The organism is Streptomyces sp. NPDC045287, from assembly GCF_056432325.1.
The window spans coordinates 121,860-234,859 of record NZ_JBWKJG010000007.1; the positions used below are offsets into that span (position 1 = coordinate 121,860).

The following is a 113,000-nucleotide window of genomic DNA, read 5'->3' on the forward strand; positions in this document are numbered from 1 at the left end:
CGGGCGCGCGGGGCCGGGGTGCGGCCGCCGTCGGCGCGGGCCCGCCGGGCGCGCCCGCGGGGGCGGGGGGGGGCGGGCGGGGCGCGGGGCGCCACGCCGCCGTCGCGGCGATGACGGCGAACATCAGGACGAGGACGGCGGCCATGATGCGGTTTCGGGTCTTCGGATCCACCCTTCGAGGTTAACCGGCCGCCGGGCCCGGCCCGCCCAGGGGCCACGTGGCGATCGTCTCGTAGCGGGGCGCCTCGCCGGGGACGCCCGACGCGGGGAGGTTGCTGCGGACCAGGGCCAGCTCCGTGACCTCCCAACGACCCCCCTTGAAGCGCTCCAGCTCCGCCACGAACGGCCGCAGGTCCGTGTCGACGCGGCTGCGGGCGAGCGTGAGGTGCGCCTGGTACCGGCGGTGCTCGTCCATCGCGACGCCCGAGCGCCGGGCCGCCGCGTCGGAGCGCTCGGCGAGCAGCCGCAGGTCGTCGAGGCCGCCCGCCGCGCCCGCCCACAGGGTGCGGTGGCCGAACCGCCCGCCCCCGTGGACGCGCAGCGGGAACGGCTGCGTGCGGCGCGCGGCCCGGGCGAGCCGCTCCGACAGCTCCGGCAACAGGGGCTCGTCCACCTCACCCATGAACGCCAGCGTGTAGTGCCAGCCGGGGCGGCCCGTCCAGCGCAGCCCGTCCGCGCCCGGCAGCGTCCGCAACCCCTCGACGAGGAGCGCGAGTTCCTCGACCGCCGCACGGGGCGGCAGCACGGCAGCGAAAAGCCTCATGCGGCGAGTCTGTCACGCCGTCGCGGCGAGGCGGGCGGGCTCTTCACGCCCTTCCCGGGGCACGAAACGCACCTGCGGGTGCCGTACGCGGCGCCCCGGCCGCAGCTCCACGCGCAGCCGCACGCCGACCGCCCGGGACAGCAGCAGACCGATCACCACCGCGGCGGCCAACGACACGGCACCGCCCGTCGCGAAGCCGACGCGCGCGCCGTACGTGTCGGTGACCCAGCCCAGCAGGGGCGCGCCCAGCGGCGTACCGCCGGCGAAGACCATCATGTACAGGCTCATCACGCGGCCCCGCATCATCGGGTCCGTCGCGAGCTGCACGAAGGAGTTCGCCGTCACGTTCACGGTCAGGCCGAACATCCCGATGGGCACGAGCAGCAGCGTGAACAGCCAGAAGCTCGGGGTCACCGCCGCGGCGATCTCCAAGGCGCCGAAGACGGCGGCGGCCCCCACCAGCAGCCGCAGCCGCGAGGTGCCACGCCGGGCCGACAGCAGCGCGCCCGCGAGGGAGCCGACCGCCATGAGCGTGTTGAGGAAGCCGTACGTGCCGGGGCCGACGTGGAAAACGCCGTCCGCGAAGGCCGTCAGCCAGATCGGGAAGTTGAACCCGAACGTGCCGACGAAGCCGACCAGCGCGATCGGCCAGATCAGGTCGGGCCGCCCGGCGACGTACCGCAGGCCCTCCCGCAACTGGCCCTTGCCGCGCGGGGCGCGCGCGGACGGGTACAGCTCGGCGGGGCGCATCAGCAGCAGCGCGGCCAACGGCGCCAGGAACGACAGGCCGTTGACGAGGAAAGCCCAACCGCTGCCGACCGACGCGATCAACAGACCGGCGACGGCGGGGCCGACGAGGCGGGCGGACTGGAAGTTCGCCGAGTTCAGGCTGACCGCGTTGCGCAGTTGCGCGGGGCCGACCATCTCGGAGACGAACGACTGGCGGGCCGGGTTGTCGACGACGGTGACCATGCCGAGCAGGAACGCGACCAGGTACACGTGCCACACCTGGACGTGCCCGGACAGGGTGAGCGCGGCGAGGCTGAGTCCGCACAGGCCGAGGGCGACCTGGCTGAGGACGAGGAGGCGCCGCTTGGGGTACCGGTCGGCGATCACCCCGCCGTACAGCCCGAACAGCAGCATCGGCAGGAACTGGAGCGCCGTCGTGATGCCGACGGCGGCGGCGGAGCCGGTGAGGCTCAGGACCAGCCAGTCCTGGGTGATGCGGGCCATCCACGTCCCCGTGTTGGAGACGATGGCCCCGGTGAAGAAGAGACGGTAGTTCCGCACCTTCAGCGAGGCGAAGGTGCCGCCTGCGGCGCGGTGCGGGGCGCGGGTGGTGGGGTTCGGGGGATGGGGGTTGTGTCCGGGGGCGGAGAGTTCTCCGGTTCCCGTCCTCAAAAGAGGTCGCCTCCTCGTTCTCGGGTCGTCCTACAGGTGCGCGAGCTTCTCCAGTACGGGGGCGGCGGCGCGCAGCTTGGCCCACTCGTCCTCGTCCAGCCCCTCGGCGAGGGAGGCCAGCCAGGCGTTCCGCCTGCGGCGGGACTCCTCGAGCATGGCCTCGGCCCGCTCGGTCTGGCTGACCACCTTCTGGCGGCGGTCGTCCGGATGCGGCTCCAGCCTGACCAGTCCCTTGGCCTCCAGCAGGGCGACGATGCGCGTCATCGACGGCGGCTGCACGTGCTCCTTGCGGGCCAGCTCACCGGGGGTGGCCGAGCCGCAGCGGGCGAGGGTGCCGAGCACCGACATCTCGGTCGGGCTCAGCGACTCGTCGACGCGCTGGTGCTTCAGGCGCCGGGACAGCCGCATGACGGCGGAACGGAGCGCGTTCACAGCAGCCGCGTCGGCGTCGCCGGGGCCGCTGCGGGACAGGTCAGGCATGTTCTTTAGCATAACTCATTACTCTGCCTAAAGACCAGCCGGACGGTCCGGAACCCCGCCGGCGCGCCGGTGGTCTTCACCACAGTGGCCGCCGAGGGGCTCGCGACCCGGGGCGAGTACCAACATGGGGGTGAATCACTCGTAGGAGTGATAATCCGACGAAAAGTGGCGCGTGGGCGCCGAGGCTGCCGCGACCCTGTCCGTCATGGGATCGACAGTGCTCAGCCTGCGGATAGACGGAGAGCTGCTCGACCGGGTCCGGCAGCACGCGGCGCGGAGCGGAATGAGCGTCCAGGACTACGTGGTCCGGACGCTCGTCCGCGAGGACTTCGACGAGCGCTTCAGCGCGGCCGTCGACGAGACGGAGAAGTTCTACGGCCTGACGTAGGGCCCGCCGACGCCCCGGGCGGGGGGCTCCGCACCGGAACCGACCGTGACTCCACCGGCCGCTCCGGTGCCGGCCGTCTCGGCGCCGTCCGCTCCGGTGCCGGTCACCTCGGCTCCGGCTGCCCCGGTACTGGCCGTCCCGGCCTCGGTTCCGGCTGCCCCGGTACTGGCCGTCCCGGCTCCGGCCGCCCCGGGGCCGGTCGCTCCGGTACTCGCTGCCCCGGTGCCGGTCGCCCCGGTGCCGGTCTTCGGGAGCCGGCGCAGGGCGAGGGCGCCGAGCGCGGTGTGGAGGGCGGCGGCGACGGCGACGGCGGCGTGCAGACCGGTGACGAAGGCGGACTTCGCGTCGCCGGCCACCGCGGGCGCGAGGCCGGGGGTCCTGAGCGTCTCGTCGAGGGTGCCGGCGAGGTCCGGCCCCTGGAGCCGGAAGACCAGCGCGGCGAGCGAACCGAGGAGCGCGATGCCGAGGGCGTTGCCGATCTCGTTGCTGGTCTCGGCGATGGCCGCCGCGGACCCGGCGCGTTCCGCGGGGACCGCGGCGACGGCGGTGTCGGCCACGACGCTGAAGGAGATGCCGTAGCCGACGCCGGTGACGACGGTGGACGCCACGTACCAGCCGATCCCGCCCGATACGCCGGTCGCCAGGAGCGGGAGCAGGCCCGCGGCGACGCCGAAGTGGCAGGTGACGAGCGCCGCCCGCTTGCCGAAGCGCTCCACCAGCGCCGGTGTGACGACGCAGGTGACGGTGAGCACGACGGCGCCGGGCAGGGCGAGGAGGGCCGCGTGCGGCGCCGGCAGCCCGAGGACGGTCTGGAGGTGGACGCCCGTGAGGTAGGCGGTCGCCGACCACGCCGCCAGGGGCAGGAGCCCGGTGACGACCGCGATCGTGAACACCCGGTCGCGGAAGAGGCCGACGTCGATCAGCGGGTGCTCCAGGCGGCGCTGCCGCCGGACGAACCACCCCAGGACGGCGACGCCGGTGATCCCCGCGACGCCCGCGGCGGCCGTGGGGCCCTCCGCGGCGGTGTGCTTGACCGCGTAGACGGCCAGGAGGACGCCCCCCGCGGAGAGCAGGACGCTCAGGGCGTCGACGCGGCCGGGCCGGGTGGCCCGCACCTCGCGGAGCAGGGCCGGGGCCAGGAGCAGGAACAGCAGGGCGACGGGGATGTTGATCAGGAAGACCGCCCCCCACCAGAACCTGCCCAGTAGCTGACCGCCGACGACCGGGCCGATCGCGAACCCGGTGGCGAAGGTGGCCGCGAAGATCCCGATCGCCCTCGCCCGCCGGCGCGGGTCGGTGAACAGCTCGCCGAGCACCGCCAGGGCCGACGGCAGCAGGGTGGCCCCCGCCGCGCCCATCAGCGCCCGGAAGGCGATCAGGAGGGACGGGTCGGTCGCGAACGCGGCCCCCGCCGAGGCGGCGCCGAACACGGCCGTACCGGCCATCAGCAGCCTCAGCCGGCCGTACCGGTCGCCGAGGGCGCCGAACGCGACGAGCAGGGACGCGACCGCGAAACCGTAGACGTCCAGGATCCACAGGGCCTGGTCGGCGGTGGGCGAGAGGTCCTCGGTGATCCGGGGCATCGCCAGGAACAGGACCGACCCGTCCATCGCCACCAGCAGGACCGGGCCGAGCACCACCAGCAGGCCCAGCCAGGCGCGCGCACCGGGAGGGGGAGGAGAGGGAGAGGGACCGGAGGAGGGAGTGGAAGGGCCGTGGGAGGGAGTGGAAGGGCCGGAAGGGCCGGAGGGGCCGGAAGAATCGGAAGGGGAGCTTCGTCGTTCGTCCATGCCCCGACGGTGCGCCGCCGCCCGCCCGGCAACCAGGCCCGTGCCGTGGGTACCCCTCGCAGGGGCACCCTGGGGCCGGCCGGGGCGCCTACGCTCGGGCCATGGAGCTGGAGAGCCTCGGGACGTACCTGAAGACCCACCGCGGCCGGGTCACCCCCGCCGACGTCGGACTGCGCACCTACGGCACCGCCCGTCGCGTACCGGGCCTGCGCCGCGAGGAGCTCGCCCAGCTCGCCGGGGTGAGCGTCGGCTACTACACCCGGCTGGAGCAGGACCAGGCCGGCACCGCCTCCCAGCAGGTCCTCGACGCGCTCGCCCGCGTGCTCCGGCTCGACCCGGCCGAGACGGTCCACCTGCACAACCTCGCCCGCCGGCCCGCCGTCCCGCGCCTGGTCCGGCCCCGGCCCGAGAAGCCGCACCCGCGCGTCCTGGCGCTCCTGGCGTCCCTGGCGGAGAGCTCGCCGGCCGTCGTGCTGGGCCGCCGCGGCGACGTGCTGGCCTGGAACCGCGCCGGACACGCCCTCGTCGCGGAACACGTCGACTTCGACGCGCCCGGCGACCCCGCGCGCCGGCCGTCCGTCCCCCGGATGTTCTTCCTCGACCCCCTCGCCCGCGACCTCTACCGGAACTGGGACGAGCTGGCGCGGACGCACGTGGCCTACCTGCGGCTCACGGCGGGCCGGTACCCCACCGACGCGAGGCTGGCCGAGCTGATCGGCGAGCTGGCCATGCGCAGCGGCGACTTCGCCGCGCTGTGGTCCAGGGGCGAGGTCGCGGACTGCACCGTGGGCGCCATGCGCCTGCGGCACCCCACCGTCGGGGACGCCGACGTCGACTACCAGGTCTGGCTCCAGCCGGACAGCCCCGACCACCGGCTGGAGGTCTACACCCCCCGGAACGAGTCCTCGGCCGACGCGCTGCGCCTGCTGTCCGGGCAGATAGCCGCCGGGCAGGCCGTCGCCGGACAAAGCGCCGCAGGACAAAACGCTGCCGGGCAGGCCACCACCGGGCAAGTCGTCGTCGGACAGGCCACCGCCGGGCAAGCCGCCGCCGAGCAGAGCGTCGCCGGGTAAAACGCCGCCGGGCCGCCCGGGCCCGCGGAGCGGGAACCCGGGCGGCCCGGCGGCGGTCGCGGGGATTACGTGAGGCCCAGCGCCGGCATCGCGTAGTAGAAGACGAACACCGCCGACACCGCGTACATCGCGGCCGGCACCTCACGGCCGCGGCCGGCGGCGAGGCGCAGCACGCTGAAGGCGATGAAGCCGATGCCGATGCCGTTCGTGATCGAGTACGTGAACGGCATCATCATCATGGCGAGGAACGCCGGCACGGCGATGGTGAAGTCGCTCCAGTCGATGTCCTTGACCGACCCGGCGAGGATCAGGAACCCGACCGCGAGCAGGGCCGGTGTCGCCGCCTGCGAGGGGACCATCGTGGCGAGCGGAGTGAGGAACAGCGCCACGCCGAACAGGCCGCCCGTCACCACCGAGGCGAGGCCCGTACGGGCGCCCTCGCCGACGCCCGCCGTGGACTCCACGAAGCAGGTGGTGGCGGAGGACGAGGTCGCGCCGCCCGTGGCGACGGCGAAGCCGTCCACGAGGAGGACCTTGTTGATGCCGGGGAAGTTGCCGTCCTTGTCCATCAGCTTGGCCTCGTCGCCGACGCCCAGGATCGTGCCCATGGCGTCGAAGAAGCAGGACAGCAGGACGGTGAAGACGAAGAGGCAGCCGGTGAGCAGGCCGACCTTCTCGAAGCCGCCGAACAGGCTGACCTGTCCCAGCAGCCCGAAGTCCGGGGACGCGACGGGGTTGCCCGGCCAGGTCGGGGTGGTCAGGCCCCAGGACGGGACCTCGGCGACGGCGTTCACGATCACCGCGACGACGGTCATGACGACGATCGAGAGGAGGATCGCGCCCGGCACCTTGCGGATGATCAGAGCCAGGGTGAGGAGCGTGCCGACCGCGAAGATCAGGATCGGCCAGCCGCCGAGGTGGCCGTCCGCGCCGAGCTGGAGCGGGACGGTGGTGTGGGCGGCGTCCGGCATGCGGGAGACGAAGCCCGAGTCGACCAGGCCGATCAGCATGATGAACAGGCCGATGCCGATCGCGATGCCCTTGCGCAGGCCCACGGGGACGGCGTTCATGACGCGTTCCCGCAGGCCGGTCGCGACGAGGAGCATCACGACGATGCCGGCGAGGACCACCATGCCCATCGCGTCCGCCCACGCCATGCGGGGCGCGAGCTGGAGGGCGACGACCGTGTTGACGCCCAGGCCGGCGGCGAGGGCGATCGGGACGTTGCCGATGACGCCCATGAGCAGCGTGGAGAGCGCCGCGCTGAGCACGGTCGCCGTGACCAGCTCGCCGCTGTCGAGCTGGTGGCCGTACATGTCCTTGGCGCTGCCGAGGATGATCGGGTTCAGCACGATGATGTAGGCCATCGCGAAGAACGTCGCGAAGCCACCGCGTACCTCGCGGCCGAGGGTGGAGCCGCGCTCCGAGATCTTGAAGAACCGGTCCAGCGCGCTGGAGCCGGCCGGTTGCTGTCCGGGCGAAGCCGGGGGAGCGGTGACCGTGGAGGGCATGCGGAACCTCATGGTGCGGGGAAGGTGGGGATGGGCGTCGACCGTGTGAGGGGCGGTTCGTGCGTTCGCACTAAGAAAACCAGCCAACGGCAAACGTTTTCAGTATGAACATATAAGGCGATGATCGCCATCTCCGCGCGTAGATTCCGGGGCCGCTTACGATGTGGGCATGGCCAAGTGGACCCCCAAGTACGAGGCGCCCGAACCCCTGGAGGGGCCGGTCGTCGCCACCGTCACCGGCGGCACGATCATCTGGTTCGTCCTCTTCCTGGCGCAGGTCCCCTTCTACGGCTGGTTCGCCGACCGCGACCTCGACTGGTGGGTGTGGACCTGCCTGGCCGGCGCGGGGCTCGGCCTGCTCGGCATCTGGTACGTGCGCAAGCGCGACGCCGCCATCCGGCGCGCCGCCGAGGGCGAGCCCCGACCCGGCGCCTGATCGAGCCCCGACCCCTGGGCCCCGGCGCCCGATCGGCCACGGCGCCCGATCGGCCACGGCGCCCGGCCCTCGCCCCTGGGCTCCCGGCCTCCCGGCCCCGGCCCGGCGCCGCCCCCGTCCCGTACCGGCCCTCGCTCCTGGGCCCCCGGCCTCCCGGCCCGCTGCCTGACCAAGCCCCCGGCCCCAGGCGCCCGGCCCCCGACCCGGCCACGGCGTCCGGCCCCCGACCCGCCCCCGTGTAGTGCCACGGGAGGGTTCTTGTCCCACCGGGGCCGGACCCCGCGCCCTCTCGGAGGGTGACGGACCGGCTACGGCCGTACCGTCGGAGGCATGACGCAGCGGGCCAGGGCCGAGGACGCGATCGTGGAGGCCGGTGAGGAGGCGGACGCGCCGTACCGGCCCGGCGGGCTGACGGCCGACGAGGTGGCGCGGCGGGTCGAGCGGGGCGAGGTCAACGACGTCCCCCTGCGGTCCTCGCGGTCCGTGCTCGACATCGTCCGGGGCAACGTCCTCACCCGCTTCAACGCCGTCATCGGCGTCCTGTGGGTGGTCATGCTGGTCGTCGCGCCCTTCCAGGACAGCCTCTTCGGCTTCGTCATCGTCGCCAACACCGGCATCGGCGTCATCCAGGAGCTCCGCGCCAAGAAGACCCTCGACTCCCTCGCCGTCGTCGGGGAGGTCAGACCGACCGTCCGCCGCGACGGGGAGCCCGTCGAGGTGCCCACCTCCGGGATCGTCCTCGGCGACCTCGTCGAGCTCGGCCCCGGCGACAAGGTCGTCGTCGACGGCGTCGTCGCCGAGGCCGACAACCTGGAGGTCGACGAGTCGCTGCTGACCGGCGAGGCCGACCCCGTACGGAAGCGGCCCGGCGACCCCGTCATGTCCGGCAGCTTCGTCGTCGCCGGCGTCGGCGCCTTCACCGCCACCAAGGTCGGCCGCGGGGCCTACGCCGCCCAGCTCGCGGAGGAGGCGTCCCGCTTCACCCTCGTCCACTCCGAGCTGCGCTCCGGGATCTCCACCATCCTCAAGTACGTCACGTGGATGATGCTCCCCACCGCCGCCGCCCTCGCCGTCAGCCAGCTCGTCCTCAAGGACACCGACGTCGAGGACTCCGTCGCCCGTACGGTCGGCGGGATCGTGCCGATGATCCCCGAGGGGCTCGTCCTGCTGACCTCCGTCGCCTTCGCCGTCGGCGTCATCCGGCTCGGGCGCAAGCAGTGCCTCGTCCAGGAGCTGCCCGCCATCGAGGGGCTCGCCCGCGTCGACGTCGTCTGCCTCGACAAGACCGGCACGCTCACCGAAGGCGGCATGGACGTCACCGCACTGCGCCTCCTGGACGGCTCCGACGAGGCGTACGTGAAACGGGTCCTCGGCGCCATCGGGGACTCCGACCCCCGCCCCAACACCTCCCTGCGGGCCATCATCGACGCCTACCCCGACAACGACGACTGGCGCTGCACCGAGGCCCTCCCCTTCTCCTCCGCCCGCGGGTACAGCGGCGCCGCCTTCAGCGAGGGCGACGGCCAGAGCAGCTCCTGGCTCCTCGGCGCTCCCGACGTCCTCCTCCCCGGCGACGACCCCGCCCTCGGCGAGACCGACGCGCTCAACCGGCGGGGCCTGCGGGTCCTCCTCCTCGCCCGCGTCAACGGTGAACTCGACGACCCGCGGATCGTCCGCGGGGCCCGGCCCACCGCCCTCGTCGTCCTCGAACAGCGGCTGCGCCCCGACGCCGCCGACACCCTCGCCTACTTCGCCGACCAGGACGTCGACGCCAAGGTCATCTCCGGTGACAACGCCGTCTCCGTCGGCGCCGTCGCCGCGAAGCTCGGCCTGCCCGGCGCCGAGCACGCCGTCGACGCCCGGAGCCTCCCCGGGGAGCGCGACGCCATGGCGCGCGCCCTGGAGGACGGCGTCGTCTTCGGGCGCGTCACCCCGCGGCAGAAGCGCGACATGGTCGGCGCCCTCCAGTCCCGCGGGCGCACCGTCGCCATGACCGGCGACGGCGTCAACGACGTGCTCGCCCTCAAGGACGCCGACATCGGCGTCAGCATGGGCAGCGGCTCCGAGGCCACCCGTGCCGTCGCCCAGATCGTCCTCCTCGACAACAGCTTCGCCACCCTCCCCGCCGTCGTCGCCGAGGGCCGGCGCGTCATCGGCAACATCACGCGCGTCGCCACGCTGTTCCTGACGAAGACCGTGTACTCGATGCTGCTCGCCGTCCTCGTCGTCGCCGCCCGCGTCGAGTACCCGTTCCTGCCCCGGCACCTGACCCTGCTGTCCACGCTCACCATCGGCGTGCCCGCGTTCTTCCTGGCGCTCGCCCCCAACAAGGAGCGCGCCCAGCCGCACTTCGTCCGGCGCGTCATGCGGTACGCCCTCCCGGCCGGGCTCGTCGCGGCGGCGGCCACCTTCACCACGTACCTGCTCGCCGCCCGGTACTACAGCGGGCCGGGTGCCCTGGCCGCCGAGACCAGCGCGGCCACGCTCACCCTGTTCCTCGTGTCGCTGTGGGTGCTGGCGATCATCGCCCGGCCGTACACGTGGTGGCGGCTGGCGCTGGTCGCGGCGATGGGCGGGGTGTTCCTGCTGGTCCTCGCCGTGCCCCGGCTCCAGGACTTCTTCGCGCTGAGGCTGGTGGGCACGACGGTGCCGTGGGCGGCGACCGGCATCGCCGTGGCCGCCGCCGTACTGCTGGAGGTCGCGTGGCGGTGGGTGGAACGACGGATCCCGGCCTGAGCCCCGGGCACCGGCGGCCTCGCCTTGACCACCGATGGCCTCGCCCTGGCCACCGGCGCGCCCGGCCGCGACCGGCGCACCGCTCGCGGACCCCGTACGCCGAGGCCCCGCCGGCCTTCATGGGGAGGCGCCGGCCGGGATGGTGGTCACCGCCAGACGGGTTCCAGTGCGCGGAGTCTCACGCGTCGGGGGCGGTGTCGCGCCAGGCGAGGAGGCCGACCTCCTCGTACGTCTCCGATGAGCGCGGACGCGCAGCGGTACGGACCCGGTGGCCCGCGGCCCGCAGGGCGCCGTGCACCCGCCGGACCCCGGCGTCCCAGTGGTCGGACGCGCCTTCGGGGACCGTCCCGTCGTTCCGCCGGCGGTACGCGGGCGCCGGCGCCCAGACGACCCGCACGCACCGGTGGGCGCCCGGCGGCCACAGCACGGGACTCGCCCGCCTCACCACCACCCGCGGGCGCCGGTCCGGGTGCGGGTCCGGGCGCGTGCGCGTCCCCAGCAGCGTGGTGTCCTCCAGCCGGAGGCCCAGGAGGGTCTCCACTTCGCGGACCGGGTCCGTTTCGCCCCGGTGGTGGAAGCGGTGCTCGTAGTTCGGCCGTGCCGGAGGAACGCCGTCCCAGGCGCCGGGCGGGGGGTGCCAGACGGGCGTGCCGGGCGGGGTCCGCCAGCAGAGGATCTCCTCGCGGGGGACGAGGTGGGGCCCGCGCGGCGGTCCGGTGACGGCAGCCGCGTACCCCCGGGACCGCAGGGCCTCCACCGTGGCGGCGACGCGCTCGCGCCAGTGCTCGGCGGCGCCGGGCGGGAGACGCCCGGTGGAGTGGTCCCGGCGGTAGCGAACGTCGGGGTGCCACTCCACGACCACGCAGAGGTCCGCCCCCGGCGGCCACGCCTCCTCGGGCGCGTACCGGGCCCGGCACCAGCCCAGCCCCTCGGGCCGCGTCTCGTAGGTGATTCCGGCCCGCGTGGTGTAGGTGGGTGCCAGCCCGAGCGCGGCCAGGTCGGCCTCGACGGCGCCCACCGTGTCGTGCCACCACCGGGGCTCATGCGCCCTCACGATCCGCCCGGCTTTCCCGGAGGTGTACGCGACCGTGCACGATCCCGGCGACGACGCACGCCTCGTGGGCGGGCACGTGCGTGCCGCCACCGCTCGGGCCGGGCCGGTGGGTGACGGTGGTGGGCCCGGGCCGGCCGCACAGGGCGCACCACAGGGGGCCCTCCTTGTCCGGGCCCGAGGCTGCCAGCACTTCGAAGAGGGTGACGGGGTCGGTGAGGGTGTCGGAGCCGTCCGGTGGTGTCAGCCAGTACAGGTCCGGCGGGTCGACGGGTTCCGGGGAACGCGCGTCGGCGGGTTCCGGGGAGCGTGTGTCGGGTGCCGGGACGCACACCATGGTGCCGTCCGTCAGGTACGCCGTGCCGCGTGCGCCCCAGCCGTCCGTGGGCGGGACGAGGAACAGCACGGCGCCCCGGGCGGTGTCGCGGAACGCCGGTCCGCGTACCAGTTCCAGGGCGAGCAGGCCGGTGGTCTCGGGGACCTGGACCGCGTCCCACCGAAGGCCGGTCTCCAGGGCGGCGCGGCCGTGCCGCAGGAGCAGCCGCAGGGCGTGGTCGGGCGCGGGGTGCGCCTGCGCCAGCCACTCCCAGGCGGCGTAGGGGTCGGGGGTACCGGTCATGACGTACCGACCTTCGGTGCGGTGGTGAGCCGGGCGACGTGGTCGAGCAGGCAGACCACGGAGCGCGCGAGACGCTGCGCGTGGGCGAAGCGCCGACCCCGGTCGCCCAGGCGGGGCGGGTGCGCCAGCCGTACGCGGGCCTCGGCGAGACCGGCCTCGGCGCACACCCGGCGCAGCGACCCGGCCGGGTGCCGTACGGCCGCCGCCTCTACGACGGGGATCAGCGCGCCCAGCGCGACGGAGAGCCGGGAGACCAGCGCGGGCAACTGGTGGGGTACGGGCGGCTCGGCGTCGTCGGCCGCGACGGCCGCGACGGCCGACGCCGTGTCGCGCAGTTGCAGCGGTACGCAGCGCCGACACAGCCTCGGCCGGCACGAGCTGATGTGGTTCGCCCAGTCGTCGTGCTTGTAGTCGTGCCGGGCGAGCTCGACGGCCGTCTCGGGCGTCAACCCGGTCCCGCAGCGGGCGCACGACCGGCCGTGCAACTCGCCCCACGGAGCGGACCGGAGGGTCTCCACGTCGAGCCGTATCACCGGCGCGAGCACCTGCGCCTGATCGGACAACGCCGTCACAACGTACCCCCGCCCAAGAACCGGACCCGCTCGGCGGACGGCAGGACGTACGGACGCACGGGACTGACGTCCTCGACCAGCACCTGGGGCCACGCGGCGGCACGCGGCAGGTACGCGGCGGGCCGCCGCCCGGCGGAAACGGCGCCGTTCCAGGCGGGCGGCGCCTGCCGGACGGTGTAGAGACGGCGCCCGAACGCCCGCGCCGCGTGGGCGGGGGCGTGGCGGGCGGGTGCGCGCCGTCGTGCGAGGAAGGTGACCGCCCAGTGGGCGACGCTCTCGATCATCGACATGGGGTGCTCCAGCGTGGTGACATGCCGCGCGGACAGTTAGGCCCTTCTCGCGGCGTCCTCGCTGTGAACGTATGGCTCCGCCTTACCCCCGAACAGTCACGTTCCGTAGCCTTACGTCACTCCTGAAGTGGCGAAAGGCTACGGAACATAGTCCTTACGTCACGCCGAAGTAGGCCGCGAGCTGCCGCTGATCACGCGTCAACCGTCGTCCCGTGGACCGCAGGGCGTCCCGGAAGATCGAGGTGGCCAGTTGCTGATGCCGCAGCCACTCCGGCGCCTGGTCGTGGATCTGCGCCAAGACTTCTGTGGCCTGACGCCCATGTCCCACCTGGGCGTGAGCCTGAGCAATGTCCAGGTAGTGGCGCCACCTGGTGTTCGACGTCATCGAGATGGAGGACGCGGCGATGCGCGCAGCGAGCCCCAGCACCCTGTCCGGCCGATGACTCACCACGTGGTTCTCGACGGCCTGTAGGGCGACGGCGCCCGAGTTGAACGCTCCCCAGCCGTACGGGTGCTGTGCTGTTCCCCCACCGAGCGCGGCCCCTGCCGTGCGTGCGAGGCGCAGCATCTGCCGGGCCTCGGACGGCCGGTTGTTGCGCGCGGCAGCGGAGGATGCGCGAATCAGTAGGCGCCCCCAGATGCCCAGCTCAAACCGGGAGGCCCGGGAGATTCGAGGCTCGATGTCGTCAGCGGTGGCGATGGCCAGGGCCTCGGTCTCGTCCAGGCGGCCCTGACGAATCAACGTCCAGCCCTGGAGGTAGACGGCAGAAGCCGCACTGGTGCGATCAGCAGCAGCCACCGCATCGGACACCGACTCGCGGAGGGCGGTGTGCGCCAGATCGTAGGCACGCACTTGCGTCAAGTACCGGCCAGCCATTTGGAGGACATCCGCGCGCAGCCGCAGTGCCTCCACGTGCTGGGGACCGGTGTCGTAGTGGGCGACCGCGAGCCGCGCGGACCGGACCAGGGCGGGAAGGAGCTCGGCCAACTTCGCGTAGTCGTCGCCGTAGTACGACGTGGCAAGCGCGGACGCGGTGCTCCGTAGTCGGTGAAGGTCCGGATCGCCATCGACAGTGTCGTTCACCAGCAACTGCCCGGACAGGGTCATCGGTGGTGAGATCGCCTGTCGGAGCGGCATCAGATCGATCTTGTCGTGATCGTCTCGGGTGGTCTCGTGGGGCCCCGAGGGCTCCAGGAGCTGGGAGGTGCGTACCTGGAGCGCTCGCGCGAGGGCGTGGTACGTCTCCAGGCGCGCGTTCCCACCTCGCTCGATTTTTTTAACCACTCCGAGGCTGAGGCCGGCGCGCTCGGCCAGACCCTCCTGTGTCAGGCCGCGACTGAGCCGAATGTCTCTGAGTCGATCCCCGGCACGGGGCGGTGGGATGTCAGTGCTGTCGGGCATACCGAACTCCGTTCTGACCTAGACACTCAGAACGGTACTCCTCTGAGAGATGCCGAAAAGCGCCCTCTGCTCCCCCCCATTTCGGGGAGGGCAGAGGGCGCTTTCAACGTCATGAACCGACATGGGGGGTGAGCCGTTGATGTCCTGGTCCACGTGGTCCGCCGCGTCCCAGTGCGACGATCCGCTGTTTCGGGTGTGGCTCGTGCTCGTCACGGGCCAGCCGCGACTCGATACCGTCAAGTCGCTCCATAAGAGTGTCCGCCCGTGGAAGAGGCAGAAGTCCATACCCCTCGTCAGGCAGCGAGCAGGCCCACCCGCACCGCGAGGTCGGAAGCGCGCCGCCGCCGGGCCGTCACCCGCGACTCCACCTCTTCCAAGATGATCTTCTTGGCGTAGCCGTTGTACCGGATCGTCTCCGGCGCCGCTTCGTGCGCCTGCACAAGCGTCGCGAGTGCCACGTCCGGTTGCCCGTCCAGTTGATACCCCCGGGCCTCCTCGATCCGGTGCCGGGCCCGGCGCGGCCGGGACGGAATCGTCACCGCGTCCGCCCGCGCCGTCTGCCGTACGGTGGTCATGCCGCGTTGACCTTTGGTGCGGCGGTGAGCCGGGCGATGTGGTCGGGCAGGCAGAGCACGGAGCGGGTCGAAGGGTCTCCACGTCGAGCCGTGACCGCTTGGCGGTCAGACGCCGGCCCAGCGCGCGAATTCCGCGTAGGCGTCATTCTGGTGCCGGTCCAGTCGTACCAGGGTGGCTGCGGTCGACCGCACCGTCGGGTGGAACCGAACGTGATTCGGGGACAACGCACGCGCCTTCACCAGGTCGCGGTAGGCCCCAGTCTGGTCGCCCTCGGAAAGCCGTGCTGCCGCGATGTCGATGTGGTGGTGACTCGCCCGCTCTTTCGCCAGGCCAACGGGCAGCTCCCACTCATCCAGGCTCTGTTCCTGTCCCCATTCCCGCACCTTCGCCAGGGCCCTCTCCGTGTCGCCCTGGTCGATCAGAACGGCTGCCTCGTGGATCCTTACGTTGCTGGGCCCGAACGAGGTCTCAAGAACGAGCATGTCGCGTCCCAGCCGCTCTGCCCACTCCCTCGCCTCGGTCAACCGCGACCACGCCCGGACCTCGTCACCGTCGCGCGCCTCCAGAATCGCCAGTTTCAAGAGGAGGGCCCCCGTGACTGCCATGTGCGCATCGGTCAGAGCATGCTCGGGTGCCATCCGTTCGACCTCGCCCAGCAGTCCTTCCAGTAGCCGGCGCCCCGAGCCGTAGCTGCCCATGCGCACCAGGGCGCCGGCCTTGAGGTACGCGGCGGTCACCTGGAGGAGTCCGTCGCCGCTGCGGTCGGCCGCCCAGTGCACCCGCTCCACGGCTGACAGGCTGAGATCGTGGTAACCCAGCTTGTGCGCGAGGCTGTTGACGGCACGGTACGCGAGCGCCAGTTGGTGGAATGCCTCGCGCTGCTGCTTCGCGCCGCTGAGAGAGGTTGCGGCGCCACCGGCCAACGCCACGTGGGTCAGTTCGGACACCACGCCAGGCAGCAGCGGCCCCATGGTGACGTACGTGCCGTCCCTGCGCATCTCCGAGATGCGGGCCATCTCGGCGGTGAGGACGGACAACGGGCGGGCTTCGACAAGGAGATCGTCAGGGTCGTCGTACGTCAGCAGGATCTGCCGGAGATCCGGAACGACACCCTGCACCTGTTCGGACGCCTCAGCTCCGTCCCAATAGGGCTGGCCGGTGAGCCGGTCCGGGCCGACGCGGAGTGCGCGGGCGAGATGGGCGATGACGCCGGGCGGGGGGACGCACTCCCCGCGTTCGTACCTCTGGATCGCTCTCGGGCTCACGCTGATCTTCGCGGCGAGCTGCCGAGCCGTCATGCCCCTGATCTCGCGGACTTCGCGGATGCGCTGTCCGATGTGCTCCGATTTACTCATCGTGCCCCCATCGGTGTGCGGACTGCCAGGGTAAGGCGGGTCCGGGCGGCAGGGCAGGGCCGCGGGTGGGCATCCGGTGAGGCGAGGGGGCCCGGTCGGGAGTCGGCGCCGGTCCGGGTGGGTAGCCATGCCCGACGACCGAGAGGAGGCCCCGTGAACTGCCAGCGATGCGGCGCGCCCGCGCTCCAGCAGGGTTCCGGGTGGGTGTGCAGCCAGACGTGCGGCTGGTCGGCGACCGCGTCCGACTCGGCCCGGGTAGGCTCCGGCGATGGCGACGAGGCGGCCACCGGACCAGGAGCCTGAGATGAGCGCACCTGTGACGCCCGAGATCACGACGACAGAATGCCGCCAGTGCGGCCTGCGGATCGCCGGACTGAACGGCCGGTACGCCTGCGGGGCCTGCGGGTGGGTCAACTCCTGGCGGGAGGGCAGCAACACCCTGCCGTCCGCCGAGGACGACCCCGACTACCCGGGGCCCGAGCCCGACCGGCCCCGGGCATGAGGAACGCGCCCCTGCCCTCCCCGCCGTTCCGGGGAGGGCAGGGGCGCGTTCGTCATCAGGGGCGCGTGGTAGGGGCGGGCCGTCGACGGCCCGGTCCGCGTGGCCCACCGCGTCCCTGGGGCGGTGAGCCGCTGTTCGGCGCGGTACGAGGGTTGTCCTGTGACCGGGAACCTGGATCGATCGCCATCGAAGTCGGACCGTTGCGAAGGCGGCAGAGGATCCCAACAGTCCAGGCTTTGGTGAATTCAGCTATCCGTGTACTGTCGTGGGCGTGCTGACTCTCGCTGCCGACATCGAGGTGCTGGCGCGGTTCGGCCGTGCCCTCGCCGACCCGATCCGCTGCCGGATCCTCCTCGCCCTGCGCGAGGCCCCGGCCCACCCCGCCGACTTGGCCGACGCCCTGGAGATCTCCCGGACCCGGCTGTCGAACCACCTGGCGTGCCTGCGCGACTGCGGCCTTGTCGTCGCAGTGCCGGTGGGCCGGCGCACTCGCTACGAGCTCGCCGACGAACGTCTCGGGCACGCGCTGGACGACCTGCGCACCGCCGTGGTCGCCGTTGAAGCCGACAAGACGTGTGCGGACGCGGACGAGAAGGGCTGCTGCTGATGACCGTGGAGATATCCATCGGCACAGGCCCCTCCCCGACCCGCCGCGACGTCCTCGCCAAGCGGATACGGCTGCTGGTCGCGGCCACCATCACGTACAACGTGATCGAGGCGGTCGTCGCGATCACCGCCGGGACGATCGCCTCCTCCACCGCGCTGATCGGCTTCGGACTCGACTCGGTCATCGAGGTCTCCTCCGCCGCCGCGGTCGCCTGGCAGTTCTCCGCCTCCGACCACGCCGTCCGCGAGGCGCGCGAGCAGCGCACCCTGCGGATCATCGCGGTGTCGTTCTTCGCGCTCGCCGCGTACGTCACCGTCGACGCCGTCCGCGCTCTGGCCGGCACCGGGGAGGCGGAGCGGTCGGTCCCGGGCATCGTCATCGCCGCCCTGTCGCTGGCGGTCATGCCGTTCCTGTCCGCCGCCCAGCGCCGCGCCGGACGCGAGCTCGGATCGGCCTCGGCGGTCGCCGACTCCAAGCAGACGCTCCTGTGCACGTACCTGTCCGCCGTCCTCCTGGTCGGCCTGGTCCTCAACGCCACCCTCGGCTGGTCCTGGGCCGACCCGATCGCGGCCCTGGTCATCGCCGCCATCGCGGTCAAGGAAGGCCGCGACGCCTGGCAGGGCAAGGGCTGCTGCGCCACCCCGGCCGCCGCGGCAGCGTCCTCCACCAGCGTCGGAGGGGACTCGTGCGGTTGCCGCCCCGGCTGCGACTGCTGCAACTGACCCGAAGCCCGTCGAACGCGGAGGGCCCCGGCGATCGCACCGCCGGGGTCCTCCGCCGCCCGCTCAACCTGACGGTGTCGGCAGCGGTCCGACTTCACTGTCAATCGATCCAGGCTCCCTGTCACGGGGCAAGGGGGTACGCCGCGGTGACGGCGGCGGTGACGGCGGCGGTGGCGACGACCGCGACGACGACCGCGGCACGGCCCGTCCCGCCGGTGGGGCCCGGCCCGTCGAGGGCCGCTCCGGCGGTGGGGCCCGGCCCGGCGGGGATCGTACGGACCGGGATCGTACGGACCGGGACCGCGCGTGCCGGGGCGGGGCCCGTCAGTCGAACCAGCGGTCCCGGGCCAGCTCCTCCGTCCGCGACGGGTCCTCCAGCAGCGCCGCCACCTCGAACCGGCGCGGCCACTGCCCCGCCGCCCAGGCCAGCCCCGCCGCCACGCCCTCCAGCGTCGCCGCGTGCAGCGTCCCGTCCGGCGTGATCCGCCAGTCCAGCTCCACCCCGCCGGCCACCAGCTCCCCGTGCTCCACGTACGCCGCCGGGGCCGCCGGGCCCAGCAGCGCGCGCACCGACGCCGGCACCTCGTGCTCCTCGCCCTCCGTCGTCACCTCCGCCACCACGGCCTCGCTCAGCCGCCGCACCTGGAGCAGTTCCGCCAGGTCCGCCGCCCGCGACGGCGCCACCGGCAGCAGCGGCAGCCCGGCCGTCAGCGGCAGCAGGTCCGGCGCGTCCGCCACCACCGCGTCCGCCGCGTCCACCACCCGCACCTCGCCGTCCACCACGGCCCGCAGCTCGTCCGGGAGCGTCACCTGCTCCGGGTCCAGCTCCGCCAGCGCCGAGTACAGCCCGTGCAACTGCGCGCCCGTCACCTCCCGGTCCGGGTCCGCGAGCCGCCCCAGCAGCTCCGCCGCGCCGCCCGGCTCGTCCAGCAGGGACACGACCGACGTGCGGACGCCCAGCGCCCGCAACACCTGCGCGTCGTCAAAGCCGGTCGTGTCCACCGACTCGTACAGCCCCTCCAGCAGCGGGTCGGCGCCCGCCGCGCGCAGGCCCGCCGGGCGGCGGCCGTCCAGGACCGGGTGGTCGCGCAGCCACCACGCCGTGTACGGGCGGACCGTCTCCGTCGTCCCGTCCGGCAGCAGCACCCGCACCGGCTGCGTCAGCGCGTCCCGCAGCGGCGGTCGCGACAGCAGCGCCAGCGCCCGCGGCCACGCGTCGTCGTCGACCAGGTCCAGGTCCCGTACGGCGACGATCTCCGTGGCGACCGGCGGCACCGGAGTCTCCGGCAACCGGTCCAGCACGTCCTCGCACCACACGTCCACCGCGTCCAGCAGGCCCACGTCGTCGGGCTCGGCGTAGTCGGAGTCGCGCGGCTCCAGCTCGTCCGGGTCCAGCACCACGTCCGTCGCCCGTACGAGCGCGAAGTCGGCCAGCACCCCGCACGCCGCGAGCGGCTGCTCGCCCCAGCGGGCCGCCAGCTCCGCGTCGCACAGCGCCAGCTCGCCCTCCCGCATCACCGAGGCGAACGGGCTGCCCGGCAGGACCAGCTCGCCGGCCGGGGCCGGCTCCCCGTCCTCGTCGGGCAGCGCCAGCGCGCCCAGCCACGGCTCGTCGCCCGGCTCCAGGCCCGCGTCCCGCACCAGCGCCAGGACGGTCTCCGCCAGCTCCTCGGCGTCCATGCCGTTCTCGTCCCACACCTCGTCCGCGTCCAGCGACGCCGCGACCGCCGCCCGCACCTGCGGGGTCGTCAGCACCGCGCGGGGGGTCGCCGGGAGGGCGCCCAGCTTCTCCAGGATCGGGTGCGCCGCGTCCGGGTGGGCGACCTTCAGCCCGAGCCGGGCCAGGTCCGTCGGGGTGTCCGGCAGCGGCAGGAGGACCTGGCGGGGGCCGATCGTGGTGCGGTTGTCCGCGAGTGGCACCGGCAGGCCGGTCAGCCGGTCCGGGTCGACGCCCGCCAGCGAGTCGTACAGCCGGTGCCACCACTCGGGTGCCCGCTCCACCCCCGCCAGCCGGTCGATCGCCTCCCCGAGCGACAGCCGCGCCACGCCCAGCGCGCGCAGCTCCGCGCGGCGCTCCAGACCGGCGGGCAGCAGCGTCGGCAGCACCTCCGCGAGCACCCGTACGGTCCGGTCGCCGGCGCCTTCGACGACTTCCGCCTCGAACGGGCGCAGCGCCGTCAGCTCCTCGGACGGCGCCGCCGGGGCGAGGAACGGGACGCGGGGGAGGAGCTCCAGGATCGCCCCGCGGATCGCGCCGTCCAGGACGCCCTTGCCGAGCGGGCCCGGCACGAGGTCGATCGTGCCGGTCGACACGGGCCGCCAGGAGGCGAGCAGGTCGGCGTACGCCTCGGCCGCGCGGGCCACCACGAAGTCGGTGAGCGGGCCGGGCGCCGGGTGGCGGCGCGTGGAGTCCAGCGGGAACGACGCGATGAGCAGCGCCGGCACGGTCAGCGGCTCGTCGGTCGGCGTCGGCGCGTGGACGACGGGCGCCGTGCCCGGGTGCGCGGGCGCGCCCTCCGCGTCGGCCGGGACGGCCCAGGTGACCGACCAGTGGGGGCGCAGCCGCTCCTCGACGGGGCGGTCCTTCAGCAGCTCCGGCGGGATCGGGCCGGTACGGGTGACGGTTCGCCAGCGGGTCGTGCCGCGCGCGGAGTCGTCGACGACCGTGTACTCCTCGTCCCGGCTGCGCGTGAGCGTGCGCGTGCCGGACGGCGTCTCCACGACGATCTCCGCGAGCCCCGGCAGGGTGAGGAGCAGCGCGTCCCCGACGCCGGCGAGGAGCCGCTCCACCAGGTCCACGGCCGCGGCGTCGCGCAGCGGGAGGACGACCACCGTGTCGTACCCGGCGGGCGGTGCGCCCTCGGCGGGCATCGGCAGCCGCAGCAGCGGCACGTGGCCGTCGCGGCGGCGCAGCTCGTCGCCCAGGCCGGGGCTGGCCATCGCGGCGTCGGCGGCCATGTCGCGGGCCTCCGCGAGGGACCAGCGCACGCCGCCGTGCCGGCCGATGACCGCCGGCTCGTCGCTCACCGCGAGGACCGCGGCGAAACCGACGCCGAACCGGCCGACCGCGCCCTCGTGGCCCTCCCGTTTGGCGGACGCGCGGAGCGTGGACAGCGACTCGACGCCCGTCGCGTCCAGCGGCGCGCCCGTGTTGGCCGCGGCGAGCACGGCCGGGCCGTCCGCGTCGGCCGGGTGCAGGGTGAGCCGCAGGCGGCCCGGCACCCCGGCGCGGGCGGCGGCGTCGGCGGCGTTCTGCGCCAGCTCGACGACCAGCCGGTCGCGGTAGCCGCCGAGGCTCAGTTCCTCCTCCGCGTTGGCGTCCTCCCGGAACCGCGCGGGACCGGCACCCCACGCGTCGAGCACTCCGCGCCGCAGCCGCGCGGTCCCGAACGGGTCGGTGCCCTCGCCCGCCGCCGTCGCCCTCACGCTCACGATGTGCTCCGCTCTCCTCGACGTACGAACCGGTCTGCGGCCGAAGGTACCGCGCACTCCCCCGTCCCCCTGAACGCCCAGGTCAACGGGGGTGCACAGGGGTCACGAGAAAGTTCCCAAAAAACTTTTGAAGTCACCTGCAACCCCCGGGGGGGCCGCACGTCTATCCCAGTGAAGGCAGCGATACGGCCGACGGGACCGGGGGGACCGGGACGGGAGCCGAGCAAAGCCGACCGTCAACCAAGGCCGTGTACTCCCTGGGGGGAACTCCGTCATGCAGAAGCACCTTTCGTCCCGTATTGCCCGCCGCTCCGTCCGCTCGGTCGCCTCCGTCCGCTCGGTCGTCTCCGCCGCCGCCGTGCTGCTGACCGTCGTCACGCCGGTCGCCGTCACCGCCACCCCGGCCGCCGCCCACCCGGCCGCCACCACCGCGGCCACCACCGCGCAGGCCCTGGTCGTCACCGATGTCGACAAGGCGGACGCCCCGTTCGTCCTCGGCGAGCCGAACAACTTCCGCGGCCACGTCACCAACCGCTCCACCGAGACGGTCAAGAACGCCACCGGCCGCTTCACGGTCGCCTACGGCAAGCACGTCAACGCCGCCCTGGAGGCCGTGCCCGCCGACCCCTCCAAGGTGACCGTCCGCTACCGCACCAACGGCTCCTGGCAGCCGCTGACCCTCACCCAGGGGGCCGGCGGCGCCCTCCAGGGCACCTTCCCGATGGGCGACGTCAAGCCGGGCGACACGGTGTGGGGCCAGTTCCAGGTCACCGTCGACCGGTCCGTCCCGGAGTCCGTCACCATGGGCGAGGTCTCCGTCGCCGGGTACGCGGACGGCACCGGCGCGAAGTCGGTCGGCTTCGGCATCCCGCGCCACATCACCGCCCACGACGCGGAGGTCACCTTCGGCGGACTGAACGGCCGCCCCGTCCTGGACACCGGCGGCAAGGCCGTCCCGTTCACCGCCACGGTCACCAACCGGACCGGCCGGGACCTGAACCCGAACGACTACTTCTTCATCGACGGCGAGGGCGTCGACCTCGACCCCGAGCACGTCAAGGTGGAGCGCCGCACCTCCGCCGGCGCCTGGGTCCCCGTCCGGCTCGGCAAGCAGGACCAGGTCGTGACCGGCGACCTGGACCAGGGCCCGCTCAAGAACGGCCAGTCCCGCACGTACCAGCTCCGCCTCGCGGCGACGAAGTACTACCCGGGCAAGGCCGAGAAGGGCACCTTCACGTTCTTCGCGGGCAACGGCCTGGCCTCCTTCACGTACGGCGTCGAGCACGGCACCCCGGACACGAACGACCCGGACGTCAGCCGCGAGCTCGCCATCGCCGTGAGGGGCGCCGACGGGATCACCCGCATCGACAAGGGCGTCGCCAAGGAGTTCACCGCCACCGTCACCAACAAGGGCAACATCTCCCAGCGCATGCACGTCCTGATGGAGATCACCGACCAGGACGTCAAGCGCCGCATGACGGCCGGCGAGATCCGCGTCGAGCAGTACGCGATCACCCCGCGGACCTGGTTCCCCTCCGAGCTGACCACCTCCGACGAGGGCGGCCACCTGAAGGCCGTGATCACCCCGACCCAGCCGAAGCTCGCCCCCGGCGCGAGCGCCACCTACCGGCTGCGGATCGTGGCCACGCCCCAGATGAAGGCGAAGTCCTTCTTCGTCGACCTGGAGGCCCGCGCGGAGCTCACCTCGACCCGCAAGCGCCTGCCGTTCACGCTCAACAACTCCACCGGCACCGGCACGGGCACGGGCACCGGCACGGGCACCGGCACCGGTACGGGTACGGGCACCCCGGCCGGTGGCGGCACCGCGTCGCCGTCCGCCGCACCCGGCACGGGCACCGGTACCGGCACGGCCGCCCCGGCCGGCACGGGCGCCTCGCCCTCCGCGACCACCCCGGCCGGCGAGATGGCCAAGACGGGCAGCACCGACAGCACCCCCCTGCTGGTCGGGGCCACCGGCCTGCTGGTGGCGGGCGGCGCCGCCGCCCTGTTCATCGCCCGCCGCCGGGCCGCCTGACCCGTCCCGTCCCACCAGTGATCATGTCGAGTAGCCTGCGGGGGCTGAAGGTCACGGGGGTGGGGATCACCGGACGCTGCAGCACGAACCCTGTGTGGCTCCGGAGGACCCGACACCATGAACACGGCCCTTGTCGCCCCCGTGCCGTCCCTGTCCGGGATCTGGCGGCGACTGCTCCGCTCCCTGTCCGCGGGCCCGGAGGCGGAGGACAGCGCGGCACGGCCTGCGCGCCCCCGCTTCCGGCTGCTGGGCGGCGGGCGCGAGCGGACCGCCCGGCGGCAGGACCCGGCCGCCGGGCCGGCCGGGGCACCGGGGCAGGCCCGGCCCACGGTCACCGAGCTCTACCACTCGCACCGGCTGTCGCTGGTGCGGATGGCGGTCCTCCTGGTCGACGACCAGTCGACCGCGGAGGACGTGGTCCAGGACGCGTTCGTCGCGCTGTACAAGCGGCACGGCGAACGGCTGGACGACGTGGACAACGCGCTGGGCTACCTGCGCACGTCCGTGGTGAACACGGCCCGTTCCGTACTGCGCCGCCGCAGGACCGCCCGCGCCTACGTGCCGCCGCACGAGGCGGACGCCGCGTCGGCCGAGGACCAGGCCCTGCTCAGCGACGAACACCGCCGGGTGCTCGACGCGCTCCAGGGCCTCACCCCCCGCCAGCGCGAGGTGCTCGTCCTGCGCTACTGGTCCGACCTGAGCGAGGCCCAGATAGCCGAGACGCTCGGACTGTCGCGCGGGGCGGTGAAGTCCACCGCCAGCCGCGCCCTGGACGCGCTGGAACGGGCCATGAAGGCCCAGGACAACGGCTGACCGAGCCGAGGAGAGGAGGACCGCACGATGAACGGCCCACGTGACCACGGCCCGCAGGACCCCGACCGGCCCCCGGCCGGCCCGCAGGACCCCGATCGGCCCGCCACCGGCCCGGATGCCCCTGACCGGCGCCCGGTCGGCCCGCAGGGCCCCGATCGGTCCGCCATCGGCCCGGACGTCCCCGATCAGCCCCCGGCCGGCCCGTACGACCCTGATCGGTCCGCCACGGGCCCGTACGACCCCGATCGGTTCACCACGGGCCCGTACGACCCCGATCGGTTCACCACGGGCCCGTACGACCCCGATCGGTTCGCCACCGGCCCGTACGATCCCGACCGGCGCCCGTCTGGTCCGTACGGCGCCTTCCGCCCCGCCGACGACCCGTACGGTGCCGACGACCCGTACGGTGCCGGTGACCGCCGTGACCTCACCGCGACGGAGGACCTGCTCGTCCGCGCCCTCGCGGCCCGCGCCGGGCAGCTCACCCACCACTCGCTGCGTCCGGCCAGCCCGCCCGCCCCGAACTGGGCGGCGCGCGGCCGGGGGCCGCTCGTGCTGGCCCTCGCCGCCTCGGTGGCCTCCGTGGCCCTGGTGGGGACGGCCGCCGTGTCGCTGCTCCAGGGCCACGACCAGGCGGGCGTCGCCGGTACTCCGCCCGCCCAGGTGTCCGCCCCGCCGTCGCTCACCCCGTCGCCCAGCGCCACCCCGAGCGCCCGGCCCGGCGCCACCGCCTCCACGAGCACGAGCCCGCCCGCGAAGGTCGGCACCACGACCACGCCACCGTCCGCGCCCGTCGGCGGAGCGCCCCCACCATCGGCCGAACAGGAGTCCACGCCCCCGTCGCGTACGGTCACGATCGTCTACGGGGACATGGGGGAGACCACCGTCCTGCGCACCGGTGGCGACGGGACGACGTTCCTCGCGACCGTCTACAACACGCTCGGGCGGCCCGCCGAGAACACGACCGACATGCTCACCGTCACCGTCGACGGCGGGTCCGGCGCGCTCCGGCCGGGGGACGTCAGCGTGTCACTGCTCGACGGCGGCGACTGGCGGGCCGTGGGCTCGACCGGCTCGTCCGGCGTCGAGGCCCGGCTCACCGGCCCCGACGCCGAGGCGCTCGGCGACGGGCAGGAGCGCGTCCACGAGGTGCGCGTCTCGCTCGGGGAGTCCTTCCCGGAGGGCGTCACCCGGCTGCGGATCGACGTCTTCAGCGACGCCGGCGGCGAAACGCTCGACCTCAAGGGCTGACCGCCCGCCGCACCCGCCGAAGGGCCACGCCGTACGCCACGGTGTGGCCCTTCGGCGTACGCGGCGTACGAGACGTACGAGACGTACGCGGCCCGGTCCACCCGCGGGGGCGCGGGCCCGGGACCTGGCCCGGGAAAGGCGCCGGGGCAGGCGCCCCGCCCGCAGGGGCGCAGGCCCGGCCCGCCCGTGGGGCGCAGGTGCGGCCCGCAGGCCCGGCCCGCAGGGGGTACGGGCTCAGCCAGGCCCGGCCCGCCCCGCAGGGGGAGCAGGCCCGGCCCACAGGGGCACAGGTTCAGCCAAGGCCGGCCCGCAGGCTCAGTCAGGACCGGGCCCGACCCACCAGGGGGCGCAGGCCCGTCCACAGGCTCAGCCAGGCCAGGCCAGGCCCGCTCCGCCCGCGCAGGGGGCACGGGCCCGGCGGAGGGTGCCTACGAGTGGCCCAGGTCCTCGGAGGCCGGGTCCGGGGCCGTCGGGACGGAACCCGGGGACGGAGTGCGGTGCAGGGGGAACTCGTCGGCCGCCATCGAGTCCAGGACGGGCTCCGCGGGGCGCGGCGGCTTCGGCATGACCGCCGCCTCCGAGTGCCCGCCGCACCCGTAGTCCAGCGACACGACCCGGCCGTCCGCGGGCGAGAACTCGTTCGCGCACACCCCGAACGCCTGTCCGAGCGACCCGCCGATCGCCACCAGGAACCCGCAGGACACGCACGAGGCCGGCGCCGCCTGGGCCATCGGGGTCTTCGCCCCGAACGCCTCCTCCCAGCGGTCCGCCGCCACGTGCAGCCCGTACCGGGACAGCACCCGCGCGCGCCGCATGCCCAGCTCGTTCGCGACGGCCGCGATCGTGCCCCGCGACGGCGTGCGCGACACGAACTCGGCGTCCTCCGCGTCGGCCCGGTCCGTCATCTCCTCCGACACGGCGGAGACCGGCGGCGGCTCGTCCTCCCCGGAGTACCCCGGCTCCAGACGCAGGTCGTCCGCCTCGGTCGGCAGCAGGTCGCCCGGGCCCATGTCGCCGGGCCGCAGCCGTTCGCTCCACGGCACCCACTCGGGTGCCAGCAGCGCGTCCGGGCCCGGCAGCAGGACCGTCTCGTCGAGCGTGACGTTCTTCGCGCGCGACGCGCGGGCGACCGTCACCGCCCAGCGCCAGCCCCGGTACCCGGGCTCGGCGCACTCGAAGAAGTGGGTGACGACCCGGTCGCCCTCGGCCACCGCCTCCACGTACGCGCCGACGACGCCGGGCGCCGCCGCCTCTTCGGCGGCTTCCCGGGCGAGGTCCACCGCCTCGGCGCACAGGCGGTCCAGGGCGGGGGCACGCCGGGCACGGCTTCGCGTCGTCGCAGCACTCACAGGTTCGCTTCTCTCCTACGCCGTCTCACAGGTGCGCCGGCCGATGCGCGACTGCACGGGCGGCGGACGGAGCGGACCCGGGGACCGCATCGACGTCCGCGCCCGACGTGCTCGGGCACACCTCATGCCATCCATTCTGAGGGATGGCGAAGAGACGCGTGGCCGAGACCTTTTCCGCCGGTGGCGCGCTACGCACGCTACCCCTTCCGCAGCCCGCCGCCCACATGGCCGCCCCAAGTAACCCGTTGTAAAGGGGAGAGGTGGGGCACTATGACGTGGTGGCATCCGCGCGGTGGTCCCGGAAACCGTCGCAGCGCGCCGGAGGGTACGGGCGCGCTGGACGGCTCCGCGCGGTGCGCCGGCGCCTCGCCCGCGCCGCCCACCTGCCGTTCACGTCCACCGCCCGCGGCATCCGCCGCGCCACTCACGCGCAGGGCGCCGGGGAGTCCGGCCTCGGCAAGCTGATCGAGCTGCACGCCGTGAACGGCGCGGGCGACGTGATGATCACCGTGGCGCTCGCGTCGACGGTGTTCTTCTCCGTGCCGACCGACGAGGCGCGCGGCCGGGTCGCCCTGTACCTCGCCATCACGCTCGCCCCGTTCGTGCTCCTCGCCCCCGTCATCGGCCCGCTCCTCGACCACGTGCCGCACGGCCGGCGCGCGGCGATGGCGGGCGCCATGCTCGTCCGCGCCCTCCTCGCGCTCGCCCTGTCGGGTGCGGTCGCCACGGGCGGCCTGGAGCTGTACCCGGAGGCGCTCGGCGTGCTCGTCGCCTCCAAGGCGTACGGCGTGGTCCGTTCGGCCGTCGTCCCGCGGCTGCTGCCGCCCCGCTTCTCCCTCGTGAAGGCGAACTCGCGCGTCACCCTCGCGGGGCTCCTCGCCACCGGCGCGGCCGGGCCCGTCGCGGTCGGCCTGCACCGGATCGGGCCGGAGTGGCCGCTGTACGGGGCGTGCGCGCTGTTCGCGGCGGGCACGGTCCTGGCGTTCCGCCTGCCCCCCGCGGTGGACTCCGCGAAGGGCGAGGGCAAGGCGCACATGCTCACCCACGGTGAGCGCAGGCCCAGCCTGCGCACGGTCGGCCCGGCCGTCCTGCACGCCCTCCAGGCCAACGCGGCGCTGCGCGGACTGTCCGGGTTCCTGATCTTCTTCCTGGCGTTCCTGCTGCGGGTCCACCCGATCGGCGGGCAGAGCGCCGCCGTCTCCCTCGCCGTCGTCGGCGTGGCGGCCGGCGCGGGCAACGCCTGCGGCACGGCGGTCGGCGCCTGGCTCCGGGACCGCGCCCCCGAGGCGATCATCGCCACGATGCTGGTGCTGGTGCTGGCCGCGACGGTCGTGGCGGCGGTCTTCTTCGGCGGGCTGCTCGTCGCCCTGCTGGGCGCGGTCGCGGGACTGGCGCAGGCCCTGGCGAAGCTGTCCCTCGACGCCCTGATCCAGCGGGACGTGCCGGAGGCCGTCCGCACGTCCGCCTTCGCCCGCTCCGAGACGCTGCTGCAGATGGCGTGGGTGGTCGGCGGCGCCGTCGGCATCGTCCTGCCGCTCAACGGCACGCTCGGGATGTCCGTGGCGGCGGCCATCCTCGCCACCGGGGTCGCCGTCGCCGGACGCGGCCTCCTCGGCGCGGCGCGGCACGGGGGAGGGGCGCCCGGCCGGCCGCGCGTCACGCGGAACTCCCGGCGCGCGGAATGAGCGTGCGCGCGTCGCGCGAGCCCCCCATGCGCCTGTGGCCGCCGGGACCGATAGCCTTCGCCCCATGACCGTTGCGTTCTTCTCCGGAAAGGCCCGCCGGGCCGGCGTCGCTCTGGGTGCCGTCTCCGCCGGCCTGCTCGTCCTCTCCGCCTGCGGCTGGGTTAAGCCGACGCCGATCGCGACCGTGACGGTCGGCTCCGACTCGTACAACACCGAGGCGGCGGAAAACTGCTACGACGAGGGCGGCCTGAAGGAGTCCCGCGTCCAGGAGTGCCTCAGCGCCAAGGGCGGCAAGCCCGTCGAGGTGTCCGTGGACGACCGGATCCGCTTCGGCGTCGACCCGGAGATCGCCGAGAACGGCTGGACGATCTTCCTGGACGGTGAGCGCGCCGAGCAGGAGCCGTACACGAAGACGTACCGCTCGATCAGCGCGAGCTCGTTCTTCGCCGGGCCGGCGATGGGCGGCCAGTCCCCCAGCAGCGTCCGCGTGTCGATCCTGGAGACGGACACCAAGACGAAGAAGGCCATCGGCGTCTACCGCTTCGTCCTCAAGAAGGTGTGACCCTGCGCGTCCTGGTCGTGACCGCCGTGGCGGCGGAGGCGCACTCCGTCGCCGGCGGACTCGTCGGCTGCGCCGCCCGCTCCTCACGGCCCCTGCCGAGCGGTCACACCGTGACGAGCCACCTGCTCGCCGGGCACGCCCTCGCCCGCCTGACCGGGTCCGCCGCGCCCGCCGTGGACGTCCTCGCGGCCGGCGTCGGGCCCGCCGCGGCGGCGGTCGGCGCCGCGACCGCGCTGGCCACCGCGCCCTACCCGTACGACCTGGTGGTCACCGCCGGGATCGGCGGCGGTTTCGCGCCGCGCGCCCCGCTCGGGTCCCTCGTCGTCTCCGACAGCATCGTCGCCGCCGACCTGGGCGCCGACACCCCCGACGGCTACCTGCCGGTGGAGGAGCTGGGCTTCGGCCGCTCCGTCCACACCCCGCCGGCCGCGCTGACGGCCCGCCTTGCCGAGGTGGTGCGCGGCACCGGCCTGCCGTGTCTGCTCGCGCCCGTCCTGACCGTCTCCACCGTCACCGGCACCGCCGCCCGCACCGCCGAGCTGACGGCCCGCCACCCGCGGGCGGGGGCGGAGGGCATGGAGGGCTTCGGCGTCGCCGAGGCCGCCGCCGCGCACGGCGTGCCGGCCGTCGAGATCCGCGCCGTCTCCAACACGGTCGGCCCGCGCGACCGGGCCGCGTGGCGGATCGGTGAGGCGCTGGACGCGCTGCGGACGGCGTTCGAACCGCTCAGTACCCGCATCTTCAGGGAGGAGTGAGGGCCAGTGGTGACGCGCATCGCGTACTCCCCCTGCCCGAACGACACGTTCGTCTTCCACGCGTGGGCGCACGGGCTGGTGCCCGGGGCGCCCGAGCTGGACGTCACCTTCGCCGACATCGACGTCACCAACGGCATGGCCGAGCGCGGCGAGCTGGACGTCCTGAAGGTGTCGTACGCCGTGCTGCCGTGGGTCCTGGACGAGTACGCCCTCCTGCCGTGCGGCGGCGCGCTCGGGCGCGGCTGCGGGCCGCTGGTCCTCACCCGCGAGCCCGGCGCCGACCTGACCGGCCGGACCGTCGCCGTGCCGAGCGAGCGGTCGACGGCGTACCTGCTGTTCCGGCTGTGGGCCGCGCAGGCCGTGCCGGGCGGGGTCGGGGAGGTCGTCGTGATGCCCTTCCACGAGATCATGCCCGCGGTGCGGGACGGGAAGGTCGACGCGGGGCTCGTCATCCACGAGGCGCGGTTCACGTACCAGAAGTACGGGCTGCACCGCCTCGCGGACATGGGCGAGCACTGGGAGGCCACGACCGGGCACCCGATCCCGTTGGGCGCGATCATCGCGAAGCGGTCGCTGGGCGAGGAGGCGCTGCGGGGGCTGGCGGAGGCGGCGCGGGAGTCGGTGCGGCGGGCGTGGTCGTCGCCGTCGGCCCCGCTGCCGTACGTGCGGGCGCACGCGCAGGAGATGGACCCCGAGGTGGCGGAGCGGCACATCGCGCTGTACGTGAACGCGTACACGGAGGACCTGGGCCCCGAGGGGTACGACGCGGTCCGCACGCTGCTGTCCCGCGCGGCGGCCCACGGACTGGTCCCGGAGGTCTCCCCCGAGGCCCTGGCGTTCCCGTAGGCCGCGGGCCGGCGGGCGCTCCGGCGGGGGCGGCCCCCGGCGGCCCCCGGTGGGCGGGTGCTGCGGGTGGCCCCGGCGGGCGGGCACGGATGCGGGTGCTGCGGGTGGCCCCGGCGGGCGGGCGTTGCGGGCACGGGCGCGGCGAGTGGGCGTTGCTGGCACGGGCGCGGCCGTCCGCGGCTGTCCGTGTCCGTCCGTGGCCGTTCGAGGGGCACGCGTTCCGGCCGGGGCCCGGAAGGGGTCCGACGAGGCCCCGGAAAGGTTCCCGACGGGGTCTCCGGAGGCTCGGAGGAGGCGCCCGGAGGCCCGGGAGGCTCGGAAGAGGCGGCCCGGAGGCCCGGGAGGCCCGGAGGGTCCTGGACGGGGTCTCGGGGAGTCCTGGAGGAGCCGCGGACGGGGTTCTCAGGGTCTCGGGGAATCGCGGAGGGGGCTCGGGAGCCCCGGAGAGGCCCAGGGAGCCCTGGACGGGGTCTTGGGGAGGCCCGGAGGGGTCTGGAGGCAAGTATCCCGGAGGGGGTCTCGGGGCCCGGAAAGGCCCAGGAGGAGATCCCGGAGGGGGTCTCAGGGGGCCCGGAGGGGCCCGGGCGGGGGGCCGGGCGTCCCGCAAGAAGGCCCAGGAAGAGATCCCGGAGGGGCCCCGGGAGACCCAGGAAGGACCCGGGTAGGGGCCTCGGAGGGGACCCAGGTTGGGCCCCGGACAGGGTCTCGGGGAGGGACGCGGGCCCGCGACGCACCGGCGCCGCGGGCCCCGCAGGGGTCAGACGTCCAGTTGGTCGGCGACCGCGCGCAGGAGGCCGGCGATCTTCTTGCCGTGCGCCTTGTCGGGGTACCGCCCCCGCTCCAGCATGGGCGTGATGTTCTCCAGCAGCGTCGTCAGGTCCTGCACGATCGACGCCAGCTCGTCCGGCTTCCGCCGCTGCGCCGCCGCCACCGAGGGGGTCGGTTCGAGGACCGTCACCGACAGCGCCTGGTCGCCGCGCTGCCCGGCGACCACGCCGAACTCCACGCGCTGGCCCGGCTTCAGACCGTCGATCCCGGCAGGGAGCACCGACGAGTGCACGAAGACGTCGCCGCCGTCGTCGCGGGAGAGGAAGCCGAAGCCCTTCTCGCTGTTGAACCACTTGACCTTGCCGGTAGGCACGTCCTGTCCTCGTCCTCGTACTCGATGGGTCCGCGATGAAACGGCTCAAGGCGTTAAGGCTAATGGTCCCGGCCCTCGTGACAAGACGCCGCCGGTTCGTTCCTCCGGCCGGGGAACTACCCTGGCCGAATGCGTAGTGAAACCACCGCGAGCGGCGCCCTCCCGGGGGACGGGCTCATTCGTGTCGGAGCGGTCCTCTTCATCATCGGGGCGATCGCCACGCTCGTCACCGTCGCACCACTCTTCCTGGGGACGGAGCCGTTCCCCACGGCCGTGTACCTCGTGGCGATGCTGATGGGCGTCGGCTTCCTCGTCGCCGCCGCCGGAGTGCTCCGCTCCATCGCCGCCCAGCGGCGTCAGGCCCGGGAGACCGCGCCCTCCGCGTAAGCCGCCCACCAGGCCGGGAACGCCGTCAGATCAGGCAGGACGACGTCCGCGCCGGCCGCGCGCAGGGCGGCCTCCCCGTACGGGCCGGTGGCCACCGACACGGCGAGGGCGCCCGCCGCCCGGGCGCCGCGTATGTCCCCCAGATGGTCGCCGACGTACACCGTCGCGCCGTGCTCGCGCAGCGCCTCCGCCTTCGCCTCCGCCCACAGCGACCCGATCACCGCGTCGGGCTCCAGGCCGAGGTGGGTGACGTGCAGCCGGGCGTGCGGCTCGTTCTTCGCCGTGACGACGAGGCTCCGCCCGCCGGCCGCGCGAACGGCTTGAATCGCATCCCCCGCACCGGGGAGCGCGAGGGACGGCTCGATGGCGTATGTGGGGTAGATCTCACGGTACGCGGCGGCCATCTCCGTCACGCGCTCCTGGGGGACCCAGGACGCCAGCTCGTGTTCGAGCGGCGGCCCGAGGCGGGACACCGCCAGGTCGGCGTCGATCCACACCCCCGTACGCGCCGAAAGCTCCCGGTACGTCGCGTGGATGCCGGGGCGGGAGTCGATGAGGGTCATGTCGAGGTCGAAACCGACGGTGAGGGACATGGGGGCATTCTGCCCGGAGCGCGTTTCCGGCCGCTGCCCGGGCGGGACCGGGCGGGAGCCGAGACGGGCCGGGGGGCCCGACCGCCTCCGCCCGGGCCCGGGCGGAGGCCGTCTCCGCCCGGGTCCGGGGGCCTGACCGTCGTACCCCGCGGTCACGCGGCCCCGCACGCCGGTCGCCCGGTACCGGGGCCGTTCCCACGTCACCCGCAGCCGTGAGCCCTCCCACCTCACCCACCTCACCCGCGCCCACCCCTCCCGTACGAGAGGGGCCCCGTAGAGGGCGGGGCCCATGGGGGACAGGTCCCGCAGGGGACAGGCCCCCGTACGGGACGGGTCCTCGTACGGAACAGGCCCCGTACGGGATGGCCTCTCCCCTACGGGACGGCCTCTCCTCTACGGGACGGCCTCTCCCCTACGGGACGGGTCCCCGTACGGGACGGCCCCTCCCTACGGGACCCGCGTCAGGCGGCGGCGAGCTGTTCCGGCAGGGGAGCGGCGTGCAGGACCTTCAGGCCCGAGACGGCGCGGGTCAGGGCCACGTACAGGCGGCGCAGGCCGGTGCGGTCGTCCGGTTCCGCGGCCACCACCGCCGACGGCTCGTCGAGGACCACGTAGTCGTACTCCAGACCCTTCGCCAGGGACGCCGGGACCAGCGTCAGCCGAACGTCCGGCGTCGTCTCCTCGCCCGGGGACAGGAACGGCACACCGGCCTCCCGCAGCGCCTCCGCCAGGCACGGGACGCGCGGGTCGGCGGCGATCAGGCCGATGGAGCCCTCCTTCCCGAGGAACTCCGCGCACGCCGCGACGACCTCCGCGTCCTGCCGGTCCGCCGCGACCCGCCGCACCTCCAGCGAGCCCGGGTTCTCCCGGACCGACCGGACCTCCGCCAGATCCGGCGCGATGTGCGGGAGCAGGCGGGACGCGTACGCGATCACGTCGCGCGGTACGCGGAAACCGGCCGTCAGCTCCTCCACCACCGCGTCCGGCTTGCCCAGGTGCCGCAGCGCCTCGGCCCAGCTCTCCGTCGCCCACGGCGTCGTGCCCTGCGCCAGGTCACCCAGCACCGTCGCCGAGCCGGTCGAGCAGCGCCGCCCCACCGCCCGGTACTGCATGGGCGACAGGTCCTGCGCCTCGTCCAGCACCACGTGGCCCAGCGAGTGGGTGCGGGTCACCAGGTCGGCGGCCTCGTCGACCAGCACCGCGTCGGCCGCCGACCACTTCGCGGACCGCACGCTCCTCGGCGGCCTCGTCCACAGGATCGTCTTCTGCTCGTCCTCGTCGAGGATCCCGCGCGCGTGCTCCGCCAGGAACTCCGCGTCCGACAGCAGCCGCAGCACGAGCTTCGCCGGGTCGACCGGCGGCCAGATCGCCTTGACGGCCGCCTTCACCGCCGCGTTCCGCGCGACCTGGTCCTGCACCCGGTCGTCCGGCGCCTCCCCGGCGGCCTCCATCCGCACCAGCACCGCGTGCGCGATGCGCTGCGGCAGGGCCTCGCGCGCCGCGCCGTACCGCATGTCGCGCGCCAGCAGCTCACCGACGATCTCCTCCAGCTCGTACGCGGGGATCCGCCACCGCCGCGACCCGCGCACCACCACCACGGGCTCCGTCGGCGGCGTCACGTGCGACCGCACCGCCCGGCGCAGCACCTCCGCCATCCGCGCGTCGCCCTTCACCACGGCCGCCGCCGCGTCGTCGGAGCCCCGCACCTCGACGTGCGTGCCGACCAGGTCGTCGACGGTCGCCTGCCGCACCTCCAGCTCGCCCAGCGCGGGCAGCACCTGCTCGATGTACCGGAGGAACGACCGGTTCGGCCCGATGACCAGCGTGCCCGTACGGGCCAGCCGCTCCCGGTGCGCGTACAGCAGGTACGCCACCCGGTGCAGGCCCACCGCCGTCTTGCCGGTCCCGGGCCCGCCCTGCACGCACACCGTCCCCGACAGGCCGCTGCGGACGATCTCGTCCTGCTCGGGCTGGATCGTCGCCACGATGTCCCGCATGGGCCCGACGCGCGGCCGTTCGATCTCCGCCTGGAGCAGCCGGCTCGTCGTCTCCACCTCGGCCGGGTCGGTGAGGTGCTCGTCCTCGTACGCGGTGAGGTCGCCGCCCGTGTAGCCGAAGCGGCGGCGCAGCCGCACGTCCTGCGGGTCCCGCTTCGACGCCCGGTAGAAGGGCTGCGACACGGGCGCGCGCCAGTCGACCACCATCGGGTCGCCGTGGGCGTCGTGGACGTGCCGCCGCCCGATGTAGAACCGCTGGCCCTCCTGCGTGGTGGGCAGGTAGTCGAGCCGCCCGAAGAACAGGGGGGTGTGGGCCAGGTCGGCGAGCGCCTTGACGCGCTCCTCGATCTGCCGTTCCAGGACGGCGGCGTTGACCCAGTTCGCGGTGACGTCGCGGATGTCCAGCGCCTCGACGTCCTCCCGCATGGCGCGCAGCGCCGCACGGGACGCGGCGAGGTGCGCGCGCTCGCGGGCGAGGGGGTCGGGGTCGGTTGCGGACATGGCGGTGCCTCCGGCGCTGAAGGGGTCAGATGACGGCCGTCCGGTTTCCGACCGGAGGGCAGCGCTCCCGACGACGGGGAGGCGGGCAAGGCGGGAGATTGTAGTGAGGACGACGGGCCGACCGCGAACGATTTTCCCGAGGGCGGCTGCGGGAAGCCCCTCTGGCCGGTCAGTCGTCCCCGGTGGTGATGCCGAGTTCGTTCACGAGGGCCTGGGCGAGGTCCGCCTGCTGGCCGGGGGCGATGCGGACCCTGGCCAGGTGGGCGACGCCGCGGATCTGCGAGAGGTCGTTGCCGCGGAGGTCGGTGCCCCGGTACCGCCCACCGCCGAACCCGGTCAGCCTGAGACCGCAGTCCGAGAACACGGCGTCGGACAGGTCGCAGTCGGTGAACGTGGCCTCGGTGAAGGCGCAGCCGGTGAAGGCGACGGGGCCGGCGGCACGCACCTTCTCGAAGCCGGCGTAGTCGAAGCGGCACTTCTCGAACAGCACGTCGTCCAGGACCACGCCGTCCAGCGCGGCGCCCATCAGCCTGCAGTCGCGGAAGTGGACCCGGGTGAGCTTGCTCCCGCTCCAGCGGGCCGAGCCCAGGTCACTGCCGGTGATCTCGACGCCGTGGAGGTCCAGCGCCTCGAACTCGACCTGCTTCGCGCGCAGACCGCTGACCCTGCCCGTGATGAGCCGGATTCCGGTGAGGGCGAGCGAACGCAGGTCCACCTCCCCGTACGCGAAGTCCTGCACGGTGCCGCGGGGGTTGTCCAGCGTCTCGACCACGGACAGGTACAGGCCGGGCTCATCGAGGACGGGGGTGGTCACGGTGATGCGGCCGAAGGTACGGCTGGCCATGCTGCTCCTTCAACGTGATGCCGGGACGGCCCGGCGTCACCGGCCGGGCCGTCCCGTCCGGGCTACTCGTTCTTCCAGTTGTCCCAGGCCGTCCGGCTGATCGTCGTGGAGTACGGCGCACCGGCCGTACCGGCACGGGCGTTCGAAATCCTTGGGTCGTGACACGTGCGCCCGACTGACACACCCGTGTCGAAGCGGGACGTCTCCGGAGAGGCGCCCCGCCGTGTCCGTCAGCCTGGCACGGGCCCCCGCCGGACCCAGCCCTGGTCAGCCTCTGCTCTGCGATGCCGAGGGCCGATCGAGAGGGGCCGCAGCGATGCAGTGGAAGATCCACGGGGAACGTCCGATCTACGAGAACAGCTGGGTGAACCTGTGGCTCACCGACGTCGAGACGCCGGACGGAAACCGTTGGGAGCACCACGTCGTCAAGCTCCGCCACCTGGCCGTGGCCGCCGTGGTCAACGAGCGGCGTGAGGTCCTGATGATGTGGCGGCACCGCTTCATCACGGACGCCTGGGCGTGGGAGCTGCCCATGGGCCTGGTCGAGGAGGGCGAGAGCCCGGCCGAAGCGGCGGCCCGTGAGGTCCTGGAGGAGACCGGCTGGCGCCCCGGCTCCGTCAAGCCGCTGATCTACGCCGAGCCCGCCAACGGCATCACCGACTCCCAGCACCACGTCTTCCGGGCCGACGGGGCGACGTACGAGGGCCCGCCGACCGAGAAGAACGAGTCGGACCGGATCGAGTGGATCCCGCTGGCCGACGTGCGGGGCATGATCGACCGTCGCGAGATCGTCAGCAGCGGTTCCCTGGTCGGGCTGCTCTACGTACTCGTGGACGAGGCGATCCGCTGACCTGACGGGGCAGCACCGCTCGGAGGCGGGATTCGAACACCACCGCGGCCAGCGCTCGGCGGAAGGGCTCCAGCCGACTTCGGCCCCTCGGCCCTCGGTGCCCCGGACCTGTCCCCGAGCCGTTGGGGCGCCCTGCTCGCACCGGCCCCACGGGGCTTCGCCCACCGGGCGCGGGCTCGGCGGTCGGGGCTCCGGGGGCGTGGTGGCCGGTGTGCGGGGTGTGCGACCCGTAGGGGACGACGTATGCCTGGGGTCGTACGCGGGCGGGGTGCGGGTTCCGTCCGCGGGGCGATGGAAACCGGGGGTCCGGAGACCAGCATGGAGGCATGAGCGCAGCGACCTTCACCCCTGCCACGGCCGACCTCCCCGGCCCCCGCACCCCGCAGCCGCCCGGCGCCGCCGAGCGGCCCGTCTCCGGGTTCGGCGACGCACTGCGCGCGGTACGGGTCTTCGCGACGGCGGCGTTCGGCGTCGCGGTCCTCGGCGACTACGACGCGGACGCGGCGGGCGTCAGGCGCCGCTGACCCGGTGTGCGGGCGGGGACGGGCGTCGGGCGCCGCCGGCCCGGTGTGCGGGCGGGACAGGGGTCAGGCGTCGCCGGCCCGGCGGGCGCCGGACCGCGCCGGACGGATCACGCCGTGTCTTCCGGACGGGCCGGACCACACCGATTGGACTGCGCCGGGCACGCCGGGCAGGCGCGCCGGACTGCGCCGGACTGCGCCGGGCAGACGGGCCGGACCGCGCCGAGCAGGCGGGCCGGGTCGCGCCGAGCGGGCCCGCGCCCGGGCCCACACCTGGGCGCCCACCTCCAAGGCCCGTACCGGGGGTCGGTCCCGGGTACCGTCCCGGGGACGGGGCCCTCGGGCCCGCCCTCAGAGGCCGGGCGTCCAGGGCCCGCGGCCCGGGGTCCATGCCCGGTGGCTCATGCCTCGCTCAGCAGCTCGCTCGCGTCGACGATGCGGTACGCGTAGCCCTGCTCCGCCAGGAACCGCTGCCGGTGCGCGGCGAAGTCCTGGTCGATCGTGTCCCGCGCGACCACCGAGTAGAAGTGCGCCTGGTGGCCGTCCGCCTTGGGCCGCAGCACCCGCCCCAGCCGCTGCGCCTCCTCCTGCCGCGACCCGAACGTGCCCGACACCTGGATCGCGACCGTCGCCTCCGGCAGGTCGATGGAGAAGTTCGCGACCTTCGAGACGACCAGCACGCTGATCTCCCCGTTCCGGAACGACTCGAACAGCTTCTCGCGCTGCGCGTTCGGCGTCTCGCCCTTGATGACGGGCGCCCCGAGGTGCTCGCCCAGCTCGTCCAACTGGTCGATGTACTGCCCGATGACGAGGATCTGCTGCCCCGCGAACTTCCGGACGATCGCCTCGGTGACCCGCCGCTTGGTGTCCGTCGTCGCGCAGAACCGGTACTTCTCCTCCGTCTCCGCCGTGGCGTACGCGAGCCGCTCCGTCTCGGTCAGGTCGACGCGGACCTCGACGCAGTCGGCGGGCGCGATGTACCCCTGCGCCTCGATCTCCTTCCACGGCGCGTCGAACCGCTTCGGGCCGATGAGGGAGAAGACGTCCGACTCGCGGCCGTCCTCCCGCACCAGCGTCGCGGTCAGGCCGAGGCGCCGCCGCGCCTGGAGGTCCGCGGTGAACTTGAAGACCGGCGCGGGCAGCAGGTGCACCTCGTCGTAGACGATCAGGCCCCAGTCGCGGGAGTCGAACAGCTCCAGGTGCGGGTAGACGCCCTTCCGCCTGGTCGTCAGCACCTGGTACGTGGCGATGGTGACCGGGCGGATCTCCTTGCGGGCGCCGCTGTACTCGCCGATCTCGTCCTCGGTGAGCGAGGTCCGCTTGACCAGCTCGTGCTTCCACTGCCGGGCGGAGACGGTGTTGGTGACGAGGATCAGCGTCGTCGCCTTCGCCTTCGCCATGGCCCCGGCGCCGACGAGGGTCTTGCCCGCGCCGCAGGGCAGCACCACCACGCCCGAGCCGCCGTGCCAGAACCCCTCGACGGCCTGCTGCTGGTACGGGCGGAGCGCCCAGCCCGACTCGTCCAGGTCGATGCGGTGCGCCTCCCCGTCGACGTACCCGGCGAGGTCCTCGGCGGGCCAGCCCAGCTTGAGGAGGGTCTGCTTGATCTGGCCGCGCTCGGAGGGGTGGACGGCGACCGTGTCCGGGTCGATGCGCTCCCCGACGAGCGGTTTGATCCGCTTCGACCGGAGCACCTCCTCCAGGACGGGCCGGTCGGTGGTGGTGAGGACGAGGCCGTGCACGGGGTGCTTGCCGAGGGAGAGCCGCCCGTACCGGGCCATCGTCTCGGCCACGTCGACGAGCAGCGCGTGCGGCACCGGGTAGCGGGAGAACTCGACCAGGGCGTCGACGACCTGCTCCGCGTCGTGCCCGGCGGCCCGCGCGTTCCACAGGCCGAGCGGGGTCACGCGGTACGTGTGGATGTGCTCGGGCGCCCGCTCCAGCTCCGCGAACGGCGCGATGGCGCGGCGGCAGGCGTCGGCCCGCTCGTGGTCGACTTCCAGCAGGAGTGTCTTGTCGCTCTGGACGATCAGCGGTCCGTTCACGCCTCACCCTTTCCGTACGGCCCCGGGACGCGGCCAGCTCTCCAGTTTGCCGCATCGCCCCCGGAACGGGGGCCGGGGACGGGAGAAGGGCCGGGGCGGGGACGGGGACGAGAGGGGCCGGGAACGGAAGGGAGCCGGGGACGGGGGCGGGAGGGGCCGAAGACAGAGGGCCGGGCCCGCCCGGGTCTACTCGCGCCGGCCCGAGTTCCTCCGGGCCCGCCCGTGGCCACCCGTCTCCATCCGGGCCCGCCCCCTCATTCGTCGGCCAGCTCCGCGACGCCCGTGATGCGGTGCAGCGGGTACGTGCGGACCTCGTCGGCCGTGTGGTCGTACGCGGTGACGTAGCCGCCCTCGACGCGCACCGGCGCGATGACGCGCTGGCTGGCGGCGCCGTCGGCGTTGACGTACCCGATCCAGACCGCCGAGTTGGTGAGTGCGGCGGCCTGGACGGTGGCCAGGGTCTCGGCGGCGGAGGTGCGCGGCAGGGAGCCGTCGGCGCGGGGGGCCGCTGCCTCCGGCTCCTTCTCCTTGCGGGTGACGGTGGCGGCGAGGTCCCCGGCGCGGATGGCGCGGACGGCCGCCCCGAGCAGCGTGTCGTCGGGTACCGGCGGGCCGTCCGGTACGGGGGCGGGCGGGGTGCGCGGCGGGGTGCGGCGGGCGTGGGCGCGGGTGATCAGCACGTCGCCCTCGGCGGACTCGGCGGCCGGCGCGAACCCCATGGACCGCAGCCCCTCCAGCAGGGCCGCCGGGTCGGCCTGGGCGGCCAGGACGGTCGGGGCGAGGCGGCGCAGGCCCAGGGGCGCGGACCGCTTGTCGGCGAGGATCTCCCCGAGGACGGCGTCGTCGTCGCAGCGGACGTACGAGGAGGCGGCGCCGACCCGGAGGTGGCCGTGGCGGCGGGCCACGTCGTCGATCAGGTACGCCAGGGGCTGCGGCACGGGCGTGCGGGAGTGTGCCGCGAGGAAGGCGTGCAGGTCGGCGGCGGACCGGCCGGCGTCGAGCGCGCGGCGTACGGAGGCGGGCGTGAAGCGGTACACGGTCGCGCCGCCCTTGGACTCGACGTCCGCGAGGACGCCCAGGGCGTCGGCGAGCGGGCGGCGCAGCGGGCCGGGGGCGACGGCGGTCAGGTCGGCCTGGAGCAGGACGTGGTCGACCGGCTCGGGCAGCAGCGGCGCCAGCAGCGCGACGGCCGCCTCCTCGCCGGGGCCCTCCAGCAGGGCGCGGCCGTGGCCGGAGAGGGCGCCCCGGCCGGTGACGCCGAGCACCTCGGCCTCGTCGAGCGTCCACGTGGCGAGGCGGGCGCGCAGGTCCGTGCCGGCGCCGCCGCGCAGGGGCCGCTCCCAGCGGAGCCGGGCCAGTACGGCGTCCGGTTCGGGCGCGGCGCCGGGCGGCAGCGCGGCGAGCAGCTCCAGCACCCGGCGGCGCACCTCGGGCGCGGCGCCCCGGTCCAGGTCGGGGCCGAGCGCGGACAGGGTGCGGCCCTTGGAGTCCTGCCCGCCGACCAGGCCGGGCGTGCGGGTCGCGGTGAGCCAGGCGGCGGCGAGGCGGGCCCAGCGGCGGGCGGCCGGCAGGTCGAGCCACTCGTCGTACGCGGGGGTCGGCGCGTATCGCTCGTCGGCCTCGCCGTCCGGGGCGAGCAGCCCCGCCGCGTACAGCAGTTCCAGCCAGAACGCGGCGACCGGCTCCGGCACGTCGAGGAGGACGGCGGTCCGCTTCAGGTCGCGGACGGACAGGCCGCCGGCGCGCAGGACGGCGGGGCCGCCCTCGTCCCACTGCTTCAACAGCTCCTCGGCGGTGGAGAGCGCCGTGTACGCCTGGCCCGCCGCCGTGCTGTCCACCACCTGCGGGCGGTACTCGCGGGCCGGTCCGACGGCCGGCGGCACCGGCTCGGGCGTCCGGTGGGCCCGCCCGGCCCGCAGGTGCAGCGCCACCTCGCGGGGCAGCGCCACCGTGCGGGCGGTGGTCGGCAGGAGCAGGCCGCGGTCGCGGAGCCAGCGCACGGGCGGGGTCGGGTTGGCGGTCACCTCGCCGTAGGGCGGGCCCCACACCAGCCGGTCCAGCACGCCGAGCGCGTCCGCGGGGGCCTCGTCGAGGAGGGCGTCCATCCGGGCCCGGTCGGTGAACAGGCCGGTCAGCGCGGTGACCGCCGACACCGGGTCGTGCGTGGTGGGCAGCCCGACGGTCTGGAGGATCTCCTGGAGCCGGCCCGGCGACATCCCGGCGGTGGCCTCGGCGACGGTCGGGCCGAGGCCGGTGGGGGAGGGGTGCTGCGGGGAGGGGGCGAGCAGTTCGCGCGCGGTGCGCACCAGCCGCAGCCGGTCGTCGCCGCCCCACACGAGGGCCTGGTCGCGCAGGACGGCGACGGCGCCGGGCAGCGCGGCCTCGACCCCGGGGTCGCCGGCGTCGCCGGCCATGAGCCGGAGCAGCGCCGGGTACGGCGCCGGGTCGGGCGCCACGGCCAGCGCCTCGGCGGCCTGGAGCGCGAACCGGTCCAGCCGCTCCAGGGCGCGGACGACGGACGCGCGCGTGCCGGCCCGCGTCGCGAGCTGCGTCAGGTCGTTCGGCACGGGCACGAGGAGGTCGGGGCGGGCCCGCAGCAGCGCGGCCAACCCCTCGTCGCCCCGGGCCCGCAGCGCCTCCGCGAGGGTGCGGGGCGCCGCCGTACTGCCTTGGTCTTCGGGCACGTACGCCTCCCGCTCGGTCTCACCGGTCGCCATCCGCACCACGTTAGCCCCCTGCCGCCCGCCGTAGGCGCTAACGTCGGGACGTCGGGACGTCGGTCGGGCGACGGGCGGCAGGGAGGGCACGGTGGGGATCGAGAGCGACCAGCTGGTCTTCGACTACCTGAGCCGGGTCGGGGACCTGGCGCAGCAGCGGCAACTGCCGTCGAAGGCGCGGATGGGCCTGGTGGCGTCGCTGCGCGACGAGATCGACCGGCAGCGGGAGGACGGCGAGGGCGCGGACAGCCCGGCCGCGGTCCGTCGCATCCTGGCCCGCCTGGGCTCGCCGGACGCGATCGTGGCGGCGGTGGAGGGCGGCGGACTGTCGGTGCCGGGGCAGCGCACCGGGCGGGGCCCGGAGTCCGGGGGCCCGGGATCCCGGGGGCCGGAGCCACGGGGTTCGAAGCGATGGGGTTCGAAGCCGTGGGGGTCGGAGTCCCGGAACGCGGGGTCGCAGGGTCCGGAGTCCCAAAGGCCGGACGGGGGACCGGGGTTCCGGAGCTCGGAGTCCCGGAGCTCGGAGCCCTGGAGCTCGGACGAGGGACCGGAGCCGGACTGGTGGAGCGTGGTGCCCGGGTTCACGGGCGGGGTGGAGGTCCCGGAGCTGCTGGAGCCGCCGAAACCGGCGGAGGACCCGGTGGAGAAGGCCGCGGAGCCCCCGCGGCGGAGGGGCCCGCGCCGCCTGCTGGGCCGGGCGGGCGCGGCCCGGCCGGCGGCGGAGACGACACGGACCGGGTCGGGCGCGGCGCCGGGCGCGGCGGAGGCGGCGGGCACGGCATCGGGCCCGGCGGAGGCGGCAGGCCCGGCGTCGGGTGCGGGCCGGGGCCGCGTACGCCGGCTGCTCCTCCGCGGGCGGAAGGCGGCCCCCGCCCCGGTGGCCCCCGCCCCGACCCCCGCCGCGACGCGGGCGCGGCGGTTCGGCGACCCGGTCCTGCTGCTCGCGGCGGGGTGCCTGGTGCTGGGCACCGTCACCGGCTCGTGGATCGCGCTGGCGGCGGGCTGGCTCCTGGCGTACGCGACGCGCCGCCTCAGCAGGGCCCAGGCGAAGTGGGGGGTGCTGGGCCTGCCGGGCGCGGTGGCGGCGGGCGCGGTGGTCTGGCTGTGGGGACGCCTGGACGGCCGCTGGGGGGAGCCGATCCCGCCGGGCGGCCCGGCCCTCACGCAGGCCCTGCAGGAGACCTGGCCGTGGACCCTCCGCACGGCGGCCCTGGCGACGGCGGCGTACCTGTTCTGGCGGGCCCGCCGCTCGTGACCCTGCCGGTGCGCGGCGCGGCATGGCCAGACCGCTCTCGTCCCCGCGTCCCCGTGTCCCCGCGTTCGCGGGGGCTCAGGACGTCAGGCCCGGTCCGTCTGCAACCTGGGCGTCTCGAAGAAGCCACCGGCCCGGCCGACCGGTTCGCCGTACGTGCCGATCTCGGAGACGCGGCTCTGGCGGTGGTCGCGGGGCCCGGCCCCGCCGGCGCGTGCGGTCATCCGATCCTCATCTCGTAGCGGAGCCTCTGCCGGTGGGCGGGCATGGTCATCAGGTCTGCCTGGACGGGGCGGTCCCGGGCGTCGAGGGTCTGCCGTGCCAGGCGCAACACCGGCTGGTCGGGGGACAGTTCGAGGAGGTCGCACTCCTCGTCGGTCGCCAGTCGGGCGGTGACGTCCTCGCGGACGCGCACGCCGGCGTGGCCCAGTGCGGCGAGCAGGGTCACGGCACCGCCGCGGATCTTCGCCGTACCGGCGAGGGGAGTGCCGCGCGCGATGTCGACGGGGTAGTACGTGTCGGTCAACTCGCACGGCTCACCGTCGAGTTCGATGATCCGGCGGCGTACGACCACGGGCTCGCCGGCGGTCAGCCCGAGCAGCGCGGCGACCTCTTCCCCGGCCGGGAGCTCCCCGGCGAAGACGATGCGCTGGGTGCCCCTGCGGCCGTGGGCGGCGGCCTCCTCGGCCCAGGCGTCGCCCTGCCCCTTCGCGCGCGGCGCGAGATACGGCATCGACGTGCTGACCCAGTCGCCCGTACCGCTCATGTTGTCCCTCCCGTGTCGCCGGTGCCTGTCCCGTGACGGTAAGCGACTCGCTTGGGGCGGCGCCGGAAGTCGGCTTCGCGTACGGCCTTCGGTGCGAGCCCGGCGGCGTACGCACGGGTGGCGTACGGGTGGCGTACGGGCGGGTGGCGTACGGACGGGCGGATGCGCGGACGGTGGACGCGCGGACGGCGGATGCGCGGACGGTGACGCGCGGGCGGCGGTGTCGAGCAGGTGGCGGCCGGAAGCGGCGGGGGAGGGCGTGATCACGTCGGTCAGGCCGTCGCGCAGGTGGGCGGTGACGCCCTCTTCGGTGAACGGTGCCCTCTTCGGTGGGCACGGAGGTCGGCACACGGGTCGGCACGCGGGTGGCGTACGGGAACGTCTCGGATTCTTTGACGCCACAAGCTAGGAATGCGGGGCCTCCCGGTCAAGACCTGTCGCTGATCTGTCCGTAAACAGACCCTGCCCTGCGGGCTTGACGCGCTCTCCTCCCGACCGGAAATCATCCGGAAGTTTGCGGTACGGCCTGCCGGTCCAGGGCGTCCGTGCGGAGGAGGGGGGCTGGGTGAGCGGCGTCCGGCCCCGGCCGGGACTCCGTCTCGCGCGGCGGCCGGAACACGGCCCCCGTCGCCTCGGGGCCGCGCGAGTCCATCGCCGTGCCGGCCGGGTCTTCCGTCCGGAGCCCGATCCTGCGGCCTCCACCCGTGGTGGGCGCACTCGTTCGGGTCCCGGTCCTGCGGCCTCCGTCGACGGCGGTGCTGGGGTCCGGTGGGCCCCGTGCGACTCGCCGGGACACCGAAAAGTTTTCGGGATGGAAACGGAAACTTCTTCTGCGGGGAGTATTGACGGTCCACCGTCAACGCCTCAATCATGCCTGTCTGAGACGCCGGTCACAGTTCGAGCTTTCGAACAATATCGGCCTCAAGTGATCTGTGCTGCACGACAGATCCGCGTACCGCAGCACCCGCACCATCCCGTTTCCGTTCCGGTGAGGTTCGCACTAGCGCATCCTGACTCTTCGCACAGTCGGAGGGGCGGGCGGCGCCACGTGGCGGTCCCCCGGCCGAGCCGCGATGTGAGTACCCCCATGCCCCTGTCGAAACGACGCCGCCTCCCCGCGTCCGGTGTGTACGGCCGTGGTCGTCCAGCTCTGTCTCTCGGATCCCGTGGCGTTCGTCGTCCGGTCGCGGCGGCGGCCGGCCGGGAGCGGCGGGGGTGGGCTGCGCCCGGGCGCGGCCGTCCGCCGGCCGGGCGCGGCCGTCCGTCAACCGGGCGCGGCCGTCCGCCGGCCGGACCTCTTCCGCCGGGCCCGCCCCGCGGAGGCGGGTAGGGCCCGGGGGCGTCGGCGTGGCCGCCGGACGGTCCGGCGGCGACCTGCCGCTCCGGTACTCCTTCGCTCCGGGGCTCCTTCGCTCCGGGGCGCCCCATACGTCACCCGGAGGCCGCCCGGGTGCCGTCCGCACAGGTCGGGACCGTCCCGGTGTCACGACCACGACGTCCGGTGATCCCGCGATCTCCGGATCCCGGCCCGCCTCGTCCGCCTGCCGAGCGGGGGCGGACGACGCGTTCCGCCGCACTTCAGTCCTTCCGTGATTTCTACCCTGGAGGCACAGCCATGGGCTCGTACGCCATTCCCCCGCCCGCCGTCCGCCGGAAGTTCCGCGGTCTGCTGGTGGCGTTGGTCGCAGGCGTCATCGGTGCGACCGGCGCGCTGGTCGCACCGCCGACGGCGCACGCCGCCGAGAGCACGCTCGGCGCCGCGGCGGCGCAGAGCGGCCGTTACTTCGGCACCGCCATCGCCTCGGGCAGGCTGGGCGACTCGACGTACGCGACGATCGCGAACCGCGAGTTCAACTCGGTGACGGCCGAGAACGAGATGAAGATCGACGCCACCGAACCCCAGCGGGGCCAGTTCAACTTCACCGCCGCCGACCGCGTCTACAACTGGGCGGTGCAGAACGGCAAGCAGGTGCGCGGCCACACCCTGGCCTGGCACTCCCAGCAGCCCGGCTGGATGCAGAGCCTCAGCGGCAGCACGCTGCGCCAGGCGATGATCGACCACATCAAGGGCGTGATGGCCCACTACAAGGGCAAGATCGCCCAGTGGGACGTCGTGAACGAGGCGTTCGCCGACGGCAGTTCGGGGGCCCGGCGCGACTCCAACCTCCAGCGCACCGGCAACGACTGGATCGAGGTCGCCTTCCGCACCGCGCGCGCCGCCGACCCGGCCGCCAAGCTCTGCTACAACGACTACAACGTCGAGAACTGGAACTGGGCCAAGACCCAGGCCATGTACGCCATGGTCCGGGACTTCAAGCAGCGCGGCGTGCCGATCGACTGCGTCGGCTTCCAGTCGCACTTCAACAGCGGCAGCCCCTACGACAGCAACTTCCGCACCACCCTGCAGAACTTCGCCGCCCTCGGCGTCGACGTGGCCATCACCGAGCTCGACATCCAGGGCGCCCCGTCCACGACCTACGCCAACGTGGTCAACGACTGCCTGGCCGTCCCGCGCTGCCTCGGCATCACCGTCTGGGGCGTGCGCGACACCGACTCCTGGCGGCCGGAGCACTCGCCCCTGCTGTTCAACGGCGACGGCAGCAAGAAGCCCGCCTACACGGCCGTCCTCAACGCGCTCAACGGCGGCTCCACCACGCCGCCCCCCACGGAGTCCGGAACGATCAAGAGCGTCGGTTCGGGCCGCTGCCTGGACGTGCCCAACGCCAGCACCACCGACGGCACCCAGCTCCAACTGTGGGACTGCCACAGCGGCACCAACCAGCAGTGGACGCACACCGCCGCCGGCGAACTCAGGGTCTACGGCAACAAGTGCCTGGACGCCGCCGGCACCGGCAACGGCGCCAAGGTCCAGATCTACAGCTGCTGGGGCGGCGACAACCAGAAGTGGCGCCTCGCCTCCGACGGGTCCATCGTCGGCGTCCAGTCCGGCCTCTGCCTCGACGCCGTCGCGGGCGGCACCGCCAACGGCACCCTGATCCAGCTCTACTCCTGCTGGAACACCAGCAACCAGCGCTGGACCCGCGCCTGATGGGGAACGCCACGGACGAAGGAGCGAATCGATGAGGACCCACGGTGCGGCTCCCCCCGCCCCTCCGGCACGACACCGCTGGTGGTCCCGGATCACCGCCGTGGTGGCGGCGGCCCTCGCGACCGGCATGCTCGCCGCGACGATGACGGGGTCAGCCCAGGCGGTGACGGCGCCCGCCGAGGCCGCGGCGGTGGACACCAACGCCTGGTACGTCCTGGTCAACCGCAACAGCGGCAAGGCGCTGGACGTCTCCGGCGCGTCCACCACCGACGGCGCGCGGGTCAACCAGTGGACGCGCAACGACCGGACCAACCAGCAGTGGCAGTTCGTGGACTCCGGCGGCGGCTTCTACCGCCTCAAGGCCCGGCATTCGGACAAGGTCCTCGACGTGTCCGGCGCCTCGACCGCCGACGGCGCCGCGCTCCAGCAGTGGGCCGACGGCAACGGGACCAACCAGCAGTTCCGCCTGGCCGACTCCGACGCGGGCCACGTCCGGCTGATCAACCGCAACAGCGGCAAGGCGGTGGAGGTGCAGGGCGGCTCCACCGCCGACGGCGGCAACGTCGTCCAGTACACCGACTGGGGCGGCGCCAACCAGCAATGGCAGATGATCAAACTGTCGTCCGGTGGCGCCGGCGGATGCGGCAGCGCCCCCACCCTGACGAGCGGTACGCACACGATCCAGAGCGGCGGCAAGAGCCGCAGCTTCATCCTCAGGGTTCCCGACAACTACGACAGCAGCCGCCCCTACCGGCTGATCTTCGCGTTCCACTGGCGGGGCGGAACCGCCACCGACGTCGCCTCGGGCGGAGCGAGCGGGAGGGCCTGGGCCTACTACGGCCAGCAGGAGCAGTCGAACAACACCGCGATCCTCGTCGCCCCCCAGGGCCTCGGCAACGGCTGGGCCAATACGGGCGGTGAGGACGTCACCTTCGTCGACGACATGATCCGGCGGATCGAGGGCTCCCTCTGCGTCAACCCGGCCCAGCGTTTCGCCACGGGCTTCAGCTGGGGCGGCGGCATGAGCTACGCGCTCGCCTGCGCCCGGCCGAACGTCTTCAGGGCCGTCGCGGTCATCTCGGGCGGCCTGATCAGCGGGTGCAGCGGCGGCACCCAGCCCGTCGCCTACTTCGGAATCCACGGCATCAGCGACTCCGTCCTCACCATCGCGCAAGGACGGTCCCTGCGCGACAAGTTCGTCAGCAACAACGGCTGCACCCCCCAGAGCCCGCGCGAGCCCGCGCCGGGCAGCCGGACGCACATCACCACCACCTACTCGGGCTGCCGCGCCGGCTACCCGGTCCAGTGGGCCGCGTTCGACGGGGGCCACATCCCCGGTCCGGTCGACGGCTCCTCCGGCGAGAGCGGCGTCACGACCTGGACCAAGGCGGAGATCTGGAGGTTCTTCGCACAGTTCTAATGACGCGCCCGTCCAGTGACGCGTCCGCACCGAGGAGTGGGGCCAGGGTGATCCTGGCCCCACTTCGTCGTCCACCGCGGGTGGGAGGGGGTCCGAGGCCGCGAAGGACCGTTGCGGAGTGCCGGGTCGGTACCGCCGGCCACCACGGACACCGCCCCCTTCGCCGTCCGGCCGGAGCGTACGGCGGCCTTCGCTGTCCGGTCGGGACGTACCGGCAGCCTTCCCCGGCCCCCGGCCCCCCGCGCCCCGCCGTCGGCGGCCCGGCGTCTTCGGGCCGGGGCCGGCGGCGCCTACGCGGGTTTCCGGGCCAGGAGGTGGGCGTGGGGGGTGCGTTCGTGCGGGTCGGGCTCGCGGTGCAGGTGGGCGTGGAGCGGGAGGGACGCGGCCTCCAGGAGCGGGGCCAGGGCCCCGGGGGTCCAGCGGTGGAAGTCCAGGGAGACCCGGTGGCCCAGCGCCTCGTCGAGGTGGAGGACGTCCTCGCCCACCTGGAACGCCAGCAGCAGCGGGGCGCCCGGGGCCAGGACGCGGTGGAACTCCGCCAGGACGCCGGGCACGCGGTCGCGCGGCACGTGGATCAGGGAGTACCAGGCGACCAGCCCGCCCAGCGACCCGTCCGGCACGTCGAGCGCCGTCATCGTGCCCTCCTCGAACCGCAGCCCCGGATGGTCGCGGCGGGCCACGGCGAGCATGCCGGGCGACAGGTCGATGCCGTACGCGTCCAGGCCCAGCTCCGCCAGTCGCGCGGTGGCCCAGCCGGTGCCGCAGCCCACGTCGGCGACGGGCCGCCCGGGCAGGGCGTACTGCGCGAACACGCCGAGCATGGCGCGTTCGAGCCGTACGGCCGCCGGTTCGCCGCGCGGATGGTCGACGTAGTCGGCGGCCACCGCGTCGTAACCCGCCCGGGTGATGTGGAGGAAGTCCGCTGAGGCAGTCATGCCGGGAGGCTAGACCCCGGCACCGACAGTCGCCGCCTCGCCGTCCAGGGTGCGCCGCCACGCGCTGACCGCGCCCCACGCCACGGGGGACTCCCAGCCCGCCGGGCGGGCCGCGCCGCCGATGTGGAAGGCGTCCACGCCCACCGCCAGCAGGGCCGGCACGTGGTCGAGGCGCAGGCCGCCGCCGACCAGGAGCCGGGAGCCGTACCCGGTCTCGCCCTGCCGGGCCGCCTCCGCCGCCAGGACGGGCAGGCCCGTGTCGACCCCGGCGGCCGAGCCGGCCGTCAGGTACGTGTCGAGGCCGGGGAAGTCCGCGAGCTGCTTGCGCAGGGCGTCCCGGTCGGCGCAGTGGTCGATGGCGCGGTGGAACGTCCACCGGCAGCCGTCCAGCTCCGCGACGACCCGCTCCAGCGCCGCGAGGTCGGGGTGGCCGTCCGCGTCGAGGAAGCCGAGCACGAACTCGTCGGCGCCCTCGGAGCGCAGTTCCCCGGCCACCCGCACCAGCGCGTCCACGTCGCCCGCCGCGAAGCCGTCGGCGAGCCGCAGCATCACGCGGAGCGGGATGTCCACGGCGGCGCGGATGCGGGCGTACGTCTCGCGGGGCGGGGTCAGCCCGTCGGCGGCCATGTCGGCGACCAGCTCCAGGCGGTCCGCTCCTCCGGCCTGGGCCGCGATCGCGTCCTCCGCGTCGAGGGCGATCACCTCCAGGAGTGCACGGTTGTTCATCGGACCCCAATCTCGACGGGCGGCTGTTTACAGGTCTAGTCCAATGCTAATGCTTGGAGGGCGTCAATGGGGGTCCCTCGTTTACCCGAGGGGGGTATACACTGGGGTTCCTGGTATACCCCCCATGGGTATTGGAGGATGAGATGAGTGGTCCCGCGACCGCCCCCGGCACCGACGTGGTGGAGCTCGCCATCGGAGGTATGACCTGCGCCTCCTGCGCCGCGCGCATCGAGAAGAAGCTCAACCGCATGGACGGGGTCGAGGCCACCGTCAACTACGCCACCGAAAAGGCGAAGGTCACCTACCGGGGCGCCGACGTGTCCGTCCAGGACCTCGTCGCCACCGTCGAGGCCACCGGCTACACCGCCCGGCCGCCCGCCCCGAAGGCGGAGGCGGAGGCGGCGGAGGAGGAGGCCGGGAGCGGCGGGGACGGCGGGGACGGCCACGAGCTGCTCGACCTGCGGCAGCGGCTCCTCACCGCCCTCGTGCTGTCCGTCCCCGTCGTCGCCATGGCGATGATCCCGCCGCTCCAGTTCGACAACTGGCAGTGGCTCTCCCTCGCCCTCGCCGCGCCCGTGGTCGTCTACGCGGGCTGGCCCTTCCACCGCGCGGCCTGGACGAACCTCCGGCACGGCGCCGCGACCATGGACACGCTGATCTCGGTCGGTACGGCCGCCGCGTTCCTGTGGTCCCTGTGGGCGCTGTTCTTCGGCACGGCCGGCATGCACGGCATGCGGCACCCGTTCGAGCTGACCATCGCCCGCGGCGACGGCAGCGCCAACATCTACCTGGAGGCCGCCGCCGGCGTCACCACCTTCATCCTCGCCGGCCGGTACTTCGAGGCCCGCTCCAAGCGGAAGGCGGGCGCCGCGCTGCGGGCGCTCATGGAGCTGGGCGCCAAGGAGGTCACCGTGCTGCGCGACGGCCGCGAGGTGCGCGTGCCCACCGCCCGGCTGCGGGTCGGCGACCGGTTCCTCGTACGGCCCGGCGAGAAGATCGCCACGGACGGCACCGTCGTGGAGGGCACCTCCGCCGTCGACGCGTCCATGCTGACCGGCGAGTCCGTGCCCGTCGAGGTCGCGGTGGGCGACTTTGTCACCGGGGCCACCCTCAACGCCGGGGGCCGCCTCGTCGTCGAGGCCACCCGCGTCGGCGCCGACACCCAGCTCGCCCGCATGGCGAAGCTCGTCGAGGACGCCCAGAACGGCAAGGCGGCGGCGCAGCGGCTCGCGGACCGGATCTCCGCCGTCTTCGTCCCCGTCGTCATCGTCCTGGCCCTGGCCACGCTCGTCGGCTGGCTGCTGTCCGGCGCCGGGATGACCGCCGCGTTCACCGCCGCCGTCGCCGTCCTGATCATCGCCTGCCCGTGCGCCCTCGGCCTCGCCACGCCCACCGCCCTCATGGTCGGTACGGGCCGGGGCGCCCAGCTCGGCGTCCTCATCAAGGGCCCCGAGGTCCTGGAGAACACCCGCAAGGCCGACACGGTCGTCCTCGACAAGACCGGCACCGTCACCACCGGCCGCATGACCCTCCTCGCCGTGCACACCGCCGAGACGGCGGACGAGGCGGAGGTCCTGCGCCTCGCCGGTGCCCTGGAGAACGCCTCCGAGCACCCCATCGCCCGCGCCGTCGCCGCCGGCGCCGCCGACAAGGTGGGCGACCTGGCCGTACCCGAGGACTTCACGAACGTCCCCGGCCTCGGCGTCCAGGGCGTCGTCGACGGGCACGCCGTCCTCGTCGGGCGCGCGAGGCTGCTCGCCGAGTGGTCCATCGCCCTGCCCGCGCCGCTCGCCGCCGCGAAGGACGCCGCCGAGGCCGCCGGCCGCACCGCCATCGCCGTCGCCTGGGACGGCGAGGCCCGCGCGGTGCTGGAGGTCGCGGACGCCGTGAAGGACACCAGCGCGGAGGCCGTCCGCCGGCTGCGCGCCCTGGGCCTCACGCCGGTGCTGCTCACCGGCGACAACGAGGCCGTCGCGCGGGCCGTGGCCGCCGAGGTCGGCATCGACCCCGAGCACGTCGTCGCGGAGGTCATGCCCGAGGACAAGGTGGCCGTCGTCAAGCGCCTCCAGGCCGAGGGCCGCAGCGTCGCCATGGTCGGCGACGGCGTCAACGACGCGGCGGCCCTCGCCCAGGCCGACCTGGGGCTCGCGATGGGCACCGGGACGGACGCGGCGATCGAGGCGGGCGACCTGACGCTCGTACGGGGCGACCTGCGCGCCGCGGCCGACGCGATCCGGCTGTCGCGGCGGACCCTCGCCACGATCAAGGGGAACCTGTTCTGGGCGTTCGCCTACAACGTGGCGGCCCTGCCGCTGGCGGCGGCGGGATTCCTGAACCCGATGATCGCGGGCGCGGCCATGGCCTTCTCGTCGGTGTTCGTCGTCGGCAACAGCCTGCGGCTGCGGGGCTTCAAGGCCGCCGCGTAACCACCCGGCGGGGCGGGTGGCCCGGGAGGCGCGGCCCGGTGGGACCGGCACGTGACCCGGCGGGGCGGGCACGTGACCCGGCGGGGCGGGCGCGTGGCCGCCCGGGGCGGTGCGGTCCCAGGGCGGCGCGGTCCGGAGGCGGCCACGGGGCGGTGCGGTCCCGGTGCGGCGCGGTCCGGGGGCGGCCACGGGGCGGTGCGGTCCCAGGGCGGTGCGGTGCGGCACGGTCCCGGGGCGGCGCGGTCCCGGGGCGGTGCGGCGCGGTCCGGGGGCGGCCACGGGGCGGTGCGGTCCCAGGGCGGTGCGGTCCCAGGGCGGTGCGGTGCGGCACGGTCCCGGGGCGGCCACGGGGCGGTGCGGCGCGGCCACGGCGCAGTACGGCCACCGGCGCGGCGACCACCGGTACAGCGCCGCCCGGGGCAGTGCGGCCCCGGCAGAATGGGGCCCATGGCCGTCCTCCCGCCCCCGCACCCCGCCCACGACGAGCTGCGCCGCCGCTGGGCGGAGACCGTCCGCCTGGCCCGGGGCGGACGCCCCGCCGAGGACGGCGACCGACCCGCCCCGGACCACCCGTCCGCCCCGTCCGTCCTGTTCGACTCGTCCGCCCCGGCCATCCCGGACCGCCCGGTCGACCCGGCCATCCCGCCCGCCCCGGACCACCCGGTCGACCCGACCCGCCCCTCCGGCCAGGACCACCCGGTCGATCCGTACGTCGACCGGTACGCCGACGACCTCCTGCGCCGCTGGGCCGAACCCCAGCGGCGCTACCACACCACCGACCACCTCCTCGCCGTCCTGCGCCGCGTCGACGACCTCGCCGGCCACGCCGACGACCTCGCCGCCGTACGGCTCGCCGCCTGGTTCCACGACGCGGTCTACCTGCCCGACCGCGACACGAACGAGGAGCGCAGCGCCCGGCTCGCCGAGCGGGCGCTGCCGGAGCTGGACGTGGACCCGGTGCGCACGGCGGAGGTCGCCCGGCTGGTCCGGCTCACCGTCACCCACGACCCGGCGCCCGGCGACCGGGACGGGGAGGTGCTGTGCGACGCCGACCTGGCGGTGCTGGCCGGGCCCCCGGAGGCGTACGGGGCGTACGCGGCGGCCGTGCGCGAGGAGTACGGGTTCGTGCCCGACGACGCGTTCCGCGAGGGCCGCGCCGCCGTCCTGCGGCAGCTCCTCGCCCTGCCGAGGCTGTTCCGCACCCCGTACGGCGCCGAGCGCTGGGAGGGCGCCGCGCGCCGCAACCTCGCCGCCGAGCTGGAGCGGCTGGGGACCTAGTACTGCGATGGCGCTCGTTCTGAGGCTGGGCGGTCCTTCAAGGACTGTGTCCGCCGTCATTTGCGGTGACTCAGCCGTGCCTGGTGCTGCCGTCTCCGGCACCATGCCGACCGGTGCGGAACGTGGTCGGCAGGGCTGGCTCGGACGCTTCGGATCGGTCCGCTGCTCCCCCGCCCGGCCTGGTCGGAGAGGGGACTTCACCCGCGTCGACCACGGCGCCCCACCGTATGGGACGTATCGTCAGGAGCGGCGCGCCCGGCTTCGTCCGCGGGCCACCCTGCGGTCGTGGCGGTGCCGCTTGACGGAGAGTATCCAGCCGATCACGGTGAAGACGACGGCCAGCACGGTGAAGCCGAGTATGAGCATTTCGACCTCGGTCGCCTTGCTGACGATGTAGGCGATGCCCGCGAGAACCGCGCAGACTCCAAGTCCCCTGAGGGTGTTCATCTTTCTCCTCCGCCTGTTTCTCTGCTACTTCCAGGCGGACACACGGGTCGCGTAGGACTTCACAATGGACGAGGCGAGCCAGTACGCCCGTACGACGGTGTAGACCAGCTCCGGGATCAACAAGGCCTCGACGAGCATGGCCTTCCAGCCCAGATTCCGTACCCGCAGCGCGGGGTACAGGATCCAGAATCCGAGCAGGGCCCACAGCAGCGGGTGGGTGGAGAGGCCGTGCAGGGCCGCGGTGAGAAGCTGGCGGCCGCCCCAGACGAAGATGTACGCGAAGCCGAACAGGCCGAGGACCATCGTGGTGATGGAGTGCCATGTGAACTTGGTCCAGCCGCGACGGCGCAGCGCGTCGACGGTGCCCCGACTCCACCGCTCGCGTTGCTGGATCAACTCGCGCAGGGTGGGCATGAGGTCGGTGTACGCGATGCACAGCTGGTTGGCCGTGACTTTCCAGCCGGACTCCTTGAGCGCCAGCGTGGTCTCGTAGTCCTCGACGAGGTTGCGGTGGTCCTCCCAGAACACCTCGCCCCGCCAGTCGATCAGACCCTGCAGGGCCTCGGCCCGGTAGTAGGAGCCGGCGCCCGACATGGTGTGGACATCCTGGCGGTAGCGCGCGTTGGCGGCTCGGCCGTACTCGATGATCTGCATGCCGAGCAGGAACCGTTGCCAGGGAGTGCGCCACAGGCTGGTGCGGCCGAGGCAGGCGGCGCTGACCCCGCCTATCTCGGGATCGGAGGCGATGACGTTGTGGGCCCGCTCGATGAACCGGGAGTGCAGTTCCGTGTCGGCGTCCATGACGAGGACGTTGCCCACACGGCCGTTGAGCCGGCCGCCGACGGACTCCCTGAGCCAGTTCAGGCCGTAGTTGAGGGCGCCCGCCTTCTTGTGCGGGTTGTCCGGGAAATTCAGTACGACCGTGGGCGGGGTGCGCTCGTCCTCGGCGAACTGGAGCGCGTAGTCCTCGGTGCGGTCGGTCGAGTTGTTGACCACAACGATGATCAAGTCGGGGCGGCGGGACTGCTTGGCCAGGGACTCCAGGGAGGTGAAGACACCGACCTCCTCGTTCCTCGCGGGTACCAGGACGACGGTCCCGTAGACCATGGTGGCCGACGTGTCGACTGTGCGCCCGTACCCACCGCGACCTCTTCGGTGACGGCTGCGCGCCGACGGCTGCGACTCAGCGGCCTCACGGCCCGTGATCGTGGCGGTCAAGACGATCCCCCACCCCTTTTGTTCTCGTGCGAAAGTGCGCTGTCCTTGCGCGGGAAGCGCAAAACCGCACATGAAAGTACCTCACACGCGGTGAGTGGTTTAAGATTCAACTAATTTCACAAGGGGGACAGAAAGTAACCAATCGTGACATTGGGCAGGGATCTGCAAACTGCCTTCGCCCTACAGGTAACGCATTTCTAAACAATTGCGACAGTGGTTGTATGAAGATCACGTGTCGAAGTTCACAAAAGAGGTAGGTGTGAGGAGGGGTCTGAAGGATTCTGTGAAGGTGCGTTTAGAATCTCGTTGATAATCAGCCATGGAATATTGGGGTGTTTCGTGTCCCACTCTCGCAAGTCACCCCATCGGGGACGGAACATCCTCATGTTCGCGCTCATCGTGGGCCTTCTCGCCGCCGGCGGTGTTGCGGCCTACCGGTGGTGGCCGTCCGACGGTGCCCCCGAGGCCCTTACGGTGCGCCACCGCACCGAAGGGCCGGCCGCGACGGACGTCGCCAAGCTCTGGCTGGAAGTCACCAACACGTCCGGCGCGGCTGTGGATCTCGCCGACGTGACTCTCCGTTACCACTATACGTCCGACGGTGGCGCCCCTTACGCCGCCAACTGCGTGCAGACCTCTCTCGACTGCTCCAGCATCACCCAGCGCATCGTCGCGGAGCGGACACCGGGTGCCAAGGCCGACCACTATCTGGAGGTCGGCTTCACCGGCGCGGCGGGCACCCTGAAGCCCGGTGGGACGACCGAAGGAATCGGACTCCAGCTGTACCGGGTCGACCACGAGGAGCTGGACCAGTCGGACGACTACTCGTTCGACGCGGCGAAGACGACGTACCAGGAGTCCGAGCGGGTCACCGCCTATCTGGGCGGGACCCAGGTGTGGGGCGAGGGACCGCAGGGTGAGCGCCCCGTGGAGGCCGGCCCGAGCGCGGGTGCCGGGGCGGCCCCCGCCGCAGCGCGGCTGCCCACGGGCGTCCTCTTCGACGACTTCGCCTACACCGGCCCCCAGGACCCGGCGCTCACCACCAACGGCTGGGTGGTGCGCAGCGGTGAGGGCGGCCCGGGCATCAACGACTCCTGGTCGCCGAAGGGCGTCACGTTCCCCGCCGAGGGGGACGGCGAGGGGGGACAGGTGCTGCGCCTGGAGGCTCGTACGGACGGCACCGAGGAAGGCACGGTGCAGTCCGAGTTCCACAGCGCGCAGCCGGTCTTCCACGAGGGCACTTTCATCGCCCGCGTGTACTTCAGCGACGAGCCGGTGAGCGGCCAGGACGGTGACCACGTCTCCCAGTCCGTTTTCGCCATTTCGCCGGACCACCAGACGAAGAAGTACAGCGAACTCGACTTCGAGTACATGCCGAACGGCGGCTGGGGCCGCTACGGCCCGATCCTCGACACCACCAGTTGGCGCAACAGCGAGCTGGGCGACCGGGTCACCAAGCCCTCCCAGCGGAAGCTCGGCGGTTGGCACACCCTGGCCATGACGGCGACCGACGGCAAGGTCACCTACTCCGTGGACGGCGAGGTGGTCTTCACCAGCGGGAAGACGTACTTCCCGCGCGAGCCGATGAGTATCAACTTCAGCCACTGGTTCGTCGATCTCCCCTTCAAGGGGCAGCGTTCCTGGGGGATGGAGGTCGACTGGCTGTACATCAAGTCCGGCGAAGCGATCTCCACAGGCGCCGCGACGAAGGCCGTCGCCGACTTCGCCACCAAGGGCACGCAGTACGTGAACACCCTGCCCGGAGCGTGAACCCCGCCCTGCCGAGGCTGTTCCGCACCCCGTACGGCGCCGAGCGCTGGGAGGGCGCCGCGCGCCGCAACCTCGCCGCCGAGCTGGAGCGGCTGGGAATCTAGATCGCCCGGGTGGTGTTCTCACCCAGCATGCCGCCCAACCTTGATCACTCCGCTACGCCCCCGTCCCCCACCGCCCCGTCCCCGGCCCGCATGCCGCTGGCCGTGTACATCCTCGGCCTGTCCGTCTTCGCGCTCGGCACCAGCGAGTTCATGCTGTCCGGGCTGCTGCCGCCCATCGCGGACGACATGGACGTGTCGATCCCGCAGGCCGGGCTGCTGATATCGGCCTTCGCCATCGGCATGGTGATCGGCGCGCCCCTCCTCGCCGTGGCGACGCTGCGGCTGCCCCGCAAGACGACGCTCGTCGCGCTGATCACCACGTTCGGCCTCGGCCAGGTCGCGGGCGCCCTCGCGCCGTCGTACGAGGTGCTGTTCGCGTCCCGCGTGGTCAGCGCCCTGGCGTGCGCCGGGTTCTGGGCCCTCGGCGCGGCCGTCGCCATCGCGATGGTCCAGCCGGGCGCGCGGGCCCGCGCGATGGCCGTGATGATCGGCGGCCTGTCCATCGCGAACGTGCTGGGCGTCCCGGCGGGCGCGTTCCTCGGCGAGCAACTGGGCTGGCGCTCGGCGTTCTGGGCGGTCGGCGCCGCGTCCGCCGTCGCCCTGGTCGGCGTGGTGACCCGGATCCCGCACATCCCGCTGCCCGAGGAGAAGCCCGCGCTCCGGCGGGAGCTGGGCATCTACCGGGACCGGCAGGTGTGGCTCGCCGTCGTCGTCACCGCGCTCGCGGCGGGCGGCGTGTTCTGCGCGTTCTCGTACCTGGCTCCGCTGCTCACCGACGTGGCCGGGCTGGACTCCGGCTGGGTGCCGACCGTGCTCGGCCTGTTCGGGGTCGGCGCGCTGGTCGGGACGACGATCGGCGGGCGGGTCGCGGACGCGCACCTGTTCGGCGTGCTGCTCAGCGGCATCGCCGCGTCGACGGTGCTGCTCGCCGCGCTGGCGCTGTTCGCGGGCAGCCCGGTCGCGGCGGTCGCCCTGTCGTTCCTGCTGGGCGTGTCCGCGTTCTACACGGCGCCCGCCCTGAACGCCCGGATGTTCAACGTGGCCGGGGCCGCCCCGACCCTCGCGGGCGCCACGACGACGGCCGCGTTCAACCTGGGCAACACGGGTGGGCCGTGGCTCGGCGGGACCGTCATCGACGCGGGCCTCGGCTTCCCGGCGACCGCGTGGGCGGGCGCCGCGATGACGCTGGTCGCGCTCGCCGCGGTCGCCGTGGCGCTGCGGCTGCACCGCCGGGAGGGCCGTACGCCCAGCCGTGTCGTCATGGGCGCGTCGGCGTCGGCGTCGGCCGGACCGGCGGCCACCACCCCGGCCGGTACCGGCGGCCACCACTCCGGCTGACGGGGTCACCGTCCCGGCCAGGAGCGGCGGTCACCACCCCGGTCGGCGGGGTCACCACCCCGACCGGGACCGGCGGCCACCGCCCCGGCTGACGGGGTCACCACCCCGGTCGGCGGGGTCACCGCCCCCGCCGACGGGGCCGGGCCGGGACCGGCGACCACCGCGCCGGCCGACAGGACCACCGCCCCGGCCGCCGAGGGCACCGCCCCCGCCGACCGGGGCCGGCCGGGACCGGCGACGGGATCGGTCGGGCCGGCAGGGCCGCCTCCCGGCCTACGGCGTCACGCGGAAGGAGCCGGACGTCGTTTGGGGCGGCGCAGCCCGGCCGCGGTGAGGCGCCGCACCAGCTCCTTCGACCCGATCTCCACGGCGCCCGCCGCCACGGCGTCCGCGTACCGGTCGGACGGGATGTCGTAGTGGTCGCCGTCGAAGGCGCGCGGCGGGCAGCCGAGCGCGGCGGCTGCCGCGTGCAGCTCCTCGAACGACGCGTCGCTGATCAGGTGGGACCACATGCGGCCGTGGCCCGGCCAGTTCGGCGGGTCGATGTACAGCGTCACGTCAGGCCGCCGACCGGGGCGACCACCACACCGGCCCGCCCGCACACCCAGTGCGGGTCCGGGCCGAGCTCCGGCTCCACGTCCAGGGCGTGCGGGGCGCCCGAGTCGCAGACCGGGCACAGCGGCCAGCGCCCGTACCGCTCCAGCAGCGCGTCCTGCACGTCCTGCGCGATCAGCCCGGCGACGTACGGGAGGCCCTCCGGCCACTGCTCGACCCACCACCGGCGCCCCGCGACCGCGTCCTCCACCAGCGACACGATCTCCGCCTCGGCGACGTCCCGGGCGGACAGGTCGGCGAGGACCAGCGCGCGTGCGGCGTGCAGCGCCTGCTCCACGGGGTCCAGCATGTTCATACGGCCATTCTGACGTGCGGGGTTGACGGTCACCATCGCTGAAAATACGTTTCAGGCGTGACCGAGTACCTGAAGGAAACTTTCACCGGTGGCGCGGTGACGACGGCGGGCGGCGCCGCTCCCGACCCGCTCGCCGCGAGGGTGCGCACCCTCGCCCCGTCCATGACGCGGTCCATGCAGCGCGTCGCCGAGGTCGTCGCCTCCGACCCGGCGGGCTGCGCCGCCCTCACCGTCACCGGCCTCGCCGAGCGGACGGGCACCAGCGAGGCGACCGTCGTCCGCACGGCCCGCGTCCTCGGCTACCCCGGCTACCGCGACCTGCGGCTCGCCCTCGCCGGGCTGGCCGCCCAGCGGACCTCCGGCCGCTCCCCGTCGGTCACCTCCGACATCGCCGTCGACGACCCGATCGAGGCCGTCGTCGCCAAGCTCGCCCGCGACGAGCAGCAGACCCTCGCCGACACGGCCGCCGCGCTCGACACCGCGCAGCTCGCCGCCGCCGTCACGGCCCTCGCCGACGCCCGCCGCACCGACGTGTACGGCATCGGCGCCTCCGGCCTCGTCGCCCAGGACCTGGCGCAGAAGCTGCTCCGCATAGGGCTGGTCGCGCACGCCCACAGCGATCCGCACGTCGCCGTCACCGGCGCCGTGCAGCTCCGCTCCGGCGACGTGGCCGTGGCCATCACCCACTCGGGCGCCACCGCCGACGTCATCGAACCGCTCCGCGTCGCCTTCGAACGCGGCGCCACGACCGTCGCCATCACCGGCCGCCCGGACGGGCCGGTCGCCCAGTACGCCGACCACGTCCTGACCACGTCCACCGCCCGCGAGAGCGAGCTGCGCCCGGCCGCCATGTCGTCCCGGACGAGCCAGCTCCTCGTCGTGGACTGCCTGTTCACCGGGGTCACCCAGCGTACGTACGCGACGGCCGCGCCCGCGCTGTCCGCGTCGTACGAGGCGCTCGCCCACCGCAGGGCGCCGCGCCAGCGCACGACCTCCCGCTGAGCCCCGCCGAACCCCCGCCGAACTCACCGAGCCCCTGCCGAATCCGCCGATCCCGCCGATCCCGTCGAGTCCCGCCGGCTCCCGCTGAGCCCGCCGAGCGCCCGTCGAACCGGCCGAGCCCCCGTCGAACCCGCTGAGCACCGAGAGAGCCGCGCCATGAACGACCCCGCCCGGGACCCCGCCGCACTCCGCACCCAGCTCGACGCCCTCACCACCGAGGAGTTCCGCCCCGACCTCGCGGACGTCGACATGCGGCCCACCCTCGACATCGCCCGCGCCATGAACGCCGGGGACCGGGCCGTCCCCGACGCGGTCGCCGCGCAACTGCCCCGGATCGCCGCCGCCGTCGACGCCATCGCGCCCCGCATGGCGCGCGGCGGGCGCCTCGTCTACGCGGGCGCGGGCACCGCCGGGCGGCTCGGCGTGCTGGACGCCAGCGAGTGCCCGCCCACCTTCAACGCCGACCCGTCGCAGGTCGTCGGCCTCATCGCGGGCGGTCCCGACGCGCTCGTACGGTCCGTGGAGGGCGCGGAGGACTCGGAGGCCCTCGCCCACGAGGACCTCAAGGCCCTCGACCTGACCCCGGACGACACGGTCGTCGGCGTGTCCGCGTCCGGCCGCACCCCGTACGCGGTGGGCGCCGTCGCGTACGCGCGCGACGTGGGCGCCCTCACCGTCGGCCTCGCCTGCAACGCGGGCAGCGCCCTCGCAGCCGCCGCCGACCACGCGATCGAGGTGGTCGTCGGGCCCGAGTTCCTCACCGGCTCGACGCGGCTGAAGTCCGGTACGGCGCAGAAGCTCGTCCTCAACATGATCTCGACGATCACGATGATCCGCCTCGGCAAGACGTACGGGAACCTGATGGTCGACGTGCGGGCCACCAACGCCAAGCTGCGGGCCCGCTCCCACCGCATCGTCGCGCAGGCCACGGGCGCCGCGGACGAGGAGATAGCGCGGGCCCTGGAGGCGACGGGCGGCGAGGTGAAGCACGCCATCCTCGTCCTGCTGGGCGGGGTGGACGCCCCGGCCGCCGCGCGCCTCCTCGCGGAGCACCACGGTCATCTGCGCGCCGCGCTGGCAGCGGCGTCCCCCTGACGCACCCCCGCACGCGAGGCCCCCCACATGACGACGACCGAAGACCCCCGCCCGTCGAACCACCGCTCCACGGCCGCCGCGCTGCTGCCGCTCGTCGGCGGCGCCGCCAACGTCACCTCCGTCACCCACTGCATGACCCGCCTGCGCCTCGCCCTGCGCGACCGCGCCCTCGTGCGCGACGCGGAACTGCGCGCCCACCCGGCGGTGCTGGGCGTGGTGGAGGACGGGGAGACGTACCAGATCGTGTTGGGCCCGGGGAGGGTGGCGCGGGTCACCCCGGAGTTCCAGGCCCTGGTCGCCGAGGCGAACGCCACCGCCCCGGACCTCGCCGCCGCCCCGGACCTGGCCGCCCTGGGAGGCCCCGCCCCGGACCCCACCGCCCCGGACGGCCCCGGCGGCCCCGCCACCCGGGGAGGCCCCGCCGGTCCGGGCGGCCCCGCCGGCCCCACGGGCCCCGCCGGCCCCACGGGCCCCGGGGGGCCGGGGGCCGCCGGGGACGCGCGGCCCGTGCGCCGCCTCCTGCGCCGCGTCGCGAACGTCTTCGTCCCCCTCATCCCCGCCCTGATCGGCTGCGGCGTCATCGCCGGCCTGGGCGGCTTCCTCACCAACCTCGGCGCCCTGCCGTCCCTCACCCCCGCCCTCACCGCGATCGCGTCCGGCTTCATGGCGCTGATCGCCGTCTTCGTCGGCTACAACACGGCGCAGGAGTTCGGCGGCACCCCGATCCTGGGCGGCGCCGTCGCCGCGATCGTCGTCTACGCGGGCGTCGCCCGGATCGAGGTGTTCGGGCAGCAGTTGTCACCCGGCCAGGGCGGCGTGCTGGGCGCGCTCGCGGCGGCGTTCCTCGCGACGCGCGTCGAGCAGTGGTGCCGCCGCCGCGTCCCCGAGGCCCTGGACGTCCTCCTCACACCCACCCTGACCGTCCTCGTCGCGGGCCTGGCGACGGTGTACGGGCTGATGTACGCGGCCGGGAAGGTCGCGTCGGCGGTCGGCACCGCCGTCGACGGGCTCCTCTCCCACGGCGGCGCGGCGGCCGGGTTCGCCCTCGGCGGGCTGTTCCTGCCGCTCGTCATGCTGGGCCTGCACCAGGCGCTGATCCCGCTGCACGCCACCCTCATCGAGCAGCAGGGGTACACGGTCCTCCTGCCGGTCCTCGCCATGGCGGGCGCCGGGCAGGTGGGCGCGGCGCTCGCCGTGTACGTGCGGCTCCGCCGCGCCGAGGAACTGCGCCGGACGATCCGGTCCGCGCTGCCCGCCGGGCTGCTGGGCGTGGGCGAACCGCTCATCTACGGGGTGACGCTGCCGCTGGGCCGCCCGTTCGTGACGGCGTGCGTGGGCGGGGCGGTCGGCGGGGGAGTGGTCGGCCTGTTCGGGATGTGGGGCGACAAGGTCGGCTCGACGGCGATCGGCCCGTCGGGCTGGGCGCTGTTCCCCCTGCTGGACGGGCCGGGCGGCCCCCTCGCCACGGTCGGCGCCTACGCGGCGGGCCTCTTCGCCGGGTACGCGGCGGGGTTCGTCGCGACGTACTTCTTCGGCCTGCGCCACGTCACCCCGCCCTCGTGACCCCACGACAGTGCTGCGGCCCGGCGCGCATTCCGCGCCCCGGGCCGACACGGGGCCGGGTCCCCGGGTTCCCGGGGAAGGCCCCTCTCAGGGAACGATGTTCCAGATCTTGTCGGCGTTGCCGTCGACGTTGAACAGGTACATGTTCGCCTGGAAGGCGTCGGTGCTGCTGGTCCACTCGCACCAACTGAACCTTCTCAGCGTCAAATACCTGTAGATTCCCGAGCCCGGCCACACCTGGCCGTTTCCCGTGATGTAGTCGCACCACCACGGATAAACGCTGCCCAGGTTGCCGCCGAAGGCGATCCGGGACTCCCCCGGGGGAATGTTCCACCAGCCTTCCTTCGTCCAGTCGCCTCCGTCCACGCAGTTGGGCGTGTAACGCATGATGGCCACCGACACGAGGAAGGGACAGCTGTTCACGTACTGCAACATCGTGATGACCCCTTCCGGGCCTCAAGGCTCGTCGGCGCCCGAGGAGCGTCCCGAGGCGGGAGGCGGCTTCGATGGGTCCCCCTGCTCGATGAGCGCGTCCGGTGCCTTCTCCGCCTGGTACGGCCGACGCACCGAGAAGCTGGACTTCCGGTCCTGGGTCCGTTCGGGCGGGGCGCCGAGGTCGTCGGTCCTGCTGACCGGCACGGTGAATTCTTCTTCTTCCGGCACGGTGTTCTCCTTCAGGTGGGGTGTCGAGGACCCGCGATGCGGGAACCGCCTCGTCGACGACCTGAAACGGGGACGTGTCCGTCCCTGAGAACGACACCGGCCCAGTGGGCCGGGATTCCACCCGACTCTTCTCGGATTCTTCCGGAAAGGGCTGGCACCGGTTTTCCGCATGCCGCCGGCTGGGGCGTTAAATCAGTCTTTCACCACGCCCGTGGTGCGGCAACCCCGGCCCGGACGGACAATACCGCCGATCTGCTCCCCCCCCGGCAGGAGCGGCGAGGGCCCACCTGCCCCGCCCGTCCGGCTCGCCCATCAGGCCCACGACCCCCATCAGGCCCCGCCCCGCGCGCCCACCCGCCCCGCACCCCGCCAGCCCCGCGCATCACCCTGCCCCACACCCCGCCAGCCCCGCGCGCGCCGGGCCGCCCGCCCCGCGGGCCGACCCACCGGACCCCTGCTCCCGCCCCTCACCCGCCAGGCGCCTCGGACCCGCCCGTCAGGGCCCGTCCGCCAGTACCGCCTCCGGCAGGTCGAGGAGGGTGCGCAGGGCCTCGGCGCCCGCTTCCGTGACCCGCACGATCCGCGAACCGGCCCGCACCGTCAGCCACCCGGCGTCCAGACCGTGCCGGAACAGGGCCGCGCCGAGCGCCCCGGCCAGGTGGTCGCGGCGCTCGGTCCAGTCCAGGCAGGTGCGCACGTGGGGCCGGCGCGACCCGGCCGGGCGGTCGTCCGCGACGCCCGTCTCCCGCAGCCAGCGCAGCCCTTCGGCGGTCAGCGCCGGGCCGTGGTGCCAGTCGAGGAGGCCCCGCCGCGTCATCGCGTCCGTCACCGCGACGCCCAGCGCGCCCGCCAGGTGGTCGTAGCAGGTGCGGGCGCGGGCCAGGGCGCGGCGCCGGTGGGCGTCGGTCAGGGAGCGCACGGGCGTCGGCCGGTACGGCGCGTGCGACGCCAGGCTCTCGATCATCTCGGCCGTGTCGGCGCCGGCGAGCCGCACGTACCGGTGCCTGCCCCGCCGTTCCTCGGTCAGCAGTCCTCCGGCGACCAGCCGGTGGAGGTGCCCGGTCGCCGTGGACGGGGCGACCCCGGCGTGCCGGGCGAGTTCCGCCGCCGTCCACGCCCGCCCGTCCAGCAGGGCCAGGCAGAACGCCGCGCGGGTGCGGTCGGCCAGGAGCGCCGCGAGCGCCGCGAGGTCCGGGCCGTCTTCGTACGCGTAGGGGCTGCTCACCGCCCCATTGTGGGCGGGTCACACTTCGGCCGCCGCCGAACTGTCCGCCGCCTACGGTCGTGGACCATGAACCCCACGCCCACAACCCCGCTCACGCCCACGCCCGCACCCCCGGCCCCGCTCACGGCCGCACCCGCGCCCACGGCCGCACCCACAGCCCCGCTCACGCCCACGGCCGCACCCACAGCCCCGCTCACGCCCGTGCCCCCACCCCCGCCCGCCCGGCGGCACCGCACCATCGCCCCGAGCATCCTGTACTTCGGCACGCCGGTCGTCCTCCTCACCACCGAGAACCCGGACGGCACCCCCAACCTGGCGCCCATGTCGTCCGCCTGGGCGCTCGGCCGGACGGTCGTCCTCGGCATGGGCGAGGGCAGCCGCACCGCCCACAACCTGGCCGACCGCCCCGACCTCGTCGTCAACCTGCCGTCGCCGGACCTGTGGGAGGCCGTGGAGCGCCTGGCCCCGCTGACCGGCGCCGACCCGGTGCCGCCCGCCAAGCGGGCCGTGTACCGGTACGAGCCGGACAAGTTCGCCGCCGCCGGGCTGACCCCGCAGGCGTCGGTACGGGTCCGCCCGCCGCGCGTCGCGCAGTGCCCGCTCCAGTTGGAGGCCCGCGTGGTGCAGCGCACCCCCAGCGCCGACGGCTCCTTCTGGACGGTCGAGGCGGAGGTGCTCCACGTCCACGCCGACCCGGCCGTCACCGTCCCCGGCACCCAGCACGTCGACCCGGACCTGTGGAGCCCCCTCGTCTACAACTTCCGCCACTACTACGGCCTCGGCCCGGAACTCGGCCACGGCTTCCGCTCCGAGACGGCGGCGCTCCGAACGGAGTGAGGGCCGGTGCCGACTGCCGAGCCAGGTGCGTGCGAGTGCCCACAGGGCTGCCCCCGTCGAGAAGGGGACAGGTAGGTTGATCATTTGTGTCATGGGGGCGTGGGGACAGCCTTGGGCCCGGTGGAAGAAAAAGTGAAGAAAGTTGTCGTCGGATGTCGAGCAGCCGCTTCCGACTCCGACTGAGGGGTGACAGCGCGCCGACGGGGCGCGCGGGGCTGAGGGGATGCGCAAGATGAAGTACGTCGCGATGATCTACGGCAACCAGGCCAAGTGGGACTCCTTCCCTGCCGAGGCATGGCCGGAAGCCATCGCCAAGCAGGAGCGGTTCAACAAGAAGTACCAGGAGACCGGAGAGCTTCTGGGCGCCTACGGCCTGGCGGATGTGGCCAACGCCCAGCTCGTGCGGCGCAAGGACGGGGCTCCCGCAGTCACCGACGGTCCCTACCTGGAGACCAAGGAGTACATCGCCAGCTTCTACCTGCTCGACTGCGAGAGCCAGGAACGCGCGCAGCAGATCGCGGCGGACATGCCCTTCGCCGATGTGGAGCCGGTCGAGCTGTGGCCCGTCCTGCACGAGTCCGCGGCGGACATGTGAGCGTGGATCACGGCGTCGAGGACCTCCTGCGCGAGCTGGCGCCGCAGGTCCTCGGCGCACTGCTGCGCCGGTACGCCGCCTTCGACACGTGTGAGGACGCCGTACAGGAAGCCCTGCTTGCTGCGGCGCTGCAGTGGCCCGCCGAGGGAACGCCGGACAACCCGAGGGGCTGGCTGGTCACGGTCGCCTCACGCAAGCTGGTGGACCACGTGCGCAGTGAGCAGGCACGGCGACGCCGTGAGGACCGTATCGCCCTGGCCGCCCCGCAGGCGGAACTGCTCAGCCGTCCCGCCGACGCCGAGCCGGACGCCGACCGGGACGACTCCCTCGCGCTGCTGTTCCTGTGCTGCCACCCAGTGCTGTCCGCGCCGAGCCGGATCGCGCTGACGCTGCGCGCGGTCGGCGGCCTGACCACCGCCCAGGTCGCTGCTGCCTTCCTGGTCCCGGAGGCGACCATGGCCCAGCGCATCAGCCGGGCCAAGCAGACCATCAGGACCTCCGGCATGCCGCTGCGCATGCCCGAGGCAGCAGACCGCGGTCAGCGGCTGAACGAGGTGCTGCACGTGCTGTACCTGATCTTCAACGAGGGATACGCCACCACAGACGGCTCCGACCTGACCGCGCCCGCTCTGTCGACCGAGGCCATCCGGCTCACCCGACTGCTGCACCGCCTGCTGCCCGACGATGCCGAAACGGCAGGCTTGCTGGCGCTGATGCTGCTCACCGACGCGCGCCGCCCCGCCCGCATCGGCCCTGGCGGCGATCTGGTGCCGCTGGCAGAGCAGGACCGCGGCCAGTGGGATCGCCGGCTCATCGCCGAGGGAATCGACCTCATCAGTGAGACCCTGCCACGGGGGCAGGTCGGCCCTTACCAGCTGCAGGCCGCCATCGCTGCCGTCCACGACGAGGCCGACCACGTCGACACCACGGACTGGCCGCAGATCCTCGCGCTGTACGAAATGCTGGAACACCTCGTTCCCAACCCGATGGTCACCCTCAACCGTGCGGTCGCCGTCGCCATGGTCCACGGTCCCGCCGCCGGACTCGACCTCCTCACGACCCTGCAGTCCGACAAGCGCACGGCACGCCACCACCGCCTGCCCGCCACCAAAGCCCACCTCCTGGAGATGCTCGGTCGACACGACGCAGCGGCGGACGCCTACCGCGATGCCGCCCGGCGTGCCACCAGCTCACCCGAACGGCGCCACCTCGCCTCCCGCGCAGCACGGCTCTCATCGGAATCGAGTTGACCGACGACGTCAGGCCATCACCAATGCGTAGTCCCAGCGCGGGCGTTGCCTGCGTTCGGATGTCCACCTGAAGAACTGGCGGTCCCTCGTCGGGCCCCGCACTGCCCCCACCCGCGCGACCCGCCCCCTGCGTGCCTGCTCATCCTGACGAACCTCGAAGGCGACCGCTGACAGACGGTGTACTGCGCAGACTGCCTCCGACGACCAGCGCGATCACCCGGAGCATCGTTCATACCAACCCGTTCATACCAGCCCTTTGACCTGCGACTTCAAGTTGCCGGGGCTCAGCGCAGCTCCTGCCAAGGTGGAGGTCAGTTCCGCTCCTTCCGGAGCTCCAGGCTCCGCTGGAAGTTCTCGTTGTTCCAGTGGTCGGACAGGACCACCGTCTTCAGCCACGGCAGGCTGATCGGCGGGGTGGTGCGGGTCGCGTCGGCGTCCGGCGCGGGCGCGTTGTACGCCGTGACGGTGATGCGGGCGCCGCCCGGCCGCGCGCCGGTGAGGACCCAGCGGAGGACGCCCTTGCCGCCCCGGTCCACTCGCTCCTGGCGGACCTCCAGCAGCGGCTCGTCCCCGGTGTGCCGCCGGGTTCGGTCGACGCGCAGCTCGACGAGGCCGTCCCCCAGGCCGTCCTCGTTCCACACGGTCTTCTCCCCGGTGGCGATGAGGTCCATGTTGCGGAACCAGCGCGAGGGGCGCGTGGGTCCGCTGATCTCCTCGTCCGGCGCGACGGGCAGCGCGCCGAGCGCCGGCCGCCACGCGGTCGACATGGCGACGGCCTTCAGTTGTTCCAGCGTCAGCGGCGGCTCGTCCCGGCCGGCCTTCAGCAGCTCCGTCGTCAGCGGCGGCTCGCTCTGGCCGGCCTCGCCCTCCCCGCCCGGGGTGCTCCACGCGGTGACCTCCACCATGTCCCCGGAGGCGGAGGCGTAGGTGACCACGCGCCGCTTCGTGCCCTTGTTGTGCCGCAGCTCGTGCGCGCGCACCAGGGATCCGTCCGGCAGGGTCTTCCGCTCGCAGACGCGGGAGAAGCACCGCGTGTGTTCCCGGACGGAGGCGCCGTTCCGGTCGACGCGGTACACCGCGACCTCGACCCGGGCCGCGCCCTTGCCGTCGTCGTACAGGAGGGAACCGGCCGGGCCGCGCGGGTCGTCGGTTCCCCGGCCGGCCTGCGCGCTGTACGTGCCCTTCGGCAGCAGCGACTGGAGCGTGGCGGCCATGCCCGGGCCGGACACGGTGGCCGGGGGCCTCACCCAGGCCGGGTCCATCGGCTTCTCGCCGAGCAGCGGGTCCACCTTCGGGAACCGGGCGAGCTCCTTGCGCCACTCGTTGGCGTTCGTCAACCGCCGTGCATCCCAGGACAGCCCCGCTGTCGGGCGGGAGCCCTCGGGACTCTTGGGGTCGGGCGAGTTCCACAGGACCAGGTCGATGAAGTGCCCCTCCGGGGTGACCACCTGTTGCCGGAAGGAGGTGGTCTCCGTCGGGGTGGCCGGCTTCGCGGGGGTGAGGCGGGTGAGGTTCCGGCCGCCGTCATCCCCGCGGCTCGCGTCCGCGACGCCCATGCGGAACTCGACGAGCCCGCTGCCGCCCTTGTCGTCCTCGTGGAGGAAGGAGACGTGCACGTACTCGCCGGGTCCGCGCGGGAGGACCTTCTTCTGGCTGAGGGTCCCGTCGGGCAGCAGCTTCTCGAAGATCGAGAAGACCCGGTCGCCGCCCAGCACCGGCGTCTCGTCGGCGATCGACGCGTCCCGGTCGAGGTCGGGCAGGATCCCGCTCGCGTACGCGCCCGTGCCGAGCACGCCCAGCGCGACGACGCTCGCGGCGACGGCGAGGGAACGTCTGCGGCGCACGCTGCGGCGCCCCTGTTCGGTGGCTGTCATGACCAGCATCTCCTGTCGGTCCGTGTCGAAGGTGCCGCCGACGCGGCGCAGCGCCTCGCCGAGCTCGTCCTCAAAGGGCATGGGGATTCACCAGTTCGCGTAGGGGTTCGAGGGGGTGGGGCCCGTGGGGCGGCGGTCAGACCGCGGTGAACTCGGCCAGGCTCGGCCCGAGGAGGATCCGCAGCCGCGCCAGTGCCCGCGTGGACCGGGTCCGTACGGCGGCGGGGCTGGTGTTCATGGCGTGGGCGGTCTCCTCGACGCTGCGGTCCTCCCAGTACCGCAGCACCACCACGGCCCGGTCCTTCGGCGGCAGTTGCGCGAGGGCGTGGAGGAGCGCCAGCCGCGTGTCCGGGTCGCCGTCCTGCGCGGCCGTCCCGTCGGGCAGCTCCGAGAGGACGACCTCGTCGGAGGAGCGGCGTCCCCGGTGGGTGAGGAACACCCGGACCAGGACGGTCTGGGCGTACGCGGCGGGGTTGTCGATCCGGCGGCCCAGGCGGCGCCCCCACGCGACGTACAGCCGCCGCAGGGTCTCCTGCACCAGGTCCTCGGCGAGGTGGACGTCGCCGCTGGTGAGGAGGCACGCCGAACGGATCAGGTGCCCCGTGCGCCCGGCCGCGAACTCCATGAACTCGTCCGCGCGGGACTGTTTCATGCCCTCCCCGTCCATCCCTGTCGTCGATGGGGCCCGTACGCCCCTCACTAGGACGACCCGGTGGGCCCGGGGAAACGTTTCACACCGGATTCGACGCGGCGCGACGCGCCCCGGTCCGGGGGGTGACGGGGGCCGCCCGGACCGGGGCGCCGGGTCCGTCCTCGCGGATCGGCCCCGGCCCGCGTCCACCGGAGACGCCGCGCCCCCGCTACTCGGTGATACCGTATAGCGGTACTCAGTGCCACGGAGTACCAAGGGGGTCGAGGAGGGATCGCGGTGGACGACCTGACGGAGATGCTGAAGGGCACGCTCGAAGGGTGCGTGCTCGAAATCATCGGCAGCGAGGAAACCTACGGGTACGCCATCACCCGGCGGCTGAACGAGCTCGGCTTCACCGACGTCGTCGAGGGGACGGTGTACACCATCCTGCTGCGCCTGGAGAGGAACGGACTCGTCCAGGTGACGAAACGGCCGTCCGAGGTCGGTCCGCCGCGCAAGTTCTACGCGCTCAACGAAGCCGGACGCGAGGAACTCGCGAAGTTCTGGGCGAAGTGGCAGTACGTCTCATCACGCATCGACGGACTCAGGGAGGGCGGGAGATGAGCTTCTGGGAGACCATCACGGGCGGCGATCTCACCAGGGAGTGGAAGGCGTTCGAGGCCCGGGCCGCGGCCCTGCCCGACGACCACCGGGCGGCGTGGGAACAGATCAAGGGCCACCTCTTCCCCCACGCGGACTTCACCGGCCGCAACCTGATGCCGATCCTCGACGCCGCCCTGGGGCTGCTCGAAGAGACGGCGGCGGACGGGCAGGGCGTCCGCGAGGTGCTCGGCGACGACGTCCGGGGCTTCTGCACGGCGCTGGCCGGTGGGGAAGGGGCCCGCACCTACCGCGACCGGTGGCGCGAGCAGTTGAACAGGAACGTCGCCAGGAAACTGAGCCGGCTGGGAGGCTGACGTGGGCATCCAGGACATCATCGAGGGCAAGAAGCAGTGGCGGGCGCACATGGCCCGGGTCAAGGCGCTCCCGCCGGACTACCAGATCGTCTACAAGGAGATGCAGAGGTACCTGTTCAAGGTCGGACCGGTCGACCTGCCCGACGGCCCCCTGCTCCCCGGGATCGTCGACTTCTTCGAAGAGGGCGCCGCCGCGGGCAAGGGGGTCCTGCAACTCATCGGCAGTGACGTCGCCGCGTTCTGCGACGACCTGATCAAGGACTCACCCACCTACGCGGACGCGTACCAGGAATCCCTCCGCGGGAAGCCCGGCACGGCCGAGGAGTGACACCCGCCGCCCCACGCCACCGGACGTGTCCGCGGTACGGGTGTCCTGGTCGGTCGCTTCCGGGGCGGCCCCGCCGTGGGGTCGGGGCGAGCGGCCGTGCCGACTCCTGAGTCGTTGCGGTGGGTTGGCGCCCGGCCGACGGAACGGCTCAGGAGGTCGTCACGGCGAGGGGGAGCGGACCGGGTCATTCCCCCACGGTGTGGAGGAACGCCGCCCACGCCTCCGGCGCCACGGCGAGACCCGGTCGGGCGATGTCCTTGGAGTCCCGTACGTGCACGGCGTGCGGGCAGGAGGCGACCTCGACGCACTCGCCACCCTGCGGACCGCTGTGGGAGGACTTGTGCCACGCGTAGCCCACCTCGACGCACTCGCCGCCCTGGTCACTGCTGTAGGAGGACTTGCGCCACGTGAAGGCGACCTCGACGCAGTCGCCGCCCTGGCCGCCGCTGTAGCTGCTCTTGAACCAGTTGAGGTCGGTGCTCATAGCTTGTCTGCCACCTGTTCGATGAATCGTGCGGAGTCTTCTGGGGTCAGGGCCTGCGCTCGCAGGGTGCCATACCGGATGAACACTTCACTCACATCCGGCTGTTCGCTGAGAAAGTACCGTCCCCCTTGGCCCTCGACGTACACAAGTCGGTCCTGACGCTTGGCGGTCTCCAGCAAGATGAACGGGCCGTTCAGCCCGGCATGGGTCTGGCGATCGTCCGGCATCACCTGGATCTCGACGTTGGGCAGTCGGCCAATGTCGAGAACATGGAGGAGGTTCTCCTTTAGGACAGACGCCCCGCCGATGGGACGGGTGAGGGCGATTTTTTCCAGCACGAAGCTGATGAACGGCAGTGGCTTGCGGTAGAAGACGGTCTGCCTGGCCATCCGGGCTGCGACACCCGCTTCGATCTCCTCCTCTTCGAGCGGGGGACGCTCGGAAGAGAAGACTGCCCGCATGTACCTCTCTGTCTGGAGCAGCCCAGGGATCAGATGGTTCTCGTACTTGTGGATTCCCGCCGCCCTGGCCTCCTCCAGCAAGTAGTCCTCGAACCATGCCGCCACACCGCTCGCCGTGACCTCCTTGGCCACCTCCAGCAGGGCTCCGTCCGCGCCCAGGACCGCGTCCGCGATCTCCACGAAGTGGCCCTTCGGCTTGCGCTCGCCCCGTTCGATCATCGCCACCTGCGACTTGGAGTACGAGGTGTGCTTGCCGAGCACTTCCAGCGTGACCTTCGCCCGCTCGCGGTAGAACCGCAGCAGCCGCCCGAACGCCTTGGCGGCTCCGGGCGTCCCATTACCGTTGTACACAGAGTTCACCGTCCGTTTTCCCAGGTACACAGCCCTGCACGAGCGCCGTGTGGCGCTGGTCACAGTAGTAGCGCAGGCTGCAAGCTGGCCGCATGAATCTCCCCAAGGCACTTGACAGGACGCCCTCCTGGGTACCCGCCTCCGGGCACGCGCTGCGTCACGCGGGCGTGCACTTCGACGCCGTGCGGATCGCGGGAATGCTCGCGGAGGACGTCGCGTACCGCCTGATGACGTTCACCGATTTTCAGGCGGGTCCGGTCGTACGCGAGTTGACGGGCTGCCGGAACATGTACTTCCTGCTGCCGCCCGGCACGGCGGCCTCGTACCGCTGGCCGCCCGGCGACGCGCGCGTGCTGACGCGGAGCAGCGGCTGCGAGGCGTACGTGGGCGTCCCCGCGCTGGACGGGCTGACGTGGCCGCTGGACTGGCGCTCGCGACCCACCCGGGCCGTGCCCTTCGTGGAGCCGGAACTGCTGTACCTGATCCTCGCGGAGGCCCGTGAGGCCGTCGTCGGGGCGCCCCGCCGGGCAGGGGGGCCGCACGCGACGTGATCCGGGGGTCCGTGCCGTGCGCCCCCGGGGGCCGGGGCGCGGCGGACGTGCCCTTTTCCGTCAACCACCTTCGAAGAAACGTTTGTTGAAAGACGAACCGCCGACGGCTACCAGCCAAAACAGGGCCGATTTAGTATGCGCGCGGGCGCTGGGGGCGGCTCAAGATCGGCATATGGAGGTGCCACGGGTGCTCAGCACCTTGTGACGGATGCCGACCTGAGGAGTTCCCCCACATGCGATTCGGACTTCTGTACCAGCTCCAGTTGCCCCGGCCGTGGGACGGCGACAGCGAGGAGCGTCTCTTCCACGAAGCGCTGGAGCAGATCGAACTGGCCGACCGGCTCGGCTACGACCACGTCTGGGCGACCGAACACCACTTCCTGGAGGAGTACTCCCACTCCTCCGCCCCGGAGGTGTTCCTCGCCGCCGCAGCCGCCCGCACCCAGCGGATACGGCTCTCCCACGGCATCGTCACCATGGCCCCGTCCGTCAACCACCCGGTGCGGGTCGCCGAGCGGATCGCCACGCTCGACCTGATATCGGGCGGGCGCGTCGAGTTCGGCACGGGCCAGGGCAGCTCCCAGATGGAGCTGGACGGCTTCGGCGTCGACCGCGCCACCAAGCGGGACCAGTGGCGGGAGGCGATCGGCGTCGTCGCGCGGATGCTCGCGGAGGAGCCGTTCACCGGGCACCAGGGCCGCTGGATCGACGTACCGCCGCGCAACGTCGTGCCGAAGCCGAAGCAGCGGCCCCACCCGCCGCTGTGGGTCGCCTGCACCGCCCGGCCGACCATCGAGGCCGCCGCCCGCGCCGGCCTGGGCGCCCTGGCGCTGTCGTTCACCACCCCGGAGGAGGCGAAGGACTGGGTCGACCTGTACTACCGGGTGATCTCCTCCGACGACTGCGTGCCCGCCGGGCTCGCCGTGAACCCGAACTTCGCGGTGGCCCTGCCGTTCATGTGCCACCCCGACCCCGAGACCGCGTTCGACCGGGGCGTCGACGGCGCCCACTTCTGGTCGTACGGCCTCATGTACTACTACTTCCTCGGCAGGCACCGCCCCGGCAGCAGCGACATGTGGCGCCAGTTCCAGGAGACCCGCGACCAGCACGGCCTGTCCCGCAGCCCCGTCCAGGAGCCCCCCGCGCCGGGCACCCCCGGGGCACGGCTCGCGGAGATGGCGTCCCTGGGGCAGGGCATCGGCACGCCGGAGCAACTGGCCGACCTGGTCCGCCGGTACGAAGACGCCGGTGTCGACCAGGTCATCTTCGCCCCGCAACTGGGCAAGAACCGGCACGAGCACATCTGCGAGTCCCTGCGCCTGTTCGCCGAGGAGGTCATGCCCGAGTTCACCGCCCGCCGCGCCGCGCGGGACGCGGAGAAGGGCGCCCGCCTGGAGGTCCCGATCCAACGGGCCCTGACCAGGATCCCCCCGGCGAAGACGGACATCGGGGACTACGTCGTCGCCCCGGAGCTGGGCGACTGAAGAGGAGAGGGACCCGGCCGGGCGAGGGGCCCGGCCGGACCGCTTGAGCGGGCGACCGGTCGCCGGGCGACGGCGCAAGGCATCGGTGCCGCCTGCCTCTCAGACCCATTTCCACCGCCGCACGCTCTCGTCACCGGCCTCCAGCATCCGAGCGAGCTGGGCATTCGAACGTCCCTGATCGAACAACTCAGCCGCCCGCGCACGCCGGGCCTCGGCCACCTGCGGTCGCATCAAAGGAGGAACGACGGGTCCGCAGACAACAGGCGAAGGCTTGAAAGACATGACGCCAGACTCCTACCAATGAGCCCACCACGCCCACCGAAATTACGAAAAGATCAGCAGGGCGGCCTGCCAGTTGGAGCTTTTACTCTATGTCGGTGCGGCTTCAGAGAACCCGAGTGACGAGGGACAGACTCACACCGGAGCAGCAGGAAGCGCTGTAGGAACTCGACATCGAATGGGCGATGTAAAGTTTAATCGCCCGAAACCCAGATATAGCCATATGTTCGGACCACTTCGTTCGCTAGGGCCTCGATTGCCCTGATGTCCGCATCGAGGTCGGCGTTCCCATGCCTCATTAGCTTCAGCTCGCGAATTAGAGCAGCAGACTGAATCGAATTAAACATCGTGTCGCCGTATTGATCGATCACTGAGAAGATGGTTCCTTCAGTAGCCCTATCGATGATCCTCTCAAGCGATGCTCCCGCACCCCTCACATGCTTGCGCTCGTGAATGCGATTCTCGATGTACACGGAAAGTCCCATGCTCTACCTCCTAATTTTTAAGGGGGTCGATTCCCTGGAATCGACCCCCTTACGTTTCCCTCTTGTTGCTTACGGCTTCGGAATCGGATGCATCGTCCTTACCGTCCCGTACTTGTCTTGGACGACCCGATACCAGGTCGTGGGCATGCTGCCCGAGTCTATCGACAGGTTTCCTACGATGCTGCCAAAGTCTACATCACGTTCATAGAAACCTTTTTCGTTCGGACCGCCGCATGCGCACATGTTCGCCCTATCAACGAGGGCGTCCAGGTCTACGTGCGCTTCGAATATGCTCTTTTCTGAGATGGCAAGAGATCCCCCCGGCATGTGCTTACTTCGCACATATGCCTCACTTAGATCATCCAGCATCGCATCTACACAGTTCGCGATCGGCAAACTGCTCCGGAATGCTGCATTGCGCGTAACTTTCGGATCTGGGCATTTTGCATACCTCGCTGCCCGCGCAGAGCGAACAATGTCATCCAGATTCGCGAAAGCCTTTGCCCTACCGACCGGGAGGGCTGATGCAACTGCCCACAGGCAGTCACTAAGGGCGGGATTTTCGATACACTTCTTTATGTCGTTGAGTCCGGTGGCTTCCCAGAATATCTCGGTCATCACCGCGTCGGGCTTGTAGAAGACGAGTTCGCCGTCGCCATCTGCTGCGCCGTAGGCGCATGGCGGGAGGCTATCCCTGTTCATGGGTATGTGGCACTTGGGCTTACTTTCGCGCTCTTCCTTGCGCTGCTCCTCCGCGGTCCGACGTATCGCGGCTAGCTCGGCCTCGCGCTTCTTGAGGACGTCTTCCCAGGCTGCTGACGCATCGGCTTCGGCTTCCTTGGCGCTCTTCCCTGCGGCGAGGGCATCCTTTCGGGCTACGTCAGCCGACTGTCGCGCTTCGGTAGCAGAGATACGTGCATACTGGGCTGAAAATTCTGCCTGTGCGGCAGATTCTTCGGCCTTGATGGCGTCCTGATTGGCGCGGTTGGCCGCGTTGCGTGCGGTGGTAGCGGAAGTTTTTGCCTGGGCGGCGCTGGCTTCCGCACGGTCGGCGGCGGCGTCGGCCTGAGTTGCGTAGCCAGCTGCGAGCTTGGCGCTTTCTTCAGCGGCAAGCCGTGACTGTTCGGCTTTGTCATCTGCCTTGTTGGCGAGGAACGCTGCCTGGGCGGCACGGTAGCTGTCTTCGCGGGCCTTGATGGCAATACTTTCGCCTTCGGCGATGAGCCGATCGACCTGGGCGATGTGAGTATAGGAGAGTTGATCTTTGCGGTCGGCCATGTACTGGCCGACCTGGATGAAGGTGTGGAGCTCGTCGGCGGGCGCGTTCAGTGCGACCTTCGCGGCTGCCTTTACCTCGGGGCCGCCATCGTTGAACAGTTTGCTGGCCACAGCCCGTTCATCGGTGTTACGTGCGCTGTACTGGGTGTTGTTTAGGAAGATGCGCAGCGCGGCGATGCTGCCATCCAGCAGGGCCTTCTTCGCGGCACTCTTCGTGCTGGTACCACCGGTGTTGTAGATGCGGGTGATCTCGGCACGGTAACTGGTCTCGGCGACTTTATACTGCCCCGAGGTGTAAAAGTCACGAACTTGCTGATCGGTACCCTTGAGCGCTTCGGCTGCTGCGGTACGTACAGGTTCATAGGGGCTGGTGGTGGAAAGGTCGGCGACCTGCTGACGAATCTCGTATGCAACGCCCTCCTGCCATCCGGTACGAAGGTACTCCAGGACGTCCTCGTCGGTGCCTGCAAGGGCCTGGGCTGCGGCGTCCTTCCTCCAGGATCCGAAGTACTGCAGCGCGCGAAGCGCGAGGGCGCGGCCCTTCTTGACGATGGCTGTCCTGTCGGCGTCGGGCTGAGCAAGTTCAGCGGCCAGCGCCTTGGTGTCGTCCTCAATCGCCTCGCCTTCCGCCACGGACATTGCCGCGTCCTTGGTGAACTCGTTGGCGACAGCCTGCTGTGTCCTGGCGCGTTCGATGGCGGCGTTGGTACGGGTGACTAGGTCTTCGGCCTCAGTGTCGCGGGCGAGAGCGAAGGTCTTCTTCGCGGTGGCCACGGCCTGCTCGGCGGTGTCGGCTGCTGCGTCTGCGAGGTTGGCCTGTGCAGTGGACTTAGCTGCTTGCTCGGATGCCGCCCACGCATACTTGGCCGCATCCTCAGCCGCATCGGCGGCCTTGTCGGCATGATTGGCTGCCGAGTTCGCAGCATCTCGTGCCTCATTCGCAGCCGCGGCCGACTTGCGAGCCAGCGCCTCAGCAGCAGAGGCCGCACGATTCGCCTCGTTCGCATGCCGGCGCGTCTCCGCCGCCGCAGCCCTCGCCTCCGCAGCCGAGCCACCGGCCGCTTCCGCATAGCTGGCCGCTTCATCGGCCGCGCTTGCCGCGCTGTTCGCATTGTTCGTCGCGGACCTGGATGCCGCGGCGGCATCGGCCGCCGCCAGCGATGCCAGACCGGCCTGCTCTGCCGCCTTCGCGGCACGTCGGGCCAGCTCACCGGCCTTGCGCGCATCGGCCGCACGATCTGCGGCTTCCTGCGCCTTACTCCGGTCCTTTCCTGCTGCGATCGCTGCGTTTGAAGCACGTGCAGCAGCGTCTGCTGCAGCTACGGCTGCGCTCGCAGTCTGTGCCGCCGCCAAGGCAGCCCGACGCGCAGAACGGTTAGCGGCGTCGGCCGCACCGATTGCGGTCTGCGCCGCATCAGCCGCAGCCCGCGCCGCATCAGCGGCCTGCTTCGACTTGATAGAGGCCCGGTTCGCATCAGCCTTTGCCGCCTCGGTCTCCCGCGCGGCCCGCTGTGCGGCTTCATCAGCCAGGGCCGCTGCGGCAACCGCCTTGGCGGAGGCCTCCTCAGCCTTATCGGTGGCCTGCTCGGCCTGCTTGCCTGCTTGCTCGGCTTGCTCAATCAACTGCTCGATCGTGGCGTGCTCCTGATCACGGTTACGCGCCACGAACTGACCAACGTCAAGGAACTCGAGGACATCCTCATAGGTGCCCTCGAGCGCAAGTTTGGCGGCCGCCTTCACATTGGTGCCACCGGTGTTGTGGATCCTGGTGACCTCCGCTCGATCGTCGATCTCCTGCTTCACCCATTGATCGGCCTCAAGGAACTGCTTAACTTCCTCGGCGGTGCCTAGCAACGCGGTTTTGCCTGCGTCCTGCACAGCCGGCCCCCCAAAGTGGATCACACGGCTCGCCTCAGCCCGCTGGTCCACCTCGTGCGGAGCCTTCCACCCACCAGCCAGGAAAGCTTCCACGTCCTCGGGGGTGCCCAGGAGCGCCTTCTTCGCTGCATCCCGAACCGCCGAACCACCAGCATTCAGCACCCGGGAAACATCCACCCGGTCATCAACCTGTTGCAGCGCCGGCGCATCTGCCAGGAACTGCTGGATATCCGCTTCCGTACCCAGCAGTGCCTGCCCAGCCGCGTCCTGCGTGCCGGAGCCACCCGTAACCCAATAATCGACGACCAGGGCACGACTCGACGTGGACAGTACGTCAGCTGAGGCAGGAGTGGCCTGGAGCAGACCGGCTGCCAGCGTGACGGATAGTACGGAGGCGCAGGCCGTGCGGAAGGCGAGTCCGCGAGATGGTTCGCTTCTTGGCCTTCTGGCCGTCCGCCTCAATCGGGTGAGGCGCGATTGGTACTTCATCCGACAGTCCTCTTCCAGGAAAGTTGCATACCTCCGAAAACAGACATAGGGGACCTGTGTGCGGAGGCATGCCTGCTCTCCTCTGGGCACGAGGTGATGCGCAGAGGTGAACGTGCAAAGGGGCGCGGCAGCTTGGGGCAGTCAAGCCCCATCCCGAAGGTCCCGTTCGACATAGGGGACCGCGGCGCTGGTTGAATCTTACATCTGCTTTACTTTCATGAAGCGGAGGGTGTCGTTCCCTTTTGCTTCCTTCACATGCCTTCCACCTGAGAGGTCTCCATGGCGACAACCCCTGCCGGGAAGCTGCTTCTGGGCGGTGCGACGATCGCGCTCGTGATCGGGTTCGGCGCAACCGCGCTTGCCGCTCCCCAGACAACTCCGACCGCTCCGCTCGCGGCTGCTGATGTGCCGGTAGCGGTCGAGGATTTCAACTATCCGGGCGCGGACAAGATCCTCGCGGAGCGCGGTATCACGCTCAAGCGTGGCGACGGACACATCGTCCTCACCTCGATTACTGACCCTAGTGAGTGTGTGAACGACCCAGAGAACCTGCTGGTGGAGTCCCACAAGGGTAAGTTCTGCTTCCGCACCAACGCCAACACCGGCTATCTGGCGATGGAACTCCCGGAGACGTTCAACATTTGGACCGGCGCCTCGCCCGTGCAGGCGACCTTGACTCCCAACGGCACTCAGGACAAGACGGTCGTCAACGTCCCCGCCAATGACTTCAAGGGCCTCGGCGAGTCCGGAGACGATGCCGTGCGATCCGCCCTCGTCGAAATCCGCCTCAAGGGCTGACCTTCTTCGAGGTGCGCGGCCCTGCGTAGCAACACACGCGTAACCTTCACGCTCGCGGCTAGGGTTGCGGATTGAACCCTGCACTAGCAAAGCAAACGAGTGTAAGCGTTGTCCGTCTGCGTCTACCCACCGGTGCCGTCGAGATCGACCCGCGGAGGTTCATCTCTACCGCGAGCTGCTTCGCCAAGGGCTCAGCGTCCGGCACAGTCGTGACCTGCAAGCCGCCACTCAAGTCGATCGGCACTATCGGCCGCACTGACCCCAACCACTGGTCGGATACGCGAGGTCGACAAGCTTGTATCCCGGCCTGAGAGCGTGACCTGGTGCTGGCACGTCCGTCCTCCTCCGCTACCGGCATCACTCCGGTGGCGCTCACCAAGACGGTCCTCTCGACCGGAGAAGAACTCACCGCGACCGGCTTCGGCCACACCAAGGACGAGTAGTCGCCGGCCGAGCCCCACACCGCTGCCTTCAGGATCGACACAGTGGACAACACCACGATCACCACGGACGCTCCTGCCAACAGGCTCACGTCCGTGGGGGAGGCAGGCGACACCGGACTGCGCTCCGTCCTCATCGAACTCCGCGTCATCGGCTGACCCGGCGCCTTCCGACTGCTGAGCAACAGCAGAGGGAAAAGCCGCCCCCTGTCCTGCCCAGACCATACGTATAAGGAACCGAAAGTGCCTAGAATGCGCCTACGCGCAGCCGTGACAACCAGCCTCATAGCTGCCGTCGTGGCCGCCGGTACGCTCACCGCACCCGTCCACGCCGTCACCGGGACCCCCGACACCGCTCACACCTTCACCGCGAGGATCGAGATCGGTGACCGGGAGGACACCAAGCGGGCTTGCTCCGGTGCCCTGGTCGACGCCCGGTGGGTGTTGACCGCCGCCTCCTGTTTCACCGGCGAGCTCGCCGAACTCGCCCCGGGCAAGCCGCCTGTGAAGACGGTCGCCACCATTGGGCGCGTCGACCTCACCACTACCACCGGGCACGTCACCGACATCGTCGAACTTGTCCCCCGCCCCGGTCGCGATCTGGTCATGGCCCGCCTGGCGGTCCCCGCCACCGGCATCACCCCGGTCGCGATGGCCACCACCCCTGTCGCCGCCGGTGACACGCTCACCGCCGCCGGGTACGGCCGGACCAAGACGGAGTGGGTACCGAACAAGCTCCACACGGGCTCGTTCGGTGTGGACAGCGTCACTGACAGCGCCCTTCACATCACCGGCAAGACGGCCGACGACGCGATCTGCAAGGGCGACACCGGCGGTCCCCTGCTGCGTACCACCAACGGCAAGCTGGAGCTCGTCGGTGTCAGCACCCACTCCTGGCAGGGTGGGTGCATCGGCGAGACGGAGACCCGCAACGGAGCCGTCGCCACCCGGGTCGACGGCATCAAGCCGACATCCCGCCTCACTGCCGGCCAGCGTCTGCTGCCCGGTGAGAGCCTGGTCTCGGCGTCCGCCCGGCTGACCATGCAGGCGGACGGCAACCTCGCCGTGTACGCACCCAGCGGCGTACTTCTGTGGGAGACCAAGACGTCCCAGGCGGGCGCCACCGCCCGTATGGGGACGGACGGCAACCTCCAGGTGCGCAGCGCGGACGACAGCGCGACGTTGTGGGAGTCGAAGACGTCCGTGGCCGGTGGGCAGGTGGTGCTCAACGGCGGTGGTGACCTGGTGGTCTACGACGCCCAGGGTTCTTCGGTGTGGTCGAGTAACAGCGCCCGGCGCAACGACGTCAACGCCGACGGGCGCAGTGACATCAGTGCCTGGTACGACTACGCCGACGGCAGTGACCGCCTGTGGTCGTTCCTGACCCGGGCCGACGGCACCTACAGCACGCCGGTGAGCGGGTACTACGGCAAGCCCACCGGCTGGCAGGTCGACCACATGAAGCAGGTCGCCGGCGACTACAACGGCGACGGTCTTGGCGACGTGGCGGTCCTCTACGGCTACGACGACGGCAGCCTCAGGCTGTGGACCCTGCTGGGCAAGGGCGACGGGACCTACGAGGCGCCCTTCGACTCCTGGACGTTGGCGAGCGGTTGGAACTTCGCCAATCTCACCCCCTACAGCGGCGACTTCAACGGTGACGGGCGCGACGACCTGGCCGTCTGGGACGCCTTCGCCGACGGGCAGGACAAGATTCGTACCTTCACCGCCAACAGCCGTGGCGGGTTCAACAGCCCCGTCGAGGCCTGGGCTGGGGACCAGCGGTTCTGGAACGTCGAGCTCAGCAAGCTCGTCGTCGGTGACTTCAATGGTGACGGGCGCGACGACCTGTCCGCTCTGTACGACTACGACAACACCAGCGTGAAGCTGTGGACGTGGCAGAGCAAGCCTGCCGGCGGGTTCGCCGAGCCGACTGTCTCCTGGTCGAGCACCACGTGGGGCGACTGGGCGAGGATGGGGGTCACCGTCGGTGACTTCGACGGCGACCGGCTCGACGACGTCGGTGTCTGGTACGACAGCGCCGACGGCAGTGACGCCATCCGCACCCTGATCAGTCTCAGCACCGGCGACGGTTTCAAGGCCCCGACCGTGGGCTGGAGCACCGCCGCGGGCGCCTACTACTACCCGTCCATGAAGATCGTCACGGGTGACTACAACGGTGACGGGCGCGACGACCTGTCCGCCATGAACACCTACAACGACGCCAGCATCAAGCTCTGGCTCTGGAGCAGCAAGCCCGACGGCAAGTTCAACGCCCCCCTCCAGACCTGGTACAACGCACCCGGGAACTGGGAGCTCTCCCGCGTTCAGCTCCTCGGTCAGCACCGGAAGTAGACCAGCGTCCCCACCGGGCCGGCCCCTCGGCGAGCTGTAGCTCGAACAGGCGGTGCCCCCGTGACCGCTACAGCGGCGCCCCTCATCGCAACACCGGATGAGGGGCGCCGCTCACTTGCACGCCCTGCGATACGACAGCAAAAGGGGTGTGTCAATTTAACGGCTGACCTTGGTTGTTGCGGTTCAGTTGTTGGCTGGAGTGAGCCGGCCTTCGAAGGCGATCTGGAAGGCGTTACTTCGACGACTGGCCGGAGGCGATCTACGGATCGGAGCACGGCGAGGTCGAGTACGCCCTGACGCGGGAGGAGTGGGAGCGGCGCCGGTCCGCCGCGCGCGTCCGGACCGGGAGCTGACCGTGGGGGCTGCACGTTCGGTTCGGGGGGTGGCCGCGGCGGTTGCGCGTTCGGTTCGGGGGCTGGCCGTGGGGTTGCGCGTACGGACCGGGGGCTGATCGTGGGGCAGTGCGTACGGACCGGGGGTCGGCCGGGGGTCGCGCGTACGGTTCGGGAGCCGGCCGTGGGGCGGTGCGTACGGGCCGGGAGTCGGCCGCGCGGGCCGGACGGTTGAGGGGGCAACCGTCCATTCGGCAACCGGTGGCCCCGCCGCCGCCAAGTCCCTCCCGGGTCAGGGGCGTCCGCCCCTTGCGGATGCGACGTACCTCCGAAAGGGGGACGATGTGGGCAATGGCCGCCACACACGTCCTCCGGGCCGCACGAAGGAGGGGGCCGCGCCCGGGGAGGGAAGGAACGCCATGCCGAACCGCAAAACAGCAGCCGTGTTCGCCCTCACGCTCGGTCTCACGGTGGGGATGGCCGGAACGGCCGAAGCCCAGCCGACCGAGGAGGCCCTCTGCCCGTCGACGGGTCTCTGCTACTTCCACTACATCGAGAAGGACTACTACTCCGGCGATGAGACGAAGCGCTGGGTGAACCACCCGCAGCCGGCCTCCTGCTACTACATGGACCGCGCGGTGGCGGGACAGAACTGGACGAACAAGACCATCTACCTCAGTAGGACGTCCTGTGCGGACGGAGCGGTCGCCGACGCCCAGGTCGCGCCCCACTCGTCCTGGCGCGACGAGAGCAGGCCCTACTACGCCTTCATCACGCCGTGAGCGCGGTGAGACGTCCCGCCCCGGCCGGCGACGGACGGGGCGGGACGGCGGTCCACCCCCAGGCGCGGTGGAGGGCCGTGGCGAAGGCCGCGGCGAGCTTGTGCTCGCCCGTCGGGCCCGGGTGGGTGCCGTCGTACGTGTCCGTCCGCAGGTCGTAGCCGGCGGGCGGCGCGGCCATGACCAGGGGCGAGCGGGGCGTGGACAGGTCGGCGGCCGTCGCCGCGAGGAGGCGGTTGAAGCGGGCGCACTCCGCCGCGAAGGGCGGCTCCTCCTCGGCCCGCACGTTCGGGATGACCGGCAGCAGCACCGCCCGCACGTCCGGGTTGGCGGCCCGCGCCGCCGCGAGGAACGCGCGGACGTTCTCCGTCGTCTGGTCGCTGTTCGTGTAGAAGCCCAGGTCGATCAGGCCCAGCGAGACGAGCAGCACGTCCGCGCCGGACGTCGCCACGGCCTCCCCGACGAGCGGCGCCATGTGCAACCAGCCCTCGCCCCAGCCCGCCAGGTGCGCCCGCGCCTCCTCGGGGAACGCCGGGTCCGCGTACGCCGTCGACACCGGGGCGCCCGCCACCGGGTCGTACAGCGTCGTCCGCGGGCCCACGATCGCGTACCCGCCGGGGCCGAACACCGCCTCCAGGTGCTGCCACATGCGGTAGCGCCAGGTGTGCTCGCCGGCGCTTCCGATGGTCATGGAGTCGCCGACGAACATGAACCTGGGACGCATGGTCGCCATCATGGCCGGTGGCGTGCCCCGGACGCCACGTGACCGTGGACACTGGACGACATGGCTACCCTCCGCGCCCCCGCCCGCGCGCCGCGCGTCCTCGCGGGCCGTGTCGCCGCCCGTGTGCCGCGTGTCCTCCCGGGCCGTGTCGCCGCCCGTGCGTCGCGTCCCCTCCCGGGGCGTGCCGTTCGTGTGTCGCGTGCCTTTCCGGGCGGTGCCGCTGCCCGTGTGTCGCGTGCCTTTCCGGACGGTGTCGCCGCTCGCGTGTCGCGCGCCCTCCAGGGCCGTGCCGTTGCCGTCGCCCTCGCCGCGGCGCTCCTCGCGGTGGCGGGTCCCGCCGGGCCGGCCGCCGCGGACGACGACGATGACGACGGCTTCGCGTTCGCCGACGCCCGCATCACCGAGTCCAGCGGCCTCGCCGCCAGCCGCGCCCACCCCGGCGTGTACTGGACCCACAACGACCAGGACGAGCCGCGGGTCTTTGCCGTCGACGGGCGCACCGGCGAGACCGTCGCGACCGTCACCCTGCGCGGCGTGGGGAAGCCCCGCGACATGGAGGCCGTCTCCGTGGGCCCCGACGGGTACGTGTACGTCGGTGACATCGGCGACAACCTGAACGGCTCGTGGAAGCACGTGTGGATCTACCGCTTCCGCGAGCCGGAGCGGCTGCGCGACACGGCCGTCGACGCCGTGCAGTACACGGTGGGGTACGAGGACGGGCCGCGCGACGCGGAGGCGCTGATGGTGCACCCGCGTTCCGGGCGCGTGTACATCGCGTCGAAGAACGAGGAGGGCGGCGGCCTGTACGAGGGCCCGGCGAAACTGACCACGCGGGACATCAACGTGTTCCGCCGCGTCGGGGAGGTGCCGTGGGTGACGGACGGCGCGTTCTCGCCGGATGGCAAGCGGCTGGTGCTGCGCGGCTACTTCAGCGCCCGCGGCTACGCCTGGAAGGACGGGCGGCTCGGCGCCTACGACCGCGTACGGGCGCCGCTCCAGGCCCAGTCGGAGGCGGTGACGTACACGGCGGACGGGTCGGCGCTGATGTTCGGCACGGAGGGCGTGGGGAGCCGGGTCGTGCGGGTCCCGGTGGAGGGCACGGGCGCAGCCTCGACGCCGGCCCCGTCGCCTCACCCGTCCCAACCGCCCTCGGCCTCCCCAGCCTCCCCGGCGTCCCCGGAGCTTCCGGTGTTCCCGTCGCCCGGGGACAGCGCGGGCGCGGCGTCCGGGGACGACAAGCCGGGCGGCGGCTCGGGCCACACCCTGGGCCTCGCCGTCCTGGGCGCGACGCTGCTGGTGGGCCTGCTGCGCCTGCGCATCCGGGGCATCCGGGGCGGCAGGGCGCCGGGGGCGTGAGGGGAACGGCGACGGGGACGGGGATGGTGGGGCGGTGGCGGTGGCGGTGGCGGTGGCGGTGACGGGGACGGGGACGGGGATGGTGGGGCGGTGGCGGTGGCGGTGGCGGTGACGGGGACGGGGACCGGGACGGTGGGGCGGTCGGGGGCGCGGGGCGGTGACGGGGACGGGGACCGGGACGGTGACGGGGACCGGGACGGTGACGGGGACCGGGACGGTGACGGGGACCGGGACGGTGACGGTGACGGGGACGGTGGGGCGCGGGTGGGCGCCCCTGCGCGGCCGGTCCGTCAACGGCAGGGAACGGTCGGCCCGTTGAGCATCGCGCCCGCCACCTGCTGGCCCTTGGGGGTCCAGTAGCCCAGCTTCGAGACGACCGTCGAGCAGGTGTCCGGCGGCAGCGTGACGTGGACGGTCACCGTGGCCGGGCGGCCGGGCTGGAGGTCGGTGAACGCGCAGTCCAGGGCGTGGGCGCTGCGGGTCGTCGCCGGGTAGCGGCCGGTCAGCGGGTTGACGCAGCGGACGTCCGTGGACGCCAGCGCGATCCCGGTGCCCGGCTCCCCGATGAGCCCGAAGCGGGCGCTGCCGTCCCCGTCATCGCCGCCGCCGGTCCGCTCCACCGTGTACGTGAGGGTCGTCGTCTTCCCCGGGGCGAGCACGGCCGGGGGCGCGACCTCGATGCGGTGCATGGGCGCGGGCTTCGGCGCGGCGAGGGTGAACGTCGCGGTGACGGTGCCCGTCACCGGCGTGGTCGGGGTCCGTTCCGTGCCGCTCACGCGGACGGCCGCCGTGACCTCGTACGTGCCGGGGCCCGGGTAGTCGGCGCGGGTGCCCAGCGTGCCGGACGCGGCGCCGTCCTCGTCGCCCCGGCGGGCGGTCCACGTACCGGAGACGGTGCAGGCGCAGTCGGCCGCGGCGGACACGGTCATGGCGGCCCCGGCGACCGTGACGCACAGCCCGACGGCCGGTCCGGCAGCCGGCCCGGCGGTAGGCGCGGCACCCCGCTGGGTCAGGGGAGCGGTGGGGGCGCAGTGGGAGACGGGCGGGGGAGCGGCGTCCCGCGCGCCGGGCGCCGCGGCGGCGGGGACAGCGCCCGCGAGGACGGTCAGGGCCGCCGCCGCGAGGGCGGCCGGCAGGGGGGTTCCGAGACGCACTGCGTGCCTCCTGGTCTGTGCGGTTGTGTCGGCTGTACGCCACCGATGCTGCGCGACGGGCCGGGCGCCCGCGCGCCGACTGGTCCATCAGGAGTGCGACGCGCCGCCCACGGGCGTACGAACCGGCGCGCCGCCCCGGCGGGATGCCCCGGCGGGGTGCCCCGGTGGCGTGCCGGCCACCCCGGTGACGGGGCGTCACGACCTGGCCGGGTGCCCCGGGGTGCCGGCCGCCCTGCCCGTGGGGTGTTCGGTGTGCCGCACTGTCCGTGGGGATGCCGACCGGCGCGTCGCCCCGCCCAGGGGGCGCTGGCCGGTGCGCCGACCCCCCGTAGGGGCGCCGGCCCCTATAGGGGTGCCACCCTCCGTAGGGGTGCCGCTCCCCGTAGGGGGTGCTGAGCCCCGTAGGGGTGCCGACCCACTCGTAGGGGTGCCGCCCAGCGGAGGGGTGCCGCTCCACCCGTAGGGGCGCTGGCCCCTGTAGGGGTGCCACCCTCCGTAGGGGTGCCGCTCCACCCGTAGGGATGCCGCCCTCCGGTGGCGGGGCGTCACGGCCGGGCCGCGTGTCCCCGGGGTGCCTCCGCCTTCTCCGCCACCTTCGCCTCGAATCCGCGCACCAGGCAGCTCAGCCCGAACGCGAAGTGGTCGAACTCCGCCGAGAACGTGTCCTCCGACAGCCGCGCCATCAGCGGGAACTCCCCGCTCGACATCACGCGCGTCAGGATCGGCTCCTGGCTGCGCCAGAACTCCTCGTCGCTGACACCCGTCTCCCTCGCCGCCTCCGCCGCCTCGATCTCCATCCGGGCGATGCCGCTGGTGAAGCTCTGCACGGCGATGATCACCGACAGGGTCTCGGGGTCGCTCAGCCCCATGCCCCGCAGCCCGGCCAGGGCGACCTCCAGCGCGCGCAGGGTGCCCGGCCCGAGGACGCTGCGGCTCTGGTTGATCTTCAGTAGCCAGGGGTGGCGCCGGTACAGGGCGAGGTGGCCGCGCGCCAGCGCCTCGACGCCGCCGCGCCAGTCGTCCGGGGTCCGCGCGGGCGTGCCGGGCGGGAGGCCCTGCACCCGGTCGAGCATCAGGTCCAGCAGCTCGGCCTTGCCGGGGACGTACCGGTACAGCGACATCGTGCCGACGCCCAGCTCGGTCGACAGCCGCCGCATCGACACCGCGCCGAGCCCCTCCGCGTCGGCGAGCTCGACGGCCGCGGTGACGAGCGCGTCCAGGGTCAACCCGCGTTTCGGCCCGCGGCTGGGCGGCTCGCCCGCCCCCCAGAGGAGCTCCAGGCTGCGGTGGACGTCACCGCTGCCGCTCGTCGTCGTGTCGCCTCCGCTGCTGGTCATGGCGTCAGCGTACGGCCCGGAAATCCCCCGCCGGAAAAAACCGAGTACGCCGTACGCGCACCGGGGCGTGCCGCACCCGGCTCCCGTACGGAACCCCGTGGCGACCCCGTGGCAGCCCCGCGGCGGTCCCGCGCCCGACGGGCGGGACCGGCCGGGCACGGCGAAGGGCCCGGCCGCCGCCGCGTCCTGCCGACGCGCGGTGCCGGGCCCTTCGCGGAACGGTCCTACGACCGCCCCGGGGTCCTACAGCTTCTCGATGACGTAGTCGACGCAGGCCGTCAGCGCCTCGACGTCGGCCGGGTCGACCGCCGGGAACATCGCGATGCGGAGCTGGTTGCGGCCCAGCTTCCGGTACGGCTCCGTGTCGACGATGCCGTTGGCGCGCAGCACCTTGGCGACCGCGGCGGCGTCCACCTCGTCGGAGAAGTCGATCGTGCCGATGACCTGCGACCGCTTCGCCGGGTCCGCGACGAACGGCGAGGCGTACTTGGACTCCTCCGCCCAGCCGTACAGCGTCCGGGAGGAGGTGGCCGTGCGGCGCACCGCCCAGTCCAGACCGCCCTGGTCGTTGATCCACTTGAGCTGCTCGTTCAGCAGGAACAGCGTGGCGAGCGCCGGGGTGTTGTACGTCTGGTTCTTGAGGGAGTTGTCGATCGCGGTCGGCAGCGAGAAGAACTCCGGCACGTGGCGGCCCGAGGCGTGGACGCTGCGGGCGCGCTCCAGGGCGGCCGGGGAGAACACGCCGATCCACAGGCCGCCGTCGGCGGCGAAGGACTTCTGCGGCGCGAAGTAGTAGACGTCCGTCTCGGCGATGTCGACCGGCAGGCCGCCCGCGCCGGAGGTGGCGTCCACCAGGACCAGCGCGCCCTCGTCGGCGCCCTCGACGCGCCGGATCGGCGCGGCGACACCGGTGGAGGTCTCGTTGTGGGTGAACGCGTACACGTCGACGCCCGCCTCCGCCCGCGGCTCCGGGTGCGTACCCGGCTCCGAGGAGATGACGGTCGGCTCCTCCAGCCACGGCGCCAGCTTGGCGGCCTTGGCGAACTTGGACGAGAACTCGCCGAACGACAGGTGCTGCGACTTCGACTCGATCAGGCCGTGGGTCGCGACGTCCCAGAAGGCGGTGGAGCCGCCGTTGCCGAGGACGACCTCGTACCCCTCGGGCAGGGAGAACAGCGCGCGCACGCCGTCGCGGACCTCACCGACCAGGTTCTTGACGGGGGCCTGGCGGTGGGACGTACCGAGGAGGGACGTGCCGGTGGCGGCCAGGGCGTCCAGCGCCTCCGTACGCACCTTGGAAGGGCCCGCGCCGAAACGGCCGTCGGCGGGCTTGATGTCAGCGGGAATCTGGATCTCAGCCACGTGGGGAGCCTATCCGCTCCCGGGCACCCCCCAACCCCCCGTCCGCCGTCTGAGACGTCCTGTCCGGGCCGTGGCGCGGTTCGGGCGGGGCGGGGCGCGGCTCCGGTGGGGTACTTGTGGGTACGAGGGGTAGTCACATGGACACGTGGGGTCGTTGCCCGTCTTTGGTGGGGATGGTGGGACGGCCCCGGTGGGGGTGTGGGACGGCCCCGGTGGGGTGTGCGTGGCTCTGCCGGGTCGTGCGTGGCTCTGCCGGGCTGCGGTCCGCCTCCGGTCCGCCTCCGGTGAGGTGGGGCGCGGCTTCGCCGGGGCGTGGCCCGTCCCCGGTGGGCCGGCGCGAGCCGATCGCGCGGTGCCGCGCGGGCCCGGGGCCGGCGGGCATGCTGGGGGCATGGGCGATCACGGGCAGCGGGAGGGCGTCCGGCACGGGACGCGCGGGAGCGGACGCGGGCACGGCGGAGACGGACGCGGCGGGGACGGGTACGGGCCCGGTGGGCGCGGGCGCGGGCGCGGTGGGAGCGCGGGGGCCCTGGAGGCGGAGCTGCGCGCCGCGGTGCGCGGGGGCGTGGACTTCGGGCCGTCCGCGCGCGCCCTCGCCACCATGGACGCCTCCAACTACCGTCGCGTCCCCGTCGCCGTCGTCGCCCCCCGCGACGCGGACGACATCGCCGCCGCCCTGGAGGTGTGCCGGGCGCACGGCGTGCCCGTGGTGGCGCGGGGCGCCGGGACGTCCATCGGCGGCCAGGCCACCGGCACCGGCGTCGTCCTCGACCTCACCCGCCACCTGCGCGCCGTCCTCGCCGTGGACCCCGAGGCCCGCACGGCCACCGTCCAGCCGGGCGTCGTCCTGGACCGGCTCCGCGACGCCGTACGGCCCCACGGGCTCACCTTCGGCCCCGACCCGTCCACGCACAGCCGCTGCACCCTCGGCGGCATGATCGGCAACAACGCGTGCGGTGCCCACTCCGTCGCCTGGGGCACCACCGCCGACAACGTCCGCGAGCTGACCGTCCACACCTACCGCGGCGCCACCCTCCGCCTCGGCCGCGACGGGCGGGGCGCCCCCGACGGCGTCACCGACCTGGTCCGGCGGCACCTCGCGGCGATCCGCACCGGCTTCCCGCCCGGCCTGCCGCGCCGCATCTCCGGGTACGCCCTCGACGCCCTGCTCCCCGAGCGCGGCACGGACGTGGCCCGCGCGTTCTGCGGCAGCGAGGGCACCCTCGGCGTGGTGAGCGAGGCGGTCGTGCGGCTCGTCGAGGCACCGGCCGCCCGGGCGCTGGCGGTGCTCGGGTACGCCGACGAGAGCGCCGCCGCCGAAGCCGCCCCCGGCCTGCTCCCGCTGGGCCCGCTCACCGTGGAGGGCATGGCGGAGGACCTGGTCCGCGACCCGGCGGCCCGCGCCCGGCTGCCGAGGGGCGCGGCCTGGCTGTTCGTCGAGACCGGCGGGGCCGCCCCCGCCGAGGCCGCCGCGCGCGCCCGGGCCGTGCTGCGCGCCGCCGACGCGCTGGACGGCACCGTCGTCACCGACCCGGCCGCCCGGCGCGTCCTGTGGCGGGTCCGCGAGGACGCCGCCGGGACCGCGACCCGCACCCCCGAGGGCACCGAGGCGTGGCCCGGCTGGGAGGACTGCGCGGTGCCGCCCGCGCGGCTCGGGCCGTACCTGCGGGACTTCCGCGCCCTGCTCGCCGCGCACGGGCTGCGCGGCACGCCCTACGGGCACTTCGGGGAGGGCTGCGTCCACGTCCGGATCGACTTCCGGCTCACCGACCCCGACGGCGTGCGCCGCTTCCGCCGCTTCTCGGAGGAGCTCGCCGACCTGGTCGTCGCGCACGGCGGCTCCCTGTCGGGCGAGCACGGCGACGGGATGGCCCGCGCGGAGCTGCTGCCGAGGATGTACGGGGACGAACTGGTCGGCCTGTTCGGCCGGTTCAAGGACCTGTGGGACCCGGACGGCGGGATGAACCCGGGGGTCCTCGCCCGCCCCGCCCCCCTCGACGGGAACCTCCGCTTCGACGTGCTGCCGCGCACCCCCGTCGACGTGGCGTTCGCCTACCCGGACGACGGCGGCGACTTCGGCACGGCCGTGCGCCGCTGCGTCGGCGTCGCCAAGTGCCGCGTCGAGGGGCCGGGCACGGGGACGGACGTGATGTGCCCGTCGTACCGGGCGACCGGCGAGGAGCGGCACTCCACGCGCGGCAGGGCCCGCCTCCTGCACGAGATGCTCGCCGGGGAGGTCGTCCCCGGCGGCTGGCGGTCGACGGAGGTGCGGGACGCGCTGGACCTGTGCCTGTCGTGCAAGGGCTGCCGCAGCGACTGCCCGGTCGGCGTGGACATGGCCACGTACAAGGCGGAGTTCCTCCACCACCACTACGCGGGCCGCCTCCGCCCCGCCGCCCACTACACGATGGGCTCCCTGCCCGCCCTGCTGCGCCTCGCCGCGCCCGTCGCGCCGCTGCTCAACGCCGCCGCGCGGGTACGGCCCCTCGCGGCGCTCGCCAAGCGGGCCGGCGGGATCGCGGCCGAACGGGACCTGCCGGAACTGGCCCGCGAGACGTTCCGGGCGTGGGCGGCCCGCCGTACGGCCCCGCCCGGCCCTCCGCGCGCGTACGTGTGGCCCGACACGTTCACCGACCACTTCACGCCCTCGGCGGGCCGCGCCGCCGTCACCGTCCTCGAAGCGGCGGGCGTCCCGGTCGCGCTGCCGCCCGGGCGGGTGTGCTGCGGGCTCACGTACGTGTCGACGGGCCGCCTCGACCGGGCCCGCGCGGTCATGCGCCGCACCCTCGACGCGCTCGGCCCCGTCCTCGGCGCCGGCGCGCCGCTGGTGGTGCTGGAGCCGAGCTGCGCGGCGGCGCTGCGCACGGACCTGCCGGAGCTGCTGCCCGGCGACCCGAGGGCCCGCGCGGTGGCCGCGTCGGTCCGTACGTTCGCCCAGGCCCTGGAGGAGCTGGCGCCCGACTGGCGCCCGCCCCGCCTCGACCGGCCGGTCGCCGGGCAGACCCACTGCCACCAGCACGCCGTCCTCGGCGACGCCGCCGAGCGCCGCCTGCGCGAGCGCGCCGGGCTGACCGGGGAGCTGAGCGGCGGCTGCTGCGGCCTCGCCGGGAACTTCGGCTTCGAACGCGGCCATCACGACGTGTCCGTCGCCTGCGCCGAGGACCGGCTGCTGCCCGCCGTCCGCGCCGCCGCCCCCGGCACGGAGCTGCTCGCCGACGGCTTCTCCTGCCGCACCCAGCTCGCCCAGCTCGCGGGCCGCCGCGCCCGCCACCTCGCGGAGGTCCTGGCGGAGGCCCTGCCGGGGGACCGGCCGGGGAGCCCACCGGGGGATCCCCTGGGGGGTCCGCCGGGGAGCTTTCCGGGGAGTCCCGTGGCGGATCCACCGGGGAACCCTTGAGGAAACCCCTCGGGGACCGGTCGGGGAGTCCGCCGGGGGATCCCTTGGGGGCCCGCCGGGGAGCCTGCCGGGAAATGCGCCGGGGAACCCGTGAGGGAACCCACGGGAACCCACGGGGACCCGCCGGGGAGCCCACCGGGGTCCCGTCGGGGGTCCGCCGGGGGCCCACCGGGGGTCCGCCGGGGAGCTTTCAAGGGAGACCCGTGGGGGATCCCTCGGGGAACCCGTGAGGGCCCCGGGGACCTGCCGGGAGATCCGCCGGGAAGCCTGCCGGGGAACTCCCGGGGGACCCTCGGGACGCCCGCCGGGACGCCCGCCGGGAGATCCGCCGAGAACGCCCGCCAGGGGATCCGGCGGGAAGCCCCCCAGGGGCCCCGGAAGCCCGCCGAGGGGCCCGTCCGGTTCCGGGGCGGGCGGCGACCCCGGAGCCCGGGGCCGGGCACCCCGCCATAGCCGTGGGTCGGTTTCGCTGCTTACCGTGGGAGGACCAGCCACGCGGCGGAACGGACCTCCCGGAAGGCGGCCCGCCCGCGCGCGACGTACGCGCACGAAGAAGAGGTCCCGGTGAAAGACGCCCGTACCGCAGACGCCTCGGCGGTCACCCGCCCCGAGTCGGCCGCAGCCCGCCCGCACGGCCCGGACGGCCGCGCGCCGGGCTCCGGAACCGGTGCGGTCGGGCCGGTCGCGCTGGTGGTGGGCGGCGCGCTGTCCCTGCAGTTCGGCGCGGCCGTCGCCGTCCTGCTGATGCCGCGCGCGGGCGCCCTCGGCGTCGTGTCGCTGCGCCTGGCGCTCGCCGCGCTCGTCCTGCTCGTGGTGTGCCGCCCCCGGATGCGCGGCCACAGCCGCTCCGACTGGGGGACCGTCGTGGCGTTCGGCGCCGCGCTGGCCGGCATGAACGTCTGCTTCTACCAGGCCATCGACCGCATCCCGCTCGGCGCGGCCGTCACCCTGGAGGTCCTCGGCCCCCTCGCCCTGTCGGTCGTCGCGTCCCGGCGCCTGGTGAGCCTCGTGTGGGCCGGGCTGGCCCTGGCGGGCGTGGCGCTGCTGAGCGGCGGCGGCTTCGACCGGCTGGACCCGGTCGGCGCGGGCTTCGCCCTCGGGGCGGGGGCGATGTGGGCCGTGTACATCGTGTTCAGCGCCCGTACCGGGCGGCGCTTCCCGCAGGCCGACGGCCTCGCGCTGGCCATGGCGGTGGGCGCGGTGCTCAGCCTGCCCCTGGGCGTCGCGGAAGCGGGGGCGAAGCTGGCCGTGCCGTCGACGCTGGGGCTGGGGCTGGCGGTCGCGCTCCTGTCGTCCGTCCTGCCGTACACGATGGAGCTGATGGCGCTGCGGCGGCTGCCGGCGGGGACGTTCGCGGTGCTGATGAGCCTGGAGCCGGCGGTGGCGGCGCTGGCCGGGTTCCTGGTGCTGCACCAGGCGCTGTCGGCGACGGACGCGGCGGCGATCGCCCTGGTCATCGCGGCCAGCATCGGCGCGGTCCGCTCCCGCACGGCCCGCTGACCGGTGGGCCCGCCGCGCGGGCGCGCGGCAGGCCCCGTTCATCCGTGCCGTGTCACCGGAGGATCAGAACTTCCCCCGGTAGCCGGTCAGATCGGCCTCCTGGCAGGCGATCGAACCGATGAGGCACGCCACGTTGGCGTACTTGCGCGTGTAGACGTTCGTGACCTTCCCCCCGTTGTAGATGTAGATGTGGTGGTTGGGCATCAGGCGGTGCTTGCCGGAGCGGATGGTCCAGTTCCCGCTCTGGGTCAACTGGATGGTGATGGCGCCGTTGATGGCGCCCTTGACTCCCCCGAGCCCCTTGCAGAACGGGTTGGTGGCGTGCGTGACCATCCGCAGGTCCACGTAGTTGCTGCCCGAACCCAGCTTCTTCGCCACCATGTCCTTGTTGCTGGCGGTCTTGGTCGCGACGAGCTTGCCGGTGCTCTTCTTGTACGCCTTGGTGGCCCCGATGGACGAGTGGCCCGCGACCTTCTTGTTGCTCCAGGTGATGTTCGCGTGCAGGGCGGTGCGGTACCTGCTCGACTTCCAGTCGAACGCCGTGCGGTTGTCACCGCCGAACTGGTAGCCGCTGCCGTAGTCGCAGCCCGTCTTGGGGGCGTCGATCTTCGCCTGGGGGATGAAGGTGATCCAGGACAGCGTGGTCGTCTTGGCCGCCGCCGCGGCGGTCGCCTGCGCCACGGCCTCCCGGCGCATGTCCGTCAGCGAGTCTGAGGTCGGAAGGGAGACCTTCATCCCCCACGCGCGCGCGTCCGGCTCGCCCTTCTCCGGCAGGACCGGCAGCACCCGGTAGTCGTGGTCGGTGCCCGGCTCCACCTGCGTGTCGCGGAACGAGGTGACCCCCGCCTCCAGGTCGGCCACCCGCACGCCGTCCCGGACGACCGCGTAGCGGGCCTGTGGCGCGTACGCCTCCCACGACAGGTCCACGAACGAGGAGCCGTAGGCCGCGGTGATCCCCTGGTGCGCCATGGAGCGGTCGACGACCGCCGACGCGCCCGAAGCGGACCGCACCACGCCGAGGCCCTGCGTCGCCATGGCCCTGCCCGCGGCGCTCCGCGCGCTCACCCCGGACACGTCCTCCGTGCCGTCGCCGGCCAGCGCGGATATGGAGAACTCCGGAGCGTCCGGGCGGGGGTCGGCGGCGGGGGCCGCGGTCGACGGCAGTCCGGTCGCCAGCACCGTCAGCGGAACGACCGCCAGCGAAGCCGCCCTCACAACAGAGCGACGATTCATGTTTCCTCCCGTTTTTTGGTTGTGCGCTCCCTCGGGAGCACCCCGCGCGTGGCATGGCTATGCCAATTGCCTGTACGGGGTGGTCAGTCCCGGGAACACGCGAAGTGCCATCATTGGGCATGCGGGGAGCCACTCCCGCACCGGGGGTGCCCTTCGCGCGCCCGACGACGCCGACGTCCAACAGCTAGGGATCCGCCATGACCACCCGGACCACGGACAGCCCCGCTTCCCTCTACGGCGTCGTCTCCCTCGCCCTCGGCGTGGTCGGCCTGGTCGGCGCCGTGCTCGTCAGCTACGTGGGGATCGCCGTCCCGGCGCTGTGCGGCGCCCTCGCCGTCACCTTCGCGGCCCTCGGCCTGGCGAAGCGGATCCACCGCGTCCAGTGCGCCGTCGGCCTGGTCACCGGCGGCCTGGCCCTGCTCTACCCGGTCTTCCTCCTGGCCACCTTCGGCGGCTAGGGCGGGTACCGAAAGCGGATCAAGATGTTCGTTCCGGCCCTCGCGTGTGTCATGTGATGCTCACGTCATGACTGATCAACGCGAGGTTGCCATCGTCCGCTGGCCGGGTCAGGCCCCTTCCGTCCGGGATGGGCTGGCAGAGCTGCTGGCGGCCTACCATCTGCAGACGCAGGCCGAGAAGGGTGAGGCTGTCGCCGGTGTGGATGGGTTGCCGGACCGATACCGGGTGGAAATCGCGGATCCACAGGCCGTGTTCGTCGACGATGTCGTACTGCTGGCGCTGAGCGGGGGCACCGCGGTGGGCTGCCTGGTGGTGACCGCCGCTGTCGACGGACGGTCCGAGGTCAAGAGGCTCTGGACGGACCCGGCGTTCCGGGGACGGGGCATCGCGTCCAGCCTGGTCAGCGCCGCGCTTGTGCATGCTGCGGAAAGCGGCGTCAGCGCGGTGCGGCTGTCGGTGTGGAAGCGGCGGGCAGGCGCGATCGCCCTGTACGAGCGGCTCGGATTCACCGTCACCGAGTCGTGGGACGAGCGGGACCAGCTGGTCTGCATGGAACGAGCCGTGTGAGTGGTCACAGCCATTCATCGACGGTCGCGACGAGGACGGTCGCCTCGTAGCGGACCGCGAGCTCGTCACAGCGCGTAGCCGCGGCGCGGTGTCTTTTGAGGCGGTTGATGCCGCGCTCCACTGCATGACGCGCCTCGTAGCCCGCCGGGTCGAACTTCGGTGGCCGTCCGCCGCGGGAGCCGCGTCTCCTGCGGCATGCCGGTGGGCGCACAACGGTGGAATCGACGTTGATGACCCAGGTGATCAGGTCCTTCGCGTCAGCCCGGGCCTGCGGTTGGGTGAGGACCCGCTGCCAGGCGCCGTTTCGCTGCCAGCGGCGGAACAGGTCGTACACCCGGCTCCACGGCCCGTACTCCTCGGGGATGTCCCGCCGGGGGATGCCCGTGCGGACCCGGAACCGTATCGTCGATCAGCCTGCGCCGGGTCCATGTCGGCGGCCGGCCGGGCTTCTTGCCCCTGGGCAACAGCGGTTCCAGCGCTGTCCGCCGTGCGACGGCCAGATCTCCACGCGCCACGAGCCACGTTCATCCCATGCTCATGATCCACTTTCGGTACACGCCCCGGGGAGCACCGCCCCCGCGACCCCTGCGGCCCCGCGGCGCCCGTGACCCCGAGGCGCCCGTCCCGCGCGGAGGCTCAGCCCAGGGCCCCGTCCAGCAGGCGGGACCACTGGGCGACCACCCGTTCGCGGCGGGCCCCGTCGTCCGTCAGGAGCGTCGCCAGCCCCAGCCCCCGCGCCATGTCCAGCAGCCCCTGCACCGTCTCCCGCACCCCCGGCACCGACTCGTCCGCGCCCAGCAGCTCCACCGCCATCCGGTGCGCCTCCCGGCCGACGCGGGCCTCCAGCTCCGTGACGCGCGGGCGCAACTGGTCCTCGTCGGACGCGGCCACCCACAGGTGCAGGGCCGCCCGGAACAGCGGCCCCGTGTACAGGGCGACCAGCGCCTCGACGACCTCCGCGCGGCCCTTGCCGTCCAGCGCGCGCAGCGCCTGCGACCGCTCCTCGGCGACGTACTCGACCGCCGCCAGGAACAGGTCCTCCCGCGTCGGGAAGTGGTGCTGCGCCGCCCCGCGCGACACGCCCGCCCGCTCGGCGACGACGGTCACCGTGGAGCCCGCCCAGCCGCGTTCGGCCAGGCAGGCCACGGCGGCTTCGAGCAGCCGCTGCCGGGTGGCGCGGCTGCGGTCCTGCTTGGGGGTCACATCGCCCATGCGGGGTCCCGTCGTTCCAGGAAGGCCGTCATTCCCTCGCGCGCCTCCGCCGAGGCGAAGAGCGTCGCCGAGCGCTGGACGAGGTCTTCCGCGTCCCGCTCGAAGGTCTCCAGCACCCTAGCCGTCACCAGCCGCTTCGACGCGGCCAGCCCCTGCGGCGACCCCTTCCGCAGGGCGTCGAGCAGCGGCGCGAGCGCCCCGTCGACCTCCGGCGCGGCGACCGTCACCAGGCCGATCCGCGCCGCCTCCGCCGCGCCGAAGGACTCGCCGGTCAGGTAGTAGCGGGACGCCGCCCGCTCGTCGAGGCGCGGCAGCAGCGTCAGCGAGACCAGCGCGGGCGCCACTCCGATCCGCACCTCCGTCAGCGCGAAGTCCGACGCCTCCGACGCCACGACCAGGTCGCAGGCCGACACGAGCCCCACGCCGCCCGCCCGCACCCGCCCCGCGACCCGCGCCACGACCGGTTTGGGCAGCTCCACGATCCGCCGCAGCAGCGCCACGAACGCGTACGGGCTCGGCGGGGCCTTCAGGTCGGCGCCCGAGCTGAACGTGGAGCCGGTGTGGGTGAGTACCACCGCCCGTACCTCCGGGTCCTTCGCGCACTCCTCCAGCGCGTCCGCCAACTCCGCTACCAGGCGGGCGGAGAGGGCGTTGCGGGTGTCCGGGGCGTCCAGGGTGAGCGTGGTGACGGCGCGGTCGTGGGCGGTGGTGACCAGGGGCATGGCTCTCGCCTCCGATGGAGTGGGTCAGTACGACTTGGGAAGTCCCAGGGACTGGTGCGAGACGTAGTTCAGGATCATTTCCCGGCTCACCGGCGCTATGCGGGCCACCCGCGACGCGGTGACGAGCCTGCCGAGCCCGTACTCGCGCGTGAGGCCGTTGCCGCCGAGGGTGTGCACGGCGTGGTCGACGGCGCGCACGCACGCCTCGGCCGCCGCGTACTTCGCCATGTTGGCGGCCTCACCGGCGCCGACGTCGTCGCCCGCGTCGCACAGGAGGGCCGCCTTGCGGGTCATGAGCCCGGCCAGCTCCAGTTCGATGTGGGACTGGGCCAGCGGGTGCGCGATGGCCTGGTGGGCGCCGATCGGCTCCTTCCACACCCGGCGCTCCTTCGCGTACGCCACCGCCTTCGCGAGCGCGTACCGGCCCATGCCCAGCGCGAACGCCGCCGTCATCACCCGCTCCGGGTTCAGCCCCGCGAACAACTGGAGCAGCCCCGCGTCCTCGTCGCCGACCAGCGCGTCGGCGGGCAGCCGCACCTCGTCCAGCACCAGCTCGAACTGCTTCTCGCGGGCACGCAGTTCCATGTCGATGGCGGTCCGGTGGAAGCCCGGCGCGTCCCTCGGGACGACGAACAGGCACGGCTTCAGCGCGCCCGTGCGCGTGTCCTCCCTCCGGCCGACGATCATCGTGTCCTCGGCCAGGTCGACGCCGGACACGAACACCTTGCGGCCCGACAGGACCCAGCCGTCCGGGGTGCGGCGGGCGGTGGTGGTGATGCGGTGCGCGTTGGAGCCCGCGTCCGGCTCCGTGATCCCGAACGCCATGATGCGGCTGCCGTCCGCGAGCCCCGGCAGCCAGCGCCGCTTCTGCTCCTCGGTGCCGAACCGGGCGATGACCGTGCCGCAGATCGCGGGGGAGACGATCAGCAGCAGCAGCGGGCAGCCCTGGGCGCCCAGCTCCTCCAGGACGGTGGCGAGTTCGGCGATGCCGCCGCCCCCGCCGCCGTACTCCTCGGGCAGGCTCACGCCGAGGTAGCCGAGCTTGCCCGCCTCCCGCCACAGCACGCCGGGGTCGTCGTCGTGGGCGTCGGCGTGGCGCCGGCCGAGGGCGGCGACGGCGGTGCGCAGGGCCCGCTGCCCGTCGGTCTCGAAGGGGGTGCCGGTGGCTGCGGTCATGCCTGTTCCTCCTGTGCGGACTGGACGGGCGGCCCCTCGGGGGGCTCCGGCTGTGCGGACGGCCCCTCGGGGGGCTCCGGTTCGACGACGGCGAGGAGCGCGCCGACCTGGACCTGGCGGCCCGGATCGGCGTGGAGCGCGGTGAGGACGCCGGAGGCGGGCGCGGTGACCTGGTGCTCCATCTTCATGGCCTCCAGCCACAGCAGCGGGCGCCCCGCCTCGACGCGGGCGCCCACCGCGAGGCCCTCCGCGACCCGGACGACGGTGCCCGGCATGGGCGCGAGGAGCGAGCCGGGCGCGGTGTGCCCGGCCGGGTCGGTGAAGCGGGGGCGGCGCGTGAGCCGGTACGCGCCCGCCGGCGCGTCGACGTGGACGGTGTCCGTGCCGGGGCGGACGGTGACGCGGTACGGGCGGACGACGCCGCCCACGTCGAGGCGCACCTCGTGCGCGCCGGCCGACACGACCCGCACGTCCGGGTCGTCCGGCAGGGCGTGGCCGTCGCGGGTGCGGACGTAGCGGACCTCGTGGTCGACGCGGGTCCCGCCGTGCTCCTCGACGTACGTCCTGCTCCGCGGCTGCGACGGGACGTTCCGCCACGCGCCGGGCCCCGGGCGGGCGGCGGCCTCGGCCAGGGCGGCGGCGACGGCCGCGTGCCGGCCGCCGGGCCGCGGGGCGGTCAGGGCGGGCAGGTGCCGGTCGTAGAACCCGGTGTCGGCGCGGCCCGGCTCGGTGAACTCCGGGTGGCGCAGGGAGCGGACGAGGAGGTCGCGGTTGGTGACCGGGCCGTGCACGCGGGCCCGTTCCAGGGCGCGGGCGAGGACGCGCAGGGCCTCGGCGCGGGTGGGGGCGTGGGCGACGGCCTTGGCGAGCAGGGCGTCGTAGTGGACGCCGACCTCGTCCCCGGCGGCGTACCCGGTGTCCAGGCGCACCCCCGGCACCTCCAGGGCGTGGAGCGTGCCGGTCTGCGGGGCGAAGCCGCGCGCCGGGTCCTCCGCGTACAGGCGGGCCTCGACGGCGTGGCCGCGCGGGGCGGGCGGCCCGGGCGGCAGGGCGGCGCCCTCCGCGACGCGCAGTTGGAGGGCGACCAGGTCGACGCCGTACACGGCCTCCGTGACGGGGTGCTCGACCTGGAGGCGGGTGTTCATCTCCAGGAAGTGCGCGGTGCCGTCCGGGCCGACGAGGAACTCGACGGTGCCCGCGCCCCGGTAGCCGATCGCGCGGGCGGCGCGCACGGCCGTGCCGTACAGCTCGTCGACGAGCGCGGGCGGCAGACCCGGCGCGGGGGCCTCCTCGACGACCTTCTGGTGGCGGCGTTGCAGGGAGCAGTCGCGGGTGCCGAGCGGCCACACCGTGCCGTGGCCGTCGGCGAGGACCTGCACCTCGACGTGGCGTCCGCGCGGGAGGTACGGCTCCGCGAACACCTCGTCGTCCCCGAACGCCGACAGGGCCTCGGCGCGGGCGGCGGCCAGTTCCCCCGCCAGCGCCCCCAGGTCCCGCACGACGCGCATGCCCCGGCCGCCGCCGCCCGCCGCCGCCTTGATCAGGACGGGCAGGTCGACGTCGGTGAGCGCGCCCGGGTCGAGGGGTTCGGCGCCCATCAGCCGCTTCGCGCGCGTCTTGGACGCCATCGCCTCGATGGCATCGGGCGGCGGCCCCACCCAGGTCAGCCCCGCCTCCTCGACGCGGCGCGCGAAGGCGGCGCTCTCGGAGAGGAACCCGTAGCCGGGGTGCACGGCGTCCGCGCCCGCCGCGAGGGCCGCCGCCACGAGCAGGTCGCCGCGCAGGTACGTGTCGGCGGGCGCCGCGCCCGGCAGCCGCACCGCCGCGTCGGCCTCCCGCACGTGCAGGGCGCCCGCGTCCGGGTCGGAGTGGACGGCGACGGTGGCGACGCCCAGGTCGCGGCAGGTGCGGAAGACGCGGCAGGCGATCTCGCCGCGGTTGGCGACGAGCAGGGTCTCGATCACGGGGCCTCACATCCTGAAGACGCCGAAGCCGCCGCGCGCGCCCTCGACCGGTGCGGTGTGGATCGCCGACAGGCACAGCCCGAGGACGGTACGCGTGTCGCGCGGGTCGATGACCCCGTCGTCGTACAGCCGCCCGGACAGGAACACCGGCAGGGACTCGGCTTCGATCTGCTGCTCCACCGCGGCGCGCAGCGCGGCGTCACCGTCCTCGTCGTAGGGCCGCCCCTTGGCCCGCGCGGCGGCGCGGGCGACGATCGACAGGACGCCGGCGAGCTGCTGCGGGCCCATCACGGCGGACTTGGCGCTGGGCCAGGCGAAGAGGAAGCGCGGGTCGTACGCCCGGCCGCACATGCCGTAGTGCCCGGCGCCGTACGAGGCGCCGACGAGGACCGACAGGTGCGGGACGCGGCTGTTCGACACCGCGTTGATCATCATGGCGCCGTGCTTGATGATGCCGCCCTGCTCGTACTGGCTGCCGACCATGTAGCCGGTCGTGTTGTGGAGGAACAGCAGGGGGACGTCGCGCTGGTTGGCGAGTTGGATGAACTGGGCGGCCTTCTGCGCCTCGGCGCTGAACAGCACGCCCCGCGCGTTGGCGAGGACGCCGAGCGGGTAGCCGTGCAGCCGCGCCCAGCCGGTGACCAGGCTCGTCCCGTACAGCGGCTTGAACTCGTCGAAGTCGGAGCCGTCGACGATCCGGGCGATCACCTCGCGCGGGTCGAAGGGGGTGCGCAGGTCGCCGGGGACGATGCCCAGCAGCTCCTCCGGGTCGTACCGCGGCGGTTCGGCCGGGCCGGGGTCGGGGTGTGCCTTGCGGTGGTGGAGGCGGGCGACGATCCGGCGGGCCTGGCGGATCGCGTCGGGTTCGTCGAGGGCGTAGTGGTCGGCGAGGCCGGAGGTGCGGGCGTGCATCTCGGCGCCGCCCAGCGACTCGTCGTCGCTCTCCTCGCCGGTGGCCATCCGCACCAGCGGCGGGCCGCCGAGGAACACCTTCGACCGCTCCTTGATCATCACGGTGTGGTCGGACAGGCCGGGGACGTACGCGCCGCCCGCGGTGGAGTTGCCGAACACGACGGCGACCGTGGGGATCCCGGCGGCGGAGAGGCGGGTGAGGTCCCGGAAGAGGGCGCCGCCGGGGATGAAGACCTCCTTCTGGGAGGACAGGTCGGCGCCGCCCGACTCGACGAGGGAGACGACGGGGAGCCGGTTGGCGAACGCGATCTCGTTGGCGCGCAGCGCCTTCCGCAGCGTCCACGGGTTGGAGGCGCCGCCGCGCACGGTCGGGTCGTTGGCGGTGATCAGGCACTCGACGCCCTCGACGGTGCCGATGCCGGTGACGAGGGACGCGCCGACCGGGTGTTCGGAGCCCCAGGCGGCGAGCGGCGACAGCTCCAGGAACGGCGCGTCCTCGTCGAGGAGCAGTTCGACGCGCTCCCGGGCGAGGAGCTTGCCGCGCGCCCGGTGCCGGGCGGCGTACGCCTCGCCGCCGCCCGCGAGGGCCTCGGCGTGGTGCGCGTCCAGTTCGGCCAGCCGGGCGAGCATGGCGCGGCGGTGGGCCCCGTACGCGGGGGACGCCGGGTCGAGGGCGGAGGCGAGGACGGTCACAGCAGGACCTCCGGGACGTCGAGGTGGCGGGAGCGCAGCCATTCGCCGAGCGCCTTGGCCTGCGGGTCGAACCGGGCCCGCGCGGCGGCGCCCTCGCCGAGGAGGCCGGTCACGGTGAAGTTCAGGGCCCGCAGGCGGGGCAGGACGTGGCGGGCGACGGGCAGGTCGCGGGCCTCCGGCAGCAGGTCGCGCAGGCGGTCGGCGGTCAGCGCGTGGGCGAGCCACCGCCACGCCGCGTCCGACTCGGCCCACACGCCGACGTTGGCGTCGCCGCCCTTGTCGCCGCTGCGGGCCCCGGCGACCAGCCCGAGCGGCGCCCGCCGGACCGGCCCGGGCGGCAGGGGCGGCGGGAGCGGCGGCTCCGGTACGGGGGCGAGGGGGCGGGTGGCGGCGGGGTGCGGGACGGGGACGCGCCGCCCGTCGGGCAGCACCGCCGTGTGGGTGACGGCGCCCGGCTCGACGTACACGGCCTCGAACACGCCGTACGGGGCGGCCCGGCCGGGCGGCGCGGTGACGTGGAAGCCGGGGTAGCTGCCGAGGGCCAGCTCGACGGCGGCGCCCGTCACGGCGCGGCCCACCGCCTCCGGGTCGGGGTCGCGCACGACGAGCCGCAGCAGGGCGCTGGCGGTCTCCTCCGTGGCGGCGTCGGCCCGGTCGGTGCGGGCCAGCTCCCACCGCACGTCCGCCGGGCGGGCCCCGGAGCGCGCGAACGCGTCCTCGACCTGCTCCCGCACCAGCCGCGCCTTGGCGTCGACATCGAGGCCGGTGAGGACGAACACGACCTCGTTGCGCCAGCCGCCGAGCCGGGTCACCCCCGCCTTGAGCAGGGGCGGCGGGGCCTCGCCGCGCACGCCGTCGATCCGCACCCGGTCGGGGCCGTCCTGGACGAGCCGTACGGTGTCGAGGCGGGCGGTGGCGTCGGGCCCGGCGTAGCGGGCGCCGGACGTCTCGTACAGCAGTTGGGCGGTGACGGTCGCGACGTCGACGGCGCCGCCGGTGCCGGGGTGCTTGGTGATGACGGCGGACCCGTCGGCGTGGAGCTCGGCGAGCGGGAAGCCGGGGCGCCGCACGTCGTACCGGCGGAAGAACGGGTGGTTGCCCCCGGTCGCCTGGGTGCCGCACTCCAGGACGTGCCCGGCGACGACGGCCCCGGCGAGCGGGTCGTGGGCGTCGGGCGCCCAGCCGAAGTGGGCGGCGGCGGGGCCGGTGACGAGGGCGGCGTCGGTGACCCGCCCGGTGACGACGACGTCGGCGCCCGCGCTCAGGCAGGCGGCGATCCCGGCGCCGCCCAGGTACGCGTTGGCGGTGAGCGCCCCGGCGGGCAGGGGCAGCCCGTCGCCCTCGACGTGGGCGACGCGCACGGGCACGCCCAGCCGGGTGGCGAGGGCGCGCAGGGCGTCGGCGAGCCCGGCGGGGTTGAGGCCCCCGGCGTTGGCGACGACCTTGACGCCGCGCGCGTGGGCGAGCCCGAGCGTCTCCTCCATCTGCCGCAGGAAGGTCCTGGCGTACCCGAGGGAGGGGTCCTTGAGGCGGTCCCGGCCGAGGACGAGCATGGTCAGCTCGGCGAGGTAGTCCCCGGTGAGGACGTCGAGCGGTCCGCCGGTGAGCATCTCGCGGACGGCGGAGAAGCGGTCGCCGTAGAAGCCGGAGCAGTTGCCGACCCGCAGCACGGGCGCCGTCACGCGTCCCCCCTCCGGGGCGGCCGGCCCGCTCCGGGCGGCCCGGCGAACGCCTGGGCGACGTCGAGCCAGCGGTCGGCGTCCGGCCCGTGGGCCCGCAGGGCGAGGTCGGCGCGGTGGGCGCGTTGGGTGACCAGGAGGCAGAAGTCGAGCGCGGGCCCGGTGACGGTCTGGGCGGCGTCCTGCGGCCCGTACGCCCAGACCGTCCCGTCCGGGGCGTCGAGCACCACGCGGAACTCCGCGTCCGGCGGGGTGAGCCCCCGGACGGCGTACGCGTGGTCGCGGGCGCGCACGCCGATGTGGGCGACGTGCCGGAGCCGGGCGGTGGGCGCCCGTACGACGCCGAGGGCGTCCGCCACGTCCTGGCCGTGCGCCCAGGTCTCCATGAGCCGGGCGGTCGCCAGGGACGTCCCGCTCATGGGCGGCCCGTACCAGGGGACGCGGGTGCCGTCGGGCAGGGCCCGCAGCACCTCCTCCAGCTTCCGCCGGGCCGCCCGCCACCGGGCGAGCAGCGCTTCCGGTGCGGCCCGCGCCCCCTCCTCGGCGGCCCGGTCGACGAATCCGTACGGCGCGGCGGCGGCCCCGGCCGCGTGCGCGGCGAACTCCTCCGGCGCGGTGGCGGCGAGCACGGCCACCTCGTCGGTCCAGGCCAGGTGGGCGATCTGGTGGGCGACGCTCCACCCGGCGGCCGGCGTGGCGAGCCCCCACCCGCCGGCCCCGAGCCCGGCGACGACCCGGTCCAACTCGTCACTCTCGTCACGCAGATCATCGAGAACGGGGTGGTACACGACGCGCTCCCTCGGCTCGGGCCCCAGGCGGTGTGCCCGGCGAGCATGCCAGCACCCCCCGAAACAAGCAAGCGTGCTTGCTTGTTTCGGGACGAAAAAAGGGCCCCGCCGCGCGCGGGGGCGGGGCGGGGCCCGGGGTGGGGCGGGGGCGTCAGGAAGCGATGTCCTCGTAACCGGCGATCTCGCGGGGGTCGCGGGGGCCCGGGCCGACGTAGCGGGCCGACGGGCGGACCAGGCGGCCCGTGCGCTTCTGCTCCAGGATGTGGGCCGACCAGCCGGCCGTGCGGGCACAGGTGAACATGGACGTGAACATGTGCGCCGGGACCTCCGCGAAGTCCAGGACGATCGCCGCCCAGAACTCCACGTTCGTCGCCAGCACCCGGTCCGGGCGGCGGTTGTGCAGCTCCTCCAGGGCGGCCTTCTCCAGGGCCTCCGCCACCTCGAAGCGCGGCGCGGCCAGGTCGCGGGCCGTGCGGCGCAGCACCCGGGCGCGCGGGTCCTCGGCGCGGTACACGCGGTGGCCGAAGCCCATGAGCCGCTCGCCCTTGTCCAGGGCGCGCTTCACGTACGCGACGGCGTCACCGGTCCGCTCGATCTCCTCGATCATGCCGAGCACCCGCGAGGGCGCGCCGCCGTGCAGCGGCCCCGACATGGCGCCGACCGCGCCGGACAGCGCCGCCGCCACGTCCGCGCCGGTCGACGCGATGACGCGCGCGGTGAACGTCGACGCGTTCATGCCGTGCTCGGCGGCCGACGTCCAGTACGCGTCGACGGCCTTCACGTGCTTCGGGTCCGGCTCGCCGCGCCAGCGGATCATGAACCGCTCCACCACCGACTGCGCCTTGTCGATCTCGCTCTGCGGCACCATCGGCAGCCCCTGCCCGCGCGCGCTCTGCGCCACGTACGACAGCGCCATGACCGCCGCCCGCGCCAGGTCGTCGCGGGCCTGCTCCTCGTCGATGTCGAGCAGCGGCCTCAGCCCCCACACGGGCGCGAGCATCGCCAGCGCGGACTGCACGTCCACGCGGATGTCACCGGAGTGGACCGGGATGGGGAAGGGCTCGGCCGGGGGCAGGCCGGGGTTGAACGCGCCGTCGACGAGCAGGCCCCACACGTTCCCGAAGGACACGTGCCCCACCAGGTCCTCGATGTCGACGCCCCGGTACCGGAGGGCACCGCCCTCCTTGTCCGGTTCGGCGATCTCCGTCTCGAACGCGACGACTCCTTCGAGCCCGGGTACGAAGTCGGACATCTGGCGGCTCCTCGTGGTGACGTGTGGGTGGAGGGAACGAACAGTGACCCAGCCCATGAGTCTGTCGGGTTCCGCCGATGCGGGGAAGCGTGACATCAGGCACACTCCGCCGTTCCGGGAGGGCGGGGTTGGCCCGGCGGGGCGCCGGGCAGACTGAAGCGGTCGCAGCGCCCTGAGGCAGGATGGACGCCGTGACCGACGCCCTCGATCCAGCCGTGGACCCCGTCCTCGACCCGGCACCCATGCGCGAGCAGTACCACACCTCCGAGCTGACGGAGCGCGACCTGGCCGCGCACCCCATGGAGCAGTTCGCGCGCTGGTTCAAGGAGGCGGCGTGCCGCGGCGGCATCCACGAGCCGAACGCCATGGTCGTCGCGACGGCGACCCCCGACGGCCGCCCCTCGGCCCGTACGGTGCTGCTGAAGCAGTACGACGCGCGCGGCTTCGTCTTCTTCACCAACTACGACTCCCGCAAGGGCGGCGAGCTGGCCGCCAACCCGCACGTCTCGCTCCTCTTCCCCTGGCACCCGATCGCCCGCCAGGTCATCGTCACCGGCCGGGCCGCCCGGATCGGCCGCGACGAGACGGCCGCGTACTTCCGCACCCGCCCGCACGGCTCGCAACTGGGCGCCTGGGCCAGCGCGCAGTCGTCCGTCCTCGGCTCCCGCGCCGAACTGCTCGCCCGGTACGAGGAGCTGGCCGCCCGCTACCCGGAGGGCGAGCAGGTGCCCGTACCGCCGCACTGGGGCGGGTTCCTGGTCGTGCCCGACACCGTCGAGTTCTGGCAGGGGCACGAGAACCGGCTCCACGACCGGCTCCGGTACGTACGGCAGGCGGGCGGCGAGGACGGCGAGGGCGGCGGCGCCGGCGAGGGCGGCACGGGCGACGGCGGCACCGGCGAGGGCTGGCGGGTGGAGCGGCTCGCCCCGTAGCGCACCGGGTACGCGGAGGCCCGCCGGGCACGCCGGAGCCCGCGCCGGACAAGCGGAAGTCCGCGCCGGGCACGCAGAGACCCGCCGGGCACAGGCAGAAGCCCGCGCCGGGCACGCGGGAGCCCGCGCCGGACATGCAGAAGCCCGCGGACTCTGCTCTCTCCTGCTAGCAAGGAGAGGTCGGCCGGATGTGCCGACGAGCCCGCGGGCCGGTGACTGCTTGGTGTACGGCAGGAGGCCTGCCGTCATGTGACGACAGGCCTCAGCCCGCAGTCACCTCACGCATCCGAAAAGAAACCACTTCCGGATCACCTCCTTTCTCGTGTGCTCCACACCCTAGGAACCCGACCCGCCCCGCTCAACCGAATTTACGGAACCACGTGTGTCCTGGGTCACGTTCCAGTTGAATGGCCGGGCGCGATGCGGGTGCACGCGCGTACACGTCTCGCAGGGGGTGCCGGGATGAGTGCGTCCAGGAGCGGAACGGCCCGGACGGACGGGGACCTGCTCAGCGCGCTGCTGGACGGGATGGACGCCGCGCTGTGCGCGTTCGACGCGGACGGCGCGGTCACCCACTGGAACCGCGAGGCCGAGCGGATCCTCGGCTGGCCCGCCGCCGAGGCCGTCGGCCGCCGCGGCCTCGCCGGATGGGCGGCGCGGCCCGCCGACGCCGCCGCGATCGAGGCCCGGCTGACGGCCGCCGCGGACGGGCCCGGCCGCGGCCTCCACGAGTTCGCGCTGCTCCACAAGGACGGCGGCCGGGTCCTCGTCCGCGTCCAGGCGTCCGGGGTGCGGGGCTCGGACGGGAGCCCGGCCGGGGTGTACTGCGCCTTCGGCGAGGTCCACGCGCAGCTCGACTTCGAGCGGTCGGTCGCGCTCAGCGAGGCCCTGTTCGGAGAGGCGCCGTACGGGCTCGTCGTCGTGGACGCCGACCTGCGCCCCGCCGTCGTGAACGCGCGGGCCGCCCGGGCCCTCGGCACCCCCCGCACCGCCCTGCTCGGCCGGCCCCTCGGCGACCTCCTGGCCCAGGGCGCCGACCGGCTGGAGGCGGCCCTGGAACACGTACTGGCGGAGGGCGACCCCCGCTCGCCGGTCGAGCTGTGGACGACGGTCCGCACCCCGGACGGGGAGCGGCGGCGCTGCTGGCGCTGCGGCTTCCTGCGGCTCGCGTCGCCGCTGTCGCGGCAGCCCGTGCCGCTCGGCGTGGCGTGGCTGTTCGAGGACGTCACGGAGGCGCGCCTCGCCGAGCAGGAGGCGGACCGACTGCGGTTCCGGGCCGGCCAGTTGCACCGGGCGGGCGCCGCCGCCGCGGAGTGCGAGGACCCGATGGAGGCGGCGACCGTGTACCTGGACTTCGCGCTCACCGGGTTCGCGGACGACGCCCTGCTGGACCTGGCCCGCGACGACGGCACGCGGCTGGTGCGGGTCGCGACCACGCCGGCCCGGGCGCCCGGCCCGGTGGCGCTCGTCGCGGGCGCGGAGCTGCCGGTGCCGTACGGGCCGGACCACCCGGCCCTGCGCGCGCTGGACCGGGCGGGCGCGGTGCGGGCCAGCGGCTGGTCGTCGGGGGCCGCGCGCGGGTGGGCGGCGGAGCGGCAGTGGCCGGACGGCACGGCGCACGCGCTGTGCGCGGTGCTGCGCAGCCGGGGCCGGTCGCTGGGTGTGGTGACGTTCCTCCGCTCGTCGAACCGCCCGCCCTTCGAACGCCCGGACGTCGCGTACGCGGAGAGCGTCGCCGTACGGATCGCCGCGTCCCTGGACCTGGCGGCCCCGCCGGGGTGAGGGGCCCGGCCACCCGTATGTGCGAATGGTGACGAATCCGTCACGTGCGGTGCCGGGCGTGCGTAGCGTCTGACGGCGACGACGTACGCGACGAAGGGCGGTCGACGGTGGCGCGAGGGCAGCGCAAGGACATCGACGGGTCGGAGAGCGTTCCGTGCTTCTACGGCAAGGAGCTGCGCTTCCAGCGGGAGGAGGCGGGCCTGACGCTGGAGCAGTTGGTGGAGGGCAGCTTCTACGGGGCGACGTACCTGAGCGAGATCGAGCGCGGCCAGCGCCGCATGCCGCCCGATCTGGCCCGGCACGTGGACCGCGTCCTGAAGACGGACGGGTACTTCGAGCGCGGCTGCGACGACGTGCGGAAGGCGCGCAAGGGCGGCCACGCCGAGTACTTCGCGGACGTGGCGGAGATGGAGAAGTTCGCCCGCACGATCGAGGAATGGGCACCGCTGCTCGTACCGGGGCTGCTCCAGACCGCGGACTACGCGCGCGCGATCGTCCGGGCGGGCGTGCCGCGCGCGGACGACGCCTACGTGCAGAAGAACGTCACCGCCAGGCTGGGGCGCGCGACGATCTTCCGGAAGGAGGAGCCCCCGGCGTTCTGGGCGATCCTGGACGAGTCCGTGATCCGGCGTGCCGTGCTCCCGCCGGAGGGAATGGCCGAGCTGCTGGAGCACATCGCGGGCGTGACCCGGGCGACGCGGTCCCTGCTCCAGATCGTCCCGACCTCCGCCGTCACCCACCCCTTCATGATGGGCATGGCGAAGATCATGACCTTCGCGGACGCCCCGCCGGTCGCGTACACCGAGAGCCTCCACAGCGGTCAACTCATCGACGACCCGCGGCTCGTGCAGCACTACCGCGAGTCGTACGATCTGCTGAGGGCCGTCGCACTGCCGCCTGAGACGTCCCTGGCCATGGTCGAGGCTGCGGCAGAGGATTACCGAAATGGCACACAGCAACGTTGACCTGAGCACCGCGCACTGGCGCAAGTCCAGCTACAGCAACGCCACCGGCGGTGACTGCGTCGAGGTCGCGGAAGGCTTCCTCGGCGCCGCGCGGTGGCGCAAGTCCAGCCACAGCAACGGCACGGGCGGCGACTGCGTCGAGGTCGCGGAAGGCTTCCTCGGCGCCGCGCGGTGGCGCAAGTCCAGCCACAGCAACGGTGACGGCGGTGACTGCGTCGAGGTCGCCGACGACCTGCCCGGCGTCGTTCCCGTGCGGGACTCCAAGGTCCCGGGCGGCCCCGCGCTCGTCCTCGCGGCCCGCGCCTGGGCGCCGTTCGTCGCGGCGCTCAAGGCGGGCCGCCTCACGGCGTGAGCTACCGGCGGTAGAAGATCCGGTCCGCGTACTCCTCCATCACGCGGCCGTTCCACTCGTGGCCCCCGTCGACGTTGCCGGAGCGCAGCAGCGGGGGCTCGATGCCGCGGCGGACCAGTTCCTCGGCCGCCGCGGCCATGACGGCCTGCATGAGGGCGCTGGTCACGACGGTGGAGGCGGGCGCGAAGGGCGCCTCGACGCCCTCGTGGGACAGCTCCGCGTCCCCGACGGCGATCTTGGAGTCGAGGACGATGTCGCAGTGGTCCTTCAGGAAGGTCCCCGAGGCGTTCCGGGGACGGGTCTCCTTCGCGTACGCCACGGACGTGACGCCGATGACCTTCAGGCCCAGCGCGCGGGCGTTCACGGCCATCTCGACGGGCAGGGTGTTCCGGCCGGAGAGCGAGATGACCACCAGGAGGTCGCCCGCGCGGGCGGGCGACGAGTCGAGGACCGCCGCGGCCAGGCCCTCCACGCGCTCCAGGGCCGAGCCGAGGGGCGCGGGCACCACGTCGACGCCGACCGCGCCCGGCACGGCGAGCAGGTTCATCAGCGCTAGGCCGCCCGCCCGGTACACGACGTCCTGCGCGGGCAGCGACGAGTGCCCGGCCCCGAACGCGAACAGGCGACCGCCCGAGGCGACGGTGTCGGCGACGGCGGCGCCCGCGGCGGCGATGTGCTCCGCCTCCTCCTCCCGGACCCGCTGGAGCAGGCCGATCGCGGCGTCGAAGAACTGATCGGCCAGCGTGCTGTCGCCCATCGGC

The 113,000-nt window shown here is 73.4% G+C and carries 98 protein-coding genes and 2 pseudogenes; 47 read left to right on the plus strand and 53 right to left on the minus strand.

Features of this window, described 5'->3' with window-relative positions; genetic code table 11:
• Positions 1-181: 181 nt before the first annotated feature.
• Genes thpR through AC07D6_RS14085 form a run of 3 tightly spaced genes read right to left on the minus strand, consistent with a single transcriptional unit; the run spans position 182 to position 2,644 of the window.
• Entirely contained in the window at positions 182-763 is a 582-nt protein-coding gene (gene thpR, locus AC07D6_RS14075) for an RNA 2',3'-cyclic phosphodiesterase (RefSeq protein WP_315877118.1), read from the minus strand.
• 12 nt (positions 764-775) lie between these two features.
• On the minus strand, positions 776-2,164 hold the full coding sequence (locus tag AC07D6_RS14080) for an MFS transporter (protein WP_479044206.1): 1,389 nt from the start codon (positions 2,162-2,164) through the stop codon (positions 776-778).
• Between the two features lie 30 nt (positions 2,165-2,194).
• Positions 2,195-2,644: a MarR family winged helix-turn-helix transcriptional regulator gene (locus AC07D6_RS14085; RefSeq protein WP_479044209.1), complete on the minus strand. Its 450-nt coding sequence runs from the start codon at positions 2,642-2,644 to the stop codon at positions 2,195-2,197.
• A gap of 205 nt (positions 2,645-2,849) precedes the next feature.
• On the opposite strand from AC07D6_RS14085, the gene AC07D6_RS14090 reads away from it, so the two are divergent.
• Entirely contained in the window at positions 2,850-3,032 is a 183-nt protein-coding gene (locus tag AC07D6_RS14090) for a ribbon-helix-helix protein, CopG family (RefSeq protein ID WP_315877121.1), read from the plus strand.
• Here the strand turns inward: AC07D6_RS14090 and AC07D6_RS14095 are convergent.
• Positions 3,017-4,672 carry an MFS transporter gene (locus AC07D6_RS14095; RefSeq protein ID WP_479044211.1) on the minus strand — a complete coding sequence of 552 codons (1,656 nt, stop codon included), beginning with the start codon at positions 4,670-4,672 and terminating at the stop codon, positions 3,017-3,019. The two genes, AC07D6_RS14090 and AC07D6_RS14095, sit on opposite strands and share 16 nt — an antisense overlap.
• A 251-nt stretch (positions 4,673-4,923) precedes the next feature.
• Here AC07D6_RS14095 and AC07D6_RS14100 point away from each other — a divergent pair, with 251 nt between their 5' ends.
• Positions 4,924-5,895, plus strand: a complete 972-nt coding sequence (locus tag AC07D6_RS14100) for a helix-turn-helix domain-containing protein (RefSeq protein WP_479044214.1) — start codon at positions 4,924-4,926, stop codon at positions 5,893-5,895.
• A gap of 65 nt (positions 5,896-5,960) precedes the next feature.
• Here AC07D6_RS14100 and AC07D6_RS14105 read toward each other — a convergent pair whose 3' ends face one another.
• Positions 5,961-7,406: an NCS2 family permease gene (locus AC07D6_RS14105; protein ID WP_315877124.1), complete on the minus strand. Its 1,446-nt coding sequence runs from the start codon at positions 7,404-7,406 to the stop codon at positions 5,961-5,963.
• Between the two features lie 169 nt (positions 7,407-7,575).
• On the opposite strand from AC07D6_RS14105, the gene AC07D6_RS14110 reads away from it, so the two are divergent.
• The gene (locus AC07D6_RS14110; protein WP_315877125.1) at positions 7,576-7,842 is read left to right on the plus strand and encodes a DUF2530 domain-containing protein; all 267 of its coding nucleotides are present in this window, start codon (positions 7,576-7,578) and stop codon (positions 7,840-7,842) included.
• Between the two features lie 330 nt (positions 7,843-8,172).
• Complete coding sequence (locus AC07D6_RS14115) at positions 8,173-10,578, plus strand: HAD-IC family P-type ATPase (protein ID WP_479044216.1); 2,406 nt, start codon at positions 8,173-8,175, stop codon at positions 10,576-10,578.
• 178 nt (positions 10,579-10,756) lie between these two features.
• On the opposite strand, the gene AC07D6_RS14120 is transcribed toward AC07D6_RS14115, so the two are convergent.
• From AC07D6_RS14120 to AC07D6_RS14150, 7 genes and pseudogenes are all read right to left on the minus strand, one after another.
• On the minus strand, positions 10,757-11,632 hold the full coding sequence (locus tag AC07D6_RS14120; RefSeq protein ID WP_479044219.1) for a hypothetical protein: 876 nt from the start codon (positions 11,630-11,632) through the stop codon (positions 10,757-10,759).
• On the minus strand, positions 11,619-12,248 hold the full coding sequence (locus AC07D6_RS14125; protein WP_479044221.1) for a hypothetical protein: 630 nt from the start codon (positions 12,246-12,248) through the stop codon (positions 11,619-11,621). Before AC07D6_RS14125 ends, AC07D6_RS14120 begins: the two co-directional genes overlap by 14 nt.
• Positions 12,245-12,811, minus strand: coding sequence for a DUF6415 family natural product biosynthesis protein (locus AC07D6_RS14130; RefSeq protein WP_479044223.1), 567 nt, complete (start codon positions 12,809-12,811; stop codon positions 12,245-12,247). The genes AC07D6_RS14125 and AC07D6_RS14130 overlap by 4 nt, the downstream gene beginning before the upstream one ends.
• Before the next feature lie 5 nt (positions 12,812-12,816).
• A complete protein-coding gene (locus AC07D6_RS14135) occupies positions 12,817-13,110 on the minus strand; it encodes a hypothetical protein (protein WP_479044226.1) in 294 nt (97 codons plus the stop codon).
• A 154-nt stretch (positions 13,111-13,264) separates the two neighbouring features.
• Positions 13,265-14,512 (minus strand): helix-turn-helix domain-containing protein, encoded by a 1,248-nt coding sequence (locus tag AC07D6_RS14140; RefSeq protein WP_479044229.1) that lies wholly within the window; start codon positions 14,510-14,512, stop codon positions 13,265-13,267.
• 293 nt (positions 14,513-14,805) lie between these two features.
• Positions 14,806-15,084, minus strand: a pseudogene (locus AC07D6_RS14145) (XRE family transcriptional regulator); the annotation flags it as partial.
• Positions 15,085-15,192: 108 nt separating this feature from the next.
• On the minus strand, positions 15,193-16,443 hold the full coding sequence (locus AC07D6_RS14150; protein WP_479044231.1) for a helix-turn-helix domain-containing protein: 1,251 nt from the start codon (positions 16,441-16,443) through the stop codon (positions 15,193-15,195).
• A 304-nt stretch (positions 16,444-16,747) separates the two neighbouring features.
• Here AC07D6_RS14150 and AC07D6_RS14155 point away from each other — a divergent pair, with 304 nt between their 5' ends.
• The 3 genes from AC07D6_RS14155 to AC07D6_RS14165 all read left to right on the plus strand — a co-directional run bounded on the left by AC07D6_RS14155 (position 16,748) and on the right by AC07D6_RS14165 (position 18,274).
• A complete protein-coding gene (locus AC07D6_RS14155; protein WP_315877132.1) occupies positions 16,748-16,945 on the plus strand; it encodes a hypothetical protein in 198 nt (65 codons plus the stop codon).
• Between the two features lie 271 nt (positions 16,946-17,216).
• On the plus strand, positions 17,217-17,552 hold the full coding sequence (locus AC07D6_RS14160; RefSeq protein WP_479044234.1) for an ArsR/SmtB family transcription factor: 336 nt from the start codon (positions 17,217-17,219) through the stop codon (positions 17,550-17,552).
• On the plus strand, positions 17,552-18,274 hold the full coding sequence (locus tag AC07D6_RS14165) for a cation efflux transmembrane domain-containing protein (RefSeq protein ID WP_479044236.1): 723 nt from the start codon (positions 17,552-17,554) through the stop codon (positions 18,272-18,274). The genes AC07D6_RS14160 and AC07D6_RS14165 overlap by 1 nt, the downstream gene beginning before the upstream one ends.
• Before the next feature lie 324 nt (positions 18,275-18,598).
• Here AC07D6_RS14165 and AC07D6_RS14170 read toward each other — a convergent pair whose 3' ends face one another.
• Positions 18,599-21,706 (minus strand): sacsin N-terminal ATP-binding-like domain-containing protein, encoded by a 3,108-nt coding sequence (locus AC07D6_RS14170; protein ID WP_479044239.1) that lies wholly within the window; start codon positions 21,704-21,706, stop codon positions 18,599-18,601.
• Between the two features lie 274 nt (positions 21,707-21,980).
• Here AC07D6_RS14170 and AC07D6_RS14175 point away from each other — a divergent pair, with 274 nt between their 5' ends.
• From AC07D6_RS14175 to AC07D6_RS14185, 3 genes are all read left to right on the plus strand, one after another.
• On the plus strand, positions 21,981-23,741 hold the full coding sequence (locus AC07D6_RS14175; protein WP_479044242.1) for an LAETG motif-containing sortase-dependent surface protein: 1,761 nt from the start codon (positions 21,981-21,983) through the stop codon (positions 23,739-23,741).
• A 117-nt stretch (positions 23,742-23,858) separates the two neighbouring features.
• On the plus strand, positions 23,859-24,554 hold the full coding sequence (locus AC07D6_RS14180; RefSeq protein ID WP_315877137.1) for an RNA polymerase sigma factor: 696 nt from the start codon (positions 23,859-23,861) through the stop codon (positions 24,552-24,554).
• Positions 24,555-24,581: 27 nt separating this feature from the next.
• On the plus strand, positions 24,582-25,805 hold the full coding sequence (locus AC07D6_RS14185) for a hypothetical protein (protein ID WP_479044246.1): 1,224 nt from the start codon (positions 24,582-24,584) through the stop codon (positions 25,803-25,805).
• A 428-nt stretch (positions 25,806-26,233) separates the two neighbouring features.
• Here AC07D6_RS14185 and AC07D6_RS14190 read toward each other — a convergent pair whose 3' ends face one another.
• Entirely contained in the window at positions 26,234-27,154 is a 921-nt protein-coding gene (locus AC07D6_RS14190) for a DUF3027 domain-containing protein (RefSeq protein WP_315877139.1), read from the minus strand.
• 278 nt (positions 27,155-27,432) lie between these two features.
• Between AC07D6_RS14190 and AC07D6_RS14195 the strand changes: the two genes are divergently transcribed.
• The 4 genes from AC07D6_RS14195 (at position 27,433) to AC07D6_RS14210 (ending at position 31,002) form a co-directional block, all read left to right on the plus strand.
• Entirely contained in the window at positions 27,433-28,839 is a 1,407-nt protein-coding gene (locus AC07D6_RS14195; RefSeq protein ID WP_479044250.1) for an MFS transporter, read from the plus strand.
• A gap of 64 nt (positions 28,840-28,903) precedes the next feature.
• Positions 28,904-29,401, plus strand: a complete 498-nt coding sequence (locus AC07D6_RS14200) for a DUF2771 domain-containing protein (protein ID WP_315877140.1) — start codon at positions 28,904-28,906, stop codon at positions 29,399-29,401.
• Positions 29,402-29,403: 2 nt separating this feature from the next.
• Positions 29,404-30,156 (plus strand): futalosine hydrolase, encoded by a 753-nt coding sequence (locus AC07D6_RS14205; protein ID WP_479044530.1) that lies wholly within the window; start codon positions 29,404-29,406, stop codon positions 30,154-30,156.
• Between the two features lie 6 nt (positions 30,157-30,162).
• Positions 30,163-31,002 (plus strand): 1,4-dihydroxy-6-naphtoate synthase, encoded by an 840-nt coding sequence (locus AC07D6_RS14210; protein ID WP_315877141.1) that lies wholly within the window; start codon positions 30,163-30,165, stop codon positions 31,000-31,002.
• 757 nt (positions 31,003-31,759) lie between these two features.
• Here the strand turns inward: AC07D6_RS14210 and AC07D6_RS14215 are convergent.
• The gene (locus AC07D6_RS14215) at positions 31,760-32,143 is read right to left on the minus strand and encodes a cold-shock protein (RefSeq protein WP_315877142.1); all 384 of its coding nucleotides are present in this window, start codon (positions 32,141-32,143) and stop codon (positions 31,760-31,762) included.
• Positions 32,144-32,272: 129 nt separating this feature from the next.
• Here AC07D6_RS14215 and AC07D6_RS14220 point away from each other — a divergent pair, with 129 nt between their 5' ends.
• Positions 32,273-32,530, plus strand: coding sequence for a hypothetical protein (locus AC07D6_RS14220; RefSeq protein WP_315877143.1), 258 nt, complete (start codon positions 32,273-32,275; stop codon positions 32,528-32,530).
• Here AC07D6_RS14220 and AC07D6_RS14225 read toward each other — a convergent pair.
• From AC07D6_RS14225 to AC07D6_RS14235, 3 genes are all read right to left on the minus strand, one after another.
• The gene (locus AC07D6_RS14225; protein WP_315877144.1) at positions 32,500-33,123 is read right to left on the minus strand and encodes an HAD family hydrolase; all 624 of its coding nucleotides are present in this window, start codon (positions 33,121-33,123) and stop codon (positions 32,500-32,502) included. The two genes, AC07D6_RS14220 and AC07D6_RS14225, sit on opposite strands and share 31 nt — an antisense overlap.
• A gap of 461 nt (positions 33,124-33,584) precedes the next feature.
• Positions 33,585-35,621, minus strand: coding sequence for a HelD family protein (locus AC07D6_RS14230; RefSeq protein ID WP_479044256.1), 2,037 nt, complete (start codon positions 35,619-35,621; stop codon positions 33,585-33,587).
• Positions 35,622-35,790: 169 nt separating this feature from the next.
• Positions 35,791-36,465, minus strand: a complete 675-nt coding sequence (locus AC07D6_RS14235; protein ID WP_479044259.1) for a pentapeptide repeat-containing protein — start codon at positions 36,463-36,465, stop codon at positions 35,791-35,793.
• Positions 36,466-36,781: 316 nt separating this feature from the next.
• Here AC07D6_RS14235 and AC07D6_RS14240 point away from each other — a divergent pair, with 316 nt between their 5' ends.
• Both AC07D6_RS14240 and AC07D6_RS14245 read left to right on the plus strand, forming a co-directional pair.
• The gene (locus tag AC07D6_RS14240) at positions 36,782-37,315 is read left to right on the plus strand and encodes an NUDIX hydrolase (RefSeq protein ID WP_479044262.1); all 534 of its coding nucleotides are present in this window, start codon (positions 36,782-36,784) and stop codon (positions 37,313-37,315) included.
• A gap of 326 nt (positions 37,316-37,641) precedes the next feature.
• Entirely contained in the window at positions 37,642-37,839 is a 198-nt protein-coding gene (locus AC07D6_RS14245; RefSeq protein WP_479044264.1) for a hypothetical protein, read from the plus strand.
• Positions 37,840-38,237: 398 nt separating this feature from the next.
• On the opposite strand, the gene AC07D6_RS14250 is transcribed toward AC07D6_RS14245, so the two are convergent.
• Both AC07D6_RS14250 and AC07D6_RS14255 read right to left on the minus strand, forming a co-directional pair.
• Positions 38,238-39,881, minus strand: coding sequence for a DNA repair helicase XPB (locus AC07D6_RS14250; RefSeq protein ID WP_315877149.1), 1,644 nt, complete (start codon positions 39,879-39,881; stop codon positions 38,238-38,240).
• A 254-nt stretch (positions 39,882-40,135) separates the two neighbouring features.
• Positions 40,136-42,598: a helicase-associated domain-containing protein gene (locus tag AC07D6_RS14255; RefSeq protein WP_479044266.1), complete on the minus strand. Its 2,463-nt coding sequence runs from the start codon at positions 42,596-42,598 to the stop codon at positions 40,136-40,138.
• Positions 42,599-42,689: 91 nt separating this feature from the next.
• Here AC07D6_RS14255 and AC07D6_RS14260 point away from each other — a divergent pair, with 91 nt between their 5' ends.
• On the plus strand, positions 42,690-43,853 hold the full coding sequence (locus tag AC07D6_RS14260) for an HAAS signaling domain-containing protein (RefSeq protein WP_479044268.1): 1,164 nt from the start codon (positions 42,690-42,692) through the stop codon (positions 43,851-43,853).
• A gap of 83 nt (positions 43,854-43,936) precedes the next feature.
• Here AC07D6_RS14260 and AC07D6_RS14265 read toward each other — a convergent pair whose 3' ends face one another.
• On the minus strand, positions 43,937-44,074 hold the full coding sequence (locus tag AC07D6_RS14265) for a hypothetical protein (protein WP_479044270.1): 138 nt from the start codon (positions 44,072-44,074) through the stop codon (positions 43,937-43,939).
• Positions 44,071-44,616 carry a GntR family transcriptional regulator gene (locus AC07D6_RS14270; RefSeq protein ID WP_479044273.1) on the minus strand — a complete coding sequence of 182 codons (546 nt, stop codon included), beginning with the start codon at positions 44,614-44,616 and terminating at the stop codon, positions 44,071-44,073. Before AC07D6_RS14270 ends, AC07D6_RS14265 begins: the two co-directional genes overlap by 4 nt.
• A 1,615-nt stretch (positions 44,617-46,231) precedes the next feature.
• Between AC07D6_RS14270 and AC07D6_RS14275 the strand changes: the two genes are divergently transcribed.
• Together AC07D6_RS14275 and AC07D6_RS14280 are read left to right on the plus strand one after the other, a co-directional pair.
• Positions 46,232-47,665, plus strand: coding sequence for an endo-1,4-beta-xylanase (locus AC07D6_RS14275; RefSeq protein ID WP_479044276.1), 1,434 nt, complete (start codon positions 46,232-46,234; stop codon positions 47,663-47,665).
• Positions 47,666-47,765: 100 nt separating this feature from the next.
• On the plus strand, positions 47,766-49,085 hold the full coding sequence (locus AC07D6_RS14280) for an RICIN domain-containing protein (protein WP_479044532.1): 1,320 nt from the start codon (positions 47,766-47,768) through the stop codon (positions 49,083-49,085).
• 290 nt (positions 49,086-49,375) lie between these two features.
• Here the strand turns inward: AC07D6_RS14280 and AC07D6_RS14285 are convergent, their stop codons facing one another.
• Positions 49,376-50,020, minus strand: coding sequence for a class I SAM-dependent methyltransferase (locus tag AC07D6_RS14285; RefSeq protein ID WP_479044279.1), 645 nt, complete (start codon positions 50,018-50,020; stop codon positions 49,376-49,378).
• 9 nt (positions 50,021-50,029) lie between these two features.
• On the minus strand, positions 50,030-50,746 hold the full coding sequence (locus tag AC07D6_RS14290; protein ID WP_479044281.1) for a copper homeostasis protein CutC: 717 nt from the start codon (positions 50,744-50,746) through the stop codon (positions 50,030-50,032).
• Between the two features lie 143 nt (positions 50,747-50,889).
• On the opposite strand from AC07D6_RS14290, the gene AC07D6_RS14295 reads away from it, so the two are divergent.
• Complete coding sequence (locus AC07D6_RS14295) at positions 50,890-53,172, plus strand: heavy metal translocating P-type ATPase (RefSeq protein WP_479044283.1); 2,283 nt, start codon at positions 50,890-50,892, stop codon at positions 53,170-53,172.
• 447 nt (positions 53,173-53,619) lie between these two features.
• Entirely contained in the window at positions 53,620-54,450 is an 831-nt protein-coding gene (locus tag AC07D6_RS14300; RefSeq protein ID WP_479044285.1) for an HD domain-containing protein, read from the plus strand.
• Positions 54,451-54,690: 240 nt separating this feature from the next.
• Here AC07D6_RS14300 and AC07D6_RS14305 read toward each other — a convergent pair whose 3' ends face one another.
• The gene (locus tag AC07D6_RS14305) at positions 54,691-54,897 is read right to left on the minus strand and encodes a hypothetical protein (RefSeq protein WP_479044288.1); all 207 of its coding nucleotides are present in this window, start codon (positions 54,895-54,897) and stop codon (positions 54,691-54,693) included.
• Positions 54,898-54,921: 24 nt separating this feature from the next.
• Positions 54,922-56,004 (minus strand): glycosyltransferase family 2 protein, encoded by a 1,083-nt coding sequence (locus tag AC07D6_RS14310; protein WP_479044290.1) that lies wholly within the window; start codon positions 56,002-56,004, stop codon positions 54,922-54,924.
• 495 nt (positions 56,005-56,499) lie between these two features.
• Between AC07D6_RS14310 and AC07D6_RS14315 the strand changes: the two genes are divergently transcribed.
• Together AC07D6_RS14315 and AC07D6_RS14320 are read left to right on the plus strand one after the other, a co-directional pair.
• Positions 56,500-57,885, plus strand: coding sequence for a cellulose binding domain-containing protein (locus AC07D6_RS14315; RefSeq protein WP_479044292.1), 1,386 nt, complete (start codon positions 56,500-56,502; stop codon positions 57,883-57,885).
• Between the two features lie 194 nt (positions 57,886-58,079).
• Positions 58,080-59,327, plus strand: coding sequence for a Cmx/CmrA family chloramphenicol efflux MFS transporter (locus tag AC07D6_RS14320; protein ID WP_479044294.1), 1,248 nt, complete (start codon positions 58,080-58,082; stop codon positions 59,325-59,327).
• 281 nt (positions 59,328-59,608) lie between these two features.
• Here the strand turns inward: AC07D6_RS14320 and AC07D6_RS14325 are convergent, their stop codons facing one another.
• Together AC07D6_RS14325 and AC07D6_RS14330 are read right to left on the minus strand one after the other, a co-directional pair.
• Positions 59,609-59,884, minus strand: a complete 276-nt coding sequence (locus AC07D6_RS14325) for a DUF4031 domain-containing protein (RefSeq protein WP_315877161.1) — start codon at positions 59,882-59,884, stop codon at positions 59,609-59,611.
• Positions 59,881-60,237, minus strand: coding sequence for a hypothetical protein (locus tag AC07D6_RS14330; RefSeq protein ID WP_315877162.1), 357 nt, complete (start codon positions 60,235-60,237; stop codon positions 59,881-59,883). Before AC07D6_RS14330 ends, AC07D6_RS14325 begins: the two co-directional genes overlap by 4 nt.
• 57 nt (positions 60,238-60,294) lie before the next feature.
• On the opposite strand from AC07D6_RS14330, the gene AC07D6_RS14335 reads away from it, so the two are divergent.
• The 3 genes from AC07D6_RS14335 (at position 60,295) to AC07D6_RS14345 (ending at position 63,897) form a co-directional block, all read left to right on the plus strand.
• Complete coding sequence (locus AC07D6_RS14335) at positions 60,295-61,239, plus strand: MurR/RpiR family transcriptional regulator (RefSeq protein WP_315877163.1); 945 nt, start codon at positions 60,295-60,297, stop codon at positions 61,237-61,239.
• Positions 61,240-61,395: 156 nt separating this feature from the next.
• Positions 61,396-62,334: an N-acetylmuramic acid 6-phosphate etherase gene (murQ, locus tag AC07D6_RS14340; RefSeq protein ID WP_479044297.1), complete on the plus strand. Its 939-nt coding sequence runs from the start codon at positions 61,396-61,398 to the stop codon at positions 62,332-62,334.
• Between the two features lie 27 nt (positions 62,335-62,361).
• Positions 62,362-63,897, plus strand: coding sequence for a PTS transporter subunit EIIC (locus tag AC07D6_RS14345; RefSeq protein ID WP_479044299.1), 1,536 nt, complete (start codon positions 62,362-62,364; stop codon positions 63,895-63,897).
• A gap of 87 nt (positions 63,898-63,984) precedes the next feature.
• Here the strand turns inward: AC07D6_RS14345 and AC07D6_RS14350 are convergent, their stop codons facing one another.
• The 3 genes from AC07D6_RS14350 to AC07D6_RS14360 form a co-directional block, all read right to left on the minus strand.
• Positions 63,985-64,332, minus strand: a complete 348-nt coding sequence (locus AC07D6_RS14350; protein ID WP_479044301.1) for a hypothetical protein — start codon at positions 64,330-64,332, stop codon at positions 63,985-63,987.
• Positions 64,333-64,353: 21 nt separating this feature from the next.
• Positions 64,354-64,560: a hypothetical protein gene (locus AC07D6_RS14355; protein WP_479044304.1), complete on the minus strand. Its 207-nt coding sequence runs from the start codon at positions 64,558-64,560 to the stop codon at positions 64,354-64,356.
• Positions 64,561-65,056: 496 nt separating this feature from the next.
• The gene (locus tag AC07D6_RS14360; RefSeq protein ID WP_479044306.1) at positions 65,057-65,785 is read right to left on the minus strand and encodes an ArsR/SmtB family transcription factor; all 729 of its coding nucleotides are present in this window, start codon (positions 65,783-65,785) and stop codon (positions 65,057-65,059) included.
• A 201-nt stretch (positions 65,786-65,986) separates the two neighbouring features.
• Between AC07D6_RS14360 and AC07D6_RS14365 the strand changes: the two genes are divergently transcribed.
• The 3 genes from AC07D6_RS14365 to AC07D6_RS14375 all read left to right on the plus strand — a co-directional run bounded on the left by AC07D6_RS14365 (position 65,987) and on the right by AC07D6_RS14375 (position 68,467).
• Entirely contained in the window at positions 65,987-66,622 is a 636-nt protein-coding gene (locus AC07D6_RS14365; RefSeq protein ID WP_479044308.1) for a flavin reductase family protein, read from the plus strand.
• Between the two features lie 232 nt (positions 66,623-66,854).
• On the plus strand, positions 66,855-67,217 hold the full coding sequence (locus tag AC07D6_RS14370; protein ID WP_479044534.1) for a YciI family protein: 363 nt from the start codon (positions 66,855-66,857) through the stop codon (positions 67,215-67,217).
• Positions 67,214-68,467, plus strand: coding sequence for an RNA polymerase sigma factor (locus AC07D6_RS14375; protein WP_479044310.1), 1,254 nt, complete (start codon positions 67,214-67,216; stop codon positions 68,465-68,467). The genes AC07D6_RS14370 and AC07D6_RS14375 overlap by 4 nt, the downstream gene beginning before the upstream one ends.
• A 311-nt stretch (positions 68,468-68,778) precedes the next feature.
• Here AC07D6_RS14375 and AC07D6_RS14380 read toward each other — a convergent pair whose 3' ends face one another.
• The gene (locus tag AC07D6_RS14380; RefSeq protein ID WP_479044312.1) at positions 68,779-70,422 is read right to left on the minus strand and encodes a hypothetical protein; all 1,644 of its coding nucleotides are present in this window, start codon (positions 70,420-70,422) and stop codon (positions 68,779-68,781) included.
• A gap of 55 nt (positions 70,423-70,477) precedes the next feature.
• The gene (locus AC07D6_RS14385) at positions 70,478-70,993 is read right to left on the minus strand and encodes a SigE family RNA polymerase sigma factor (RefSeq protein WP_479044315.1); all 516 of its coding nucleotides are present in this window, start codon (positions 70,991-70,993) and stop codon (positions 70,478-70,480) included.
• Positions 70,994-71,269: 276 nt separating this feature from the next.
• On the opposite strand from AC07D6_RS14385, the gene AC07D6_RS14390 reads away from it, so the two are divergent.
• The 3 genes from AC07D6_RS14390 to AC07D6_RS14400 are packed head-to-tail and all read left to right on the plus strand — an operon-like array spanning position 71,270 to position 72,277.
• Positions 71,270-71,596, plus strand: coding sequence for a PadR family transcriptional regulator (locus AC07D6_RS14390; protein ID WP_479044318.1), 327 nt, complete (start codon positions 71,270-71,272; stop codon positions 71,594-71,596).
• Positions 71,593-71,949 (plus strand): DUF1048 domain-containing protein, encoded by a 357-nt coding sequence (locus tag AC07D6_RS14395; RefSeq protein ID WP_479044320.1) that lies wholly within the window; start codon positions 71,593-71,595, stop codon positions 71,947-71,949. The genes AC07D6_RS14390 and AC07D6_RS14395 overlap by 4 nt, the downstream gene beginning before the upstream one ends.
• A 1-nt stretch (position 71,950) precedes the next feature.
• Complete coding sequence (locus tag AC07D6_RS14400) at positions 71,951-72,277, plus strand: DUF1048 domain-containing protein (protein WP_479044322.1); 327 nt, start codon at positions 71,951-71,953, stop codon at positions 72,275-72,277.
• A gap of 184 nt (positions 72,278-72,461) precedes the next feature.
• On the opposite strand, the gene AC07D6_RS14405 is transcribed toward AC07D6_RS14400, so the two are convergent.
• Together AC07D6_RS14405 and AC07D6_RS14410 are read right to left on the minus strand one after the other, a co-directional pair.
• Positions 72,462-72,761, minus strand: a complete 300-nt coding sequence (locus tag AC07D6_RS14405; protein WP_479044325.1) for a DUF397 domain-containing protein — start codon at positions 72,759-72,761, stop codon at positions 72,462-72,464.
• A complete protein-coding gene (locus AC07D6_RS14410; protein ID WP_479044327.1) occupies positions 72,758-73,573 on the minus strand; it encodes a helix-turn-helix domain-containing protein in 816 nt (271 codons plus the stop codon). Before AC07D6_RS14410 ends, AC07D6_RS14405 begins: the two co-directional genes overlap by 4 nt.
• Before the next feature lie 92 nt (positions 73,574-73,665).
• On the opposite strand from AC07D6_RS14410, the gene AC07D6_RS14415 reads away from it, so the two are divergent.
• Together AC07D6_RS14415 and AC07D6_RS14420 are read left to right on the plus strand one after the other, a co-directional pair.
• Complete coding sequence (locus AC07D6_RS14415) at positions 73,666-74,124, plus strand: hypothetical protein (RefSeq protein ID WP_479044330.1); 459 nt, start codon at positions 73,666-73,668, stop codon at positions 74,122-74,124.
• 233 nt (positions 74,125-74,357) lie between these two features.
• On the plus strand, positions 74,358-75,608 hold the full coding sequence (locus AC07D6_RS14420; protein WP_479044333.1) for an LLM class flavin-dependent oxidoreductase: 1,251 nt from the start codon (positions 74,358-74,360) through the stop codon (positions 75,606-75,608).
• Positions 75,609-76,081: 473 nt separating this feature from the next.
• Here the strand turns inward: AC07D6_RS14420 and AC07D6_RS14425 are convergent, their stop codons facing one another.
• Both AC07D6_RS14425 and AC07D6_RS14430 read right to left on the minus strand, forming a co-directional pair.
• Complete coding sequence (locus tag AC07D6_RS14425) at positions 76,082-76,372, minus strand: hypothetical protein (RefSeq protein WP_479044335.1); 291 nt, start codon at positions 76,370-76,372, stop codon at positions 76,082-76,084.
• 69 nt (positions 76,373-76,441) lie between these two features.
• Positions 76,442-80,017, minus strand: coding sequence for an ALF repeat-containing protein (locus AC07D6_RS14430; RefSeq protein ID WP_479044338.1), 3,576 nt, complete (start codon positions 80,015-80,017; stop codon positions 76,442-76,444).
• Positions 80,018-80,296: 279 nt separating this feature from the next.
• On the opposite strand from AC07D6_RS14430, the gene AC07D6_RS14435 reads away from it, so the two are divergent.
• The 3 genes from AC07D6_RS14435 (at position 80,297) to AC07D6_RS14445 (ending at position 84,724) form a co-directional block, all read left to right on the plus strand.
• Positions 80,297-80,815, plus strand: a complete 519-nt coding sequence (locus AC07D6_RS14435; RefSeq protein ID WP_479044340.1) for a hypothetical protein — start codon at positions 80,297-80,299, stop codon at positions 80,813-80,815.
• Positions 80,816-81,525: 710 nt separating this feature from the next.
• Positions 81,526-83,610 carry an FG-GAP-like repeat-containing protein gene (locus AC07D6_RS14440; RefSeq protein ID WP_479044342.1) on the plus strand — a complete coding sequence of 695 codons (2,085 nt, stop codon included), beginning with the start codon at positions 81,526-81,528 and terminating at the stop codon, positions 83,608-83,610.
• A 751-nt stretch (positions 83,611-84,361) separates the two neighbouring features.
• Positions 84,362-84,724, plus strand: coding sequence for a hypothetical protein (locus tag AC07D6_RS14445; protein WP_479044345.1), 363 nt, complete (start codon positions 84,362-84,364; stop codon positions 84,722-84,724).
• Here AC07D6_RS14445 and AC07D6_RS14450 read toward each other — a convergent pair.
• The gene (locus tag AC07D6_RS14450) at positions 84,714-85,445 is read right to left on the minus strand and encodes a GDSL-type esterase/lipase family protein (protein ID WP_479044347.1); all 732 of its coding nucleotides are present in this window, start codon (positions 85,443-85,445) and stop codon (positions 84,714-84,716) included. The genes AC07D6_RS14445 and AC07D6_RS14450 overlap by 11 nt on opposite strands.
• A 264-nt stretch (positions 85,446-85,709) precedes the next feature.
• Here AC07D6_RS14450 and AC07D6_RS14455 point away from each other — a divergent pair, with 264 nt between their 5' ends.
• Complete coding sequence (locus AC07D6_RS14455; RefSeq protein WP_479044349.1) at positions 85,710-86,801, plus strand: WD40 repeat domain-containing protein; 1,092 nt, start codon at positions 85,710-85,712, stop codon at positions 86,799-86,801.
• A gap of 290 nt (positions 86,802-87,091) precedes the next feature.
• On the opposite strand, the gene AC07D6_RS14460 is transcribed toward AC07D6_RS14455, so the two are convergent.
• The 3 genes from AC07D6_RS14460 to serC all read right to left on the minus strand — a co-directional run bounded on the left by AC07D6_RS14460 (position 87,092) and on the right by serC (position 90,654).
• A complete protein-coding gene (locus tag AC07D6_RS14460) occupies positions 87,092-87,955 on the minus strand; it encodes a hypothetical protein (protein WP_315877192.1) in 864 nt (287 codons plus the stop codon).
• A 545-nt stretch (positions 87,956-88,500) separates the two neighbouring features.
• On the minus strand, positions 88,501-89,292 hold the full coding sequence (locus AC07D6_RS14465) for a TetR/AcrR family transcriptional regulator (RefSeq protein WP_479044352.1): 792 nt from the start codon (positions 89,290-89,292) through the stop codon (positions 88,501-88,503).
• Positions 89,293-89,535: 243 nt separating this feature from the next.
• Complete coding sequence (gene serC, locus AC07D6_RS14470; RefSeq protein ID WP_315877194.1) at positions 89,536-90,654, minus strand: phosphoserine transaminase; 1,119 nt, start codon at positions 90,652-90,654, stop codon at positions 89,536-89,538.
• 391 nt (positions 90,655-91,045) lie between these two features.
• On the opposite strand from serC, the gene AC07D6_RS14475 reads away from it, so the two are divergent.
• Both AC07D6_RS14475 and AC07D6_RS14480 read left to right on the plus strand, forming a co-directional pair.
• Entirely contained in the window at positions 91,046-94,051 is a 3,006-nt protein-coding gene (locus AC07D6_RS14475) for an FAD-binding and (Fe-S)-binding domain-containing protein (RefSeq protein ID WP_479044354.1), read from the plus strand.
• A 564-nt stretch (positions 94,052-94,615) separates the two neighbouring features.
• The gene (locus tag AC07D6_RS14480) at positions 94,616-95,551 is read left to right on the plus strand and encodes an EamA family transporter (protein WP_479044357.1); all 936 of its coding nucleotides are present in this window, start codon (positions 94,616-94,618) and stop codon (positions 95,549-95,551) included.
• Positions 95,552-95,614: 63 nt separating this feature from the next.
• Here AC07D6_RS14480 and AC07D6_RS14485 read toward each other — a convergent pair whose 3' ends face one another.
• Positions 95,615-96,784, minus strand: coding sequence for a hypothetical protein (locus AC07D6_RS14485; RefSeq protein WP_479044359.1), 1,170 nt, complete (start codon positions 96,782-96,784; stop codon positions 95,615-95,617).
• A 197-nt stretch (positions 96,785-96,981) separates the two neighbouring features.
• On the opposite strand from AC07D6_RS14485, the gene AC07D6_RS14490 reads away from it, so the two are divergent.
• Both AC07D6_RS14490 and AC07D6_RS14495 read left to right on the plus strand, forming a co-directional pair.
• Positions 96,982-97,242 (plus strand): hypothetical protein, encoded by a 261-nt coding sequence (locus AC07D6_RS14490; RefSeq protein WP_479044361.1) that lies wholly within the window; start codon positions 96,982-96,984, stop codon positions 97,240-97,242.
• A gap of 67 nt (positions 97,243-97,309) precedes the next feature.
• On the plus strand, positions 97,310-97,810 hold the full coding sequence (locus AC07D6_RS14495) for a GNAT family N-acetyltransferase (protein WP_479044364.1): 501 nt from the start codon (positions 97,310-97,312) through the stop codon (positions 97,808-97,810).
• A 4-nt stretch (positions 97,811-97,814) separates the two neighbouring features.
• Here the strand turns inward: AC07D6_RS14495 and AC07D6_RS14500 are convergent, their stop codons facing one another.
• The 10 genes and pseudogenes from AC07D6_RS14500 to AC07D6_RS14545 form a co-directional block, all read right to left on the minus strand.
• Positions 97,815-98,144 carry a hypothetical protein gene (locus AC07D6_RS14500; protein ID WP_479044366.1) on the minus strand — a complete coding sequence of 110 codons (330 nt, stop codon included), beginning with the start codon at positions 98,142-98,144 and terminating at the stop codon, positions 97,815-97,817.
• A gap of 6 nt (positions 98,145-98,150) precedes the next feature.
• A pseudogene (locus AC07D6_RS14505) lies at positions 98,151-98,213 on the minus strand (hypothetical protein); the annotation flags it as partial.
• 233 nt (positions 98,214-98,446) lie between these two features.
• Entirely contained in the window at positions 98,447-99,022 is a 576-nt protein-coding gene (locus AC07D6_RS14510) for a TetR/AcrR family transcriptional regulator (RefSeq protein WP_315877199.1), read from the minus strand.
• Positions 99,010-99,744 carry an enoyl-CoA hydratase family protein gene (locus tag AC07D6_RS14515; protein WP_479044368.1) on the minus strand — a complete coding sequence of 245 codons (735 nt, stop codon included), beginning with the start codon at positions 99,742-99,744 and terminating at the stop codon, positions 99,010-99,012. The genes AC07D6_RS14510 and AC07D6_RS14515 overlap by 13 nt, the downstream gene beginning before the upstream one ends.
• Positions 99,745-99,768: 24 nt before the next feature.
• On the minus strand, positions 99,769-100,920 hold the full coding sequence (locus tag AC07D6_RS14520; RefSeq protein ID WP_315877201.1) for an acyl-CoA dehydrogenase family protein: 1,152 nt from the start codon (positions 100,918-100,920) through the stop codon (positions 99,769-99,771).
• Positions 100,917-102,884, minus strand: a complete 1,968-nt coding sequence (locus tag AC07D6_RS14525) for an acetyl/propionyl/methylcrotonyl-CoA carboxylase subunit alpha (protein WP_479044371.1) — start codon at positions 102,882-102,884, stop codon at positions 100,917-100,919. Before AC07D6_RS14525 ends, AC07D6_RS14520 begins: the two co-directional genes overlap by 4 nt.
• Before the next feature lie 6 nt (positions 102,885-102,890).
• Positions 102,891-104,489 (minus strand): acyl-CoA carboxylase subunit beta, encoded by a 1,599-nt coding sequence (locus AC07D6_RS14530; RefSeq protein WP_479044374.1) that lies wholly within the window; start codon positions 104,487-104,489, stop codon positions 102,891-102,893.
• Entirely contained in the window at positions 104,486-106,171 is a 1,686-nt protein-coding gene (locus AC07D6_RS14535; RefSeq protein WP_479044376.1) for an acyclic terpene utilization AtuA family protein, read from the minus strand. Before AC07D6_RS14535 ends, AC07D6_RS14530 begins: the two co-directional genes overlap by 4 nt.
• Complete coding sequence (locus AC07D6_RS14540; protein WP_315877205.1) at positions 106,168-106,956, minus strand: TIGR03084 family metal-binding protein; 789 nt, start codon at positions 106,954-106,956, stop codon at positions 106,168-106,170. Before AC07D6_RS14540 ends, AC07D6_RS14535 begins: the two co-directional genes overlap by 4 nt.
• Before the next feature lie 151 nt (positions 106,957-107,107).
• Positions 107,108-108,208, minus strand: a complete 1,101-nt coding sequence (locus tag AC07D6_RS14545; RefSeq protein WP_479044378.1) for a citrate synthase 2 — start codon at positions 108,206-108,208, stop codon at positions 107,108-107,110.
• A 182-nt stretch (positions 108,209-108,390) separates the two neighbouring features.
• Here AC07D6_RS14545 and pdxH point away from each other — a divergent pair, with 182 nt between their 5' ends.
• The 4 genes from pdxH (at position 108,391) to AC07D6_RS14565 (ending at position 112,239) form a co-directional block, all read left to right on the plus strand.
• Positions 108,391-109,140 (plus strand): pyridoxamine 5'-phosphate oxidase, encoded by a 750-nt coding sequence (gene pdxH / locus AC07D6_RS14550; RefSeq protein WP_479044380.1) that lies wholly within the window; start codon positions 108,391-108,393, stop codon positions 109,138-109,140.
• Positions 109,141-109,602: 462 nt separating this feature from the next.
• A complete protein-coding gene (locus AC07D6_RS14555; RefSeq protein ID WP_479044382.1) occupies positions 109,603-110,922 on the plus strand; it encodes a PAS domain-containing protein in 1,320 nt (439 codons plus the stop codon).
• 107 nt (positions 110,923-111,029) lie between these two features.
• The gene (locus AC07D6_RS14560) at positions 111,030-111,887 is read left to right on the plus strand and encodes a helix-turn-helix domain-containing protein (protein ID WP_479044384.1); all 858 of its coding nucleotides are present in this window, start codon (positions 111,030-111,032) and stop codon (positions 111,885-111,887) included.
• Positions 111,868-112,239 carry a DUF397 domain-containing protein gene (locus AC07D6_RS14565; RefSeq protein WP_479044386.1) on the plus strand — a complete coding sequence of 124 codons (372 nt, stop codon included), beginning with the start codon at positions 111,868-111,870 and terminating at the stop codon, positions 112,237-112,239. The genes AC07D6_RS14560 and AC07D6_RS14565 overlap by 20 nt, the downstream gene beginning before the upstream one ends.
• Position 112,240: 1 nt before the next feature.
• Here AC07D6_RS14565 and AC07D6_RS14570 read toward each other — a convergent pair whose 3' ends face one another.
• Positions 112,241-112,996 carry an SIS domain-containing protein gene (locus AC07D6_RS14570; protein WP_479044388.1) on the minus strand — a complete coding sequence of 252 codons (756 nt, stop codon included), beginning with the start codon at positions 112,994-112,996 and terminating at the stop codon, positions 112,241-112,243.
• Between the last annotated feature and the right edge of the window lie 4 nt (positions 112,997-113,000).

Excerpts from the sequence above, each read along its gene's own strand:
- thpR (WP_315877118.1), bottom strand. The coding sequence starts at position 763 with ATGAGGCTTTTCGCTGCCGTGCTGCCGCCCCGTGCGGCGGTCGAGGAA.
- AC07D6_RS14085 (WP_479044209.1), bottom strand. The coding sequence starts at position 2,644 with ATGCCTGACCTGTCCCGCAGCGGCCCCGGCGACGCCGACGCGGCTGCT.
- AC07D6_RS14090 (WP_315877121.1), top strand. The coding sequence starts at position 2,850 with ATGGGATCGACAGTGCTCAGCCTGCGGATAGACGGAGAGCTGCTCGAC.
- AC07D6_RS14100 (WP_479044214.1), top strand. The coding sequence starts at position 4,924 with ATGGAGCTGGAGAGCCTCGGGACGTACCTGAAGACCCACCGCGGCCGG.
- AC07D6_RS14105 (WP_315877124.1), bottom strand. The coding sequence starts at position 7,406 with ATGCCCTCCACGGTCACCGCTCCCCCGGCTTCGCCCGGACAGCAACCG.
- AC07D6_RS14110 (WP_315877125.1), top strand. The coding sequence starts at position 7,576 with ATGGCCAAGTGGACCCCCAAGTACGAGGCGCCCGAACCCCTGGAGGGG.
- AC07D6_RS14115 (WP_479044216.1), top strand. The coding sequence starts at position 8,173 with ATGACGCAGCGGGCCAGGGCCGAGGACGCGATCGTGGAGGCCGGTGAG.
- AC07D6_RS14125 (WP_479044221.1), bottom strand. The coding sequence starts at position 12,248 with ATGACCGGTACCCCCGACCCCTACGCCGCCTGGGAGTGGCTGGCGCAG.
- AC07D6_RS14135 (WP_479044226.1), bottom strand. The coding sequence starts at position 13,110 with ATGTCGATGATCGAGAGCGTCGCCCACTGGGCGGTCACCTTCCTCGCA.
- AC07D6_RS14140 (WP_479044229.1), bottom strand. The coding sequence starts at position 14,512 with ATGCCCGACAGCACTGACATCCCACCGCCCCGTGCCGGGGATCGACTC.
- AC07D6_RS14150 (WP_479044231.1), bottom strand. The coding sequence starts at position 16,443 with ATGAGTAAATCGGAGCACATCGGACAGCGCATCCGCGAAGTCCGCGAG.
- AC07D6_RS14155 (WP_315877132.1), top strand. The coding sequence starts at position 16,748 with ATGAGCGCACCTGTGACGCCCGAGATCACGACGACAGAATGCCGCCAG.
- AC07D6_RS14165 (WP_479044236.1), top strand. The coding sequence starts at position 17,552 with ATGACCGTGGAGATATCCATCGGCACAGGCCCCTCCCCGACCCGCCGC.
- AC07D6_RS14175 (WP_479044242.1), top strand. The coding sequence starts at position 21,981 with ATGCAGAAGCACCTTTCGTCCCGTATTGCCCGCCGCTCCGTCCGCTCG.
- AC07D6_RS14180 (WP_315877137.1), top strand. The coding sequence starts at position 23,859 with ATGAACACGGCCCTTGTCGCCCCCGTGCCGTCCCTGTCCGGGATCTGG.
- AC07D6_RS14185 (WP_479044246.1), top strand. The coding sequence starts at position 24,582 with ATGAACGGCCCACGTGACCACGGCCCGCAGGACCCCGACCGGCCCCCG.
- AC07D6_RS14200 (WP_315877140.1), top strand. The coding sequence starts at position 28,904 with ATGACCGTTGCGTTCTTCTCCGGAAAGGCCCGCCGGGCCGGCGTCGCT.
- AC07D6_RS14220 (WP_315877143.1), top strand. The coding sequence starts at position 32,273 with ATGCGTAGTGAAACCACCGCGAGCGGCGCCCTCCCGGGGGACGGGCTC.
- AC07D6_RS14225 (WP_315877144.1), bottom strand. The coding sequence starts at position 33,123 with ATGTCCCTCACCGTCGGTTTCGACCTCGACATGACCCTCATCGACTCC.
- AC07D6_RS14230 (WP_479044256.1), bottom strand. The coding sequence starts at position 35,621 with ATGTCCGCAACCGACCCCGACCCCCTCGCCCGCGAGCGCGCGCACCTC.
- AC07D6_RS14235 (WP_479044259.1), bottom strand. The coding sequence starts at position 36,465 with ATGGCCAGCCGTACCTTCGGCCGCATCACCGTGACCACCCCCGTCCTC.
- AC07D6_RS14240 (WP_479044262.1), top strand. The coding sequence starts at position 36,782 with ATGCAGTGGAAGATCCACGGGGAACGTCCGATCTACGAGAACAGCTGG.
- AC07D6_RS14245 (WP_479044264.1), top strand. The coding sequence starts at position 37,642 with ATGAGCGCAGCGACCTTCACCCCTGCCACGGCCGACCTCCCCGGCCCC.
- AC07D6_RS14255 (WP_479044266.1), bottom strand. The coding sequence starts at position 42,598 with ATGGCGACCGGTGAGACCGAGCGGGAGGCGTACGTGCCCGAAGACCAA.
- AC07D6_RS14265 (WP_479044270.1), bottom strand. The coding sequence starts at position 44,074 with ATGACCGCACGCGCCGGCGGGGCCGGGCCCCGCGACCACCGCCAGAGC.
- AC07D6_RS14270 (WP_479044273.1), bottom strand. The coding sequence starts at position 44,616 with ATGAGCGGTACGGGCGACTGGGTCAGCACGTCGATGCCGTATCTCGCG.
- AC07D6_RS14275 (WP_479044276.1), top strand. The coding sequence starts at position 46,232 with ATGGGCTCGTACGCCATTCCCCCGCCCGCCGTCCGCCGGAAGTTCCGC.
- AC07D6_RS14285 (WP_479044279.1), bottom strand. The coding sequence starts at position 50,020 with ATGACTGCCTCAGCGGACTTCCTCCACATCACCCGGGCGGGTTACGAC.
- AC07D6_RS14290 (WP_479044281.1), bottom strand. The coding sequence starts at position 50,746 with ATGAACAACCGTGCACTCCTGGAGGTGATCGCCCTCGACGCGGAGGAC.
- AC07D6_RS14295 (WP_479044283.1), top strand. The coding sequence starts at position 50,890 with ATGAGTGGTCCCGCGACCGCCCCCGGCACCGACGTGGTGGAGCTCGCC.
- AC07D6_RS14300 (WP_479044285.1), top strand. The coding sequence starts at position 53,620 with ATGGCCGTCCTCCCGCCCCCGCACCCCGCCCACGACGAGCTGCGCCGC.
- AC07D6_RS14305 (WP_479044288.1), bottom strand. The coding sequence starts at position 54,897 with ATGAACACCCTCAGGGGACTTGGAGTCTGCGCGGTTCTCGCGGGCATC.
- AC07D6_RS14310 (WP_479044290.1), bottom strand. The coding sequence starts at position 56,004 with ATGGTCTACGGGACCGTCGTCCTGGTACCCGCGAGGAACGAGGAGGTC.
- AC07D6_RS14315 (WP_479044292.1), top strand. The coding sequence starts at position 56,500 with ATGTTCGCGCTCATCGTGGGCCTTCTCGCCGCCGGCGGTGTTGCGGCC.
- AC07D6_RS14320 (WP_479044294.1), top strand. The coding sequence starts at position 58,080 with ATGCCGCTGGCCGTGTACATCCTCGGCCTGTCCGTCTTCGCGCTCGGC.
- AC07D6_RS14330 (WP_315877162.1), bottom strand. The coding sequence starts at position 60,237 with ATGAACATGCTGGACCCCGTGGAGCAGGCGCTGCACGCCGCACGCGCG.
- murQ (WP_479044297.1), top strand. The coding sequence starts at position 61,396 with ATGAACGACCCCGCCCGGGACCCCGCCGCACTCCGCACCCAGCTCGAC.
- AC07D6_RS14345 (WP_479044299.1), top strand. The coding sequence starts at position 62,362 with ATGACGACGACCGAAGACCCCCGCCCGTCGAACCACCGCTCCACGGCC.
- AC07D6_RS14350 (WP_479044301.1), bottom strand. The coding sequence starts at position 64,332 with ATGTTGCAGTACGTGAACAGCTGTCCCTTCCTCGTGTCGGTGGCCATC.
- AC07D6_RS14370 (WP_479044534.1), top strand. The coding sequence starts at position 66,855 with ATGAAGTACGTCGCGATGATCTACGGCAACCAGGCCAAGTGGGACTCC.
- AC07D6_RS14380 (WP_479044312.1), bottom strand. The coding sequence starts at position 70,422 with ATGCCCTTTGAGGACGAGCTCGGCGAGGCGCTGCGCCGCGTCGGCGGC.
- AC07D6_RS14385 (WP_479044315.1), bottom strand. The coding sequence starts at position 70,993 with ATGAAACAGTCCCGCGCGGACGAGTTCATGGAGTTCGCGGCCGGGCGC.
- AC07D6_RS14395 (WP_479044320.1), top strand. The coding sequence starts at position 71,593 with ATGAGCTTCTGGGAGACCATCACGGGCGGCGATCTCACCAGGGAGTGG.
- AC07D6_RS14405 (WP_479044325.1), bottom strand. The coding sequence starts at position 72,761 with ATGAGCACCGACCTCAACTGGTTCAAGAGCAGCTACAGCGGCGGCCAG.
- AC07D6_RS14415 (WP_479044330.1), top strand. The coding sequence starts at position 73,666 with ATGAATCTCCCCAAGGCACTTGACAGGACGCCCTCCTGGGTACCCGCC.
- AC07D6_RS14420 (WP_479044333.1), top strand. The coding sequence starts at position 74,358 with ATGCGATTCGGACTTCTGTACCAGCTCCAGTTGCCCCGGCCGTGGGAC.
- AC07D6_RS14425 (WP_479044335.1), bottom strand. The coding sequence starts at position 76,372 with ATGGGACTTTCCGTGTACATCGAGAATCGCATTCACGAGCGCAAGCAT.
- AC07D6_RS14430 (WP_479044338.1), bottom strand. The coding sequence starts at position 80,017 with ATGAAGTACCAATCGCGCCTCACCCGATTGAGGCGGACGGCCAGAAGG.
- AC07D6_RS14435 (WP_479044340.1), top strand. The coding sequence starts at position 80,297 with ATGGCGACAACCCCTGCCGGGAAGCTGCTTCTGGGCGGTGCGACGATC.
- AC07D6_RS14445 (WP_479044345.1), top strand. The coding sequence starts at position 84,362 with ATGCCGAACCGCAAAACAGCAGCCGTGTTCGCCCTCACGCTCGGTCTC.
- AC07D6_RS14450 (WP_479044347.1), bottom strand. The coding sequence starts at position 85,445 with ATGCGTCCCAGGTTCATGTTCGTCGGCGACTCCATGACCATCGGAAGC.
- AC07D6_RS14465 (WP_479044352.1), bottom strand. The coding sequence starts at position 89,292 with ATGACCAGCAGCGGAGGCGACACGACGACGAGCGGCAGCGGTGACGTC.
- AC07D6_RS14475 (WP_479044354.1), top strand. The coding sequence starts at position 91,046 with ATGGGCGATCACGGGCAGCGGGAGGGCGTCCGGCACGGGACGCGCGGG.
- AC07D6_RS14485 (WP_479044359.1), bottom strand. The coding sequence starts at position 96,784 with ATGAATCGTCGCTCTGTTGTGAGGGCGGCTTCGCTGGCGGTCGTTCCG.
- AC07D6_RS14490 (WP_479044361.1), top strand. The coding sequence starts at position 96,982 with ATGACCACCCGGACCACGGACAGCCCCGCTTCCCTCTACGGCGTCGTC.
- AC07D6_RS14495 (WP_479044364.1), top strand. The coding sequence starts at position 97,310 with ATGACTGATCAACGCGAGGTTGCCATCGTCCGCTGGCCGGGTCAGGCC.
- AC07D6_RS14510 (WP_315877199.1), bottom strand. The coding sequence starts at position 99,022 with ATGGGCGATGTGACCCCCAAGCAGGACCGCAGCCGCGCCACCCGGCAG.
- AC07D6_RS14515 (WP_479044368.1), bottom strand. The coding sequence starts at position 99,744 with ATGCCCCTGGTCACCACCGCCCACGACCGCGCCGTCACCACGCTCACC.
- AC07D6_RS14520 (WP_315877201.1), bottom strand. The coding sequence starts at position 100,920 with ATGACCGCAGCCACCGGCACCCCCTTCGAGACCGACGGGCAGCGGGCC.
- AC07D6_RS14545 (WP_479044378.1), bottom strand. The coding sequence starts at position 108,208 with ATGTCCGACTTCGTACCCGGGCTCGAAGGAGTCGTCGCGTTCGAGACG.
- pdxH (WP_479044380.1), top strand. The coding sequence starts at position 108,391 with ATGGACGCCGTGACCGACGCCCTCGATCCAGCCGTGGACCCCGTCCTC.
- AC07D6_RS14555 (WP_479044382.1), top strand. The coding sequence starts at position 109,603 with ATGAGTGCGTCCAGGAGCGGAACGGCCCGGACGGACGGGGACCTGCTC.
- AC07D6_RS14565 (WP_479044386.1), top strand. The coding sequence starts at position 111,868 with ATGGCACACAGCAACGTTGACCTGAGCACCGCGCACTGGCGCAAGTCC.
- AC07D6_RS14570 (WP_479044388.1), bottom strand. The coding sequence starts at position 112,996 with ATGGGCGACAGCACGCTGGCCGATCAGTTCTTCGACGCCGCGATCGGC.